Source organism: Oxalobacteraceae bacterium OTU3CAMAD1 (assembly GCA_024123915.1).
Classification (GTDB): Bacteria; Pseudomonadota; Gammaproteobacteria; order Burkholderiales; family Burkholderiaceae_D; genus Rugamonas.
On sequence record CP099650.1, the window covers coordinates 4,776,772 to 4,892,114 of the forward strand.

Here is a 115,343-nt window from a genome sequence, read left to right on the forward strand (position 1 = left end):
AGTGGCTCGTCGAACAGCATCACGTCGGCCTCGCGCACGATGGCGCGGCCGATGGCCACGCGCTGCCGCTGGCCGCCGGACAGGTTGGCCGGCTTGCGCTTGAGCAGAGGCCCGAGCTGCAGCATGTCGGAGGCGCGCGACACCCGCCGCGCGATCTCCGCCTTGGGCGTGCCGCTGATGCGCAGGCCGAACGACATATTGTTCTCGACGTTCATGGTCGGATACAGCGCGTAGGACTGGAACACCAGCGCGATGCCGCGATCCTTGGGATCGGCCCAGGTCATGTCCTTGCCGCCAATTTCGATCTGGCCGGAGGTGGTGTCGATCAAGCCCGCGATGCTGTGCAACAGCGTCGACTTGCCGCAACCGGAAGGCCCGAGCAGCACCACGAACTCGCCGGCCTTGACGTCGAGGTTGAGCGATTCGATGACCTTGGTGCCGCCCAGTTCAATTTGCAGATTGCGTATCGCTACATTAGACATGAAATTCCCTTGGCTCTTAACCCTTGACCGCGCCGGAGGCGATACCGCGCACAAACCAGCGGCCCGAAATAAAGTACAGCGCCAGCGGCACGACCGAAGTCAATATGGTCGCCGCCATGTTGACGTTGTACAGCCGCTCGCCGGTGGTCGTGTTGATGATGTTATTGAGTTGGACCGTCATCGGCAGATGCTCCGAGCCGGCGAACACCAGTCCAAGCAGGAAGTCGTTCCAGATACCGGTGACCTGCATGATAACGGCCACCACGATCACCGGCGTCGACATCGGCAGCATCAGTTGCAGGAAGATGCGCCAGAAGCCGCCGCCGTCGATGCGCGCCGCCTTGAACAACTCCATCGGCAGCGCCGCGTAGTAATTACGGAACAGCAGCGTCATGACCGGCATGCCGAAGATCGTGTGGATCAAGACGATGCCGGGCAAAGAGCTGAACAGATCGACCGCCGCCAGCACCCGCACCAGCGGATACACCATCACCTGCACCGGGATGAAGGCGCCCATCATCAGGATCGCGAACAGCACGCCGGCGCCGCGCGGGCGCCAGAACGACAGCGCGTAGCCGTTGACGGCGCCGATCGCGATCGACAGGATGGTGCTCGGCACCACGATGGCGACCGAGTTCCAGAAACCGCCGCGTATGCCCTCGCATTCCAGACCGGTGCAGGCGGACCGCCAGGCCTGCACCCACGGTTCCAGCGTGAGGTTGACCGGCAGCGCGAACAAGGTGCCGAGTCGGATCTCCTCCATCGGCTTGACCGACGTCACCAGCATCACATATAGGGGCAGCAGGAAGAACAGCGCCGCCACGATCAGGAATGCGTAGACCCCGGCGCGCGCCGGGGTCCATGCCAGCTTCCTGCGTCTGGCCGCCACGGACGCGGGCGCCGTGGCGACGCCGCTGTCATTGGCGGCCATGCCCGGCGCCTCGGCCACGGCGATGACGGCCTTCTCCTGTTTCACGACATATCCCATCACATCCCCTTGTCGGCGCGGCGGCTGCGCACGTAATACAGCGGCGCGACAATGGCGAGCACGGTGGCCAACAGCACGATTGATGCGGCGGAAGCCAAGCCGATATTGGCGCGGCCGAACAGATAATCCATGATGAACTTCGCCGGCACCTCGCTGGCCGTGCCGGGCCCGCCCTGCGTCATGGCGACAACCGAGTCGAACACCTTCACCACCATCACGAACAGCAGCACGAAAGCGGTGGACACCGATGGCCCCAGCATCGGCAGCACGATGCTCACATACACGCGCCAGCGCGGAATGCCGTCGATGCGGGCGGCCTTCCACAATTCCTCGTCGATGCCGCGCAGGCCGGACAGCATCAGCGCCATCACCAGCCCCGAGGCCTGCCACACGGTCGCGATGACGATGGTGTAGATCGCCATGTCCTGGTCGACGATCCAGTCGAATTTCGCCTCCGTGAACCCCAGCTTGCGCAGCACCTCCTGGATGCCCAGTTCCGGATTGAGTATCCACTGCCAGATCAGGCCCGTGGCCACGAACGACATCGCGTATGGATACAGGAAGATGGTACGCAGCGCGCCCTCGGCCATCACCTTCTGGTCGATGAACACCGCCAGCAGGAAGCCGATGATCAGGCAGGCGGCGATGAACAGCACGCCGTAGACGACGACGTTTTGCAGCGACAGCAGCCAACGCTCGTTGTTAAACAGGCGGATGTACTGCGAGGCGCCGACGAAATCGCTGTTGGGGAAGGTGCGCGAGCTGCTGACGGAAACGCGCGCCGTCCACAGCATCGTGCCCAGGTAGGCCAGCAGCACCGTCAACGCCATCGGAATCAGCGCGATGTAGGCGGCGACCGAGACGCTTTGGCGTTTCTTTACAAGGGCGGCGGTCATGGCCTATTCGTCCTTCAGCGCGCGGGCGAAGGCTTTTTGCGCATCGTCGGCCGACTGGTTCTTGTTCCAGTAGTTGGTCAACACGTCCTGCAGCGCGCCGGTGGTGTCCGGCGTGGCCAGCATTTCGGAGTTTGGCAGCTGGCGGCTCTTGTCTCGGATGATCGCCAGCCCCTGGCGCGCGCAGATGTCGAGCGACGATTCATCGACGTCGCCACGGATCGGAATCGCGCCCTTGCGCGAGCTGAAGGCCACCTGCGCCGCCGGCGACGTGACCACGGTGGCCAGCAGCTTTTGTGCCTTGATGGTGGCGGCGTTGCTGGTCTTGGGGAAGACGAAGGCGTCGCCGGCGACGATATACGGCGCCTTGGGGCCGAAGCCCGGGAAGCAGCCGAAGTCCTTGCCGGCGACCTGCTTGGCCGACGAAAACTCGCCCTTGGCCCAGTCGCCCATGATTTGCACGCCGGCCTTGCCGCTGACGACCATGGCGGTGGCGTCGTTCCAGTTGCGGCCCGGCGATCCCGCATCGACGAAGGCCTTGAGCTTCTTGAAATCGACCAGTACCTGCTTGAAGGCGGGCGACATCACCGCCTTCTGGTCGCGGTCGCGGTACACCTTCAGATACAGGTCGGCGCCGCCGACCATCGCGAAGATGGCGTCGAAAGTGATCTTCTCCTGCCACACCTGGCCGCCGAAGGCCAGTGGCACCAGGCCGGCGGCCTTCAGCTTGGCCAGTTGCGCGAGGAACTCATCGTAGGTTTGCGGCTCGGCCGCGATGCCGGCTTTTTTATAGGCGGCCTTCGAGTAGAAGAACCACGCCGGCATATGGATGTCCACCGGCGCGGCGTAGAAATGGCCGTCGATCTTGATCGCTGCAAGAATTGAGGCCGGCATGATCTGGTCCCATTTGCCGGCGATGGCGACGTCGTCGACGTTGTTCAGCAAGCCCTGCTCGACGAAATCGCGGAACTGCCTGGAGGTGTTGAACTGCGCGGCCGTCGGCGCGTTTCCGCCGACGATGCGGTTGATGGTGGTGGCTCGCGCCTGCTCGGCCCCGGCGACCGCCTGGTCGATCCACTGGCCGCCGGCCTTGTTATAGGCGTCGGCGAACTGCTTGACGGCCTGCGACTCGCCGCCGGAGGTCCACCAGTGGATCACGGTGGCCTTGAGCGGCGCACCGGCCGCCGGTGCCGCTGCGGGTACGCCCTGCGCGAACGCGCCGCATCCGGCCAGGGCAAGCGCGGTGGCGCCGGCCATTTTTATCGCCTTCTTCATTCTGTCTCCTGTGGGCGTCGTGCGCCCATTTTTTTAGTTTCAACCCGCACGGCGGCATGCAGGGGGTCGGACCCGCAGGGTCCGACCCCGCCCGGCCTTGCGGGTCAGGGCGCCGCTCAATCCACCGCCGCCCGCAACGCCAGGAATTGCGCCACCAGCTTCGCGCTGCGCTTCAGCGTGCGTTGCTGGGTGGCGTAATCCACGTGGATGATACCGAATCGGCGCTCATAACCGAAGGCCCATTCAAAATTGTCCATCAACGACCAGATAAAGTAACCACGGACATCGACGCCCGCCTTCACCGCCTGGTCGACCGCCGCCAGGTGACGGTTCAGGAACGAGATGCGGCCGCGGTCATCGACTTCGCCGTCCACCACTTTATCGTCCGAGGCCATGCCGTTCTCGGTGATATAAATCGGTGGCAGGTTCGTATACTCGCGGTGGAAGCCCTCCAGCAGGTGGCGCAGGCCATCCGGATGCACTTCCCAACCCATCTGCGTGCGTTCCACGCCTTCCAGGTCCACTTCCGTGTAACCGTGCTTGCCGTCGCTGACGACATTGGTGCGGAAGTAGTAGTTAATACCCAGGAAATCGAGTGGCGTGCCGATGATGTCCATGTCGCCGTCCAGGGTCATCGGCTGGGCGCCCGGCCACAGCTCCCACAACGCCGACGGATATGATTTTTTCAGCAGCGGATCGAGTATCCAGTTGTTGTGCTGAAGTTCGAACAGCCAGGCCGCGCGCTGGTCGGCGGCGCCGCTTCCGGTGGTCGTGCCGCGACCGACGTTGGCGACGATGCCCACCTGCGCGCCCGGATCGTTGGCCCGCAGGTGCGCCACCGCCAGCCCGTGGCCGAGCAGCAGGTGGTGCATCGCCTGCGTGGCGAATACCACGTCGGTCTTGCCGGGCGCGTGGTGGCCGGTGCCGTAGCCGTGCATCGCCGAGCACCATGGCTCGTTGAGCGTGGCCCAGGCGTCCACCAGGCCGGCCAGCTCGCGGCTGATCATGTCGGCGTATTCGGCGAAGCGGTAGGCGGTGTCGCGGTCGACCCAGCCGCCCTTGTCTTCCAGGTGCTGCGGCAGATCCCAGTGGTACAGGGTGACCCAGGTTTTCAGGCCCTTGGCGCGCAGCGCCGTCAGCAGGTCGCGGTAGAAGGCGATGCCTTTCGGGTTGGGTTGGCCGTCTTGGGTCATCACGCGCGGCCAGGAGATCGAGAGGCGGTAGGCGTCGACATTCAGGTCGGCGAGCAGTTCGACGTCCGATCGCCAGCGGTGGTAGTGGTCGCAGGCGACGTCGCCGGTGTCGCCTGCCAGGGTCTTGCCCGGTGTGGCGGAGAAGGTGTCCCAGATCGAGGGGATGCGGCCGTCTTCGGCGATGGCGCCTTCGATCTGGTAGGCGGCGGTGGCGGCGCCCAGCAGGAAATCCTTGCGCCACAGGACCGAGTCGGCCGGCGGGGAAAAACTTTGTTCCAGTGTGACGGATGCTTCCAATACCACGGCGACTCCCTTTGTTTTGATTATGAGTGGAAGCGCTTCCACACTATATTGTCGATAGTACTACCGATGAAATTCGGGTGTCAACGGGAATCTGGGATTTTTGTAGCTTTGCTACAGAGGGGTGTGGTGACGGTGTTGGCGGAGCCTGGCCGATTACGCTGCGCTAATCCGCCCTACGTGTCTCCGGAGTGGATCATCGACTCAAGCCAACTGTGGAGGCACGTAGGGCGGATTAGGCGGAACGCCGTAATCGGCCACGCTCCGCCCGCGACGCCACGTTACCCGCCTGATGGCCGTAAACGTAACGAAATTACTTTTTGTCCGTCGTCGGCGGAACGCCCGGCACGAACGGGAACGTCCCAAAGATATTCTTGCTCTGGTTTTGCATCTGCTCCTGCATCTGCACGAACAAGCTCTTGCTCTGGTCGATGTAGTTGTTCATCATGCCCTGCATCATCGGGCCCTGGACGTTCATGAACTGGGTCCACATCTCCGGGCTGAAGGGCTTGCCTTCCAGGCCGCCGACCGTGGTGCCGGTGAATTTACGCTGGATGTCGGTGAACGCCTGGACGTTCTTCTCCAGATAGGAACCCATCATGCCCTGCATCGCGTGGCCGTAGAAGCGGATGATCTGGGCCAGCACGTCGCTGGAGAACATCGGCGCGCCACTCGCCTCTTCTTCCAGAATAATCTGCAGCAGAATGCTGCGGCTCAAGTCCTCGTTGCTCTTGGCATCGACGACCGTGAATTCCTCGTTGTCCAGCACCAGCTGCTTGACGTCCGTCAGCGTGATGTAGGAACTGGTCTGCGTGTCATACAGACGGCGGTTCGGGTATTTCTTGATCAGGCGTTCAGCATTTTTTTTCGCACTACTCATCACAAGTCCGTTTATTGCGCCGCAGCGCGTCCTCTAACAATTCGAAAAAAAAGCGAACTTGAGGTCCGCTTTCCGACTAACCTACCATCCTATTATAGAGGGGAAAAAGCATATCCTGCACTAACTGATATAACTTTTGGCTTTTATTGCAACGCAACTAATTTTATAAGCTGGAAAGCAAGCCCCTTCCCCTCCAAACCTTATCCCTTAACCTTGACGTAACGCCCGGGCGCCGGCTCGATGGCCTTGTAATCGGCGTTGCCCGGCTTGGCCTTGGGCTTGACATCCTTGCCGCCGTGCTCGGCGAGGAAGCCGGCCCACTCCGGCCACCAGCTGCCAGGCGTTTCCGTCGCGCCGGCGAACCATGCTTCCGGATCCTGCGGCTTGGCGGCGGCGCGGCCGACCGGCTTGTCGTTGGTCCAGTAGCTGCGCTTGTTCTTGGCCGGCGAATTGATCACGCCGGCGATGTGGCCCGAGGCGCCCAGCACGAAGCGGTTGGCCTTGGGCTTGCCCGGGTTGAGCAGGTTCATCGACCCGAACGCCGACGTCCACGGCACGATGTGATCCTCGCGCGAGCCGTAGACGAACACGGGCGCGTCGATGGCGGACAGGTCGACCGTGGCGCCTCCCACCGTCAGCTTGCCGGGCTCGCGCAGGCGGTTCTCCAGATACATATTGCGCAGGTAATAGCAGAACATCGGCCCCGGCAAATTGGTGCTGTCCGAGTTCCAGTACAGCAGGTCGAACGGCGGCGGCTCGTTGCCCTTCAGATAGTTCGACTGCACGTAATTCCACACCAGGTCATTAGGACGCAGGCTGGAGAAGGTACTGGCCAGGTCGCGGCCCAGCATCAAGCCGCCGTCCTTGATTTGCTGCTCGCGCATCGACACCTGGGTCTCGTCGATAAAGACGTCGAGCACGCCGGTGTCGCTGAAGTCCAGCAGCGACGTCAGCAGGGTAAGGCTGGCCGCCGGATTGTCGCCGCGCGCGGCCAGCACCGACAGCGCCGTCGACACCAGGGTGCCGCCGATGCAGAAACCGAACAGGTTCAACTTGTCCTGCCCGCTGACCTCGCGCGTCACGCGGATCGCCTCGATCACGCCCTTTTCGATGTAATCGTCCCAGGTGGTGCCTTCGATCGACTTGTCGGCGTTGACCCAGGAAATCATGAACACGGTATTGCCCTGCTCGACCGCGTAACGCACCAGCGAGTTCTCCGGCTGCAGGTCGAGGATGTAGAACTTGTTGATGCATGGCGGCACCATCAGCAACGGCCGCTGGTGCACAGTGGCCGTGGTCGGCGTGTACTGGATCAGCTGGAACAGCGGGTTCTCGTAGATCACCGTGCCCGGCGTCATCGCCAGGTTGCGCCCGACCTCGAACGCGCTTTCGTCGGACAGCGAAATATGGCCCTTGTTCATATCGGCCAGCATGTTGGCCAGGCCCTTGGTCAGGCTCTCGCCCTTGGTTTCGATCAGCTTCTCTTGCGCTTCCGGATTGGTGGCGAGGAAATTGGCCGGCGACATGGCGTCGACGAGCTGCTGCACGGCAAAGCGGATCTTTTGTTTTTGATGGCGGTTGGTCTCGACGGTATCGACCATCGCGGTCAGGAATTTGGCGTTGAGCAGGTATGATGCCGCATTAAACGACGACATCGGATTGCCCTGCCAGGCAGGCGAGCTGAAACGGCGGTCTTGCAGCGCCGGGGTCTTGCCGGCCAAGAAGTCCTGCCACAACGCGCCGAAGTCTTCCAGATATTGGTTCTTCAATTGTTCCATGGCCTGCGGTTGCACGGTGGCGCCGGCGTCCTGCATGATGGCGGCCAGCGGATTGGCGTCCGGGGCGGGGAGCTTGCTGAACCAGGATTGCCACTGGGCTGGGTCGCTCATCTGCGACATCCAGGCGTTGGCAATGGCTTGAGGATCGGGCACATTCATGTTTGATTCCCTAAAAATAGTTTAAATATCTTTACCTGGACTGCTCTATGCTGAACTCTTTATGCTGAACTCTTTATGCTGATCGTTGCGATTGCTTGGATTTACGTCGTGGGACTGATGGCGCTCACCGAGCCCACCGTCGTTGCGGGAATTGTAACGTTTTTGTTCTATTGCGTGCTGCCGCTGGGCACATTGACGTATATCGCCGGCACCGGCAAGCGCAAAGCGCGCCGCCGCGCCGAGGAACAAGCGGCCCGGGACGCGCGCGCGGCCAGCGACGCCGAAGCAGCCAAAGCAGCCGAAGCGGCCGAAGCCAGGGGCGAAGACTAAGCCCGCGCCGCGTCGCTTCATTTGAGCCAGATCAAAGAGGCTTGGCGACCGGTCACGCCGTCGCGCCGATACGAGTAAAACCGCCCCGAGTTGGAGACGGTGCAATACTCGCCGCCATGCACCTGGGCCACGCCGGCCCGGTGCAGCAGATAGCGCGCCAGCGCGTAGATGTCGGCCAGATACTTGCCCGGCTTGCCCTCGATGGGAGAGAACGCCGCCGTCACGTGGCGCACGCCGGAGTCGTCCAGCGCACCGTTGAGGAAGGCCTGCATCACGTCCGGTCCCACCTCGAACTGGTACTGGCCGATCGCCGGCCCCATCCACGCCATCAACTCGCCGGCGCCGGCCGCGCGCATCGATTCGACCGTGTTTTCCAGCACGCCGGAGGCCAGGCCGCGCCAGCCGCCATGGGCGGCGCCGACGGTCTTGCCTTCGGCATCGCACAGCAGCACCGGCAGACAGTCGGCCGTCATGATGGCGCACACCTTGCCGGGCACGTTGGTGACGCTGGCGTCGGCCTCGGGCACCTGCTGCCGCGAAAGGTCCGCCAGGTCGACCACGGCCGTGCCGTGCACCTGGTTCAGCCAAGCAGGATCGGACGGCAGCAGCGCGCGCAAAAGCTCCCGGTTGTGCGCGACATTGTGCGGCTGGTCGCCGACGTGGGTGCCCAGGTTCAGGCCGCCCTGCCCCATGCCGTCGTCGTACGGCGCGGGGCTGACGCCGCCGCGCCGGGTGGTCGACAGGGTGCCGACATTGGCGGGCAGGCCCGGCCATTTCGGCATCAACCATTGCTGATGGATAGCGTTCAAACTTGTTCCGGTTCCTCGATGCCGGCCTTGGCGATCAGCTCGGCAAAATCATCGGCAAGCGGCACCAGCCACTCGCACTGCTCGCCCGTGGCCGGATGAACCAGTCCCAGGCGGCGGGCCTGCAAGGCCTGACGCGGGAAGACACTGGCCAGATGCTGCTTGCCATACATCACATCGCCAACCAGCGAAAAGCCGATCGACATCATGTGGACGCGAATCTGGTGCGTGCGGCCCGTCTCCAGGCGGCACTGCATCAGGCTGACGGGGCGACGGTCCAGATCACCGCTGGCCAGCAACTCGTAGTGCGTGATGGCCGGCTTGGCGGAGAAATTGTTCGAGACCGCCATCTTGATGCGGTCCTTCGGGTGGCGTCCCATCGACGCATCAATAGTACCGCTAACGCGCGGCGTGCCCCACACCAAAGCGAAATACTCGCGTTTGACGGTGCGCGCGGCCAGTTGGCGCACCAGATCGGTCTGCGCCGGCAGGTTCTTGCCCACCACCATCAGGCCGCTGGTGTCCTTGTCGAGGCGGTGGACGATGCCGGCGCGCGGCACGCCCGACAGCTGCGGGCAGTGGTGCAGCAGGCCGTTGAGCAAGGTGCCGGACCAGTTGCCGGCGCCCGGATGGACCACCAGGCCTGCCGGTTTATTGATGACGATCAGGTGCTCATCTTCATAAACAATGTTAAGTTCCATCGCTTCCGGCTTAAAAGCCTCGTCTTCCGGCGCCGGTTGGGGCAGAATGACGATCTTCTCGTCACCGTAGACCGTGTCCTTGTTGCTTTTGGCCACTTTGCCGTCGACCGTGACGAAGCCGTCGTCGATCCACATTTGCAGGCGGCCGCGTGAAAACTGCGGTACCAGCTTGGAGATGACCTTGTCCAGGCGCTGGCCGCACGCTTCCGGGGTCAGTTCCAGTTCGATCGGAGCCAGGCCGTCATCGTCGTCGCCGTAGTCGCCATCCTGGACTTCGAGCTCTGCGGGCAGGTCGGCGTCGGAGTGGCGGTTGTGCTCGTGCGTGGTGGAGGATTCGGCCAAATTCGGCTTTGGAGTTAATATCACGGCATTCCCATCGGCTATAATCAGCCTATTGTAAAACTTTGGTTAAACAGCTTCTTGCAAAACATATGCAAAAAAAATTATCGGTAGTCGCAGCAACGTTGGTTCTGCTTAGTTTGTCCGCTTGCGGCATTTTCTCGGAGAAAGCCGACGAGACGAAAGGTTGGACAGCTTCGAAATTATACTCGGAGGCGACTGAAGAACTGGAAGGTGCCCACTACGAGCGCGCGATTCAGCTGTACGAGCGCCTCGAATCGAGCTATCCGTTCGGTACCTACGCCCAGCAGGCGCAGATGCAGATCGCCTACGCCTACTACAAGGCGCAGGACCAGGCACAGGCGCTGGCGGCGGTGGAGCGCTTCATCAAGCTGCACCCGAACCACAACAACGTCGACTACATGTACTACCTGCGCGGGCTGATCAACTTCAACGACCAGATCGGCTTCCTGAACTTCATCTACGCCCAGGACACGACCGAGCGCGATCCGAAGGCCACGCGCGAAGCCTACGCGGCGTTCAAGCAGCTCGTGGACAAGTTCCCGAACAGCAAGTATACCCCGGACGCGCTGGACCGCATGCGCTATCTGACCAACGCCATGGCGTCGTACGAGGTGCACGTGGCGCGTTACTACTACCGTCGCGGCGCCTACCTGGCTGCGGCCAACCGGGCGATGGGCATCATGAGCGACTACCGCGACTCGCCTGCGATCGAAGAGGCGCTGTTCATCATGATCCGCAGCTACGACAAGCTGGGCATGACGGAATTGCGCGACGACACGATGCGCGTGTTCAAGCTGAACTACCCGACCAGCAAGTTCCTCGACGAAGGCAAAAAAGCCGAACGTCACTGGTGGAAACTCTGGAATTAACATAAAACCGGGATGCGATCCCGGTTTTTTATTACCGCCCGGCGCCTTTACACTTTTTTACGCGGCAACCTTGCGGCGGAAAATCCACGTGCCGTCGGTCGAATCCTTCTTGTCGAACGCATAACCGTCGACATCGAATTTCTTCAGCTTTTGCGGATCGGTGATGCCCTTGACGGCGGCGTAGCGCGCCATCAGTCCCCGCGCACGTTTGGCATAGAAGGAAATGATTTTATACTTGCCGTTTTTCCAGTCCTCGAACTGCGGCGTGATCACCGGCATGTCGAGCAGCTTGGGCTTGACCGACTTGAAATATTCCTCGGACGCCAGGTTGACCAGGGTCCCGGCGCCCTGCTCCCCGGCCGTCTTGTTGAGCGCCTTGGTGATGGTGTCGCCCCAGAAGTCGTACAGGTTCTTGCCGCGCGGATTGCTCAGGCGCGTGCCCATCTCGAGCCGGTGCGGATGGATCAGGTCCAGCGGACGCAGCATGCCGTACAGCCCGGACAGGATGCGGATGCGCGCTTGCGCGTAGTCCATCTGCTTGGGCGTCAGGGTGCGCGCCGCCAGCCCGCCGTAGACATCGCCGTTGAAGGCCATGACGGCCTGGCGGCCTTCGGCGGTGTCGTGCGTCCACGATGCGTAACGGGCAACGTTGAGCGCCGACAGGTTGTCGGACAGATCCATCAGCTCGCCGATCTGCACCGGCGAAAACTCGCGCAGGCGCTCGATCAGTTGCGCGGAGTGGTCGAGGAAAGCGGGTTGGGAGTGCAGCTTGGTGGTCGGGGGCGTCTCCAGGTCGAGACTTTTGGCGGGCGAAAGCACTATCAGCATAAGATTCAACTCAATTTCAAATAAGCATACGTAAATAACTTCCGACATGATACCTGTTCCAACAAATCCCGCACCGGCCCGCATCGTCATCGACACCAACGTCTGTCTCGACCTGTTCGTGTTTCACGATCCACGCTGGGCCGACCTGCTGGCCGCACTGGAAAGCGGCGCCGTCGAGGCCGTCACCCGCGCCGATTGCCGCGACGAATACAACATCGTGCTGCACTATCCGCACCTGCCGCTCGACGAGGCCAGCCGGCCCCTGGCGGCGGCGCGCTTCGACGCGCTGATCAAGGTGGTCGCGCCGGCCGAGTCCGGCATTCGCCTGCCCGTCTGCACCGACAAGGACGATCAAAAGTTCCTGGAAGTGGCGCGCGACGCCGGCGCCGAGGTGCTCATCACCAAGGACAAGGCGCTGCTCAAACTGGCGCGCCGGCTGGCCAAGGCCGGCATGTTCAAGGTCGTGGTGCCGGAGGCGTGGCGGCTCGAACGATAGATTTTTTACGCAACACCAAAGCGCGCTCGCTGAGCTAGAATAGGTCATCCGTTCACTCTCCAGCCGCCATGAATAGCCGCAACGATCTCCATAACGATTTGCCTTCGACCCCGGTGTTGACCAGCCGCCTGCCGGCCGTCGGCACCACCGTTTTCACGCGCATGTCGACCCTGGCCGCGCAGTCCGGCGCCGTCAACCTGGGCCAGGGCTTCCCCGATTTTTCGTGCGAGCGCAGCCTGCTGCAAGCCGTCAACGACGCCATGCTGGCCGACTTCAACCAGTATCCGATGATGAGCGGCGCGCCGGTATTGCGCAACGCCATCGTCGCCAAGATAGCGGCCCTGTACGGCCACGAGTACGACGTCAACACCGACATCACCGTCACCGCCGGCGCCACGCAGGCGCTGACCACGGCCATCCTGTGCTGCGTGCATCCGGGCGACGAGGTGATCGTCATCGAGCCGGTGTACGACAGCTATGTGCCGGCCATTCATCTTGCCGGCGGCGTGGCCGTCGGCGTGCAGATGGAGATGGGCGCGGCCGGCTACACGGTGCCGTGGGCGAAGGTGGCCGCCGCCGTCAGCGGCAAGACGCGGCTGATCGTCATCAACACCCCGCACAACCCGACCGGCAGCGTGCTGCGCGGCGCCGACATGCACGCGCTGGCCGATATCGTGCGCGGCACCAACATCCTGATCCTGTCGGACGAAGTGTACGAACACATGGTCTACGACGGCCAGCGCCACGAATCCGTGTGCCGCCACCCCGAGCTGGCCGCGCGCGCCTTCGTCGTCTCCAGCTTCGGCAAGACCTACCACGTCACCGGCTGGAAGCTGGGCTACGTGGCGGCGCCGCCGGGACTGACGGCCGAGTTCCGCAAGGTGCACCAGTACAACGTCTTCAGCGTCAACACGCCGATGCAGCATGGCGTGGCCAGCTACATGGCAGACCCCGCGCCATACCTGACTCTGCCGGCGTTCTACCAGCGCAAGCGCGACCTGTTCCGCGACGGCCTGGCCGGCAGCCGCTTCGAATTGCTGCCGGCGGACGGCACTTATTTCCAGTGCGTGCGCTACGACAAGATCTCGACCCAGACCGAGGCGGAGTTCGCCGAATGGCTGACCACCGAGATCAAGGTCGCCGCGATACCGGTGTCGGCGTTCTACCAGCAAGGCAAGGAGTCCGGCATCGTGCGCTTCTGCTTCGCCAAAAAAGATGAGACCCTGGCGCTCGCGTTGGAGCGGCTGGGCAAAGTATAAATCGGGGACAACCATCATGGCCGATACCAAACACCTGGACCCGCCTGGCATCGCCACCCTGGCGCAGACGCCGGCGCCGCCGTCGGTGCTGCACCAGCTCAACGTGTCGAACCGGCGGCTGGAACGGCTGCTGCAAAACCTGCGCAACGAGCACGACGCGGAAAGCGAGCTGCGCGACATTGCCCGCGAGGTGGTGCGCGCGGTCGATCTCAATCCCGATATCGCGCTCGCCTGCATCTTCCTGTGCCAGATCGCCGGCAGCTACGCGGTGCGCCATTGCATCGAGACGGCGGTGGTCATCGTCGTCATGTCGCGCAGCCTCGGCAAGACCGACGCCGATACCCAGACCGTCACGGCCGCCGCGCTGACGATGAACGTCGGCATGCTGCGCCATCATGAGGGTTTCCAGAACAAGCACAGCCTGAGCAAGGAAGAGATGGCCATCGTGCGCCGCCATCCGGAGGACAGCGTCGACCTGCTCAAGAGCGCCGGCATCGAGGACGACGAATGGATATCGTGCGTGCTGCTGCACCACGAAAACGATGAGGGCAGCGGCTACCCGGCCGGCATCGCCAGTCCGCAGGTGACCTTCAACGCCAAGCTGCTCAGTCTGGCGGACCGCTACTGCGCGCAAGTGTCGGCGCGCAACTACCGGCGTTCGGTGCTGCCCGACCAGGCGCTGCGCAATCTGATGGACGACAAGGGTTCGCCGGTCGATCCGGCGCTGGCGCAGCACTTCCGGCGCGAACTGGGCGACTTCCCGCCCGGCTGCCTGGTGCGCCTGGCCACCGGCGAGATCGGCGTCGTCAGCCACCGGCTGGCCGGCGGCGACGAGTTGCACGTGCACTGCCTGCGCGACGCGGCCGGCGCGGCGCTGCCGCCGGCCGAGCAACGCCGCGCCGCCGGCGACCGCCACGCCATCGCCGAGGCGCTCAGCGAGGACGACGCCGCGATCCGCTTCAGCATGAAGCAGATCTGGGGCCCGCAGGCCAGCCTGTAAGGCATGTAACGCAGACGTGAAACAGGCCGGCCCCAACGGGCCGGCCTGAAGCGCTAAACTTCAGCGCTAACCTTCAGCGCTTGATTCAACAAGACAGCGATGCGCTAAATCACGCGCGCGCGGCGACCGACTTGCGGCGCCGTGCCACGATCACCAGCCCGCTCAGGCCGATCATCATCATCATCCAGGTCGACTCTTCCGGAACGGCCGAGACGCCGACGCCGCCCGTCGGGTTGCCGGCGCCGATCAAGCCGCCGACGCCACCACCCAGCACGTAGTTGAACGCGTAGCCATACGCCGCGCCTGCCAGCGACGAGCGCACCACGATGTCCTGCGCGCCGGCGCCGAACAAGCCCAGATCGAGCACCTTGTCGGTGAAGAACAGGTTGGCGTCGCTCAGCGACGTGAACGACTGGCTGAACAGCAAGTTGCCATGGCTGCTGATCGACAGGTCGAGCGAGTCGAAACCGGTGCCGCCCGCGCCCAGGAAGGCGATCAGCAAATGCTGGTCGACCGTCGACACGAACTGGAACTCGCTGATGTTGTCGCCGTGGGGCGCGGACGCCTGCTCCGGATCGATGCCGCCCGAGGCGCCGTGCATGCCGGTGCCGTACAGGTCGGTCAGCGCCGCGGCGGCGGTCGCGCTCAACCCGAGGGCGGCGCCATCGGCCGGGGCCGCGCCGGCATAGGTGTTCAGCTGGTTGTCGCCGGCCGTACCATTGCCAGGTTTCAATGCGAAGCTGGCGGCGTCGAAGCGGTTGGAGGCCACGGCAGCGCCCTGGGCGAAGCCGCCGGTGCTGGTGGCGGTGAAGCCGACCAGGGTGCCTTTGGCGCCGATGGCGTTCGCGGTGGCGACCGCTTCCATCTGCTCGCCGCTGGCGCGGGCGCTGGCGTTGCTTACGCCGCCCAGCAACGACGTTTCCGCCGTGGCGCGCGCCGAGGACAGGCGCGGGCTGAGGACGTAGTTGTAGCCGCTGAGGGCCTGGGCCGCGACGGTGACGGTGCCGCTGCCGGAGGCGCCATAGGCGTTGGCGGTGGCCTTGCCATAGCCGTTCTGGCTGCCCCATGCCGGCGCGAACGCGCTGCTCGCAAGCGCGTTCAGCGTGACCGAATGGGCGCCGCTGGTGACGCCACGGGCGATGGCCTCGGAGCTGCCGCTTTCGGTGTAGATGTACTCGAACACGCCGCCTTGGGCCTGCGCGGTGCCGGTGATGTTGCCGCCGGTGTTGATCAGCAGGTTGGCTTGCGCGTTTTGGCTGCCGCCGCTGCCGGACGCGTAGGCGCCGGCCGTCACGGCGGCCCGTCCGCCCGTCGTACCCGCGTTGACCACGGTGCTCGCCTTGGCGTTGCCCTCGTGGCCGCGCGGCGCGGAAGGATCGCCCAGGCCGGCGATGGCCCTGGACTCCACATTGACCGCGCGCGCGCCGGTGGTGGCCACGTTCACGTTGCTGTTGGCGTTGCCGCCCCGCGCGTAGCTGCTGCCGCTGGCGCCGGCGCCGACCAGTTCCAGCGTGGCGCTGGCGTCGCCGTCCTGATATTCCCAGCTGTGGAACCAGCCGCCCGCCTGGCCGCCCACCGCGCGCGCGCTGCCCGTCGCCAGGCCGCCGGCGTTGATCGTCAACAGGCTGGTGGCGCTGGCGGCGACCGTGCCGCCGTATTGGCCGCCCTGGGCCTCGGCCGTTCCCGACACCGCCGCCTTGCCGGCCAGGCTGGCGATGGCGGTGGCGCTGCCGGCGTCGCCGCCCACGCCGCCAAAGCTGATACCGTTGGCAATGTCGCCGCCGATGGCCGTGACGCTGCCGTCGACATTGGTGCCCGCGCGGGTCGACGTCAGATACAGTTCGGCCCGGCCGTTGCCGGCCGCCGGACTGGCGACACCCGTGAACCCGCCGGCATTGCCGCCCTTGGCGCTCACGGTGCCCTTCAGCGCGCTGGCCTGGCTGTCGCTGAGCCTGAGCACCGATCCGGCATTGCCGCCGACGTTGTTGGTTGGCGAAGCCGGCAGGTCCGGCGGACCGCCGGCGCCAGTCGCCTCGCCGCCGTTGCCGCCTATCGCGTGCTGCAGCAGGGACAGCGCGCCACGGGTCGCGCCGGCCACCATGTTTTCCAGATAAACGGCCGCGCCGGCGCCGGCCGGTCCGTAGACGTTGTTGGCGCTGCCGCCATTGCCGCCGGTCGCCTGCGCCAGCACCGACACATTGCCGGTGACCGAGGAAGCCGATGCGCGGGCCGTGGCTTTGCCGCCGTCGCCGCCGCGGCCGCCGAACATCACATTCGTGGCGCCGCCATTACCGCCGGTCGCGTAGGCCTTGGCCGATACCGCGCCGGACACGGAGACGGCGTTGGCAACGCCGGAGGCGTTGCCGCCGGCGCCGCCGTGGCCCAAGGTTGGGGCCATACCGAAGGCATACTGGTCGCCCTCGCCCACGAGGCCGCCGTTGCCGCCGAAGACGTTGGCCTCGGCGGTCGCGCCGCCGGTCAACGATGCCGCGTTGACGCGGCCGGTCGCCGCCGCCCCGGCCCCGCCGTTGCCGCCGATGCCGCCCGGGCCGCGCTGGCAATAACCGTAAAGACGACAATCGTCGCTGTCGGGATCGAGCACCTCGCCCGGCAGGCCTGTGCCGCCCATGCCACCGTTACCGCCGGTCAAGGTCAAGCGGTTGAAAGCGCCGGCGCTCAGGGAGGTGTCGGTCAGGTCGGGGGCCGCGCCACCCTTGCCGCCGTTGGGCGCCGTGGTGGTACCGGGCGTGCCGACCACGCCGTTGGCGCCGGTGACCGTACGGTCGAGCGCATACGCCTGGCTGACCACCAGCGACAACAGCAGCGGCGCAATGCCGGCGATGTAGCGCGAAGGTTTGACCGAGGATGTCCGTGACTTCGATGTATTCATTAATCTGGCCCCAAGTAGTGTTTTAAGAGATATGGACGGCAGTAACCGCCAGCACGATGATATTGCCAAGAAAACCATCTTATCTTATTTTAATTGTAAAATTTGTAACGTGCCAAAATTATCTTGTTACGGCGGCGGGCGACCAGCACCAGGGTGCCCAGGCCGAGCGCCAGCATCAGCCAGCTCGACGGTTCCGGCACCGGCGACACGCCGGCGCCGGCGCCGACCACGTAGTTGAAGGCGAACGCGCCCGGCTGGAAGTAGGAGTAGGTCGACGACACCCGCACGTCCTGCGCGCCGGCGCCGAACAAGCCAAGGTCGAGCACATGGTCGTTGAAGAACAGCATGGCGTCGTCGGCCGAGGTGAACAGCCGCGAGAACAGGCCGACGCCGTTGTTGGTGATCGACAGCTCCAGCGTGTCGAAGCCGTCGGCGAACGTGGCCGACACGAAACCGAGCAGCAGGTGCTGGCCGGCGACGCCGTCGAAGCCGAACTGGCCGCTGGCCGTCAGCCGTGCCGGCACCGGCATCCACCAGTCCGTCACCAGCGCGGCCGTGTCGGAGCTGAACGCCTGCATGCCGACACCGGCCACCGAGGTCATGGCCGCCGTCACGACCGGCCCCAGTCCGGCGATATCGCCGGCCGCGTGCGGGCCGGCGCTAACGTTCGACACCACCACCTGCCCGGCGCCGCCGTGGCCGGCCAGCCGGAACCCGTCCGCATCGTAATAGTTGGCGCCCGACGCGCTGCTCGTCACGCTGAACTGGGTGCTGGCCGGCCAGTCGCCCAACACCGGACCGGCCGCGCCGCTCACCCGCACCGCGCCGCCGGCGCCGATGCCGCTGGCCGATGCCAGCGCCTGGGCGTCGCCGCCCCAGGCGGTGGCGCGGGCGCTGCCGCGACCGCCGCGCGCGAGGTTGACCGCCGTGGCCGACGCGGTCGCCGCGCCGTAGGCGTTCCATTGGTAGACCCGGGCGCCGCCGCTGGCGCGCGCCTCGGCCGAGACGTTGACCACGCCGCCGCCGGACTGGCCGAAGGCGGTGGCGCTGGCGCTGCCGCTGGTAATCGGAATGCCCTCGATGAAGCCGGTCTGGCCGGCGCGCGCGATGGCGCTGATCGCCACCGAGTGATTGCCGCCGGTGACACCGCGCGCGCTGCTGGCGACGGCCCCGACAGACGGCGGCGAACCGTACCAGCCCCACAGCGCGTCGCCCGAGCGGGCTTGGCTGACGCCGTCGATGTCGCCCGAGGCGATGACGTCGAGCATGGCGGTGGCCGGCGCGCTGCCGGTCGAATCGTAGCTCGACGCGTCGACCCGCGCCTTGACACTCGCCGTGCCGGCGGCCCCCGGGCCGACCCCGGATGCCACCACCACGCCGGCGTCGCCGTAGCCGCGCGCGCTGGCGCTCACATCGACGCCCTGCGCGCCGCTGGTGCGCGCGGTCAGGCGGCTGGTCGCGCTGCCGCCCTCGGCCGTGGCGGCGCCCTGCGCACCGGCGCCGACCAGCACGACGACCGCGTGGGCCCGGCCGTTACTGGGCAGGTAGTAGTTGTTCTCGGCGCCCGTCTGGCCGCCGGTGGCCCAGGCGCTGCCGCGCGCCATGCCCCCCGCCGAGATCGTCAACGAGGCGGACGCGTCGCCGCCGTTGCCGCCAAACGTGGACGGACCGCCGCTGCCACCGTAGGCCGCCACGCTGCCGCGCACGTCGGCCAGTCCGGTCAGCACGGCGACCGCGTCGGCCATGCCGCCGTTGCCGCCGCCGACGTAGCTGCTGCCGATGCCGCCGAAGGCTTCGACCGTGCCGTCGACGACGGCGCCGGCGGCGCTCGATGTCAGGTCCAGCAACGCCGTACCGGTGCCGCCGGCATAGCTGAAGTTCAATGCCAGGCTGCCGTCGCCGCCGACCGCCGACACGTGCGCCGTCACGCTGGCGGCCGTGGCGTCGCTCAAGGTCAGCGCCGAGCGGGCGTTGGCGCTGCGCACGCCATCCGGTGGCACCGGGTTATAAGGATCGGCGACGCCACTGGCGCCGGCGCGGCCGGCGACGGCGCGCTGCACCAACGTCAGGTCGCCGCCCGTGCGCCCCGCCACCGCGTTGATCTGTTCCACGTCTGCCGCAAGACCGCCGCCGCTGCCGAGGAAAGCCGTCGGCTGGCCACCGTCGCCGCCGCGGGCTTCGGCGTGGACGCGGACTTTGCCGGTGTCCGATTGGCCGTAGGCGGTGGCGTTGGCGCTCCCGCCGGCGCCGGACACGCCCTGCGGGCCGGCGAAGCTGCCACCGGCGCCGCCGACGGCCAGTGCCGTGACGTTGACCGATGCGGCGCCGCCCACGATCGCCGAGGCCGAACTGCTGGCGGCGCCACCATTGCCACCGGCGCCGGAAGCGCCGTAAATCGGATTGGACGGTCCGAAGATCTCGCCGTTGTCGAGCATTTCCGCCAGCCCGCCGGGCGCACCGCCAGTGCCGCCGCGGCCGCCATAGACCAGCGCCGCCACCACCGTGTCGAACGCCGCCGAGGTGCTGGTGGCGATGGCGCCGCTGGCCGATCCGCCGAACCCGCCGGCGCCGCCGTTGCCGGCAAAGACAGTCTCGGAACGCGCGCCGCCGGCGCCGCCGTCGCCACCGGCGCCACCGTACAGCGTCAACGTCAGCGCCGCCTGTGCCTGTCCGAGCGCGGCCGCCAACGGGCCGCCTGCGCCGCCGGCCCCGCCATGCTGTCCGGGCGCCGCGCCGATCAGGCCGGATGCGCCATCAACGCCGGTGTAGACGATATCGGCCGCGTAGGCCTGGCTGACGGCGAGCGTCAGCAACAGAGGGACCAGGTTTTTCTTAAGGTGCGATGCCAGCGTAGTCGTCATGAGGGAGGTATCCGATAATTGATTGCAGGGAATTGCAATTATATTATCATGATTGGCATATTTATAATGCGCTAAAACCTCCCGGTAAGCGACGGCAATTAACGCGCCAGCTGTTCCAGCTTGCGGTCGATGAACGCCAGCAATTCCGGCGTCATGCCGGGCGCCGCCCGCGCCCGCGTATAGGCTTCGCGCGCCTCCGGCAGGTGCTGGTCGGCCTGCAGCGAAATGGCCAGGCCCATCCACCAGACGCCGTTGCCCGGCGCCAGTTGCAGCGCGGCGCGGTAGTAGCGTGCCGCTTCGGCGTGACGCTGCTCGCGCTGCAGCACACCGGCCAGGAAGGCCAGGTAGTCGGCGCTGTTGCCGGCGTACGGCAGGGTTGTCATCAGTGTTTCGAGCGCCGGCCCGCCGCGTTCCAGTTGCAGCCGCGCCAGCACCATCGCCAGCCCCGGCTGGCGCGGATCGATGCCCAGGGACAGGCGCAACTGGCGAATCGCCTCGTCGGCCCGTTTGTTTTCCAGCAGCAGGCTGACGTAGGTTTGGCGCGCCGCCTCGTTGCGTGGATCGATCTCGAGCGCGCCCTCCAGATCGGCCATCGCCACGCTCAGGCGGCCTTCCTGCAAGGCCACCAGCGCGCGCCGGTAGGCGCCGTCGGATTCGAGCTTGGGTGTCAGCTCGCGCCGGCTCACGCCTTCCGTTTGGGCCGGCTTGCGTACGGGACGGTGCGCCTCGTGGTCGGACAGCGGGCGACGGGGCTTGGACGCGATGGCTTCGTCGGCTGCGGCCACGGCGCCGGACGACGGGGCCGCCGGTGCCGCCGCGCGGACCGGTACGGACTTGGCCGGCAAGCCGTCAAGTTGCGCCGGCTGGATGGCTTTGGCTACCGGTTCGGCGGACGGCTCAGCGGCCGGCGCCGCCAGTTCCGGCGCCGCCGGCTTGACCGTCTCGACCACGGGCGGCGCGGCGACGGCGCCCGGAGGACGCTGGTTGACCACCACTTTCGGCACCGGCGCCGGCGGCGCGCGATGGCTCTGCCAGTACTGCCAACCATACCAGCCGCCGGCGGCCAGCACGGCGGTGGCCGCCATGCCCGCGCCGGCCAGCATCATCGGCCGGCGGTCGCGTTCCGGCGCCGGCACCGCCTTCAATTCCTGGGAATGGATCGCGCCGTCGCCGGCGCCGCCGCGCTTGTCCAGATCCTGCAGCATTTTATTGATCAGGCTCATTTGGTCAGCGCCCACGTCAAGCCGCACGCCGCGACCAGCACGCTGACGCCGGCGGCCAGCCACGGCCAGCGCACGCCGGCGCGCGCGCCAACCACGCCGTTGGTGTCGTGCGCGGCCAGGTTGACGTGGCGGCGCGTGACCTGCTGCCTGCCCTCGCCAAAGCACAGCATCAACGACTTGTTGGCCATGATGTTGACCAGCCGCGGAATGCCGCCGCTGGCGCGGAACAGTTTGCCAATCGCGCCGCGGCTGAACAAGCGCCCGCCCGTGTAACCGGCCACGCGCAGACGGTGCGCCAGATAGTATTCGATGTCGTCCCGGCTCAGCGGGCCGAGGTGGTAGTGAAACGTGATCCGCTGCGCCAGCTGGCGGATCGAGTTGGCCTGCAAATGCTGGTTCAGCTCCGGCTGGCCGAACAGCACGATTTGCAGCAGCTTGCGCTTTTCCGTCTCCAGATTGCTCAGCAGCCGCAACGCTTCCAGGCTCTCCACCGGGATCGCCTGCGCCTCGTCGAGCAACAGCATGACCTGCTTGCCGGCGTGCGCCAGTTCGATCAGGCGGAACGTGATCGACTTGAGCATCTGGTGCTGGTCGACATCGCGCGCCAGGGTCACCTCCAGCTCGTCGGCCAGGGCCAGCATCAGGGTGCGCGGCTCCAGGTAGGGATTGGGAATATAGGCGGTGACGAATTCCGGCCCGACCGTGGCGATGAACTTACGGCACAGCAGCGTCTTGCCGGTACCGACCTCGCCGGTGATCTTGATGAAGCCCTCGCCGCTCTTGGCCGCCACCAGCAAGGTGTTCAGCGCCTCCTGAGAGTGCGGGCTGGTGAAGAAGTAGCTGGTATCCGGCGTGATGCTGAACGGCGCCTCGCGCAGGCCGAAGTGTTTGCTGTACATGGTCAATTGCGCTCCCTGGCGCGGCGCGGATCGAGCTCCTTGATGCGGCGTCCGCTATCAAGCAGGTCCTGGTTCCAGTCGGAGCTCGATTCGACGATGGTCGGCTTGATCAGCACCACCAGCTCGCGCTTCTGGATCACCTCGCCGGTGGCGCGGAACAGCGCGCCGACCACGGGAATGTCGCTCGCGCCCGGCACGCCGGATCGGTCGGACGTCGTCGCCTGGCGCATCAAGCCGCCGATGGCCACTACCTGGCCGTTCTGGCCGCGCACCATGCTGTCCATCTCGGAGGTCGACGACGCCGCCAACGGCAGGCTGAAGTTACCCAGGGTGCCCAGATTCACACCCTTGTTGACGGTCGACACCTGGCTCACCGACGGGTGCACATGCAAGATGATGTTGCCGTGATCGTCGATCTGCGGCGTCACGTCCAGCACCACGCCGGAGAAGAACGGCTGCAAAGTCAGCGTCGGCGTGGTCACGCCGTTGCCGTTGCCGCTGGTCGTCGTCGTGGTGCTGATGCCGGTGACGAAGAACTCGTCGGTGCCGATCTTGAGCAGCGCCTTCTGATTATTCAAGGTCGCGATGCGCGGGCTCGACAAGACGTGCACGGTGCCCTGTCCTTCCAGGAAGGAAATCAGCGCCGCGAAATTGCTGGTCTGGAAGGCCAGGCCGAATAGCGAGCCGACCGCGTCGGATACGGCGCCGAGCGACGCGCCCGGCACGGCCACGGTGCCGGCGGGGCCGGAGCTGGTCAGCGAACCGGTGGCGCTCACGCCCAGCGGCGTCAACGATGAGCCCGGTTGTACCAGTCCGGCCGAGATGCGGCTATTCGTGCTGAGCTTGCCGAAGGCGGCCCAGTTGATGCCGCTCTGGAAGTTGCTGTTCAACTCCACCTCAAGGATCTTCGCCTCCAGGATCACCTGGCGGTCGACCGACAACTGGGTCGCGCGCAGGTACTGGTCGACGTTGCGCAGCTCGTCGGGCATGGCGCGGATCACGATCACGCCCGACTGCGGGCTGATGGTCACGCTGCGGCCTTCCTTGCCAGGCTCGATGATCGCCTCCAGCGCCGTCTTGAGCTCCAGCCAGAAATCGCTGCCGGATGTGGTTTGCACATTGGCCGCGTCCCGCTGGCTCTGGTTGCCGCCGGAGTTGTTGCCATTGTTACCGTTGTTACCCGAGTTGTCGTTGTTATTGTTCGAGTTATTGTTGTTGCCCGAATTGTTTTGCGACCCGCTGTTGCTGGTGCCGGCGCTCGCCACCGACGTCGACGACACGCGCAGGCTCGACACGCCCTTGCGGATCGCCGTCAGGTAATTGACCTTGAACATCTTGGTCTGCATCGTCAACGGACGGATGTAGATGCGCGTGCCGTCGATCTTGTAGTCGTAGCCGTACAGCTCGCGCACCGCGTCGAGCGCCTCGACCAGGGTGACATCCTTCAGGTTGGCGGTGATGGTGCCCGTCACCTCCGGATTGATCAGCATGTTGTAGCGTGTGCCGGCCACGATGGAGTTGAAGAACTGCTGCACCGGCACGTTGTTGAACGACACGTTGAAGCGCTCCTCCAGCACCGCGCGCGCCTTCGGCAACTGCTCGGCCAGCTGCGACACCGGCGGCAGCAAGGCGCTCGCCACGGCGTCGGCCTGCGCGGCGGCCGGCGGCTTGGCCTTGAGCGCCGTCTCGACCTCGGCATTGATCTTGTTGTAGGTATCGCGCTTGGGCGGCGTCGAGCAGCCGTTCAGCAGCAGCGTCGTCAGGATGGCGATGGTCAGTATTTTTTGCATATGCATTCGTTTAACGTTGATGAACGGGCGTTTTGCCGCCCGTTCCGGTATCGGGGAACAAGGTCAGCACCTGTTTCTCCCGTCCGCGTTGCAACACCACTTGGTTCTTGCCGATGTTCACCAGCACGGCGCCGTTGAGCTTGTCGCCCTTGCGCAAGGTCTGGCCGTCGATCACCGCCACCTCGCGCCCGCGCGTGCCGATCAGGATCGACTGCAAGCGCGGGCCGGCGCTGACGACCGGCGCATCGGCTGCACCCGGCGCCAGCAGGCGCGCTTCCGGCGGCGGCTGGGTCGGATCGGCAAGGGTCTGCGCTTGCGGCGTCGGCGCGGCCAGAACCAGCGCCCACAACGTCCCGGCCAACCAAGCGCGTTGTACGGCGGCGCTCATAGCTTCATCCATTTCTGGTCCAGACTCAGCGTGTATAAGGTCAAGGTCAGGCGCGAGTTCGGGTACTGCTGCGCGTCCAGGCTGGCCTTGCCCCAGAACAGTTGAACCGGCAATGCCTCCAGCGCGGCCATGTAGCTGATCATGTCCAGGTAGCTGCCCTGCAAGACGATTTCCACGCCGTGCCGATACAGCAGCTCGCGCGGCTTCTGCGCGGCGGCTGGCGGGGGTGGCTGATTTGGCTGGGCCGGGGCGGCCACCGGCGCGGCGCCGCCGGCAACGGGTGGCGCGGATGCGGCGAAGCTCTCGTTCATGCCCGTGACCGGCAAGGTTTTCATCGCCATCAAACGCAACTTCCCATGGCCGCTGAGCAGGTTTTCCAGCAACGGCGCGATCTTCTCCGGCGCCACCAATCCTTTTTGCACCGCCAGCAAGCCCGCGCTGATGCGGTCGATCTCGGCACGGGCCGCCAGCAACCGGGCGCGCTCCTGGGCATCCGGGTCGAGGTTGAAGCCTTGCGCCTTGGCCGTGATTTCCAGGTCGATGCCGGCGATCTGGTTTTGCTGCTGTTTGATCTGCGCCAGCAGCAGTTTTTGCTTCGCCAGCATCGGCTCGACCGCCATCGTAAAAATCAGGAACAGGATCGCCGCCGTCACCGCCACGAACACCATCGCCCGCTCGCGCAAGGTCATCGCGTCCAGCTTGGTGCTCAGCTTCAGCCATTGCTGTTGCAGTGGTTGCTTCATTGCTCGGCCCTCGCCACGGCTGTCGATTGCAGGCTGAATTGCACGAAAGGCGCCGTGGTCGCCACCGGTGCGGCGGGTGCTGGCGCGGCCGTCGGAGCGGCTGCACCGGTCCCGGGAGGCGGCGCGGCGGCCGGCATCAGTTGCGCGTCCGGCCGTGAAATATCGAGGCTGGCGAAACTCTTGCCGTGCATAACCCGCTCCGACTTCAAGCGAGCGATGTAGGCCGGTATCAAGGTCGGCTGCATCGCGCGTCCCTGGACGCCGATATCGTTGCCCGCGCCGACGATGGACACGCCGGTCAACCACAGCCCGCTGACGTTCTGCCGCGAAAACGCGCGGAAATATTCCGCATAGCCAGCCGCGTTGCCCAGCGTGCCGTCGCGCAGCACCGCTTCCACTTGTTGCAGCGACTTCAGTTCCGATTCGGCCTGGGCGACCTCGGTCGCGATGGTGGCGCTTTTCTGGCGTGGCGCGAACTGCTTGTTGGCCTCCACCAGGCGGCGCTCGCGGTCGGCCAACAAGGTTTTGCCCGATGCCGCCGAGCGTTCCAGATCGGCCACGCGCTGGCCGGCGTACCACGTCAGCAGCAGCGCGCCGGCGACGATGACGCCCAGCGCCTCGGCCATCGGCAACGCCGTGAACACCTTCTTCTGCTTGAGGAAGATGGGGTTGAACAGGTTGATCTGCTGGCTCACAGCACCACCTCCTCGTGACGCAGGGCCGCGCCCAGGGTCAGGAAGAAACGCTGCTGCTGCTCGACGTCCAACAGCGCCGGCGCCTTGCTCAGATCGAACACATCCTCGAGCCCCATCGCCTCGACCGGCATGTACAGGTTGGCCGCCAAATACTCGTGCAAGCCCTGCGCGCCGGTCGGCGCCAGCAGCAGCTTGATCACGTTGACGTAGTTGAACTGGCGGTCGAAGTGATCCAGCGAGCGCTGCAGCTCAAGGGTGATCTTGTCGAAGCAGGTCTGCTGCTTGTCGGTGTCCGGTTCCAGCAACTGCGGCAAGGTCACGTCGATGCGGCGCGACAGGTACAGCTCGCCCTTGAAGGTGATCGTCAGCAGGCCGCCGTCGCCGTCGAACGACAGCATCGCCAGGCCCCGGCCCTCGGTCTCCAGCAACGCCGAAATATTCCGCTGCGCCATTTCCGGGATATCGATGACGTTCAGTTCGATCTTCGCCTCGGCGAACAGGCCCTGGCGCGCCTGGATCAGCGCGTTGCGCGCGGCGATGGCGAACATCGAATGGGCGCGCGACGGCGCGTTCGGGTCGATAGGGATGTCGAGCACGTCGATCGTGGCGTCGTCGACATGGAAATCGAGCATATCCTTCAAGCGCCAGCGCACCGCCGTTTTCAATTCATCCTGTGGGACGTTGGGGGCGTCGACCGTCAGCATCTGGTACTCGCCGCCGCTCAGCATCGTGCCGAAAAGGAAATTGGCGGCCTTCAAATCCTTGCTCACTTTTTCCAGCGATTCGGATGACAGGCTGGCATTGGACGGATAGAACGACGAAAGCTCGACCACCGCCTTGGCGTCGCGCACGCGCTGCACGCGGCCAGCGCAGATGCCGTCGCGGTGGAACGAGACAGTCAACCAGCCATCCTTCTTTTTGCTTCTTTTGAGGAATCCCATACCAGCGACCTAAATGGTTACCAGCACACGAAGTTTACGCGCTAGTTGGTTGATTATATTCAAGTTACACCGCTCGTTTGCCAAAAATTAATAGTAATGCCACAAAAACACACACATTGTCATGTGGCTTGTTTCTTTATAGCTGCGCATTGATCGTTCGTTGCACATAGTCGGGACCGGGGACGGCGTTGTTCGGGCACGCACCGTTAGGGCCGGGCTGGTTGCAGGCGCTGACGGTGATCCTGATGCCGTTAGCGGTCGGATCAGCCTGCCCGGCTGCTGGGTTGCCGTATCCGGCAGCGGGAGCTGTACAAGTCACGGTTACGGTAAAGGCCGACAAAGTTGGGGCCGGCAAGCCAAACGAAATCGCAATTGCCGGTGTTAGCCCACAGCCGAGGGGATCTGCGGCCAATCCGCCCCCCGTTTGCAAGCTTGTAAACAGCGCCCATTCCATACCCGCCCGCGCCGCCTGATACGCGCGCGCGCCCTGCTCGTCCTGCGACGCGCTGGCTTGCTGCGAGGTCGTCAGCGACACCACGGCAACCGCCAGCCCGGCGAGCACCACCAGTAGAAAGATGGCCGTCACCAGCGCGACGCCACCCGACTTTCGGATCATCCGCAGCTTCATGGCGTATTGTCCACATGGATTTGATGCGTCAGCGTGACGATTTCCACGGCGTTGCCGCCATTGACATCGGGGCGGCCCAGCACAAGATTCAAACCTATCAGCGCGGCCTGCTGGTTGCCGAAACCGTTGATGGAGAAATTGCAAGCGACCACGTTGTTGGCCAGTAGATCGCCGGCGGCGGCAGTGGGAGTAGGCTGGGCAGCGAAAAAGTTGGCCGCCACGGACCGCGTCAAGGTGCCCCTGCCGTTCGCCAGCCCCTGGCAGCGAAAGGTCACCGGCTCCGTGACCACTTGGAACCGCTGGCCCGGCGAAGTATTTGGATTGGGAGACGCAAACGGATTGCGGCCATTGCCAGCCGAGTCACCATCCAGATACCGCTCATAAGAAATGGTACGGGGGCCGGCAGCAGTAACGCGCGCGAGATTGGTGCGCGAATAGGCGTCGGCACCGACATTGGCAAAGCCGGGACCAAGGTTATAGATGACGATATAGTTATTTGCCGCCCCCGAAAAAGTGAGTGTAGGCATCGGCCCGATCACATTGAACGGCAATGCGACAGGGTCTATGAAGCTCAACGGCGTACCGTTGGCGGTATTGTCCTCGACCGACAGATACTGGCCACCGGAAATAGTCGGAATAAACTCCAACCACCAGACACCATTATTCACCGTCAGGCGCACGCTGTTGGGCAACGCGGTGCGCAGTTCGCGGGCCATGCGGCGCAACGCCAGGTCGGCCGCGTCGCTTAGCTCGGCACGCGCGGCGGCGTCGGTATAGTTCTGCACTGGTCGACGAATGAACAGCACCATGATGCCAGCCAGAATGCCGGTGACGACCATGACGACAACCGCTTCCACCAGCGTGAAACCGCGCTGGTGAATCGCAAACTTCCGTAAATGTCGAAGGCTGGTTTTCATGGGCTTAGTAGGTCGGCGCGTACCGCGTGCGGTAGCCGTCCAGCTGAATAGTCAAGCCGGGGCCGTATGTTGTGACGATAGTGATGCGCAATACCTGAAGGTTGTTGGCCGCGGATACGATGTTGCGTCCGTTCGGTCCGAGGGCGCCATTGCCGTTTGGCGAGCCGGCTGGACCCAGCACGTTGACTTCGACCGTCGTCGTTATCGGCCCCAGCGAGTTGTTTCCCATGACGTCGAGGCCCAGCGCACTGCCGTTTACATCCCGATCCACGCCGTTCGCATCGGCGAAGCTGGGCTGGGGTGTCCCAGGCTGCGTCACATAATCGGCGACGCTGGCATAGGGACGCCGCGCGCCGTTCGGACGCTGACCAAACGCCGCGACTCCCCCAGGCGTGGCGCACCCGTCTTGCGTAGTTGCCGCACCGTAGTTGGCGTCGGTGGGCGCGCAAAAAGTAAGGCCGGCCGATTGCACTTCCTCCATGTAGGCCTCGGCGATCAGCATCGCCTGCTTGCGACGCAGCGGATCGGCGCTGGACTTCGTGCCGATGTTCAGAACGCCGATAATGCCGGCGGCGGCCACGCCCATGATCACCATGAACAGCACAAGTTCGATGATGGTGAGGCCACGCTGGCGTTTAGAAGACATAGCCAGTCTCTGCTACCACCGTGACCCGATAGACGCTGCCGCCGCTAGTGCCGCTGGTGAAGGTCAACGTCAATGGCCCGACAAAGCTCGAGAATGCATTAAGCGCGACATCGTAGTTTAAGGGACGGCCCATAGGGTCGAAAGAGAAAATGCCGTTGGCTGGCGTGCCGGCGACGGCCATGTTAGCGGGCGTGCCTTCGCACATCCAGTTAGCGACATAGACGTTGCCGAGTGTGCAGGCGGCGCGCGTTGCGGTGCTGCCGCTGTTGCTGCCGCCGGGCGCGAAAGCCAGGGCAGCGGCGGCGTTGCAGTTTGAGGTGAAACACACGGCAAATCTCGCTGGCGTCGCGACGACGAAGACTCGCCGGTTTTGTGCGATGGCGAGTTTCTGGGCGTAACGGATGAGGGACTTGGTCTGATCGGAATAGGCGCGCCCGGCGAACGTATCGCCATCAAAAAACCGCGACGCACCGATGGCACCGAGGATGCCAATGACGATTATCACAACCACCAGTTCGACCATCGTGAAGCCAGCATGTCGCCGTCCAGCCCTGGTAGTATCTGAACGGCGCCGCAACACTGACGTTTTCACCGCCGCCCCGGAATACAGCGATTACTGGCAGTTGTTCTGCGTAGGCAGAGCCGAAATAACCGGGGGCGTGTTCGCATTTACGGCGGCGGTATAGGAGATGAAGCAGTTCACCGCACGGGCAGTACCGGCCACGCTGCCAGGAATGACGACAAAACCATTGGCGGGAATTGCCGGCGTTGTCCCGGTGGCTGCGGCTCCGGCAACGCTTGGGAGGACCGTGTAATCAGGAGCCACCAAACCGGCTGCTGTCGCGGTCTCGATCGCGCCATTGGGATAGCCATTGGCAACGGTAACGATAATGCTCTCATTGGTAAAGGTTCCCTGATTAGGTTGCACCAGTGATTGACCGTGAACCATGGCAACTGTGCTTCCCAACGCTCCCCGAGCGGCGCCCAAGGCTGCCACTCGCGCATCACCGCCCAAGTTCGCAAAACGTGGCAACGCGGTCGCCGCCAGAATGCCGAGGATCACAATCACGACGATCAATTCGATCAGCGTGAAGCCCGACTGCGCTGCTGGTTTACGGAATGCGCTCATCGCTGCCTTGTTCATTTTCACTTCTCCAAGTCGTCCATTAAGTTGAAGAAAGACGGCGCGGATTGCGTCAGTCTCTCACTTGCTCAAAGGCCACACCGAGGGGTTCTGGTGCGCCTGACGGCTTGGCGGGGCTATGGGGCAAGCGAAGTAATTTTACCTTGAATTTCAAACGTTTCGTGGGAGCATCTAAAAATCCGCGGCTAATATTTAACAAAAAAATCACGGATTTATCACTTCGATCAAACGCCCAATTTCCTTCGCCGATGTCGGCGTCGCTAGGGGAAAAGTACTCGCCGACATAATTGGCAGGCTTGTCTTTCAGCCAATCAAACGGATTTTGTTCGGCCAACATGGTTAAATCTATCGTTCCACCGGGCAATTTCCCGTGCGCAACCTTAATTTCTAAGGCAGTTCGCACATTCGCCACCGTCATTCGCATGGCGGCCTCGTTCGCCTCGCCCTGATAATGCCAAATTCGTTGCAGCAAAACCGTGGTCAAGATGCCCACAATTACGACGATCAACGCGAATTCCAGCAAACTGGCGCCGCGTTGTTTCTGCGTCACAAATGTTGGTAAGAAAATCAACTAACGCCTCGTTTCCGGCATCACTTATGCAAGGCGGCTTTGCCCAAGTCCCAAATCGGCAGGAAGATGCCCAGCGCCAGCACCAAAACCATCATCCCGAGGAAGACAATGAGGATAGGCTCGATCTGCGCCGACAGCGTCTTGAGCTCGTAATCGACCTCGCGCTCGTACATCTGCGCGATCTCGTCCATCAAATCGTCGATCGAACCGCTCTCCTCGCCCACCGCGATCATTTGCAGCACCACCGGCGTGAACACGCCGGCGGCGGCGGCGGTCCGCAGAATGCTGTCGCCGCGCTCGACGCCGTCACGCATTTGCTCGACGCGGGCGCACAGGTAGGCGTTGTCCACCGTCTGCGACACCACCGTCAACCCTTGCACGATCGGCACGCCGCTGCGGTTGGCCAAGGCAAAGCTGCGGGCGAAACGCGCCATCGTGGCCTTGAGGATGATCTTGCCGGCGACCGGAATCTGCAGTTTGAACTTGTCCCATTGATACAGGCCGCGCTGCGTGCCGACCCAGGCGCGGAAGCCCCACACGCCGGCGACGGCCGCCACCGCCATCATCGGCCAGTAGCGCACGGTGAAGTTGGATGTGCCTATCAGTATCCGGGTCATCAGCGGAAGCTCGGCATGCAGCGATTTGAACACGCCGACAAACGCCGGTATCACGAACATATTGACGACAATCATCGCCGCCACCATGGCCATCAACACGAAGCTCGGATAACGGGTGGCCGTCTTGACGCGCTCGCGCATGTCGCGGTCGAACTCAAGATGGTCGAACAAGCGCAGGAACACTTCCTCCAGCCGCCCGGTCATCTCGCCCACCCGCACCATCGACAGGTAGAACGGCGAAAACACGTCCGGATGCCGGCGCATGGCCGCCGACAGTTCGCGCCCCGAGTCCAGCGACTCGCGCAAATCCTTGATGACCTTGCCGAACGACTTGCTGACCGCCGACTCCTGCAAGCCCGCCAGTCCGCGCATGATCGGCACGCCGGACTTGAGCAAGGTATATAACTGGCGACTGAACAATTGCACGTCCATCGACGTGACCTTCTTCTCCAGCAGCCGCGCCAGCCAGCTCTCGCCATTGGCGGCGACGGCTTTTTGCGTGACGGTGATCTCGATCGGCGTCACGCCGGTGTTGAACAGTTGATCGGCGATGGCGCCGCTGTCCGGGCCTTCCAGCACGCCTTGCATCAGTTCGCCGCGCGCGTTACGGGCTTTGTAGGCGAAGAACGGCACGTCAATCCTCGGTCTGGTTACTGATGCGCATCGCTTCCGACACCGTCGTGCGGCCCTGCACCACCAGCTGCACCGCGTGCCGGCGCAAGGTTTCGCCGGCCATCTGCGTGGCCGCCACCTTCAGGAAGTGGGCCGGATCGGGATCGTTGGCGGCATCGACCACCGCCCGCGTCATCTCCAGCAGCTCGTAGACGCCGGTACGGCCGCGATAACCCATGCCGTTGCAATGCGAGCAGCCCTTGCCGTGGAAATAGCGCGCCTTGTCCACCTTGTCGTTCAGTTCCATGCTCAGCCACTCGCGCTCGGTCGGCGTCGGCTCGTACGGCGTGGTGCAGCTTTCGCAGATCATGCGCACCAGCCGCTGGGCCAGCACCGCCTGCAAGGAACTGCCGACCATGTAACGCGGCACGCCCATGTCCATCAGCCGCAGCGGCGTGCTCATCGCGTCGTTGGTGTGCAAAGTCGACAACACCAAGTGACCGGTCATGGCGGCGCGCAGGCCGATTTGCGCGGTTTCCTGGTCGCGCATCTCGCCGACGAGCACGATATCCGGGTCTTGCCGCAGCGCCGAGCGCAGCACGCGCGCGAAGTTCAGGTCGATCTTGTCGTTGACCTGCACCTGGTTGATGCCGGCCAGCCGGTATTCGACCGGGTCCTCGACGGTGATCAGTTTCTTCTCGACGGAATTGAGCTCCGACAGCGCGCAATACAAGGTGGTGGTCTTGCCGCTACCGGTCGGCCCGGTCACCAGCACCAGGCCGTTCGGACGCTGGATGATGGCGCGGAACTTTTCCACCAGCGCGCGCGGCATGCCGATGGCGTCGAGCCGCAGCTGGGCGCCGCCCTGGCTCAGCAGACGCATGACGACCGATTCGCCGTACTGGGTCGGCATGGTCGAGATACGCACGTCGATGCGCTGGTTGCGCACGCGCACGGCAAAGCGGCCGTCCTGCGGCAGGCGCTTTTCCGAGATGTCCAGGTCGGACATCAGCTTCAGGCGCAGCGCCAGCGACGGTGCGATCTTGATATCGGTTTCGGTCTGCAGGTGCAGCACGCCGTCGATGCGGAAGCGGATCTGCAGCCGCCCTTCCTGCGGTTCGATGTGGATGTCGGAGGCGCGCACCTGCGCCGCGTCGTCGAACACCGACTGCAGCAGCTTGACGATGGGCGCCTCTTCCAGGTTCGGATTGGCGGCCGCCAGCGCGCCGAAGTCGACCGAGACGTCGCCCAAGTCTTGTTCCAGCTCGCGCGCCAGGTCGGAGATATCCTCGGTGCGGCGGTAGATGCGGTCGATGACGGCCAGCACCTCGGTCTCGTTGACGACGGCCAGCTCGATGTTTTGTTTGACGATGCGGGCGATCTCGTCATACGCGAACAGGTCGGTCGGGTCGGACATGCCCACCAGCAGCACGCCGCGCCGGTCTTCCAGCACCAGCGCGCGGAAGCGGCGCGCCTGCGTCTCCGGCAGCATGCGGACGATCTCGGGATTGACGTTGAAGAACTTCAGGTTCAGGTACGGGATGTTGAGCTGGCGCGCCAGGGCGCCGGCGATCTGCTCCTCGGTGACGTAGCCGTTCTCGATGAACACGCGGCCGAGCTTGCGCCCGCTGCGCTTTTGCTCGGCCAGCGCCAGCCCCAGTTGTTCTTCCGACAGCAGCTTTTGCTGTACGAGAATTTCCCCCAGCCTGACTTTCTCCGGCCTTGCCATACCCGCTCCTGATTCTCAAAAACCTATTTGAACCGTTCAACCCGCACCCCGGCGACGTGGGGTCGTACCCTAAGGGGTACGACCCCGGGGTGGCTTGGGGTTCCAGGTTACTCATGATGCCGCACGACAACTTGCGGCCATTCTAGTGCAGATTACCCCACTTCCCCAATGCCAAGCTCGCCTATCTGCACAGGATGTCGCTTTCTTCGCACGAATGCGCTACAGTTGTGGTTCGTTTCCTGTGGCCACTATTCCCTTTCATGACCATACCCGCCCTGCGCTTGCAAGACGTCGTTCAAGGCTATGGCCAAACCAGCGTGCTGAGGGGCGTGAATCTCGCACTGCAAGCAGGTGAATGCTTCGGCCTGGTGGGCGTCAACGGCGCCGGCAAGACCAGCCTGATCAAATGCGTGCTCGATTTTTGCGCACTCGACGGCGGCGCCATCGACATCTTCGGCCAGCCGCACCACCGCCCCGCCAGCCGCCAGCCGCTCGGCTTTCTGCCGGAACGCTTCACGCCGCCGTATTACCTGACCGGCGCCGACTTCATCCGCTATCTGCTGACCCTGCAAGGCCTGCGCTACGACGCCGGCGAAGTCGGCGCGATGATGCGCGCCCTCGACCTGGACCCGGACGCGCTCAAGCGCACCGTGCGCGGCTATTCCAAAGGCATGACGCAAAAGCTGGGACTGGCCGCCTGCCTGCTCGCGCGCAAGCCCCTCTATATACTGGACGAGCCGATGAGCGGCCTGGACCCGAAGGCCCGCGCGCTGTTGAAAGAACAACTGCGCAGCCTGCACCGCGCCGGCAGCACCTTGTTCCTGACCTCGCACGCGCTGGCCGACGTCGATGAGCTGTGCGACCGCATGGCCATCCTGCACGACGGCCAGATCCGCTTTGCCGGCACGCCGGCCGAATGCCGCGACCGATACGGCACGGACAGCCTGGAACAAGCGTTCCTGACCTGCATCGCGTGAGCAGCATGTACCAATCCCACTTCCAGTTGCGCGAATCGCCGTTCGGCATCACGCCGAATCCGGCCTTTTTCTATTCCGGCAATACGCGCGGCGAAATCCTCGAAGCGTTGCTGTATGCGGTCTGCCACGGCGAAGGCATCATCAAGGTGACCGGCGAAGTCGGCGCCGGCAAGACCATGTTGTGCCGCATGCTGGAGAGCCGGCTGCCGCCGCATATCGAGGTCATCTACCTGGTCAACCCGAACCTGGACCCGGTCGAAGTCCAGTTCGCGATCGCTGCCGAACTCGGCCTGCCGACCCGGGGCTTCCGCGTCGACGAGGTCCAGCGCGGCCTCCATGCGCATTTGATCGAGCGCCACAGCCAGGGCCAGCAGGTCGTGCTGCTGGTCGAGGAGGCGCAAGCGATGCCGCTCGAGACCCTGGAGGCGATCCGCCTGCTGACCAATCTGGAAACGGCGCGCAGCAAGCTGCTGCAAATCGTGCTGTTCGGCCAGCCCGAGCTGGACGAGCACCTGGAACTGTCGAGCATGCGCCAGCTGCGCGAGCGCATCACCCACAGCTTCCACGTGCCGGCCATGGAACCGGGGCTGGTGGCCGAGTTCCTGGACTTCCGCCTGCGCGCGGCCGGCCACGACGGCCCGGCCGTGTTCAGCGCCGCCGCCGCCAAAATGATCGGCGACAGCTCCGAGGGCATCGTCCGCCGCATCAACATCCTGGCCGACAAGGCGCTGCTGGCCGCGTTCGCCGACGACGCCGACGTGGTCGACAAGCGCCACGTGCGGGCAGCGATCAGCGAATCGCCGTTCGGCCGGGGCCGCGCGGGCACATTGTTAAATCGGCGCCCGGGTCGCTACTTTAATCGCACTGTTGCAATCGGGTGTTTGCTGGGACTTTTAATTGGAGCAATATGCTTGAGCGTCCTTGCAGTGGCACCAAATTTGTAAGATCATGCTAGCTATATTGCATATGCACAACATCCTGCGTTCCCCCTGGGCCGGAAGAAACAATGAATAAACTAGCCTTGACCATCGTCCCCGTGGCTTGCAGTGTGTTACTTGGCGCCTGCGCCACGCGCAGCCTGCCGACCTCGCCCACCCACGTCAGCGAAGCGCCGCGTCCGGGCGGGTCGATCCCCGAGCCGGTGCGGCAAAGCGCGGTGCTGCCGCCGCCCAAGCCGACCGCCAAGGTCGAGACCTACAGCGTCACCGTGCACAAGGTGCCGGTGCAGTCGCTGCTGTTCGCGCTGGCGCGCGACGCCGGCCTGAACGTGGACGTCCATCCCAGCATCGAGGGCATGGTCACGCTCAACGCGCTGGACCAGACCCTGCCCCAGCTGCTGAGCCGCATCCAGCGCCAGGTCGACATGCGTTATGAAATCAACAATGGCACCCTGTCGGTGCTGCCGGACACGCCGGAATGGCGCAACTACAAGATCGACTACGTCAACATCGCGCGCAGCACCAGCAGCAGCGTCAGCATCGCGACGCAGATTTCGACCACCGGCGGTGGCGGCTCGAGCGCCTCCAACCCCGTCGGCGCGACAACGGCGGCCAGCGGTTCGAGTGGAAGCGGGAGCGGGAGCGGAACCAGTAGCGGCAGCAGCAGCGGCGGCAACCAGTCGAACAGCAACAGCGGCAGCAGCGCCGGCAGCAACAACTCGACGACCGTGGTCAACAACCGCTCGGACAATAATTTCTGGTTCACGCTGGAGAAGAACATCCGCGACATGCTGCGCAACACCAATCTCAGCGACAACCCGGTCGATCCGCTGGCCGGCGTGCAGCAAAACACGCCGGGCGGCACGCAGCCGGGCGGGCAAGCCCAGGCACAACAGGCGCCGGCGGCGTTCGACACCGGCGCCTTCGGCCAGTCGCGCAACAATAACAACCGTCCCAACTCGGTCATCGTCAACGCCGAGGGCGGCCTGATCGCCGTGCGCGCCACCAGCCGCCAGCACGAGAAAATCCGCGAGTTCGTCGATATCGTGCTGGGCGCGGCCAAGCGCCAGGTGCTGATCGAAGCGACCGTGATCGAGGTCCGCCTCAATAATAATTATCAGCAGGGCATCAACTGGTCGACCTTGTCGCGCTCGGGTCGCCTGGGCATGACGCAAGGCCAGGTCGGCACCGTCAACCTGCCCAGCGGGGTCAATCCGGGCACCAGCCCCGGCATTTTCCTGTTGAAGTACAACAATCCGCTTAGCGGCTTGGGCAATATCGCCGCGACCATCGAACTGCTGGAATCGTTCGGCAAGGTCAAAGTGCTGTCGAGCCCGAAAATCAGCGTGATGAACAACCAGACCGCGCTGCTCAAGGTGGTCGACAACAACGTGTTCTTCTCGATCAAGGTCACGCCGGCCGTGCTCGGGATCAACGGCACGCCGACCTCGCCGGCCACCTACGAGTCCAAGCTGGAGACGGTGCCGGTCGGCTTCGTCATGAGCGTGACGCCGCAAATCGCCGACAACGACGACGTCACCGTCAACGTGCGCCCGACCATCACCCGCATCGTCGGCACCGTGCTGGACCCGAATCCGGCCCTCGCCGACGCCAGGGTACAGAGCTTCGTGCCGGTGATCCAGGCGCGCGAGCTGGAATCGCTGATGAAGATCCCGAGCGGCCAGATCGCCGTCATGGGCGGCCTGATGCAGGACTCGGTCGACAACGCCAAGGACTCCGTGCCGCTGCTGGGCAGCGTGCCGGTTATCGGCGACCTGTTCTCCTACCGTAACGAGAAAAGCACCAAGACCGAACTGGTGATCTTCATGCGCCCGATCGTGGTCAAGGACGCCAGCGTCAACGGCGACTACAAGGACTACCGCTACCTGCTGCCGGGCGAAAAACCGGATAACGAGCCCTACCCGGTGCCGACAGCGCCCCCTGCCCCCACCACCAACGGGAACGGATCATGAGCTTACTGATGCAGGCGCTAAAGAAGGCCGAGCGCGCCAAACAAAGCTCGGCGGTCGAGGACGAGGTGGACAAGCCGTCGGAGGAGTTCGACGCGGTGCTGGCGCTCACGCCCGAACCGGCGCCGCACGCCGCCGTGCCGCCCGCCAAGCGCGAGCTCAGTCTGGACCTGGAGCCGATGGCCGAATTCAGCCTGGAACCGCTGGCGCACGAAGCGCCGGCGGCCAGCCTGACGCCGCGTCCCTCGCCCAGCCCGTTGCCACCGCCCAGCGACCATCTGGACGCCGGCCTGACGTTCGACCTGACGCCCGATCCGTCCGCCCCGGTGGCGCCCGCGCCGGCGGCGGCGCCGCAGCAGCGCGCACAGCCGAACGTGCCGCCGTCGGCCACGATCTCATCCGCCAGCGCGGCCGCCGCCACAGCTAGCGCCGCCGCGCAGAACAATGCCCAGAACACCTACGGCGCCAGCGCCGCCGCCGAGCCCACGGCCGGCGCCAAAGCCTCGGCCCCGGCCTCGGCCAAACCGCAATCCAGCGACAAGGCCGCCGGCAAGCCGCGCGGCGCCGCCCGCGCCCGCGCGGCGGCCGCCACGACGAACGAGCCGGTCGGCATGGACCCGGAACGCCTGCGCCTGATCGGCCTGCTCTCGATCCTGGCGCTGATCGTCGCCGGCTTCGGCTATTACTATTGGCAAGCGGTGGTCGCACCGGGCGCCGGTTCGCGCCTGCCGCCGGTGCCGATGCCGCCGCCGGGCGCCACGGGTGCCACGCCGGTGCAGGTGATCGGCGCCTCGCCGGGCGCCTCCGCTGGTCAACCCGGCCAAGCCGCCACCGGCGCGCCCGGCGGTTTCGCCGATCCGATGGCGGCCGACCCCAGCGGCAGCGCCATGCTGGCGCCGTCCGTCAACCGTGGCGGCCGCGACGACCTGGAGCGCCGCCTGGCCCGCACCGAGCAGGAACTGGCCGCCGCCCAGCAAGCGATCCAAAGCCAGCTCGCCGGGTCCACGCCGCGCGCGGAAAGACTCCCGCCCGTCGCCGCCCCGGACAACAACGCCGAGATTCGCGTCGCCCGCGCCGTGCAGCCGGCCAAGATCGCGCCGGCCGTGGAAACCGCCTACCAATCGTTCAGCAACGGCGACCTGCCGAACGCGCAAAAGCAATACGAGTCCGCGCTGCGCCAGGAACCGACCAGCCGCGATGCGCTGCTGGGCCTGGCGATGGTGCATACCCGCCAGAACCAGGGCGCACAAGCGGCGTCGTATTACCTGCGCATGCTTGAACTCGATCCGAACGATTCCACCGCCGTCGCCGGCCTGGTGAGCATGCGTTCGGGCGACGCCGCCCAGAACGAAGGCCGCCTGAAGGCCATCCTGGCCACCAATCCGGAGGCCGGTCCGGCGCTGTTCGCGCTCGGCAACCTGTACGCGCAGCAGAACCGCTGGTCCGACGCCCAGCAAACCTTCTTCCGCGCCTACAGCGCCTCGCCCGACAACCCGGACTACGCCTACAACCTCGCCATCGGCCTGGACCGGCTGAACCAGGGCCGGCTCGCGCTCACCTATTATCAGCGCGCGCTGGTGCTGTCGCAGGACAAGGCGGCCGCGTTCGACCGCAACGCGCTACGCATCCGCATGCACGAGCTGGGCGCGCCGGCAGCGCAATAAGGCAACAAGGCAACCAGGCGGCCGGCGCAAGCCGCCCAACAAGAACACCACCAACCACTATCGATGGCAGAACAAGCAAAACTCCCGCTCGGCAAACTGCTGATCCAGAAAGGCGTCATCAGCGAAGACCAGCTGCGCATCGCGCTGATCGAGCAAAAACGCAGCAACGAGCCGTTGGGGAAACTGTTGATCACGCTGGGCTTCGTCACCGAGGCCACGGTGCGCATGGCGCTGTCGGAGAACCTGAACCAGCAAAGCGCCGACCTCACCAGCCTGGTGGTCGACGCCATCGCCCTCAAGCTGATCCCCAAGGAAGTGGCCAAGCGCTACCGCGTGTTCCCCATCGTCTACGAGCGCCAGACCGACAACCTGATCCTGGCCATGTCCGACACCAGCAACATCGTCGCGCTCGACCAGATCAGCGCGATGCTGGTCAAGGGCATCACCATCAGCCCGCTGCTGGTGAACGAATCGGACATCTCGCGCGCCATCGACCAATACTATGGATTCGAGCTGTCGATCGACGGCATCCTGCACGAGATCGAAACGGGCGAGGTCAACTACGCCAGCCTGGGCACCACCTCCGACGAGTACAGCCAGCCGATGGTGCGCCTGATGGACGCCATCCTGGCCGACGCCGTGCAAAACAGCGCTTCCGACATCCACTTCGAGCCTGAGCAATCGTTCCTGCGCATCCGCTACCGCATCGACGGCATCCTGCGCCAGATCCGCAGCCTGCACAAATCGTACTGGCCGGCGATGGCCGTGCGCCTCAAGGTCATGTCGAACATGAACATCGCCGAGACGCGCGCGCCGCAGGACGGCCGCATCTCGATCAAGTTCTCCGGCCGGCAGATCGATTTCCGCGCCTCGGCGCAGCCGACCACGCACGGCGAGAACTTCGTGCTGCGCGTGCTCGACCGCCAGAAGGGCCTGGTGCCGCTCGACGGCCTGGGCCTGGGCGAGGCCGAACTGAGCCTGCTGAAGCTGATGATCGCCCGCCCCGACGGCGTGATCCTGGTGACCGGTCCGACCGGCTCCGGCAAGACCACCACCCTGTATTCGATCCTGAACCACATCAACACCGAGAGCGTCAACATCATGACGCTGGAAGACCCGGTCGAGTATCCGATGAACATGATCCGCCAAACGTCCGTCAACGAATCGGCCAAGATGGGCTTTGCCGAGGGCATCCGCTCGATGATGCGGCAAGACCCGGACATCATCCTGGTCGGCGAGATTCGCGACAAGGAAACCGCCGAGATGGCCTTCTCGGCCGCCATGACCGGCCACCAGGTGTATTCGACCCTGCACACCAACTCGGCGATCGGCTCGATCCCGCGCCTGCTCGACATCGGCGTCGTGCCGGACATCATGGCCGGCAACATCATCGGCATCATCGCCCAGCGGCTGGTGCGCAAGCTGTGCACGGCTTGCCGCGAGCCGCATATCGCCGACGATGTCGAACGCCGACTGCTGGGCCTGCCAGAGACGGCGGGACCGCAAACCTTGTACCGCGCGGTCGGCTGCGACCACTGTGCGCACCAGGGCTACAAGGGCCGCATCGCCATCATCGAACTGCTGAAGATGACACCGGCGCTCGACGAGATGGTGGCGCGCCGCGCCTCGTCGCGCGAACTGAAGACGGCGGCCGCCAACAGCGGCTTCCACAGCCTGATCGACGACGGCGTGCGCCGCGTGCTGGAAGGCGTTACCACGCTTGAAGAAGTCGGCCGTGTAGTGGACCTGACCGAAAGGCTGGCCACCTGATGCCCCAATACTTCTACCGCGCGATGGACGCCGGCGGCCAGATCTCGCCCGGCAACATGGACGCCGCCAACGAGCCGGACCTGGAGCTGCGCCTGCACCGCATGGGCCTGGACCTGATCGACTGTCGCGTTTCGCGCGCCAAGGTCGTGGCGTTGAAGCGCGTCATCACCCGCCGCGACCTGATCAACTTCTGCTTCCACATGGAGCAGCTGACCGGCGCGGGCGTGCCCATCCTCGAAGGCTTGAACGACCTGCGCGAGAGCATCGACCACCCGCGCTTCCGCGAGATGATCACCGGCCTGATCGAGAACATCGAGGGCGGCCAGCAATTGTCGGCCGCGCTGGCCGCTTATCCGGAGGTGTTCGACCTGACCTTCACCAGCCTGATCACCGCCGGTGAGCAGAGCGGCAAGCTGGCCGAGGTCTTCAAGAACCTGTCGGAAAGCCTGAAGTGGCAGGACGAGCTGGCCTCGCAGACGAAGAAAATCGTCATGTACCCGGCCGCCGTGGGCGTGTTCGTCACCGCCGTCACCTTCTTCCTGATGATCTACCTGGTGCCGCAGCTGACCTCCTTCGTCAAGAATATGGGCAACACCTTGCCGCTGCACACCAAGGCGCTGATTTTCGTCTCCAACATCTTCATCAATTACTGGTACATCCTGGTGGCGGTGCCGCTGATCGCCTTCTTCGTCGGCCGCGCCTGGCTGGCGCGCAGCGAGCAGGCGCGCTATGCCGCAGACGGCTTCAAGCTGCGCATCTGGATGATCGGACCGGTGCTGCACAAGATCATCCTGGCCCGCTTCGCCACCTTCTTCGCGATGATGTACGGCTCCGGCATCACCATCCTCGAATGCATCCGCCTGTCCGAGGGCATCGTCGGCAACCGCGTCATCGCGGCCGGCCTGCGCCGCGCCGGCCAGCTGATCTCCGAAGGCCAGGGCATCACGGCAGCGTTCCAGAACACCGGCATCTTCCCGCCGCTGGTGATCCGCATGCTCAAGGTCGGCGAAACCACCGGCGCGCTCGACGGCGCGCTGCGCAACGTCAGCTACTTCTACAATCGTGAAGTCAAGGAGATGATCGAGAAGGTGCAAGCGATGATAGAGCCGGCCATGACCGTGATCCTCGGCGTGATGGTCGGCTGGATCATGCTGTCGGTGATGGGTCCGATTTACGACACGATCAGCAAGATCAGAACCTGAGGCTGCCGTGACGAGCAAACACCTACTCTATCTCAGCAGCGAACAGCTGCACGCCTACCAGTGGCGCAACGGACGCTTGACCGGCGGCGTCCGCTTCAACAACGACCGCGCCGGCATCGACGATTTCATGGACTACATCGACCATGGCAACCACGCGCCGGTCTACCTGCTGGCCGACCTGATCGAGGAAGACTTCCAGCGCGTCCACGTGCCGCACGTGGGCGGCCGCGCCGGCGCCAAGCTGATGCAGCGGCGCCTGCTGCAGCAATACCGCGAGACGCCGTTCCGCCACCACGAGGTGCAGGGCCGCGAGGCGCTGGGCCGGCGCGACGACATCATGCTGCTGTCGGCGCTGACCAACCCGTCGTCGGTGCAGCCGTGGGCCGAGGCGCTCGAACAATTGAAAATACCGCTGGCCGGCCTGTACTCGACCACCCTGCTGAGCGAGGCGCTGGTGCGCAAGCTGGCCATGCGCGACGAGCACCTGCTGCTGGTGACGCAACAGTCGGCCGGCTGGCGCCAGAGCTACTTCCAGAACGGCCAGTTGAAATTCTCGCGGCTGACGCCGGCCATCGACCGCGACGGCGACGCCGTCAACATCGGCACCGAGACCGGCAAGACCCAGCAATTCCTGACCAGCGTGCGGCTGATGGCGCGCGGCAATGTGCTGGAGACGGCGGTGATCGCCCCCGCCGCCGCCATTCCCGCGCTGGAAGCGCAATGCGAGGAAGGCGCCGAGACGGCGTTCCGCTTCATCCCGCTGGAGGGCGTGACCGACCGGCTCGGCATCAAGACCAAGACCGGGCCCAACAACGGCGACGTCGCCGACCTGGCCCTGACGCTGACCGATCCGCTGATGCTGGCCTTCCTGGCCCGCACGCGTCCGCCCAGCCACTACACCCTGGGGCCGTTGCAACGCTACTTCAAGCTGTGGCGCGCGCGCGTCAACCTGTATCTGTTCAGCGGCGTGCTGGCGGCCGGCTGCGCGGTACTGGCCGGCATCAACCTGTGGCAACTGGGCGATGCGCGTGACGATACCGCGCGGCTGGCCGCCGAGGCGTCGTCGTACGACCAGCGCTACGGCGCCGTCATGGCCGCGATGCCGCCGCGCGTGACCACCACCGCCAACATGCGGGCCGCCGTCAATGTCGAGCGCATGCTGGTGACGCAGGGGCCGGGGCCGCAACAGTTGATGGGCATCGTCAGCGCCGCGCTCGAACAATCGCCGCAGATCCGGCTGTTGCAGCTGGACTGGAAGGTCAATCTGCCGGCCACGCAGATCAGCGGCCAGGCCGGCGTCCAGGGTGGCGCGGCCGATATGGGCGGCGCCGGCCAGGTGGCGCCGATGTCGTCGCTGCTGGCGGGCATACCGGGGCGGCCGCCGCAGGCGCTGCTGCTGGAGGCGGAAATCATGACCGACCAGGACGACTACCGCAACGCCGTCAACACGATGAACCTGTTCGCGCAGCAACTGGCCAGCCATCCGCGCCTGATCGTCGAGGTCGACAAGCCGCCGCTCGACACACGCTCGTCCGTCAAGCTCAACGGCAAGGCCGGCGTGCAGGCGGTCGAGACGCGCGCCAAATTCTCCCTGAACCTAGTGTGGCAGCCATGAGCACCAATCCCGTCACCGGCAAAAAGCCGCCGCGCGCCAAGGTCGCGCTGCCCTACTGGATCAACGAGTTCGATCTGATCCGCACGGCCGTGCTGACCGCCGTCGCCGCGGTCACGATCGGCATGACCTGCGTGCTCGTCACCGGCTGGCGCCAGCAGGACGCGGACGCGGAGCTGCAAAGGGTGCAGCGCGTGCGCGACGCTGCTTATTCGCGTTATGCGCATGTGGATAATGAAAAGCGCGATATCCGTAACTTCCAGCAACGGTATATCGAGTTGCGCGAGCGCGGGCTGATCGGCGAGGAGAAGCGGCTGGAATGGGTCGATGCGATCCGGCAGACGCAGGAGCAGCGCAAGCTGCTGCCGCTGAGCTATGAGATCGACCCGCAGCAGCCGGTAAGGCTGGAGTCGGCGCTGGATCTGGGTGAGTACCAGTTGCAGGGCAGCCGCATGCGCTTGCATATGGAGTTGCTGCACGAGATGGATTTGTTCGATTTCCTTGGGGATTTGCGCGAGCGCAGTTTCTTTGCGGTGCAGGATTGTTCGATCAAGCGGCTGGGGGTAGTGGCCGGGGCGCCGGGGGCGGCGGCAAGTCCGACCTTGGGCGCGGATTGCACGCTGAACTGGATTACGATGGCGCCAGCGCCGAAGGTGGCGCCCGTGGCTGAGCGTAGGAAGGGCAAGGCATGAGCTTGATCATTGATCATGGGCCGGAGGCGGCGCTTGGCGGATTACGCTGCGCTAATCCGCCCTACGTGTCTCCGTGGTACGTCGCCGTCGCGGGGCTCATTTTATTGACCGCGTGTCATTTCGCTTATGCCGATCCGGGTTTGGGGCGCTTGTTTAATACGCCGGCTGAGCGGTCGGCGCTGGACGCCAATCGCGGCAAGGTGATTTCTACTACCGTCAACGGGCCGGCGGGGGCTCAGGTTCAGCCAGGGGCGCCGTCCGACTACTTTTTGCCGCCCGGGGTGCCGGGCAATATGCCGCCGCCAGGGGCGCAGGGCGCGCAGCCCGGTAGCGCACAGCCAGGTATGATGCCGCCCGCCGGGACGCAAGGCCTGGATCCCGACGCGCCGCCACCCGCTCCGCCCGCGCCGGAACAGCTTGAGATGAACGGAGTCGTGCGCAGCAGCAGCGGGCGCAGCACCGTATGGCTCAACAATGTCCCGCAAAGCGGTCCGCAGAACAAGTTCAGCAACCGTAACAAAAAGGCGCTGACCGTCACCCTGCCCTCCGGCAAAAAAGTTCTGCTGCGGCCGGGCCAGCGCTACGACCTGGCCGATGGCCGCGTCAAGGACATCAATGAACCGTGAGCGCCTTCAGCCGTTCCGGCGGCGCCGTCCGGCCTTGCCGCGACGCCAGCGCGGCGCCGCGCTGCTGCTGTTGCTGGTCGTACTGGGCCTGGGGGCGTCGTCGCTGTTGATGAGTTTATTCAGTCCGCCGTCCGGCGAATTGCGTCCGCAGGCGCTCACGCGCGAGTCGCTGGCGCAGGCGCGCGAGGCGCTGCTGGGCTACGCCATCCTGCACCGGCGACTGCCGCGCCCGGCGCTGTCGGCCACCGATGGCCGCGAAAATCCCCGTCCTTGCACCAGCGACGCCGATTGCACCGGCTTTTTGCCGTGGATAACACTGGGCCTGGTGCCGGGCGACGGCTGGAACAAGCTGCTGCGCTACAGCGTGTCGCGCGATTTTGCCAACGGCAATCTCGACGATACGGTGGAGGCCGACAAGACCGTGTTGGACCGCAACGACGACGGCACCGTGTTTTACCGCGCCGGCTCGGCCAATTGCCGCGCCGACGACCGCTGCGCGCCGGCGGTCATTTATTCCAGCGGCAAGCATCTGGGCGTGAGCGTCGACGGCATCCCGCAGCTAAGCGGCGTAATGGACAACCTCGACGAGCAGGCCAACGAGGTCGCCGTGCACGATTTCATGGCGCGCGCCGCCACCGGCGAGCCGCGCAGCATCGGCGGCAGCTTCAGCAACGTGGTCAGCTGGGTGCCGCTGCCGATGATACGCAACCGCGTGCGCGCCTCGGCGCCCAAGCGCTGACCGCCCGCCGGTATCGACCAATATGACTTCTTACCCTTACATGCCTTCACGCCACCGACAATCCGGCTTTACCATCGTCGAAATCGCCATCGTCCTGCTGGTCGTCGGCCTGATGATCGGCGGCCTGGTGGCGCCGCTGTCGTCGCAACTGGAACAGCGCCGCGTCAGCGAGACGGTGCGCGCCATGGACGAGGCCAAGGAAGCGCTGATGGGCTACGCCCTGCGCAACGGCTACCTGCCCTGCCCGGCCATCTCGGCCGCCGACGGCCGCGAGGACCGCTCCGGCGCGGTCTGTAACAAGCGCTTCGGCTACCTGCCATGGGCGACCCTGGGCGTGGGCCGGCTCGACGGCTGGGGCCGGATATTGGCCTACAGCGTCACGCCGGCGTTCGCCGACAGCACCGCCTTCTTCACGCTCACGACCAAGCGCGACATCACCATCGCCACGCGCAGTACCAGCGGCGGCGGCGACCTCGTGCCGTCCACCGACGTCGACGATATTCCGGCGGCCATCATGTCGTTCGGGCGCAACGGCTACGGCGGCACCAGCGACCAGAACACCCGCATCCTCGACGCCGGCAGCAACAATATCGACGAAAAGACCAATCTGCAAAGCGGGGGCGTGGCGCTGATCAGCCGTCCGGCCAGCACCGATCCGCGCGGCGCCGGCGGCGAGTTCGACGATATCGTCATCTGGATTTCGCCCAACATCCTGTACAACCGCATGGTGGCGGCGCAAAAGTTGCCGTGATGCGCACTCTGGCCGCCCTCACCATCGCCCGCTACACCCTGCTCGAAGCGCTGCGCAACCGGCTGCTGTGGCTGCTGCTCGTGATGGCGCTGGGCGCGGTCGGCGTCAGCGGCTTCCTGAACGAGTTGGCGCTGACCGAAAGCCGCCAGTTGCAGGCCGCGCTGCTGGGCGCGGTGCTGCGGCTGGCGGCGGTGTTTTTGATCGCCACCTTCGTTGTCACCAGCATGGTGCGCGAAGCCAACGACAAGGGACTGGAACTCCTGATGGCGCTGCCGATGCCGCGCGCCGTCTACCTGCTGGGCAAGCTGGCCGGCTTCGCCGCGCTGGCCGTGCTGCCGGCCGTGCTGTTCGGCGCGCTGGCGCTGTTTTTCGCGCCGCCGGCGCAGGCGGCGCTGTGGGCCGTGTCGCTGCTGTGCGAATGCTGGATCGTCGCCGCCTTCAGCCTGTTGTGCATGCTGACCCTGAGCCAGGTACTGCCGGCGCTGGCCGCCGCCTTCGCCTTTTATGTGCTGGCGCGCGCCATCGGCACGCTGCAGTTGCTGGGCCACGGCGCCAGCGCGGCGCAAAGCGCCGGCCAGCAGGCGCTGACCACCGCCATCGACGGCGTGGCGCTGCTGCTGCCGCACCTGGACCGGTTTACCCGCAGCGACTGGCTGGTCTACCACGACGGCGGCGCCGCCGACCTGCTTGCCATCGGCGCGCAGACCGTCATTTATGTGGCGCTGATGGCCGCCGCCGGCTTGTTCGATCTTTACCGCAAGCGGATATGAGCATGCGCGCGCACGTCAAACCTTTCAGTGCGGTGCCGCGCGCGGTGCTCGCGCTGCTGGCGTTGACCCTGGTGCTGCAAATACTGTGGCAGGCCCTCGCCGCGCCGCCGCGCGCGCGGGCGCGGGATTTGCCGCCGGCGCCGTCGCTGGCGGCGTTGCGGCTGGCGGCGCTAGGCGAGCCGGTGGCGTTGTCCAAGTTGACCATGCTGTACGTGCAAGGCTTCGACGAGCAGGCCGGGCTGAGCATCGCCTGGCGCGATCTCGACTACGGCAAGGTCGCCCTGTGGCTGCAACGCGTGCTGGAGCTCGATCCGCGCGGCCAGTACCCGTTGCTGGCGGCCAGCGAGGTATATGGCGCGGTCGCCGATCCGGCGCGCGCCCGCGTCATGCTTGAATTCGTTTATGCCCGCTTTGACGAAGACCCGAACCGGCGCTGGCCATGGCTGGCGCACGCGGCGCTGGTGGCCAGGCACCGGCTGCACGACCTGCCGCTGGCGCGCCGCTACGCGCAGGCGATCCGGCTGCGCGCGACCGGTCCGCAAGTCCCGGCGTGGGCGCGCGAAATGGAAGTGTTCATCCTGGAAGACATGAATGAACTCGACAGCGCCCGCGCGCTGATCGGCGGCCTGTTGCGCGACGGTTTGATCACCGATCCGCACGAGCTGAAGTTTTTATCGGACCGGCTTGATCAACTGAATCGATCAAACGCTCCGAACCTGCGGGACGGTGGTCCCAAGCCATAAACCTTGCTGTAATATAGCATCAACAAATTGCTGCACTGAAGAAAGGAATCACCCCATGCGTACGCCCCCTGCCCCCCCTCTGCGCCAACGCGGCTTTACCCTGGTTGAAATCGCCATCGTGCTCGTCATCATCGGCCTGCTGCTGGGCGGCGTGTTGAAGGGACAGGGCCTGATCGACAGCGCCCGCGTCAAGAATATCATTCAGCAATCGACGTCGCTGACGGCCGCCGTCAACGCCTACCAGGACAAATTCCGCGCGCTGCCGGGTGACGATGTGCAAGGCACCAGCCATGCGCCCGGCGCCACCGGCAACGGCAACGGCGACGGCCAGATCGCCGAGTACCAACTGGCGCCGCAGCATCTGGCGCTGTCGGGCTTCATCACCGGCTCGTTCAACGGCACCACTGATTTCATGACCAGCGCCCAGGGCGGCGCGGTGTACATCTACAATGACGTGGTCGGGGGACGCGGCGGCAACGGCGTGCGGCTCGACAATCTGCCCGATTCGTTCGCCGAGCAGGTCGACAGCAAACTCGATGACGGCAAGTTCAACACCGGCTCGGTGCGCGCGACCGGACCGTACACCAACGACGGCAGCGTGATCCAGCGGACCGCGTTGTTCTTTTAGGTGGCTGTATTGGCGGCTCGGTGGCGGATTACGCGCTTCGCGCTAATCCGCCCTACGTGTCTTCGTGGTCAGTTGATTGCGCGGCCAAGGACATGTGATTCACCCTGGAGACACGTAGGGCGGATTAGCGCAGCGTAATCCGCCACGCGCCGCCTGCGGATTCTCCTCCAGTCCAGGACAAAACACTTTCTGAAACTGCCAGGCTCGGCTACTATCCTCCTGCCAGCCTGATATCAACCGGTTGCCGGGAGCCCTCCACGTGCCAGTGCCAGTGCCAGAAAGAAAACCCAGTCCCCCCCTGCCTTCGATCCGCTCGCAGATCGCGCTGCTCGTGCTGGCGTGCGCGTTGCCGGCGGCGGTGGGCTTCGGCGCCGTGGTGCGGCAGTTCTACAGCCGCGAACGCGCCACCCTGATGGAGGACACCCGCCAGGCCGCGCGCATGGTGGCCGCCGCCATCGACCGCGACCTGATCCAGAGCGAGGGCGCGGCCATGGCGCTGGCGACCTCGCCCAGCATCCGCGAAATCGACAAGGGCGGATTGCGGGTCCAGGCCGGTGGCCTGCTGGGGCCGCAATTTCCCGCATCGCAATTTTTATTGAGCGACGAGACCGGCGGCGTGGCCATGCACGTCGGCGCGCCGTTGCCGGACACCTTCAACCAGGTCAACAACAGCAAACGGCTGGCGCCGCTGTTCCACAGCGCCCGCCCGCAGCTGTCGATCATCTACGTCGCCGGCAGCGCGCTGCTGGCGGTCGACGTGCCGGTGTTCATCGACACCCACGTGGCGTACGCCATGACCGTCCTGCTCAAGCCGGACCGACTGACGGCCATCCTGCGCGACGAGAAAATCCAGCCGCACCAGTCGATGACCTTGTACGACGGCGACGGCACCATCGTGGCGCAGGCCGGCGGACCGCGCCAGGTGCTGGGCCAGCCGGCCGACGCCACCCTGCGCGCCCGGCTGCTGCAATCGTCCGACGCGCTGCTGGCGACCGAGGACACCGAGGGCACGCCGGTCTACCTGGGCTACAGCCGCTCGCCCGTCAGCGGCGCCACCGTCGCCATCGCCACGCCGCAGGCCAAGGCGCTGGAGGAACTGCTGCGCGCCGTCACCACCATCTCGCTGGCCATGGGGCTGGTGCTGCTGGCCGGCTTTTCGCTGGCGTGGTTCGTCGGCGGACGCATCGCGCGCTCGGTGCGCGATCTGGTCGGCCCGGCCGAGGCGCTGGCCAGCGGCGCGCCGTTCACCGTGCAACCGATGAGTTTTCGCGAGGCGCAGGCGGTGGCAGACGCCTTCCACGCGCTCGAGGGCGACCTGCGGGCCCACCGCCACGAACTGGAAAAGCTGGTCGACGAGCGCACCTCGCAACTGGAAAAGTCGCGCGCCCAGCTTGAAACACTGTACGCCACCGCCCCCGTCGGCCTGAGCTATGTCGACAGCGAGCTGCGGGTAATCCGCATCAACGACTACATGGCGGCGTTGAACGGACAAAAAGTGGTGGCCCACCTGGGCCGCCACCTCAGCGACATGATCACCGACACCAACGTGCGGCAAGGCGTGCTGGCCGACTACCGCACCGTACTCGACACGGGGCGGCCGCTGACCGGCATCGAGCGCTCCGGCTACACGGCGGCCAACCCCAAGCAACTGTCCCATTGGGTGCTGAGCTACTACCCGCAGTTCGACCAGGACGGCAAGATCAGCGCCATCACCAGCCTGCTGCTGGACGTGACCGACCAGAAGCGCGTGGCGGCCGAGCTGCTGCAGTCGCGCCAGCTGTTCAGCTCTGTCGTGGAGCACATGCCGGCGATGATCTTCCTCAAGCGTGCCTCCGATCTGCGCTACGATATGTTCAACCGCTACGGCGCCCTGTTGCTCGGCCACACCAGCGGCGAGCCGTTGATCGGCAAAAACGACTACGATTTCGTGCCGGCCGAGCAGGCCGAACTCTACGCCGCCGGCGACCGCGGCGTGCTGGCCTCGCCCCCCGGCGAGATCACCGAGATCGCCGAGGAGCCCATCACCACCGTCGGCGGCCAGACGCGCTACCTGACCACGCGCAAGGTGGCGCTGCGCGACGAGCACGGCGTGGCCACCCACGTGCTGGGCATCTCGCTCGACATCACCGAGCGCAAGCAGGCCAAGGAGGCGCTGCGCGCCACCATCGAGCGCCTGGGCGAAAGCGAACAGTTCGTGCGCACCGTGACCGACAACCTGCCCGGCATGGTGGCCTACTGGGACGCCGGCCTGTGCTGCCGGTTCGCCAACCGCTACTTCCTCGAGTGGTACCAGCTGAGCCTGGAGCAGATGATGGGCGCGCGCATGGCCGACGTGCTCGGCGAGCGGCAATACGCCGACAACGCGCCCTACGTGCAGGCCGCGCTCCAGGGCGAGCCGCAGGGCTTCGCCAGCGAGCTGACCTGGCCCTCCGGCCAGCTGAGCTACACCTGGGTCAACTACATCCCCGACATCGGCCAGTACGGCGAGGTGCGCGGCTTTTTCGTGCTGGTGTCGGACGTGACCGAACTGAAGGAAACCGAGCTGCACCTGCAGGAACTGAACGTCGAACTGGTGCTCGCGCGCGACCGCGCCGAGGCCGCCAGCCGCGCCAAGAGCGAGTTCCTGGCCAATATGAGCCACGAGATCCGCACGCCGATGAACGCCATCATCGGCCTGGCCCGGCTGCTGCAAGAGGCCGGGCTGGGGCCGCGCGAGCGCGGCTACCTGGACAAGATCCAGCTGGCCACGCAGTCGCTGCTGAGCCTGGTGAACGACGTACTGGACTTCTCGCGGGTCGAGGCCGGCCAGCTCGCGCTCGAGCACGCGAACTTCCAGCTCGAACAGATCCTCGACAGCATCAGCGTGCTCATCAGCGGCAGCGCATCCGACAAGGGCGTCGAGCTGGTGTTCGAGATCGACCCCAGCCTGCCCAACGAGCTGGCGGGCGACCCGATGCGGCTGCAGCAGGTCTTGCTCAATCTGCTGAGCAACGCCATCAAGTTCACCGCCGAGGGCGAGGTGGTGCTGTCGGTGCGGCGGGCCGCCACGGCGCGCCCGGACGAGCGCGCGCTGCTGATCGAGTTCCGCGTGCGCGACACTGGCGTCGGCATCCCCGCCGAGCAACAGGCCCACATCTTCGACGCCTTCTCGCAGGCCGACAGCAGCACCAGCCGCAAGTTCGGCGGCGTCGGGCTGGGGCTGGCGATCTGCCGCCAGCTGGCCGACATGATGGGCGGCGCGATCGAGGTGCGCAGCGAGGCCGGCCACGGCGCCGAGTTCCTGTTCTCCTGCCCGTTCGAATGCCTGGCCGCGCCGGCGGCGCCGGTTATCCCGGCGGCGGCGGCCGCGCTGTCGCTGCTGATCGTCGACGACAGCGCCAGCGTGCGCGCCGCGCTGCAAGCGGCCTGCGCCCACCTGGGCTGGAGCGCGGCCGTCGCCGCCGACGCCCCGGCGGCGCTGGCCATGCTGCACGAGAGCCATCGTATGGAGCGCCCCTACGGCCTGTTGTTGCTCGACCGCGACATGCCCGGCATGGACGGCCCGGCGCTGCTCCAGCACATCCACGCCAGCATGGCGCTGCCGTTGCCGCCGGTGCTGATGATGGTCACCGAACACCTGGCGGCGGCCGAGGCGCAGCACGCAGGCAGCCTGGGGCTGGCGGGCATCCTGTCCAAGCCGGTCACCCCGGCGCGGCTACTGGCGCGCGTCGCCGCGCTGCTGGGCGGCGACGCCGGCGGCCCGGCGGATGGAACGGAGGCGGCCTCGCCGCTGCACGGCCGGCTGGCCGGCATGCGCATCCTGCTGGTCGAGGACAACGAGATCAACCAGGAAGTGGCGCAGTACATCCTTCTGCACGCCGGCGCCACCGTCGACGTGCGAAGCAACGGCCAGTTGGCGGTGGACTTGCTGACGGCCGAACCGGACCGCTACGACGTGGTGCTGATGGATGTGCAAATGCCGGTGCTTAACGGCTATGACGCCACGGCGGCGTTGCGCGCGGCCGGCCTGAGCTTGCCGGTGGTGGCCATGACCGCCAACGTCATGGAGGACGACCGCCGCCGCGCCCAGGCCGCCGGCATGGACGCCCACGTCGCCAAGCCGATCGATGTGGAGGACCTGATCGCCGTGCTCACCGGCCTGGTGCCATCGGCGGCGCCGGGCGGGGTAGAGGCAGCCGGCGCGACGCCATCGCCACCGGCCACGGCTGTCACGGCCGATCCGGCGCCCGCCACGGCCGCCCGCCCCGACACCGCCCTGCCCGGCATCGACGTCGACGCCGCGCTGGCCCGCCTTGGCGGCGACCGCGGAGCGCTGGCGGCGCTGCTGCGCCGCTTCGAACAATCCCAGGGCGGCACAGTGGACGAGGTGCGCGCGCTGCTGGCCGACGGCCAGCCCCAGCAGGCGGCGCAGGCGCTGCACCGGCTGCGCGGCGTCGCCTCCAACCTCGGCGCCGGCGATGTCGCCCGGCTGAGTGCGCTTGTCGAAACCGCCCTCCACCAGGGCGGCGAGGCCGACAGTGGCGGGCTCGACACGGCGCTGGACCAGCTGGCGACCGCGCTGGACGTGGTCACCGCCTCGATACGGGGGATGGCGGCGGCGAACCAGGATATGCCGGTTGGCAACACCGATGCGTCCGATTTACCGCAAAAGCTGGCGGAGCTGCAAAGTTTGCTTCAGAATAACAACCTGAAGGCCTTGGAGCACTTCCGGGAGCTGCGGCCCGCCCTCGCAGCGACGGCGCAATCGGGCGCCTTGGCGGAAGCAGTTGAAACACTTGATTTCAGCACTGCGGCTAAACTGGTGGAGAATATGTTGCAGCGAAAGGAAAGTGCATGAGTTGGACCGACCTGGCCAGGAATGGGCGCATCCTCGTGGTGGACGACGCCATGGAGAACATCCAGATCCTGCACCATGCGCTGCGCGACGAACATGAGGTGCTGTTCGCGCTCGACGGCGAAAAGGCGCTCGACATCGCGCTGGCCCAGCAACCGGACCTGATCCTGCTCGACGCCGTCATGCCCGGCATGGACGGCTACGCCGTCTGCGGCGCGCTGCGCGCCTCGCCCCGGTTGCAGGACATCCCGATCATCTTCGTCACCGCCCTCAGCCAGCCCGAGGACGAGACCCGCGCGCTCGAGGCCGGCGCCGTCGACTTCATCAGCAAGCCGTTCAACGTGGCCGTGGTGCGCGCGCGCGTGCGCAGCCAGCTGACCATCAAGCGCCAGGCCGACGCCATGCGCGAGCTGAGCCTGACCGACGGCCTGACCGGCGTGGCCAACCGCCGCCACTTCAACGACACCATCGACGCCGAATGGCGCCGCTGCGCGCGCGCCGGCCTGCCGCTGTCGGTGATCATGATCGACATCGACCACTTCAAGCTCTACAACGACCACTACGGTCACCAGGCCGGCGACGCCTGCCTGCAGCAAATCAGCGCGGCGATGAAGGGGTGCGCCTCGCGGCCGCAGGATTTGCTGGCCCGCTACGGCGGCGAGGAATTCATCCTGTTGCTGCCGCAGGAAGGCGCCGAGGGTACGCAGGTGGTCGCCAGCCGCATCATCGACGTGGTGCGCAAGCTCAATCTGGCGCACGCGGCCTCGCCGACGGCGCCCTACGTGTCGATCAGCATGGGCCTGGCGACAGCGGTGCCGCCGCTCGACAGCCAGGACGCCAGCGCCGTGGTGCGCGCCGCCGACGCCCGGCTGTACGTCGCCAAGCAAAACGGCCGCAACCGCTACTTCGCCGACTGACGTGCCGCACGGTAGGATCGATATATTGATCTTATTGCAATTCACCCCTAGAATCGGACTGATCATTCATTCTTGACAAGGGACCCACGTGCGCACGCCTCGACTTCTCGCCTTCACGCTTTTCACCGGCATCGCCGCCCTTGCCCCCTTCGCCCACGGCCAGATGCCGGCGCAGGACACGGTCAAAGGCGCCCAGGACCACCCTTTGCTGTCGCGCTTTGAAGGCTCCAAGCTGGTCGGTTACGGCGTCAAGGAATTCGACGAAGTCATGCTCCCGGCCGGCAAGCGTATCGCCAACAAGGACGGCAAGGCCGCGTTCGAAAGCGCGTTGCAGCTCGAAGGCAAATACACCCGCATCGCCTACAACTATCCGAAAGAGCGCTCGTCGCTGGAAGTCATGCGCAACTACCAGGCCGCGCTCGACAAGGCCGGGCTGAAGGTGCTTTTTAGCTGCGTCAAGGAAGCTTGCGGCGGCGACTTCGGCCAGTTCTTCCTGGACAAGCGCGTCGGCGACAACTTCATCAAGGGCCCGGAAGCGAACTGGTCGCCGTTCAACAACGGCCGCAACGACAGCCGCTACCTGCTCGCCAAGGGTACGCGGCCGGATGGCGCGCTGGTCCACGTCGGCGTGTACGTGGTCTCGCCGGTGCAGGACAAGAACGGCGGCGTGTATCTGGAGATCGTCGAAGCCAAGGCCATGGAGGGCGGCAAGGTCTCCGCCAGCCTGAACGCGGCAGATATGGCCAAAGGCATCGCCGCCGAGGGCAAGGTCGCTGTGTACGGCGTCTACTTCGACACCGACAAGGCCGACGTCAAGCCGGACTCGAAAGCGGCGCTGGCCGAGATGGCCAAGCTGTTGCAGCAAGATGCCAAGCTAAAGGTGTACGTGGTGGGCCATACCGACAACCAGGGCGGGCTGTCGCACAACGTCGAGCTGTCGCAAAAGCGCGCCGAATCGGTGGTCAAGGCCTTGGCAGCGGACTACAAGATCGACGCCAAGCGCCTAAGCGCCAAAGGCGTCGCCTCGTACTCGCCGGTAGCCTCGAACGACGCCGACGCCGGCCGCGAAAAAAACCGCCGCGTCGAGCTGGTGAAACAATAACTCAATCCAAAACACGGGCCGCGCGCAAAAGGCCACAGACCGCCCAAATACCGTAGAGACACGTATGACGGTCGGCTCTCGCCTGTGCGGCCATACCTCAAGCGAGACTAGGGAAAATAACCGGTACTGCATACAACCCCAACATGTTATTGAGCGAATGGGCTGTGTACGATGCCCAGAACGCCGGGAGGTACCCCCATGGCCGCATTATCACATAGCTTAAACTGAATAGACCGCCTACAACTGACGCCCCTATGCCATGGCCGACTCCGCCATTTATATAATGACCGAGTCCAAAAACAATCGCGCCGAGGATTATGCAAGCTACTTCATTGAGGCCTACGCGTTTCGCCAGCTCTATAGGAAATAGTTGAGCCATTAGGGTTTCCCCGAAAGGGAATATCAAAACCCCATAAAAAAACAGAGCCACAGGACCAAGACTGGAAAGATGTGCCGCAGCCGAAGGCCCGAGAACTTCAGGAGAAGATAGAATCAGCATCAGGCTGACAACAACGGTTCCTGACACGGCGCTCGTTATCCCAATGAGAGACCCTACGAAAACCGCGAAACGATACGGTTGAGAGTCGACCTGGGAAGCAGGCCATCGCTTCGAAAAAATCAGGTTGTAGGCGCTCATGCAAGATGCCTCTCTAAAGTTACGGCTGCTATCAGGTCTGTGGGGTGAACAGCAACCTATTTACGCCGTGGCACCAGCCAAATTTTATTCTTTCTTTTTCATCAGACCAGCCAATGAGGCAAACGGATTATGCGTTGCCGGCGCGACCTCGGCCGATTTCAAACTAAGTCCCCGGTCGGCCTCAAGATAACGCGAGTGTTCGTTATCGTGGCAGTAAAGGCACAGCAGTTCCCAGTTGCTGCCATCAGGCGGATTGTTGTCGTGATTGTGGTCACGATGGTGCACAGTAAGTTGCGACACATTGGCATGCGTGAATTCGCGCATGCAGCGCCCACACACCCACGGATACATTTTCAGCGAGCGCTCGCGATAGCCCAGCTCGCGCTGGTCGGCAGCACGCCGTGCGTCCGCCACAATTTTGTCCAGCCGCGCAGCGTCCGGTTTTTTCCCAACGGTCATGCTTATTTCCTTCCTAGCTGTTACGTGTTGCCGCCAACGCGGCTACTTGGTTCCTATGAGCAAGGATATCATGTTGCCGAAGTGAAAGGCTCAGCGGTCGCCGACCGTCCATGACTTGAAGCCGTGAGGCGCCGGATTTTCCCCGCGCATCGCCGTCAGCAACTCATCCTGCGGCACGCCCTTTTCCAACCTGGCCAGCCAGGTTGCCGCCCAAGCGGCGTTCTCGGGATTCCGTCCGTCTCTTACCAGCGTATTAAATGCCTGATAGGAGTCGGAGGCCTCGCCCAACCACGCGTGGGCCAGCGCGGCCATGCGCGTAAATGCAGGGACGTCGTAACCATGACGCCAGACATTGATCGCCCGGGCCACGTCTTTCTCGGTCGGCGCCGCGCCGAGAAGCTCGACGCGGAACAGCGCATACGATATCTCGGGCGCGTCCGGCTCAAGGACGGCGGCTTGGGACAAGCTGGCCCGTGCCGACGCCAGCAAATCCTGCTTGTTCGAGCCCGTACCTTCCGCCAGCCTCGCATATGCCAGCCCGGACAGATAATGGACCTCGGGATTGTAGGGATCGTTCTCGCCGGCCCGCGCCAGATACTCGAGAGCCGCGCGCGGATCGCCCCAGTCGATCTCGGCCCGGCTCAATGTCATCTGGGCAAAATCGACGGCGGGCGCCTTCGCTGCTGTCCCCCTCAAACGCGCCAGCAGCTTTTTGCCCTGGGGCGGCCTGGGGCAAGTCTTCAGCACGGCGTTGTCGAGTACGAACTCGCCCTCGATACGGCTCAAACGGGTCAAATCGATGTGGGCCTTGGGCAGCGTGGGCACATCGACCCGGAGGATGTTCAAAGACGCTTGCCGGTATCGCCACATTGCCACGTCGAGATCGCGACCCGAAAGGCCGAACAGGTCTGTGAACGCATCGGCGGAATCGCTGCCGCCGTTGACTGCCTCTAGATACTTCGCCATTTTGTCTCGATTGGACTCCGACGAGAGCATGTAGTGCATGAGATTGAAGGAGCGGCCCATGAATTCCCATCGTTCAAAGTACTCGGGACTTTGGGCCGCGATAGGCTTGGCCGTTGGTTGATAACGTAGCACTTCGTCGAACGACAGACGTATTCTCTCCCGGCCGTCGTCGATACTCTGCAACAGATTGTATGAGGTACCCGCATCGCGCCCTATCGCCATTTGCGTATCGGTAAAGCGCACGCCGCCGAAATACGCTGCGAAGCCTGTTATGAACCACGCAGGCCCCCGAATGCGGGTGTGGCGATACAAGAAATTTTCGGCATATAGCCACAGGCTGTGCATCAGCGTGTAATCGTCTTCGGCGTGGAGCAGCGACGCGTTATCCAGCTTCCAACTCTTCCCCACACCGTAAAGAAACCCTTGTGTCGCAGATACACAGCTATTGACCATGCCAAGGGCGGCAGCAGGATTTTCGTCGATTTCGGGCGGCCAGCTCACGCGCCCCTGGAAATACAACGTCAGCTTGGGCATTGTTTCTTGCCCCTGCATGAAGGGCTTAAGGTACAAGCGCAGCAGATAATCGAGCCGTTCCAGATTCTTGACCAGCTCGATGACTTCATCCGGGTCGTCGTCCGAATAGACGATCATATGCTGACTCTCGATCCGGAACCATGCCGACGGATCGCGCACGCCTTTAATCACAACGGTGGCTGGATCGCGCTTCCCCTTGACGACCACCTTTTGTGGGTCCTTTGCGGACGCGCCGACGGGGATAAGCGTGGCTGCCATGAGCAGTGGCAAGACGTACTTGGCAATAGTCATAGCAATGGAATCGCTTATTTGATGGACTAAGTTGCCACAATAACAGTTGTACTATCGACGGAAATACACACATTCTCACCAACCGCTCGATCAACGCGTGGTAGCGCTGCTAGTACGGACTGGACGCGGGCTGGCCAGCAAAGTCGGTCCATAGGTCGTCCGGCAGCGATCGATCTCGCAAACAAATCCGATCGTGCTCCGGGTAGGTGATTTGATCGACCGGTGCGCGGGTTCCGACGACCAGGCAACGCGTCTCAGAAGCGCTCCGATTCTCCCGATAGTGTCCGACCTGCACTCCGGCTTTGAAAGTAGCGGCGCAACCGGCATGCATGAGCGTTTCGGACGTGCCCTCGATTACGGTGATTTCACCGGCAAGCACATAAACCATCTCGTCTTCCGAGCTGTGCCAGTGCTTGATCGAGGACCTGCAGCCAGGCTGAAGGACTTCAATGAAGGCGCCAAACTGCGTAAGTTCTCCGGCCTCGCTGATCCAAAGCGTTTGATTCGGCGCGGCGCAACCCTCTACAGCGCTAACCTCGCGAATCAGTTGATCCGTCGTGAAGACAGGCATTAGTGACCTCCCTCGATAGTGCGTATGCGTGAATGACTGGCCCCACTACTCCGCCTTCCGCGAGAACCGCTTCGCTTGCCGCGACGGCATCTGCGCGTTCAAAAACGCCACCGTCACATCCACGGTCGGCTGCAACCACGGATCGAACAGCCAGAACGAATGCGGCGTATCCGGCAGCAGCACCACCTTGCTCGGCACGCGCAGCTGCGTCATCTTCTCAACCATCTCCTCCCGGCCGACCGCGAAGCGCGGCTGCGCGCTGCCGATGAACAGCATCGGCGGCATGCTCGAATTCACATACTGGATCGGCGACGCCTCGCGCCACAACGCCGCCTTCTCCGCATACCGTCCGCCGAACCAGTACCCGGCCGCCGACACAGGCTTCTTCGGATCGTCCTCGTTCACCCGCGCCGCCTCCGACGTAAAATCGGACAGGCCATCGATATTCACCACCGCCTGCACCGCGCTGGACACATCGCTGATCGCCGCGCCCGGGTCGAACTGGTTCATATGCCCGGTCACGCCGGCCAGGCTGGCGATCTGCCCGCCGGCCGAACCACCCGCCAGCGCGATCCGCCGGGGATCGAGCCCATACTCGCCCGCGTGCTCGCGCACCCAGCGCACCGCCGCGCGCACATCGTGCACCGCCGCCGGATACATCGCCTCCCCCGCCAGCCGGTAGGTGACGGTGACCGATGCATAGCCATTGCGCGCCAGCCGCAACGCCATCGGCACGAACTCCGAGCGAAAACCGGAACGCCATCCGCCGCCATGGACGAACACCACCACCGGCAAATCCTGCTTGGCGTTCGTCGGCAAATACATATCCAGCTTCAGGCAATGCGTACCGTATTGAATATAGGTCTGGTCGGCCACCACCCGCACGTCGGCCGGCACCGCCGCGCTGGCGATGCGGATCGCCGGATAATTGGGCGCCAGCTTCTCGTACGTGTACTGCGCGTCATAGGTGTTGGTGGGGTCCCGCGTCGGCTCCACGCAGTCCTCGGCGGCGTGGACGGGGCCATGCATCAGCAGCGCGGCGCATGCGGCCGCAAACATTGGAACAACCAAGCGAACGGCCCGCATCATGAATGCTGCCCGAAGCCGCGTTGCGCGATAAACCGTTCCAGGTGATGATCGACATCGCCAAGCGTCGCCTCGATCGTCGTCAAACGTTTGAAGTGATGCGCCGCTGGCAGTTCGTCGGTGACGCCCATGCCGCCGTGCAGTTGCACCGACTGCTGGCCGATGAATTTGGCCGCGTGCCCGATGCGCACCTTGGCCGCCGACACCACGCGGCGCCGCTTCTCGATATCGCCGCAGGACATGCGCGCCGCCGCCAGCATCGCCATCGAACGCGCCTGCTCCAGGTGGATGTACATGTCGGCCATGCGGTGCTGCACCGCCTGGAAGCTGCCGATCGGGGTGCCGAACTGCTTGCGCGTCTTCATATACTCCAAGGTGGCGGCGAACAGCGCGTCCATCACGCCCAGCGCCTCGGCGCACAGCAAGGTGGTGCCGTAGTCGGCCGCCTCGTCGAGCATTTCGCAACCGCCGCCCAATTTGCTTAGCAGCGCCGATGCCGGCACCGACACATGGCTGAATTGGACCGTGGCCGCTCGCAGGCCGTCGATGGTGCGGTAGTCGCGCACCGTCACGCCGGGCGTGTCGGCCCGCACCACGAACAGGCTGATGCCGTTGGCGTCGCGCTGGGCGCCGGCGCTGCGGGCAGAGACGATCAAGGCGTCCGCCTGGCCGCCGTGGAGCACCACCGTCTTGGTGCCGTCGATGCGATAACCTTCGCCGTTGATGCCGGCGATGGTCTTGATGTCGGCCAGGTCGTGGCGCGATTGTTTTTCACCCAGCGCGCAGGCCAGTTTCAGTTCGCCCTTGGCGACATCCTCCAGCAGGCGATGCTGGTTGCCTGCCAGCGCCAGGAAGCGCGCGCCCCACACGGTGGAAAAGTACGGCTCGACCACCAGGCCGCGCCCGAGCTCCTGCATCACCACCAGCATGTCGACGGCATTGCCATCGAAGCCGCCCTGCGCCTCCGGCACGGGCAAGGCCAGCATGCCCAATTCGGTCAGCGTGTTCCAGGCGACGTCCGAGACGCCCGTCGCCGAGTGCACGATGCGCTTGCGCACATCGAAACCGTAATCCTTGTCGATCCAGCGACGCAGGGCATCGGCGAACTGCAACTGCTCTTCTTTAAAATTGAAATCCATGCCGTTCCCTCACAGTCCCAGGATCATCTGGGTGATGATGTTCTTCTGTATCTCGTTGCTGCCGCCGTAGATCGACGTCTTGCGGAAATTGAAGTAGTAGGCCGCCAGCGGCGCTGCGGCGTCGTCGCCGGTGACTGCATGGTCGGACCGGCCCTCCAGGTAATCGGTGTCGAAGGCGAAGGCGTCCGGCCCCAGCGCTTCGACCATCAACTCGGTCAGCATCTGCTGAATTTCGGTGCCGCGCACCTTCAGCAGCGACGCCTCCGGCCCCGGCGTGTGCGATTCGCGCGTGATCACGCGCAGCACCGTCGTCTCCAGCGCCATCAACTCGATCTCCAGGTTTGCCACTTTGGCGGCGAACACCGGGTCCTGCAGCAGCGGCTTGCCGTGCTTGAAGTGCTCGGACGCGATCTTTTTCAGGAACAGCAGCTCGCGCTTGGAGCGGCCGACGGCGGCGATGCCGGTGCGCTCGTGGCCCAGCAGATATTTGGCGTAGGTCCAGCCCTTGTTTTCCTGGCCGATCAGGTTTTGCACCGGCACCTTGACGTTGTCGAAGAAGACTTCGTTCACCTCGTGGTCCTCGTCGAGCATGATGATCGGGCGCACGGTGATGCCCGGCGAGTCCATGTCGATCAGCAGGAAGGAGATGCCCTCCTGCTTGCGCACCGTGCTGTCGGTACGCACCAGGCAGAAGATCATGTCGGCGTGCTGCGCCAGGGTGGTCCAGGTTTTCTGGCCGTTGACGATGTAGTGGTCGCCCACGCGCTCGGCGGTGGTCTTGAGCGACGCCAGGTCGGAGCCGGAGCCGGGTTCGGAGTAACCCTGGCACCACCAGTCCTCGCAATTGAGGATGCGCGGCAGGTAGTAGGCTTTTTGCGCGTCGTTACCGAAGGCCATGATGACCGGCGCCACCATGTTGACGCCGAACGGCAGGATCGGCGGCGTGCCGGCGCGGCCGCACTCCTCTTCCCAGATGTGGCGCTGCGTCTGCGTCCAGCCGGGGCCGCCGTATTCGACCGGCCACGACGGCGCGGCCCAGCCCTGGTTGGCGACGATCTGGTGCCAGCGCACGTAATCGCGGCGTCCCAGGCGGAGATGGTTGCGCACCTTCTTTTGCAAGTCGGCCGGGAGGTTGGCGTCGAGGAAAGCCCGCACCATGTCGCGGAAAGCCAAGTCCGCCGCCGTGTAATTCAAATCCATGCTGTCTCCATGTGGTTCGCCGCTGAAAAGCACGACCGTTCAAATAATTCTACCCCAATATGCAACGCACACGCGTGCATTTACATAGGGCGACAGAATCGGCGGCTTTGTTCACTTTACCGTGATTTTCTTCACCTGGGTGTGGGCGGGCTTTAACACATGCCCGGCGTGATCGTGCGGCAGCATCGGCGCGACCGCCTTGCCGCTGGCTTTTTCGACCAGTAGCGAGTGCGGCTCGCCGCTGGCGAACAGATGGCGCTCGCCCCACTGGCGCAGCGCCACCACCACCGGGAACAGGCTTTCCCCCTTGGGCGTGAGCACGTATTGCTGATACGACGTGCCGTCCGAAGCTGGCTCTACCGTCAGCACACCCTGCTCCACCAGCGCGCTCAGGCGGTCGGACAGGATGTTCTTCGCCACGCCGAGATTGCGCTGGAAATCGCTGAAGCGGCTGATGCCGTCGAAGGCGTCGCGCACGATCAGCATCGACCAGCGGTCGCCGACCAGGTCGAGCGAGCGGGCCACCGGACAGGCGTCATCCTGCATCGACTTACGTTTTGCCATGGGCATGTCCTCGAAATCATTGGTTGCATTTTAAAACTAGAATGACTAGACTTCAACTGGTTTTGATTTGCAACCAGTTTCGAGGTCATCATGCATTCCCATTCGATATCCGGCGCCATGTCCCGTCCTTTGGTCACCTTGTTCGCGTGCGCAAGCGGGCTCAGCGTCGCCAACGTCTACTACGCCCAGCCGCTGCTCGACGCGCTGGCCGCCGATTTCGCCATAGGCCGGGCCGCCATCGGCGGGGTCATCACCGTCACGCAGGTCGGCAGCGTGCTCGCCCTGCTGTTGCTGGTGCCGCTGGGCGACCTGCTGCCGCGACGGCGTCTGATGCTGGCGCAATTGCTGGCGTTGACGGCCGCCCTCGCCGGTGTCAGCCTGGCGTCGAACGCCGCCGCGCTGATGATGGGCATGCTGGCGGTCGGCATGCTGGGCACCGCGATGACGCAAGGCCTGATCGCCTACGCCGCCAGCGCCTCGGCCGAGTCGGAGCGCGGCCGCGTGGTCGGCGCCGCGCAAGGCGGGGTGGTGGCCGGCCTGCTGCTGGCGCGCGCGCTGGCCGGACTGATCGCCGACATCGCCGGCTGGCGCGCCGTCTACGCCAGTTCGGCGCTGGCCATGATCGCGATGGCGGCGCTGTTGTGGCGCACGCTACCCGTGCTGCCCGCGACGGTGCGGCCCCTGCCCTACCCTGAGTTGATCGCCTCGATGATCACGCTGCTGCGGAGCGACCGCGTGCTGCGGGTGCGCGGCACGATCGCCATGCTGATGTTCGCGGCGTTCGGCATCCTGTGGAGCGCGTTGGTGCTACCGCTCAGCGCGCCGCCGTACAACTATTCGCATACGGCCATCGGGGCCTTCGGGCTGGTGGGTCTGGCCGGCACACTGGCGGCTTCGCGCGCGGGACGGTGGGCGGATCGCGGCTGGGCGCAAAAGACCAGCGCCGGCGGCTTACTGTTGTTATTGCTGTCGTGGTTGCCGCTCGGTCTGTTCGGCGTAAGCAGCGGGACGCTAGCCATGGCGGCGCTGATCGTCGGCATCCTGGCGCTGGACCTCGGCGTGCAGGCGCTACAGGTAACAAATCAGAGCATGATTTTCCGTGCCAGTTCGGAAGCCCACAGCCGGCTGGTGGGCTGCTACATGCTGTTCTACGCGGTGGGCAGCGGCAGCGGCGCGATCTCCGCGACATCGATGTACGAGGTGGCCGGCTGGACCGGTGTGTGTGTACTGGGTGGCGCCGTCAGCGCGGCGGCGCTGCTGTTCTGGGCCGCTACATTGCGCAAACCGCAGTGCAAACCGCCGAGTCCCAAACTGCGGGGTCAGGTCCGACATTCGGACACGAACTGAACGACATACCTGCTGTGCTCGTGTCTGAATGTCGTACCTGACCCCCGGGGTTTTATTTACTTCATCGTGTACGTTTGGGGCGCTGTGTCGACCGCGTAGTTGTTGGCGGTGTCCCAGTACGTGAAGCTGTAGCGGACCACGTCGCCGATCTTCAGGCCGCTGGCCGTGTAGCTGTTGACACCACCACTTTGCGCCATGCGCACATTCATCTGGCCGCCGCCGTTGACGGTGTAGTGCACGTCCGCCCAGGCCGTGGAGTTCCACGCGAACTTCAACATCGTGGCGCTGGTCTGGCTGACGGCCGGCGTTGGCGTTGGCGTCGGTGTCGGCGTTGGCGTCGGCGTTGGTGTCGGGGTCGGCGTTGGTGTCGGAGTTGGTGTCGGCGTAGGCGTTGGCGTCGGGGTTGGCACGCCGGTATCCCAGATGATGTCGTCGATCGCCATCTGGAAGGCGGCCGTCGGCAAGGCTGTGGCATCGCTGGCGATCTGGAACACGTCCGCGACCGATTGCAGCGCGACCAGCGGGCCGGCCAGGTCGGCCACCGGGATGGTGGCGGTGCCCCAGTCGCCATTGCGCACCAGGCCGTACGTGGTGGCGTTGGCCGGGAACTTGACCGAGTGCTGGTTGGTGTAGGTGTCGCCGATGCCGATCGTGAAGGCGACATTGGCCGGGATCTTGATCTTCAGCTTGACGGTGCCGTTACGGAAGTTGCTCAGGTCGCGGACGGCGGGCGATTGCACGCTGCCGCCGAACCATTGCCCCGGCGTGTTGTAACTCCACGACATCGAGTTGCTGCCCTCATACGGCGGCAAGTTGCCGGCCGAGACCGAGGCGTTGTTCCACACGAAAATGTCGGACGTGGTGCCGGCCACCAGCTTGTTGTTGACCACGGTGTTGTCGGTGAACACGCCGAACTTGCCCACTTCCGGCACCGTCTGGTTGCCGAGCTTGACGGTGCCCTTGCCGTCGAGCTGGTAGACGCGCACGTAGTCGACGTACATGGTGCCCGGCAGCGGCGCGGTCACCTGGGCCGGCGTGGCGGCGTCGGTGAAGTTGCCGCCGACCGCCAGGTTGAACAGCAGGTAGAACGGCGCCTGCAGCGCGGTCGAGTTGACCGGCAGCGGGCCGCTGTACATATCGTGTTCGACACCGTTGTCGACCACCGTGAAACGCATCTGCGACTCGGTCCAGTAGAAGCGGTAGACGACGAAGCGATTCGCCAGCGATTGGCCCGGCACGTACCAGCTCTTGGTCTGCCACGCGGTCGAGGCGGCGCAACTTTCGTTGCCCGGCACGCAGGCGGCCTGCTGCCAGGTGATCACGTTGGAGGCGGTGAAGTTGTCGATGCCCGGCGTCGGCGAGGCGCCGGCGCGGCTGCTGGCCTTGTGGCCCATTTCCATGATGTCGATCTCGCCCTTGCGCGGCCACACCTGCGGGCTGGTGCCCAGCATCCACGCGGCCGGCCACAGGCCGATGCCCAGCGGCGGCGTGGCGATGCGCGTTTCGATCATGCCGTACTGCACCTGCACCTTGTTGGCCGAGTCGATTTTGCCGGAGGTGAAGACGTTGCTGCCAACGGTCTGATTCTGCGCCTTGATCGCCAGCGCCCGCGTGGCGGACTCGAACGGCACGTTGACGATGGAGAGATTGTTGGGGCTGTAGTACTCCAGCTCCTGGTTGCCGTAGCCGCACAAGCCGATCTGGCAGCCGTTGCCGTCGTAGGTGTTCCACAGGCTCGTGTTCAGCGTCGGGCCGTTGAATTCCTCGGACCACAACAAGGTGCCGATGACGGGACTGGTAACACTGGCCGACACCGGCGCGCCGTACGCCAGCACGATGCTGGTGGCGACGGCGGACAGAACGAATTTCGGTTTATTCACAATGACTCCTCGTATCGATACTTCCTCAAATTCGAACCGGACGACGATCCGGCCCGCTCCATGCCGACACGGTCGGTGTCGGCGCTTGCGTTGCGGCGAGAGGGAAAGGACGCTGCGTCGCGCTCAAAAAAAAACGGACGCACGGGCGCCTTCGCTACGAGGCGTTTTGCTAGTCACTACAGTCCCCTTGCCGGTCCGGATCACTGTCCGGACACTATTTCTGGATAGATTTGGAAACGATTCCAATTCCTGCGGAAAATATATTCCGATAAACATTTTTTGTCAACGCCAATGCGCAAACGTGCGCCGGATGACACGCGTCAAACGCGCGGCGGCGGCGCGCCCTTATGCTGGCGGCTGAGATCAATCTGACAAGAGCGGAGAATGTGATGTCCGATTTCCACCGGTATTTCAAGGAGAACATGGAAGCCCTCGGGCTGCCGGCGCCGGACAGTCTGTTCGGCACGCTGCAGAGCAGCCTGACCACGGTCACGGTGCTGTTGGCGAGCATCGACAAGTTCGGCAAGACGGTCACCGTGGCCGAGCTCATCGCGGCTGGCACGCGGCTGGAAAAGCTGGGGATGATCGGCACGCTGTCGGCCGCGTTTTACGCCGGCGCGTGCATCGGCAGTTTGGCCGTGGCCACGGGACGCACGCTGTCGGACGGCGCCACCGTTGCCGACGTTTTGCTCTATGCGCGTACGCACCATCTACATCGTCCGTGGCTGGCGGCCGAACTTTATCGCGCACCTGGGATCTACCGACCGAAGGTGGCCGGCAAAGCCACGCACAAGTACGCGGCCATTCAGAGGTGAGCGATATCATGAGAGACGATCTGATACTGATATTGACCGCGCTGGTGTGCGCCGGCTTCGCGTGGGCGTTCTGGCATTATCTGGGCGAGCAGGCGCTGGGCGCATTGACAGTGATCGCGCTGATCGCGCTGGCGGCCGACAACTATCGCCTGCGGCGTCGCCTGCGCGGCAAACCCTGATGCGGGACCACTAAAACACGTAGGGCGGATTAGCGAAGCGTAATCGGCCATGCATGCGCCGCCGATAACGCATGCATGGCCGATTACGGCGTTCCGCCTAATCCGCCCTACGTGTTTTAGAATTTATCAGCGTCGCTACTCGACCGTGATGGCCAGGTCGCGGCCTTTTACCGCCGCGTTGCCGGCGTAGTCCTCCGCGGTGATGCGCAACGTGTACTTGCCCGGATCGAGCGCGCCCACCTTCCACGCGCCCGGCGTCAGCTTGCCGTGCATGAGCGAATTGTTGATCGCGTACGCGAACCGCGTCTCCGCATTGCCGTGCACGGTGATCCCGCTGCCCTCCATATACGCCAGCTTGACCGCCTCCCGATTACGCGGAATCCTGTCGTACAACTGCGTGATCACCGGCTGCTCCATACCAGGAATGGCCTCCCCTTCCGCGTTCAGCAACTGGTAACCAAGTTTATACAACCCCAGCCGCCGGCGCGCCTGCACGCCATTCATCTGATCGAACGCATCCACGACAATCTGCACCTCGCCCAAGCTGCGCCGCACCAGCAACCGCCCGCCGGCCACCTCCTTGAGCCGCTTGCCGCCGGCGTCACTCAACGTCACGCTCTGGATCTTGGGCGCGATGGTGTCCTCCAGATCGATAAACGGCAGGCTTAGCGGATTGAGCGCGTCGCCGTTCGGCATGTAGTCGAGATGCACATGCGCCATCCGATTTACGGTACCCAGCGTCTCGCCAACAACAAACCGCGTGCCGCGCTTGACGCGCACCGCATCGGGCGCGCCCTTCTCATCCTTCAACACCTGAAAACGCGGATCGATCACCTTGTCGCGTCCATCGCGGCCCACGCGCATGTGAATATATTGCAGGCCATTGAACGCGATGCCCTCCGACAGCTCGCCATAACCCCACGTCGCGCGCGGGTCGGTGACCTTGCCCGCCGTGACCGCCAATACCGGCGCGCCGATGGACGCCTGCACATCCAGCCCGGAGTGGAAATGGTGACGGCTCTCGCCGTTGAAATCACCGCGCACCTCGCCCATCAATCCAACCACATCATGCCGCTTGTCCTGCGGCTTAACCGGCCACAGCATGGTGGCGCCATGCGACGGCTCGGCCGGCGCCGGCTCGGCCGGCGGCGCCGTCTGGCCCGCCACCGCCGCGCCCACGTGATGCAATCGATACGTGGCCCCGTCCGTCACGAACAACGAACCGTCCTTGGCCACCACGATGCCGCGCGGCGCATACAGGCGCACTGTGCCGTCGGGGCCGTAGCCCGGCTCGGCCGTGCGATCGACATCGGTCAGCGCCAGCACCTCGCCGGCCGGCGTGATCTGCGCCAGCCGGCCATGCGAATTACTGCCCACATACAGATAACCGTCCGCCGTCAGCGCCACGGCCACCGGCGAGCGCAGCAGCGAGGCGCGCTCGCCCTCCTTCGCCTCGGCGACGGTGGTGACGACGCCGTTTTTATCCAGCTTGCGAATCGCGTTGTTGCCGGTGTCGGCGATGTAGAGATCGCCGTTGACGCCGACCACCAGCCCCGTTGGCAAGTCGAACAAGGCCTGCGCCGCAGGACCGTCGGCCTTGCCTGCGCGGCCGCCGCCGGCGATGGTGGTGACGTCGCCGTTGGGCGCGATGCGACGGATACGGTCGTTATAAGTATCGGTCACGTACACCACGCCGTCGTCGCCGACGGCTACACCGATCGGACCGTTGAAGCGCGCCGCCGCGCCCCGGCCATCCTTGTCGCCCGCCAGGCCGTCGCCGGCCAGGGTCGCTACCTTGCCGTCCGGCGTGATCTTGCGGATCGCGTTGTTGCCGGTGTCTGCGACGTACAGGTTGCCTGCCCAGTCCATCGCCAGGCCGGAAGGCGTGTTGAAGGAGGCCGCCTTGCCGAGTCCCTCCGCGTAACCCTCGGCCGCCCCGGCCATGGTGGTGCTAACGCCGTCCAGCCCGATCTTGCGGATGCTGTTGTTGTCGCCGCCATCGGCCACGTACAAATTGCCGGCCTCGTCGAGCACCACGCCGAACGGATCGGCGAAGCGGGTGCGGCGTCCGCTGCCGTTGCTCATGCCCGGCAAGCCGTCCCCGGCGATGGTGGTGACGCGCGCGCTCCACTGGCGCTGCGTGCCTTTGGTGGCGGCCACGGCCGCCTCGCCCTTGTCCGCCGACGGCTGCACCAGTACATAGGCGACGCCGCCTCCGATGGCCGCGCCACCGAGCACCAGCGCGGCCAGAATTAATTTCAATTGAGTTGGAGACACGTTACCCTATCCGACGAGACTTGATTGATTCCATGTTATTGCATTCGTGCATCTTTTGACAGCACATTCATTTCTTGCGCAGGCGCTTCAGCGCCAGCGGCAGCAGGTTGAACAACCGCACCAGCGCATGCATTTGCCACGGGAAGACGTAGCGTTCGTCGCGCCGGGCGACGGCGGCGGCGATGCGTCGGACGGCCTCGTCCTCGGGCATCAGGAAGGGCTTGCCGCTGGCGTCGCCGCCATTCAACTCGCGCAGGCGGGCGGTATCGACGTATCCGGGCACGATGACCGTCACCGCGATGCCGAACGGCGCCAGCGCCTTGCGGTAGGCCTCGCAGATGGCGATGGCCGCGCGCTTGCTGGCGCTGTAGACGGAGCCGCCCGGATAGTCGCGCTGCAAGCCGGCGATCGAGGCGACGGCGACCAGGTGGCCCTGTCCGCGCGCCATCATCGCCCCGGCGCCCGCGCTGAAGGCGTGATCAAGGCCGCCGACATTCACCCGCAACACCGGCAACGTCGCTGCGGGATCGCGCGCGATGGCCGCCGCGTCGGTGTACTGCCCGGCGGTGACGATCAACAAATCCAGGCCACTGGCCGCGAAGCCGGCCACCACCGCCGCCACCTGCACGCGGTCGGCGATATCGCATGCATGCACAGCGACGCGGCCGTCCCGCATCAGCGGCAAACCCGCGACCTTGTCCGGATGGCGCCCACAGACGGCCACGCGCGCGCCCTGCCCCGCATAGTGCCGCGCCAACCCGAGGCCGATGCCGCTGGTGCCGCCGATGATCATCACGTTTTGAACAGTCATCGCGTCGCCTCGTTAAGCCTGCTACTGTTGCGCATCGTCGGACGGCCACCCTGCGCCGCCAACGCATAAGCCTCCCGCGCGCGCTGATAGCCGTAATCCCACAGCGCGTCGGCATCGGCTACATAACGCTCGTAGCTGACCGGAGGAACCAGCCTGACGCGGTTGCCGCGCCAGTCCACCCGCTTGCGCACGCCGCGCCCTTGCATGACGCGCCGGACATCGGAGGTATCCACCCACACATCGACCGGCTGCGCGTGCACGTGGCGCAGCCGCCGGTTGCCATCTAAGCCGAAGACGGTCCGCAAGGCGGGAGCGGCCAGCAACTCGTCGTAGGCTTCCTTCATCTCCATGGTGACGTGATGCGCCAGGCCGCGCGCCAGCTCGACCGGGAACAGGTCGATCACGCCGCCCGTGTAGTCGGCGCCACGCGCGTTCTGGCAGCGGAAGTACACCATGTCGGCGATGGAGATGCGGGCGGCGTCGGCCACCGGCATGGCGGTATCGACGAGCAAATCCGGCTTGACGGCGTCCGTCCAGCCCTCAGCGCCTATCGCCGAGGGCAAGCCCTCGGCCAACGCGGCGGCACGTTCGCCGCAAAACAGCGCAACGCTGTAGATGTGGCGGCCGTCGCGACGCCGCCCGGTTTCGTGCGATCCGAACAGCAGCTTGCCGCCGATGATGGCCAGCGCCGGGCCGTTCATGGCGCCAGCCGGCGGCAGCGGCAACGCCGGCAACTCAAACAGATAGTCGTTGAACAGATCGGGCAGCCGCTCGGCGCGCCCAGCTTGAAGACGCCGCCGCGCCACATCGAGCAGCGCGCGAAACGGCGTGGCGCGGTCGCTGGAGCGCATGTCGCCGAGGAACTCGTACATTGGCCGCGAAAGAAGCCACGCCTTGCGCGAGGCCGTATCGGGTAAGCCGGCGATGATGGCGCCTGCGACCGCGCCGCCGCAGGTGGCCAGCAGCAGGTCCGGCTCCCGGCCGGCATCGATGGCCGCCGCATGCATGCCAAGGTAATAGCCGAAGCGGAACCCGCCGCCGGCCAGCACCATGCAGCGTTCGTATTTTGGGTATCGCTCAGCTCGCGTCATGCGTGACATAATGCACAATTACATAGTTATTAACAAGGACGCTCCCGCAATGTATCGCCAGCCAGCCCCCGATACGTGCGAGCCCGGTCAGCTGGTCGGCGCCGGCGCGGCCGATCGCGGCGACGTGGCGGCGAGCGAGCGTTGGATACCGCTGGGCCTGAACGCGGCGCTGTTCGGCATCTGCTATCCAGCGACCAACTATCTTGGCCAGCTCCAACACGAACGGTCAGGCGTAGGCGGCGTGGCGATGGCATGGGAAGCGGGCCTGCCCTTTGTGCCGTGGATGGTGCTGCCCTACATGACCTCCGGTCTGCTGTTCGCGCTCAGCTTCCTGCTGGTGCGCGGACGCGGCGAACTCTCCGCGTTGAGCCGCCGCGTGGCCTTCGCCACCATTGTCGCCTGCCTGATCTTCGCCGCCTTTCCGTTGCGCTTCCAGCTGACTCGACCGGTGGTGGACGCCGCCCTGCCCGCCTGGCTGTTCGCGCAATTGTCGCTCGTGGACCGGCCATACAACCAATTGCCGTCGCTGCACGTGGCGTACTGCATCATCTTCTGCCCGGCCCTGCGCACCGTCGTCCGCGCCGCATGGCAGCGCGCCGCACTGGCCGGCTGGCTAGTGCTGGTGGCCGTCAGCACCGTGTTCAGCTATCAGCACCATGTGCTCGATGTGGCCGGCGGCGCGCTGCTGGGCGTGCTGGCGGTCAGCCTGCTGCCGGTGCCCGCCGCCCGGGCGGAAATTCGCAAGCCCGTCAGCTTCGTCTACGCGGTGCTCGCGGCCCTGTCGCTGCTGGCCTGGCTCGTGCTGAGCGGTCCGTGGTGGTTGTACCTGTGCGCCAGCCTGCTGCTGGTGGCGCGCGCCTACCACACCCGCTCGGCCGATTTCCTGCGCAAGCGCGACGGCCGCTATCCGCTGTGGATCTGGCTGCTGTACGCGCCCTATCTCGCCGGCTACCTGCTGACCTGGCAACTGGTACGGCTGCGCGAACGCCGCCGCCCGCCATTCGTCCACCATGGCGGCCCGTTGTGGGTGGGCCGACGTCTGAGTAACGCCGAAGCCGCGCGGTTACCGGCGGACTGCGTCGTCATCGACCTTGCCAACGAGCTGAACGAAACACCGGCGTTGCGCCAGCACATCTACCGCCACTTCCCGCTGCTGGACCTGGACACGCCGACGATGCAATCTGCCAGGCACATCGTCGAGGCCATCGCCGTGCACGCGCGCGAAGGCCGCCCCATCTATTTGCACTGCGCGATGGGCTACCGGCGCAGCCGCGAAGTCGCCCAACTTTATCAGGAGTACAGCCAGCAATGAGTTTTTCGATCTACCAGTTGAAGCCACAATTCCAGCGCCTGCTGCAACCACTGATGCGCGCGCTGGTGCGCTGGCGCGTCTCGCCCAACCAGATCACCGTGGCAACGATGCTGTTGTCGATCGCCTACGGCGCGGCGCTGGCCTTGCAACCGCATTGCGCCGGGCTGTGGCTGGGATTGCCCGCCTTCCTGCTGCTGCGCATGGCGCTGAACGCCATCGACGGCATGCTGGCCAACGCCACCGGCCAAAAGACCCGCCTCGGCACCTTGCTCAACGAGCTATGCGACCAGGTGTCGGACGTGGCGCTGTACCTGCCGTTCATGCTGGCGGCCGGCGTGGCGCCGGCGGTGGTGCTGCTGGCGGTGATCGGCGGCCTGCTCGCCGAGTTTGCCGGCGTGATCGCACTCGCCGTCGGCGCCGCCCGCCGCTTCGACGGCCCGATGGGCAAGAGCGACCGCGCCTTCTGGTTCGGCCTGCTCGGGCTGTTGATCGGATTCGACAGCGCCGCGCCGCTGCTGCACGCGGTGCCGTCGCTGGTGGCGGTGTTGTCGGTGTGGACCGTGGTTAACCGGCTGAAACAAGCGCTGCGGGCTTCCGCGCCAGCGACACCGTAAAGATTCCCTCCAGCCCGATGCTGGTGGCGAGTTTTTGGCAACCGGCGGCGGCCACCAGCCCGTCCATCTCCGCCTGTGGGCGCGGCCGCATCTGCCACGGCGTGCCGCGATGGCTGGTCAAGGTCAGCGCGATCATGTCCAGCTGCGGATGCCAGGGCTGGCCGGTGTAGATCAGATAGCCGCCATCGCGCAGCACACTGAAGACGCCCTGCAACGAGGCCGACACCGGCGCATTCTCGCTGAACAGTTCATACAAGCCGGAAACCACCACGATATCGTATTGCCCCTCGGCGACCTTGTAGCTGTCGGGACTGAAGGCGTCGCGCAGTTGGTACTCAACCCTGGCGTTCAATTGCAACTGCTCCGCCAGCGCGCGCGCCTGGTCGAGGTTGTGCTGGGTGAAGTCGCGTAAAGTGACTTCGATGTTCTTGTCCTGGAAACGCTTCACGCTCTCCAGCACGTAACGGCCCGAACCGGCGGCGACGTCGAGGATGCGCAACGGCGCGGCGCCCTGATGGGCGGCGATGCGCTCCTCCAGCATTCGCTGCAACTGGCGCTTGCGCTGGCGGATGCCGCGCCACCCGACCGCGTCAAGGTAACCCCGGTCCATGATCTTGCCGAACACGAAGCGGCCGCCCTCCTGGTTACGGTAGACGTAGTCGAGCGAGGCGCCGGAATCGAAGCCGTGCCGCAAACCGATCTTCATGCCGTCGCTGACCGGCCCCATCATTCCGAGCATGACGCGTTGCAGTCCGAACCAGGCCTTGGTCAGTGCGCCGCAGCTTTGGCCGGCCTTCAGCGCGGCGTAGCGGCGCGCGCTGTGGCTGTCGCGGTCGGCGGTCAGATAGTACGACCCGGGGGTGGGCGCGCGGGCGAAACAGGCGTCGACGAAGCGGCGGCTCTCGTCCAGCGCCACCGTGGTGTCCTGCTCGTAGAACAAGGCATGGAAGGCTTCCGGCAGGCGCACGTAGCGTTTCAGCGGCGAGCTCAGACGCTCGTAGAAGTTTTGCTGCGGCCCCTCCTTCACGACGAAGTCCTTGCCGGCGGCCAGCATCAGGATGGGCGTATCGATGGCGGCGGCGTCCTCGACGATGCGTTTGGCCGTGTCCGCCAGGCCGAGCAGCACGCAGGCCGAGATGGCCTTGGCGATCAGCGGATCGGCGCCATAGGCGGCCGCCTCTTGCGGCGAGTGCGTCAGCATGCCGGGCCGGATATAGCTGGTGACGAACAGTTCCGGCTTGAAGCGGCGCGCGAAGCGCAGCGCCGGCTTGGCCAATGGCACATACAGTTTGATCTCGAATGCGGCCGCCGCCATGATGACGCCCCGCACGCGTGGCGCGTAGTCGTGCAGCCAGGTCGCCGCGATCACCGCGCCGACGCTGTTGGCCACAACAAGAATATTCTCGATGGCGATGCCATACGTGGCGACGATATGGCGGATAAAGCCGTCGAAGTCGCCAACCAACGTCTCGAAGCTGGGCGCGTCGCCCCGCTCGCCCGGCGAATACCCATGGCCGCGCGCATCCCAGGCGAACGCCCAGTCCTGCGTAAAGCCGAACTGTTCCACCAGCGGCTGGATGCGGCCGGAGTGCTCGTGGCCGCGATGCAGAAAGACCAGCGCCCGCTGCGGCCCATCCTGGCGCGGGGTCGCCGGTCGCCATGTCCGGTAAAACAGACGGGTGCCGTCGTCGCAGGCGAAGCCGGATTCGCTGGTGTTCCATGCCAATGAGCGTTCAGCTTTCATGGGGTGCTTTCGTTGAGGTGGGTGATCAGGAAATACAGCAAGGGCGCGGTGACGACGAGGCTGTCCACGCGGTCGAGAATGCCGCCGTGTCCCGGAATCAGTTGTGAAAAATCCTTGACGCCGTAGGCGCGCTTGGCGGCGGAGAACATCATGTCGCCGCAAAAACCGCCGACCGACAGCAGCACGGCGTACAGCGCCAGATGGCGCGCGTCGGCCAGATGCAGATAGCGTCCCAGCAGCAGGGACAGCAGCAAGCTGACGGCCACGCCGCCCGCCAGGCCCTGCCACGTCTTGTTGGGGCTGATGCCGGGCGCGATGCGATGACGCCCGAACACCGTGCCGCTGATGAACTGGGCAACGTCGTTCAGCGCGGTCAGCGCGTAAAGATAGAACAGCCACGCCAGGCGCTGGTGCGCATCCAGCGGCAAGCTGTCGTAGCGGATCAGGAAGCTGCAGCTGTAGCACAAGGTCAGCCACAGCAGCCAAGCCAGCATCGACGGAGCGCGGTGGCGCCAATACAGCAGCAACTGGACCGCCAGCACGGCCGGCATCAACACGTCGAAGGCTTGCGGTCGCAGATAGGTCGATATGATCACGGCGGCCAGCACGATGGCCGCCAGCGATACAAAGCGCGGCCCGCCGAACGGCATCAGCTCGCGCAGGGCCAGCACGCCGATGCCCAGCACCAGCAAGACGGCGCCGGCCGGATGCAGCAGCAGGCTGACGGTGAGCACGGGAAAGATCAACCACCAGGAGTTGACTTGCAGCCGCAATTGGCTTTGCGGCCTGGCGCGCAAGGTCCAGCCGACGCTGAGCGAAGCCATTCCAAGCAGCAGGTAAAGCATCGCCAGCGAAGTAAGAATCTCCGTGCCGAGCGAGGCCATAATAAATTGCATAAAAACCTCAGTTAATGAGTTTGCAATTATATGCCTAAAAAAAAGCCCGCTACGAGAGCGGGCTAAATCTATTTCCTTGGAGGAGAATAGAGGAGACAGAAGAATGATGCCTTAGGGTCCAATATATATCCAATTTATCTTCATAATGGTGGATATTCACCAAAGGCATAACATGTATCTCTGCGGCAATACGCTGCCGGATTACTTCGGATCCGCAGCGTAAGGCAACACGCGCGATGCCATGCGCGTATCGGTCTTGAGCAAGCCCACCTCGTCCGCCAGGATGTGTACCGCTTCGTTCAGCAGTACATCCTTGGCCGCCTTGGCGGCTTTTTCCGCTTCCAGCTCGGCCGCCAGCGAACGTTCGGCGCCTTGCAGGCCGTCGTCGCTGCGCAGCGCGCCGCGCACGCCCGCCACCTTCGGCACCGGCGCCGTCTTGCCGCTGGCAGGCTTGGCCGAAATCGCCTTGTTCAGCGCGTCCTTCGGATCGGGCACCAGGATCGGATCATCGGCGCCCGGCGTGTTGGACAGCAGACGGGCCTCGCGCAGCTTGGCGCGCGCCTCTTGCTGCTCGCGCTCCTTGCGGCGCACGGTTTCATTCAGCGAGATCGAGTTTTCCTTGCGCTGCTTCTTGACCAGGGCGATATCCTCGGCCAGGTACTGGAAGTCCTTGTCCTTGGCGACGCGGGCGTCATGGCGTTTGTCCAGCATCGGCACGATTTCCTTCAGCTCGCCGGCCGGAATGTAGATCGCCGGCTTGATCGAGGTCCACGGCAAAGCGTTGTCGTAGCTCGATTCGCCGAAGGAATCGGCGTCCGACATCGTCGGCAGCTTGATGTCCGGCGTGACGCCGCGCAGCTGCGTGGTGCCGCCGTTGATGCGGAAGAACTGCGCCACGGTGAACTTCAGCTCGCCGTACTTGACCTTCTCGCTCTGCGAGAAACGGTCCAGGCCGAACAGGGTTTGCACGGTGCCCTTGCCGAAGCTTGGCTCGCCGATGATGATGCCGCGGCCGTAATCCTGGATCGCCGCCGCGAAAATCTCCGACGCCGAGGCCGAGCCGCGATTGATCAGCACGCCCATCGGGCCGTCCCACGCCATGCCGGCGTTGGTGTCGCTTTCCACTTCGACCTTGTTGTCGGCGGTGCGCTGCTGCACCACCGGCCCCTTGTCGATGAACAGGCCGGTCAGTTCGACCGCCTCGTTGAGCGAACCGCCGCCGTTGTTGCGCAGGTCGATCAGCACGTTGTCGACCTTATCCTTCTTCAACTCGGCCAGCAGGCGGGCGACGTCGCGCGTGGCGCTCTTGAAGTCCTTCTCGTTCTTGCGGCGCGCTTCGAAGTCCTGGTAGAACGTCGGCAGCGCGATGACGCCGACGCGGCGCTTGGTGTTGCCGTCCTTGACCTCGTAGATGGTCTTCTTGGCCGACTGCTCTTCCATGCTGATCTTCTGGCGCACCAGCGAGACGAAGGAATGCTTGCCGTCCGGGCCGGCGTCGGCCGGGATGATCTCCAGCTTGACGGTCGAATCCTTGGGCCCGCGAATGAGCGCGACGACATCGTCCAGGCGCCAGCCCATGACCTCGGTCAGCGGGGTTTTCTCGTCCTTGGCGACGGCGACGATCTTGTCGCCGACCTTGATCTTGCCCGACAGGCCGGCCGGGCTGCCCGGCACCACCTCGCGCACGACGGTATAGTCGTCGCGGCTTTGCAGCACGCAACCGATGCCCTCGAGCGACAGGCGCATGGCGATGTCGAAGTTCTCGGCCGCGCGCGGGCCCAGGTAATTGGTGTGCGGCTCGATCGACATCGCGTAGGCGTTCATGAAGATCTGGAACACGTCCTCGTTGGTCGGCTTGCGCGACGGGATCAGGTAGTTCTCGTAGCGCTTGTCGAGCGTCTCGCGGATGCTCTTGTCATCCTTGCCGGCCAGTTTCAGGCGCAGCCACTCGTTCTTGACGCGCTTGCGCCACAGGTCCTTGACCTCGGCCTCGCTCTTGGTCCATTCGGCCTTTTCGCGGTCGTATTGGTAACTCTCGTCGGAGTTGAATTCGAACTTGGCGGTCTTGACCAGCTCGCGTGCATAGGCGATGCGCTCGTTCAGGCGCTGCTGGTACAGGTTGAAGATGGCGAACGGCACGCTCAGGTTCTCGCCGTTGATGGCGTCGTCGAGACGGGTGCGCACGATGGCGTACTGGTCGACGTCGGCCTGCGTGAAGAACAGCTTTTCGGAGTCGAGCGACTTGAAGTAGCGGTCGAAGATCTTTTCGGACATCGCATCGTCGAGCGGCACGGCCTTGTAATGTAACTTGCCCAGCACCCGGGACGCCCAAACGGCCGCCTGGGTTTGGCCCGCCTGGGGCTTGAGTGGGGTATCTGCCGCTTTTTCCGGCACGGCTGCGCCGGCCTGGACTGACAGGGCCGACATCATGGCCACCAACAGCATTTGCTTCTTCATCGGCTTTACTCCGGAACGTAATAACTCATTTATCGGTAACGCAATTCGGTCATGCGGTCATGCGGAGGTGATAAACCGCACAATTTTATTCTACAGGATAGCAGCCGCGCCACGGCATCGTGAAGCCAGAGTTTCCCTGTACAAGCTTAAGAGTAACTGAAAATCGTTTTCTGTCCAGCCACTGAAGGGAAATCCACAACGTCCGCCCTTCCCGGATCTCAAAATATTCTATTTAAGTTACTGTTTTCAAAAAGAAAAACACCGAAGATTCCTTAAAAACATATTGCTTTGCAGCAAAATTATGCTATCATCCTGTCCAGTACAGTTAATTCCACGGCCTGCCAGGCAATGATTCGGCAGTGCCCGCACGCCTCCACTGGTGAGGCGCTTGAGTTTCGTAGCCGCCTTACCCAGTCGCTCCCCAGGAGCGCGCTCGTCTACGAGCATTCCAATAGCAAGACTTTTTCTCTAAAGAGATCCATGAGCACATTTACTATGAATACCCGTAACTGGGGTGTTGGCACAAAGATTACCGTTTTCACGTTCGCGCTGATCAGCGTGATCCTCGCAATCCTGCTGACCCTGATTAATCTGAGCACCTCCTCCATGCTCAAGGAACGCGCCAAGTCCAACGTCGCCAACTCCCTCAACGGCATCAGCAACACCGTCGAGGTGTTCAACAACGCCATGACCAACGAGGCGTCGAGCTTCGCGCGCCTGTTCGCCGCGGGCTTCGGCGCCGGCAAGTTCACGCTCGATCCGGCCGCCAAGGTCGAGATCGCCGGCAAGCCGACACCGACCCTGGCCCACGACGGCAAGGCGCTCAACATGGACTTCAGCATCCCCGACAAGTTCACCAGCGACACCGGCGTCATCGCCACTATCTTCGCCGCCGATGGCGAAGAGTTCGTGCGCGTGAGCACCTCGCTGAAGAAGGAAAACGGCGACCGCGCCGTCGGCACCCAGCTCGACCACGCCCACCTGAGCTACGCCCCCCTGCGCGCCGGCAACAGCTACATCGGCCTGGCCACCCTGTTCGGCAAGCAGTACATTACCCAGTACGACCCGATCAAGGACGACGGCGGCAAGGTCATCGGCGTGCTGTTCATCGGTCTCGACATCTCCAAGAACATGACGATGCTCAAGGAAAAAATCAAGGCCATCACCATCGGCGATACCGGCTATATCTACGTGCTGAACGCGGCGCCGGGCAAGGACCAGGGCAAGATGCTGATCCACCGCTCGCGCGAAGGCGAAAACCTGTTCGAGCGCAAGAGCGCCGACGGCCGCCTGTTCATCCAGGAAATGCTCAAGGCCAAGGAAGGCAGCATGCTCTACGACTGGCCGGACGCCGACGGCAAGGAGCCGCGCGAGAAAATGGTCGAATTCAAGACCTTCAAGGATTGGAACTGGCTTATCGTCGGCGGCACCTACACCGAGGAAATCACCCGCGAGGCCGCGACCTTGCGCAACACCTACGCCGCGCTCGGCCTGACCGCGCTGCTGATCTTCGCCGGCGTGCTGTTCCTGCTGGTGCGCGCCGTGGTTTCGCGTCCGCTGGGCCGCGCCGAGGATGCGGCCACCCGCATCGCCCAGGGCGACCTGGACGTGCATCTGGAAATCCACAACAAGGATGAAATCGGCCTGGTGCTGCGCGCCCTGAACGGCATCAGCAGCAACCTGTCGAACGTCGTCGGCCAGGTGCGCACCGGCGCCGAGCAGATCACCACCGCCTCGAGCGAAATCGCCAGCGGCAACCTGGACCTGTCGTCGCGCACCGAGGAACAGGCGTCGAGCCTGGAAGAGACCGCCGCGTCGATGGAGCAGCTCAGCAGCGCCGTCAAGCAAAACGCCGACAACGCCGCCCAGGCCAACCAGATGGCGCTGGCCGCCTCGGGCATCGCCGCCAAGGGTGGCGAGGTCGTCGCGCAAGTGGTCGACACGATGGGTTCGATCAACCAATCGTCGCGCAAGATCGTCGACATCATCTCGGTCATCGACGGCATCGCCTTCCAGACCAACATCCTGGCGCTGAACGCGGCCGTCGAAGCGGCCCGCGCCGGCGAACAAGGCCGCGGCTTCGCGGTCGTCGCCTCCGAGGTGCGCAACCTGGCGCAGCGCTCGGCCACCGCCGCCAAGGAAATCAAGGCGCTGATCGACGACTCCGTCAGCAAGGTCGACATCGGCAGCCGCCAGGTCGAACAGGCCGGCACGACGATGCAGGAAGTGGTCGACAGCGTGCGCCGCGTGACCGACATCATGTCCGAGATCAGCAGCGCCAGCGAAGAGCAGCGCGCCGGCATCGGCCAGGTGCACGAAGCGATCGCCCAGATGGACCAGGTCACGCAGCAGAACGCCGCGCTGGTGGAAGAAGCGGCCGCCGCAGCGCACGCGCTGCAAGACCAGGCGCACGAACTGGAGCAGGTGGTGCGCATCTTCAACCTGGGCAGCCACAAAGCCGCGCCGGCACTCGGCAGCGACAAGCGGGAATATCTGGCGCTGAAGTAATCCAAAGCGTCGCCGCGAAAAGCCGCCATCGTGAAAACGGTGGCGGCTTTTTTCTTGCGCGATCGACTAGCGGCGGCTATCCTTACTTGATTGGGTACAGGCCCGGACGCCCCTTCGCTGGCTTGGGCACATGCTCGAACCTCGCGTCCAACCGTTCAAAACACTGCCTGCTCAGGTTCGAAAAGTCGCCCCTGCTCCGTCGATAGTCTGTAAAGAACGCCACCTTTTCATCCGCAGCGACGAACACAAGCAGCGTGGCGCCCTCATCTTTCCAGACCTCGGAAAACTTTTGGCTGTTCCACTTGAAGCCGAGTGTCTCGTCGGTTGTGGCGTTATCAGTATAGGGGCCGAACATGCAGACTCTTTTCCACGGCCGTGGAAGCGCGCGGTCCAAATCGACCGTGCGCCGATCGGACTCGTCGAAGTCATCGAATATGGCGTTGGCTATCGAGTCATGGCGCGAACAGGCCACGGCTGTCGCCGCCACGAACGCGAAAAAACAAAGCCGTCCTACTTCTTTCAACATAAAAATCCTCGCCAGAGGCAGCCGTCAAAACTGCCGTGCCTGTATTCATTGATAGACACGCAGCATACTAGATTGCAGATATAACAATTCCTCACAATCTCACTCGGGGGATTTTTTCCATCTCTATAGTTCAGATCGTGTCGGAATGTCAGACTTGACCGAATGCGACATTTGTCGCATCCTTGCTATCTTCGTCGCAATCAAGCTTGATCATGCCCCTCAAATCGATTACTCAGCTGGCTCTGTTGAAAGCCTTAACGCGTCGGATGCGATTCGCGCTCCGCATTCTCATTGCGCTACCGACGGCAGCTCACGCCCAGGAAGAATCTCCATTGCCCCCGACAGCGACGGTCACCGTCACAGCCAAAAAAGAAGCGGTCATCAAAAAACTCGACAAGACCGTCTATGACGTGTCGGACATGCCGAGGGCGGCAAATGGCACCACCCAGGATGTTTTGCAATCGACACCCGAGGTATCGGTGTCGGCCGACGGGCAAATTTCGGTCAAAGGCAATGCGCAGGTCACGGTCCTGATCAACGGCAAGCCGACGGCGATGATGTCCGGGTCGGCCGATGAACGGGCGACGGCGCTGCAGACCATGAGCGGCGCCGACGTCGCCAGCGTGGAAGTGATCACCAATCCGTCCGCCGCCTACAACGCCAATGGTGGCGCCATCCTCAATATCGTGTTGAAGCGCAACCGCAAGCCCGGGGCCCGCGCCCAGATACAGGGCAGCGCAGCGGATCACGGCCTGTGGAACGTGGGCGCGTCGGGCGACGTGACCAACAAGAACATCAGCGTGCACGGCAGCCTGGCGCTGCGCCACGACGGCACGGACAAAATCCGCGAATCGACGGTGGACTGGACTAATCCCTTCACCGGCGAGACGCGGCGAACACGGCAGACGTCGGAAGTCTTCGTCCGCCGCACCGTCCAAAGCGCGGGCCTGGGCGTCGACTACGCTCTCAGCGAAACCGACAGCCTGAGCCTGTCGACGAAATATAACGAGCGCCGCTCGCGTCCCGTGTTCGACGTGCTCAACGAGAACCGTAGCGGCGCCGGCGAGACCGTCTATCACCGCATCTCCACCGGCCCCAACGAGCAGTCCGACGGCAGCGCCAGCCTGAACTACAGCCATCAGGACGGCGGCACGGCGCTCAAGGCGATGCTCCAGCACAGCGATACGAAGGGCTTGATCGACAAGTCCTACCGCGACGTGTTCGTTTCACCGGTGCGCCCCACGGACTACAGTCGCGGCGCCACCAGGTTGACGCGCCGCCTGAATCAGGCCACCCTCGACTGGAGCCGCCCGTCGGAGTACGGCAAGCTGGGCATGGGCCTGGATATCCAGGACAAAGTCGACAACATCGACAACTATCAGGCGTCCATCGATGCCGCGACAGGCGCGGAGACACCCGATCCCGCCACCACCAACGGCTATGCCGTGACGTCCACCGTATCGGCCGCTTATCTGACCGACCATATCACGCACGGCAAATGGGAAGCGCTGCTGGGCGGACGGGCGGAGCGGATGGCGCTACGCGTGCGTCCGGCGGGAGGCATCGCGCAAACGCGGCATTGGCAGGCGTTCAACCCCAGCCTCCACCTGCGATATGCCATGAGCGACAAGACCGACCTGACGCTCAGCTACCGCCGCAGCCTGCAGATGCCCGATCCGCGCGATCTCAACCCGTTCACCACCTATGTCGATGCGCAAAACCTGAGCCGTGGCAACCCCGCCCTGAGGCCGCAACAACTGACGTCCTGGGAGATCGGCACCGATACGAGCGCCGCGCAATTCACCACCAGTCTTAACGCCTTCTATCGCACCAGCGGCAATACGGTGACCGATGCGCGCAGTTTCGCCGACAATGTGATCGTCACCTCGAAGCAGAACGGCGGACAGGCCAGCTCTACCGGACTCACCGGCGCAGTCACCTGGACGCCGGACGCCAAGCTGCGGTTGGGCATGGATGGCGGCGCCTATCGCGTGACGCTTCGGACGCCGGACCTCTCCGGTCTCGTGCGCCAAAACGACATCGCCGGCTACATCAACCTGAGGGCGGCGTACAGCGCCGCACAGGACAACCTGTCGCTCGACGCGCATGGCCAGTCGGCGGGCATCTCCCCGCTCGGCCGGTTTGGCGCCACCAGCAGCGTCAATCTGAGCTGGAAGCACGCGATGACCAGCACGCTGAGCCTGACCGTCAACGCCAACGATATTTTCGATGGCGGCAGGCGCACCTATACGACCGACACCAGCACCTTCCGCCAGGCCGGATTCGACCATTTCGTCGCGCGGCGACTCTACGTGGGCCTGGTAAAAAAGATCGAGTGAATGGGCGCCGGCCCGTTTTCACCTATAATTGGCACATGGGTAACCTCTTCAAACACCGGCGCCGCACCAGCCTGATCGTCTGCATTGCGATCTTGCTGAACTTGTTGACGCCGGCGCTCGGCCAAGCGATGTCGACGCTGCTGCGCGATCCGCTGACGCTGGACATTTGCAGCGCCACCCCGGCCAAGCGCACGCAGGACATGCCGGCCGCCGGCATGAAGCATTGCGTGTTTTGCGCGACCCACGCGACGCCGGCCGCGCCGCCGCCATCCATCCCGGTTCTGGTCGCGCTGCTCGACGGCCATGACGTCTATCCATCCCTCGAGTATCTGTCGCCCTCCCCGCTGGCCGCCTGGTCCGGCGCCAAGCCACGCGGCCCGCCGTCGCTGTCCTGACTCTCGCTTGACGCGCACGATATGCCGCCCGCCCCACGTGGGTGCCGAGCGTGCGCACGCCTTTTCATCATCGACAGGATATCCATGCAACGACGATATTTCATTTCCACGCTCGCGGCCATGCTGGTCACGGTCGCGCCAAGCATGGCCGCACCGGCCTTTAACGGCATCGACGTCACCGGCGCCGCCATCGGCCCGGACTACCAGCTGTTTTACGCCGACGGCAAGCCGGCCTCGCTGCGCGACTTCAAAGGCAAATACGTGATGCTGTTCTTCGGCTTCACGCAATGCCCGGACGTCTGCCCGACGGCGCTGTCGCGCGCCGTCGAAATCAAACGCCTGCTGGGCGCCGACGGCAACAAGCTGCAAATCGTCTTCGCCACCGTCGACCCCGAACGCGACACCGGACCGCTGCTGGCCGAATACATGCGCGCCTTCGATCCGACCTTCGTCAGCGTGCGCGGCAACCTCGCGCAGACCGCCAAGGCCGCCGCCGACTTCAAGATCTTTTATCGCAAGGTCCCCAGCGGCAGCTCGTACACGATGGACCACACCGCCATCACCTACGTGTTCGACGCCGACAGCAAGATCCGGCTCGCCTTCAAACATGACCAACCAGCCCAGCAATGCGCGGACGACCTGCGCAAACTGATGGCTCCCGCACGACCAACCAGCTTCCTGAAAGGACTATTCCAATGAAAAAACTGCTCTCCCTGCTGCTGCTCGCAGCCCTCCCCGCCCTGGCCCAGGTGACCGTCGGCGAACCGTGGGTGCGCGCCACCGTCGCCGCGCAAAAAGCCACCGGCGCCTTCATGACCCTGACTTCGACGCAAGGCGCCAAGCTGGTCGGCGCCAGCTCGCCGGCCGCCGGCGTGGTCGAAATGCATGAAATGAAAATGGTCGACGATGTGATGCGCATGCGCGAAGTCACCGCGCTGGAGCTGCCGGCCGGCAAAGCGGTCAAGCTCAGCCCCGGCGGCTACCACCTGATGTTGCTGGATTTGAAGCAACCGCTGAAGGAAGGGGCCACTGTGCCCTTGACCTTGGAGATAGAAAACGCGCAGAAGGTGCGCAGCAAGATCGTGGTGGACGCGCCGGTCAAGCCGCTCAATACGGCAGCCATGCACCACTAGTCAGGCCCGTGACGCCGGCCACCCACCAGCCGGCGCCGACGATCGGCAAATAGGGCCACGACCGCAGCGAGATTTTCCAGTCGACGTGGGACGGCCAAAAGGCCAGGAACTGCGGCGCCACGGCGAACGCCAGCGCCACGTCGATCCACTGGAAATGCAGGCCGTAACGGGTGCGCCACCATGCCACCAGGAACGGCAGCACCACCACCACAAATGGCGCCAGCGCGGACGGCGCCGCGTTGTACCAGCGCACCCGCGTCAGGCGCACCGAACCCAATTCCCAGCCCTGTCCGACCCGGCGCGGTATCACCGTGAACGCCGCCGGGCGGGCGCCGGTCAGCTTGGCGGCGACGAAATGCGCCAGTTCGTGGCAGATGGTGCCGGCCAAGGTGAAGAGGAAAAAGAAGGGATGCCGCGCCGACAAGGCGCGGATCAGCAGCGCCAGCAGCAGGGACGGCACCAGGTAGATCAGAAGATCGCGATGGTGGCACAGCCAGGCCGGCGCAAGTACATTACATTCAAACAGGCTGCTCATGCGGCATCGTCGCACGGTGGCTATGCCACGTCAATTCCGATCCCGCCCGGGGCCGGACTAGCTGCGCACCCCACCCTTCCCGCTCAACACCGCCGCGCCGGACAGGTTGACCTTCAATAAACGCTTCGCTTCACTCACATACGTCATCGTACAACTAAAATCAACAATGGAAAACGTTTAACTACTTGATTTATTTGAATTTAGTTGCTCGCGCTACAGTAACGTGTAACCGCTATACATATTTGAGATATCCGGTTGTATGATGTCTGATATCTGCGCTATTATCTGCGCACACAACATCAGCAAGGAGATCGCATGACGACGCAGCAAGCACCAGCCACGCGGGTACGATGGCTCATTCTGGCCATTCTGTTCGCAGTCACCACCATCAATTACGCCGACCGCGCCACCATCGCCATCGCCGGCCCAGAGCTGAAAAAGCTGCTGGGCCTGTCGCCGGTGCAGATGGGCTATGTATTTTCGGCCTTTGCCTGGTCCTACGTGCTGGCGCAATTGCCGGGCGGCTGGCTGCTCGACCGCTTCGGCACCAAGATCACCTATTTCTTCAGCATCTTCATGTGGTCGCTGTTCACCATGCTGATGGGAACCGTCGGCTTCCTGACCGGCGCCGCCGCGCTGACCGCGCTGTTCTGCCTGCGATTGGCCGTCGGCGCGTCCGAGGCGCCCTCCTTCCCCGGCAACAGCCGGCTGGCCTCGTCCTGGTTCCCAACCAACGAGCGCGGCACGGCCGCCGCCATCTTCAACTCGGCGCAATACTTCGCCACCGTGCTGTTCGGGCCGTTGATGGGCTGGCTGGTCCACACCCACGGCTGGGAAAGCGTGTTCTACGTCATGGGCGGACTGGGCATCCTGATGTCCTTCCTCTGGCTCAAGATGATCTATGGCCCGAAGGACCATCCGCGCATCAACGCGGCGGAGCTGGCCTATATCAAGGAAGGCGGCGCGCTGATCGATCTGGAAAGCAAGGATAAAGCCGTCGCCACGACCAAGCTGGACACCGGCTCGGCGATCCGCCAGCTGCTGGGCAACCGCATGCTGCTGGGCGTCTACATCGGCCAGTATTGCATCAACACGCTGACCTATTTCTTCCTGACCTGGTTCCCGGTCTACCTGGTGACCGAGCGTCACATGACGATTTTGAAAGCCGGCTTTGTCGCTGCGCTGCCTGCGGTGGCCGGATTCCTCGGCGGCGTGCTGGGCGGCGTGATCTCGGACCGTCTGATCAAGCGCGGCTTCTCGCTGTCGGTGGCGCGCAAGACGCCGATCGTCTGCGGCCTGCTGCTGGCGATGTCGATGATCATCTGCAATTACGTTGAAACCGACTGGCTGGTCATCACCGTGATGTCGCTGGCGTTCTTCGGCAAAGGGATCGGGGCGCTGGGCTGGGCCGTGGTGGCGGACACGTCGCCGAAGGAAGCAGGCGGCCTGAGCGGCGCCTTGTTCAACACCTTCGGCAACACGGCGGGCATCACCACGCCGATCGTGATCGGCTACATCCTGCAGGAAACCGGCTCGTTCGCCGGCGCGCTGGTGTACGTCGGCGCCAACGCCGCCGTCGCCATCCTGTGCTATGTGCTGATGGTGGGCGAGATCAAGCGTTTCGAGTTCAAAACGCCGGTGGTCACCAAGCTGCCGCTGGCCGCCTGATCCGTCGAGGGGACACGTAGGGCGGATTGGCGGGCCAGGCCCGCCAATCCGCCCCGGGGGCCTATCGAAGCGGCGGCCTACCTGGCCGGTAGGCCTTAAGAGGCGGAACGCCGTAATCCGCCATCTATGAGCCGCCGACTGAGCATGCATGGCGGATTACGCTTCGCTAATCCGCCCTACGTGTTATAGATTGTCGAGCCGCGCCGGGGCAAGTTACAGGTACTTAACCCAACCCATGGTCGTGCGGCGCTTGAATTGGCCGAACGCCTTGCACGGCCAGTACATCAGCGGTATCAACGCCGCCGACATCACCCACACCGCCCAATAGTTGTCGAACTCGTAGCGCCCGCCGTAGTTGGCGCCCAACAGCGCCAGCGCCGCTTCCTGCAGGAACAGCAGCGTGAACAGGTGCAGCAGATAGTAGAACATCGGCACCCCGCCAAACACGGCGGCCACGCGCAAAAAGCCGTTGTCGCGCGCTTCCAGCCAGGCCAGTACCAGACAGGCGCCCCCCACCGTGATCAGCAGGAACGCCAGCGACGGCGGATATTTGGTCACGTTCAGGAACGACATCACCGTCCTTACCGCCGTCTCGCCTGGCACCCAGTCGAGCGTCTCGCCGTAGATATTCAGCCCACGCAACACCAGCAGCAACGCCATCGACACGCAACCGGCGATCAGCAGCGTCTTGCGGCGATGCGCCGGCAGCTCCGACCTGGCGTACCACGGGCCGGCCGCATAGCCCAGCAAAATCACGCCGATCCACGGCAGCAGCGGATAACTGATCTTGATCTTCAGCGCGCCTTCCGCCACAAGGTATCCACGGTCATGCAGGATCGTCCAGGGGACGAAGCCCCAGCTACCCGGCTCGAACGAGATCGGCGTCAGCAGGTTATGCCCGAACACGATGATCAACCCCAGCGCCACCAGCACCTTGCGCGGCAGCCGATGCAGCAGCGCCAGCGCGATCATCGATAAGCCGATCGCCCAGATCACCTGCAGGTAAATTGTGGGCGGCGGAAAACGCCCGCTCCAGGAGACATTGATGACGAAGATCTCCAGCGCCACCAGGAACAGGCCGCGCTTGAGCAGGAAGCCGGTGGCCGAACGCGGCCCGCTGGCAGGATGCGCATACAGCCAGGCCGACAACCCGGTAAGGAACACAAAGATCGGCGCGCAGAAGTGCGCGGCGAAACGGCCGAAGAACTGCGCCGGTTCGATCGTCGCGATGTCCATCGGATCGGGCACGGGCCAGCGCAGGAAGAACCGCTCGCGCACGTGATCGAGCATCATCACCATCATCACCAACCCGCGCATCACGTCGATCGACGCCACGCGGGCGCCATGCGCCGGCGCCGCCATGCCATTTACATTCGCATTCACACTCATATCGTTCGCTGAACCCAAACCTGACTTTAAAATTTATACAGCGCCTTCAACGTGACGCGGCGCTCCTCGCCCGCCGCCACCCAGGTCTGCTGGTAGGAGCTCGGGTAGTACGTCTTGTCGAACAAATTGTCGATGTCCAGCGACAGGCGCAACTTGCTGGTCGGCGAATAGGACGATACCAGCTTTGCCGTCGTATAGGATGGCAGTTTGAAAGTGCTGGAGATCGCGACGTCGCCATTGCGCTCGCCGACGTAATTCAGCCCGCCGCCGAGCGACGCGCGCGCCCCGCCGACCGTCAGCTCGCGCACCAGCAGCAGGTTGGCGCTTTGCTTCGGCACATTGGGCAGCGCGCCGCCGACCGTCAATACGTTGTCACGCAGGACCTCCGCGTCCGTGTACGCGTAGGAGAACGATAGCTGCAGCTTGCGCGCCAGCTCCCCCGAGACATCCAGTTCCACGCCCTTGCTCCCCACTTCGCCGGCAGCCAGCGAGAAATTGGTGTCCAGCGGGTTCAAGGTCAGCACGTTTTTCTTCCGGATCGAATACAGCGCCAGGGTGCTGCTCAACTTACCGTCGGCGCTGTCGAACTTGATGCCGGTTTCATAGGCGCGGCTGGTCTCGGCCGGAAACGACTCGTTGTTGATGCCGATGCCGCTGTTCGGCCGGAACGACTTGCCCGCCGACGCATACAGCGAAATCTGCCGGTTCGGCTGATACACCAGGCCCACACGCGGGCTGGTGGCGTCGAGCGTCTGGCGATTCTGCAAGCCGTTGCGGTTGGCGTTGGTGATGGTCTGGCGGTAGGCGTCGCGCCGCACGCCCAGCAACGCCTTCCACTGCGTGGTCAAATCGATTTGATCCTGCGCGTAAAACGCCGTGGACCACTGCTGTTCACGGGTATTGATCGACGGCCCGAGTGTGGTCGGCTGCGCGCCGCCGTACACCGGCTGATAGATGTCGATAGCGTAAGACGCCGCCGCATTGGGATTTCTGCGCAACTGAAGCCGGTCGTCGATAAACCGATAGCCATCGAAGCCAAACAGCACGTTATGCCGCAGGGAGCCGGTGCTCAATTTGCCCAGCAACTCCACGCGGCCCGACCAGTCCTGCGCCGAGAAGTCGCGGAAGCGGCGCTGGCGCCACAAGGTGCGGCCGTCCGCCTGCAGCGCCGAAGCCTCGGTCGAAAAACCCTTCATCGAGCTGCTGCGGTAGGCCAGGCCGCTTTGCAGCGACCAGCCATCCTTGAAGTCGTGCTGCACGAAGACCTGGTGACCGGTCGATTTCACCGTGACCGGGCCATCGGCCGCCTCGCCGAGGAAGCGCGAGTTCGGGATCAGTCCCAGCACGCCCTTGACCGCCACCACGCCGCGATCGAAGTAGGCCTGCTGCTCGAACTGCTCCAGCTCATAGGAGACGGTGGTGTCGTCCGTCACGCGCCAGATCACCGACGGCGAAACCATATGACGCTTGGACGACAGTGTGTCGCGGAAGCTGTCGCCCTTTTCGTAGGCCGCGTTCAAGCGGTAGGCGACCGTTTCGCCCAGGGGCCCGGTCAGGTCGGCGGCGGTGCGGTAGGTGTCATGACTGCCGACCGATTGCTCCAGCGTGTACGACGGCTGGAACAAGGGCTTCTTGGTGGCGATGTTGACGATGCCGCCCGGCTCCCCGCGTCCGTACAACGCGGCCGCCGGGCCTTTCAGGATCTCGATGCTATTGACGTTGGCGCTGTCGCGCAAGCCGTTGTAGCCCCGGCTGGAGCTGAAGCCGTTGACCAGGAAATCGGAGCCGTAGTTAGGGTCGCCGGTGAAGCCGCGCACCGCGTAGCTGTCCCACACGCCGCCAAAATTGTTCTGCCGCGAGATGCCGCTGCCCAGGTCCAGCGCGTCGGCGAAGCGGCTCACGCCGGCGTCGCGCAACATGTCGGCGGTCAGCACGCGCGCGCTTTGCGGCAGGTCCTTCAAGTCCGTCTCGGTCTTGGTGGCGGCGGTCGCCGACAGACTGCGGTAAGGCTGGCGAACGCCGGAGACTTCGACGACCTCCGGTTCGTCGGCGGCGGCCGACGCGAACAGTGGAAAAGCGGCGGCCAGGCATATCGCCAGGCGGGTGTGACGCACCATCAGCATAAAGACTCCAAAAGTAAATTCCAAACGCAATAGACTTGCATTATACATGTCAACGCAATTCACTTGCGTTAAAACACATTGGCGCTACCTGGTGTCTGGACGCCCGGCGGTCAGCGGCGGCTTATTCGGAGTAGAAGCAGCGTCCGCAAGCCTGGCGATAGCTCTCGTTGCCGCCGATGCTGATTTGCTCGCCCTCTTTCATGCGCTTGCCGTTCTGGTCGACGCGGATGTTCATGGTCGCCTTCTTGCCGCAGGTGCAGATGTTCTTGAGTTCCTCGATATCGTCGGCCAGCGCCAGCAGATAGGCCGAACCGGGGAACGGCTCGCCACGGAAATCGGTGCGCAGGCCATAGGTGATCACGGGGATGCCGCGCACCTGCGCCAACTGGTGCAACTGCTGCACCTGCGCCGTCGTCAGGAACTGCGCCTCGTCGATCAGCAGGCAGGCGATCTTTTGGTCGATCCTGGCCAGGAAATCGGTGTCGGCGTCGAATACCTCGGTCTGGCGCTGCGGTCCCAGCCGCGACGTCACCTGTCCCACGCCATAACGGTTGTCGATGGCGGCCGTGAACAGGCGCACCTGCTGGCCCTGCTCTTCATAGTTATGCGCCACTTGCAGCATCGCCGTGGACTTGCCCGCGTTCATCGCAGAGTATCGAAAATAGAGTTTTGCCACTGCCGCCTGCCTTCAAGTTTGTTCCATCTGAAGGGCGGAATTATAAACCTTGGAAACGCCCGATTGGGCAAAGCTATCGCCCCGATAGATATTATTAGCTAGCGATTAGATCGCACACAATTTATTATTCACTCACTGGCAAACAAATGACGAAGCAAGGCAAGTAAAACGTAGTACGCGATCTAATCGATAGCGATGCCAAGCAGTCGAATGCACGCCGCAACAACCACACACACTTTTAATATCAGGAGCCACACCATGAAAAACGCAGCCATCGCCCTCTCCGTCGCCGCCCTGTTCGCGTCCGCCGCCGTGTCGGCCCAGGAAACCAGCCAGCTCACCCGCGCCCAGGTGCTCGCCGAATACCATGCAGTCGTCGCCGCAGGCAATGCGCCCCTTTCCGGCGAGCAGTACACCGGCAACAACGCCGCATACGTCTCGACCAAAACCCGCGCCGACGTCCGCGCCGAACTGCTGGCCGCCCAGCAACGCGGCGAAGTGACCTCCGGCGAGCAGTACCAGAACCAGGTGCCGAGCGCCGCCCCCGAAGGCAAAACCCGCGCCCAGGTGCGTGCCGAACTGGCCGCCTACCGCGAAGCCTACCCGGAGCTGTACAACGCGCCGAGCCTGTAATCGTTGAGCTGCCGCGTCTGCCCGGGAGCAGGCGCGGCGCCGGCATATTTCCTCTTCACACCCCCACTTGGGGTCCGCTTGCGTCGCCGCATATCCGTCCCGCTACAAGACGCACCCATCGACGTAAATAAGCGCATACTTGCCTGAAAAGCAGCAAGGAGACCATATGCGCACCCCCGCACTATTCACTCTGATTGGCAACACGCCACTGGTCGAGATTACCCGTCTCGACACCGGCCCCTGCCAACTGTTCCTCAAACTGGAATCGCAAAACCCCGGCGGCTCGATCAAGGACCGCATCGGCATGTCGATGATCGAGGCGGCGGAGGCCGACGGCCGCCTCAAGCCCGGCGGCACCATCATCGAAGCGACCGCCGGCAACACCGGCCTCGGTCTGGCGCTGGTCGGACGGCTCAAGGGCTACCGCGTGCTGCTGGTCGTGCCGGACAAGATGTCGACCGAAAAAGTGCTGCACCTGAAGGCGCTCGGGGCCGAGGTGCGCACCACCCGCTCCGACGTCGGCAAGGGTCATCCCGAGTACTACCAGGACTTCGCCGCGCGCCTGGCCGCCGAAACACCGGGCGCCTGGTTCGCCGACCAGTTCAACAACCCGGCCAATCCGCTGGCGCACGAAACCACCACCGGGCCGGAAATCTGGGAGCAGACCGGCCATGACGTCGACGCCATCGTCGTCGGCGTCGGCTCCTCCGGCACCTTGACGGGACTGACGCGCTACTTCCGCCGCGTCGCCCCGCATGTGGAATTTGTGCTGGCCGACCCGCAAGGCTCGATCCTGACCGAATACATCGAAACCGGCCGCGTGTCCGACACCAGCGGATCGTGGGCGGTAGAAGGCATCGGCGAGGACTTCATCCCCGCCATCGCCGACATGACCGGCGTGCGCAAGGCCTACACCATCACCGACCAGCAAAGCTTCGACAGCGCCCGCACCCTGCTGCGCGAGGAAGGCATACCGGGCGGCTCGTCGACCGGCACCCTGCTGGCCGCCGCCCTCCAATACTGCCGCGAGCAGACCACACCCAAACGGGTGGTCAGCTTCGTCTGCGACACCGGCACCCGCTACCTGTCCAAGGTCTACAACGACGGCTGGATGCAGGACCAGGGCCTGCTCCGGCGCCCGCAGGAGCGCGACCTGCGCGACCTGATCGGCCGCCGCTACGACGCCGGCCAGGTGGTCAGCGTGTCGCCGGAAGACTCGCTGCTGATCGCCTTCAACCGCATGCGCGCCGCCGACCTGGCGCAGCTGCCGGTGATCTCCGCCGGCCGGCTGGTGGGCATCATCGACGAATCGGACCTGCTGCTGACGGTCGATACGCAACCGGAGCGCTTCGCCAACCCGGTCGGCGCGACGATGACGCGCCGCCTCGAAACGCTGCATCCATCGGCCGACCTGCACGCGCTGCGCGCGGTGCTCGATCGCGGCCTGACGGCGGTGGTGGCCGACGGCGACATCTTCTACGGCCTGATCACCCGCTTCGACCTGCTCAACCATCTCCGAAGGACACTATCTTGAACAAAAAAGCCGCCCAAGCCCTGTCGACGCGCGTGATCCACGCCGGCCAGTCGCCCGATCCGTCGACCGGCGCCATCATGCCGCCGATTTACGCCACCTCCACCTACGTGCAGGAAAGCCCCGGCGTGCACAAGGGCCTGGACTACGGCCGCTCGCACAATCCCACGCGCTGGGCGCTGGAGCGCTGCGTCGCCGACCTGGAAAGCGGCGCCCAGGCCTTCGCGTTCGCCTCCGGCCTGGCGGCGATATCGACGGTGCTGGAGCTGGCCGACGCCGGCTCCCACATCATCGCCGGCGACGACATGTACGGCGGCACTTACCGCCTGTTCGAGCGGGTGCGCCGCCGCAGCGCCGGCCACGATTTCACCTACGTCGACCTGACCAATCCGGAAAACCTGCTGGCCGCGATCAAGCCGGAAACCAAAATGGTCTGGGTCGAGACGCCGACCAATCCGATGCTCAAGCTGGCCGACCTGAAAGCCATCGCCGCCATCTGCCGCGAGCGCGGCATCATCGCCGTGGCCGACAACACCTTCGCCAGTCCGCTGGTGCAACGCCCGCTGGAACACGGCTTCGACATCGTCGTGCATTCGGCCACCAAGTACCTGAACGGCCACTCGGACGTCATCGGCGGCATCGCCATCGTCGGCGCCGAGGCGCACCAGCAGGCGTGGTGCGAACAATTGGGATTCCTGCAAAACTCGGTCGGCGCCATCGCGGGCCCCTTCGACAGCTTCCTGACGCTGCGTGGCGTCAAAACGCTGGCGATCCGCATGGAGCGCCACTGCCGCAGCGCGCTGGAACTGGCGCGCTGGATGGAACAGCAGCCGGAAATCCGCCGCGTCTATTATCCCGGCCTCGAATCGCACGCGCAGCACGCGCTGGCCAAGCGCCAGATGGAGGGTTTTGGCGGCATCATCTCGATCGAATTGAACACGGATATGGCCGGCGCCCGCCGGTTCCTGGAGCATTGTCAGGTGTTCGCCCTGGCCGAAAGCCTGGGCGGCGTCGAGAGCCTCATCGAGCATCCGGCGCTGATGACCCATGCCACCATCCCGCCGGCGCAGCGCGCGGTGTTGGGAATTGGCGACGGCCTGATACGGCTGTCGGTGGGAATCGAAGATATAGAGGATTTAAGGGCCGATATTCGCGGTTCGCTCGACGCGATTTAGGTGCTAGTATCCGCAACGTGAACAACCCTGCCTGAAACCAGATCGCAACCATGTTGGAATTCGTCTTCATCCTCATCGGCGTCATCGTCATCGCCTGTGTCTATTCGATAGGCGTCGCCAGCGCCAGGCCTATCCCCGGAAGCGGCTTTTACAAAGTCTCCAGGGATGGCCGCGTGATGGTCGCAGGCGGCACCAAAGTCAATGTGCTGCGCCCGGTGATCTATCCGGAGGGTCTGAAGGTCAAACTACGCGGCGGCAACCGCGTGGGCGAGTTCTGGGTGCACGAACTGGTGGCCGAAGCCTACCTGCCCAACCCCGGGCGGCTGACCGCCGTGCGCCACAAGGACGGCAACGTCCGCAACAACACCATCGCCAACCTGGAATGGGTGCGCCAGGAGCAAGACCTCGCCTCCCCGCCCGCGCAAACGGCACTCTGAACGACAACCGGCGGTTACGACACTTGCAACAAGCAATGGTCACAAACTTGTCATCCTCCTGTCATGGCATTGTCATAAAGGCTCGCTATCATGCGCTTGCCATTTTAACCATGTCACTACAGGACAACCCACCCAATGAATAAGCCAAACGATCTGGTCCGCAACTCCATCGACGCGGATGATATCGAGAGCCACGCCTCGCCAAGCGAGCACTTCAACACGATCCTGGCCGCGCGCATGAGCCGCCGCAACATGCTGCGCGGTGGCGCCGTCACGGCCGCCACGGCGATCATGGGATCGATGGGTCTGAGCGCCTGCGGCGGCAGCGACAACGTCGCGCCGGTCGTCACTCCTCCGCCAACCCCGGCGCCGACTGAAAAGCTGCTGGCCTTCACCGCCGTGCCGAAAAGCCTGGCCGACCAGGTATCGGTCCCCGCCGGCTACACCGCCACCGCGATCTACGCGCTGGGCGACTCGCTGCGCGCCGCCACCCCGGCCTACAAGAACGACGGCACCGACACCGACTTCGACAACCGCGCCGGCGACCACCACGACGGCATGGAATACTTCGGCCTGTCCGCAGCGGGCGCGCCGCTGGCATCCGGCGCCGAGCGCGGCGTGCTGGCGATGAACCATGAAGCGACCACCGACGAAAAACTGGCCTCGCACTTCCTGCACGTGAATGGCGGCACCACCTCGCTGCCGCGTCCCGCCGCCGAAGTGGACAAGGAAGTGGCCGTCCACGGCCTGAGCGTCGTCGAAGTCAAAAAGACCGGCACCACCTGGGCCACCGTCAACGACTCGGCCTTCAACCGCCGCGTCACCCCGCTGAGCGACATCGAGATCTCCGGCCCTGCGCGCGGCAACGCGCTGCTGGTGACCAAATATTCGCCGACCGCCACCAAAACGCGCGGCACCTTGAACAACTGCGGCACCGGCAAATCGCCATGGGGCACTTACCTGAGCGGCGAAGAAAACTGGTCCGGCTACTTCGCGCGCGGCGCCACCGACGATGCCGCCCGTGGCGACAAATCGGTCGTCGCGCTGCGCCGCTATGGCCGCAACCAGGGCGCCACCTCGCGCCACGGCTGGGAGACCGCCGGCACCGACGACAAATACGCGCGCTGGGACATCAGCAAAAAAGGCGCGTCGGCCGACGGCAGCGACGACTACCGCAACGAAATGAACGGCATGGGCTACATCGTCGAGATGGACGCCTACGACAAGACCAAGGTAATCCGCAAGCGCACGGCCCTGGGCCGCTACGCGCACGAAAGCGCCGCCTTCAGCGTGCCGGCCGTCGGCCAGCAGCTGGCCGTCTACATGGGCGACGACTCGCGCAACGAATACATCTACAAGTTCGTCTCCAACGCCACCTGGCTGGCGTCGGACGCCAACCCGACCGACCGCATGGCGACCGGCGACAAATACCTCGACTCCGGCAAACTGTATGTGGCCAAGCTGGCCGCCGACGGCACCGGCCAGTGGATCGAGCTGTCGATGTCGAACGCGCTGATCACGGCTTACGCCGGCTACAAGTTCGCCGACCTGGCCGACATCATGGTCAACACGCGCCTGGCGGCGGACGCCGTCGGCGCCACCAAGATGGACCGTCCGGAATGGTGCTCGGTCAACCCGGCCAACGGCGAGATCTATTACACGCTGACGAACAACTCGAACCGCACCGTCAATCCGACCGGTTCGTCGCAGCTGGCCCCGGACAGCGCCAACCCGCGCGCCTACACCGACATGAAAGGCACCGCCGCGCAAAACGGCAACCCGAACGGCCATATCATCCGCTTCAAGGAAGGCACCGGCGCGGCGGCTGCCACCAGCTTCACCTGGGACGTGTACCTGTTCGGCGCAGAGAGCGGCGCTGACAGCAGCAAGATCAACCTGTCGAGCCTCACCGCCGACCAGGACTTCTCCAGCCCGGACGGCCTGGCCTTCAGCCCATACACCGGCATCTGCTGGATCCAGACCGACGATGGCGCCTACACCGATGTCACCAACTGCATGATGCTGGCGGCGATACCGGGCAAGGTCGGCGACGGCGCCAAGTCCACGCTGAACTACACCACCACCGCCGGCGGCACCCTGGCCGTGGACACCTTCATCGGCAAAAAGCCGACCGCCGATACGCTCAAGCGCTTCCTGGTCGGCCCTGCGGGTTCGGAAATCACCGGCATCACCGAAACGCCGGACGGCAAGACGATGTTCATCAACATCCAGCATCCGGGCGAAAACACCTCGCTGGCCAACATCAACGACCCGACCAAGTACACCAGCCAGTGGCCGTCGAACGCCGGTTACGGCGCCGGCAAGCGTCCACGCTCGGCCACCATCGTCATCACCAAAAACGATGGCGGTCGTATCGGCAGCTGATCTTGATTTGAAGTGAGGTGCAAGCGGCCCGGTCGTGCAATGCGACCGGGCCGTTTTTTTTGTCAGAACGTGATGTGGACCGAAGGCGCGCTGCGTTTGGCCTCGCCGTGGTAGACGGCTTCGATATTGTTACCTTCAGGGTCCAGGACAAAGGCCGCGTAGTAGCCCGGATGATAGGGACGCTCGCCGGGGCCGCCGTTGTCCTTGCCGCCGTTGGCCAGCGCCTGTTCGTAAAACTTGTCGACCATGGCGCGGTCCTGCGCCTGGAACGCCAGGTGATGGCGGCCGGTCAGCGCGCCCTGCGCCGACTCGCTGTCGGCTGTGGAAATGAACAATTCGTCGGCCCAGAAATAATCATCCCCGCTGCCCTCGATGGGAATATTCAGGACTTCAAAGATGGAAGTGTAGAACTTGCGGCAAGCGGAGAGATCGCGCACGACCAGCTGAATGTGATCGATCAGGCGCCCACGGTGAATCTCAAGAGTCTCCATGATGTGCTCCATTGAAAACGATGAAGGCCTTTTATGATAACGGAACATCACCAACCGGCGCGCACCGCAACTCCGGGTCAATCACCGGGGTGGTAGCGGCGCTCCAGGTTTTTCTCGACGTCACTTTTGTAGAACAGCACTTCCTTCAGTTCTCCGCGCACGTACATCTCGGCCTGGTCGGAGAAATGCGGGGAGGCCGGGTCGCCGCTCTGGCCACCGGCCAGCACGCTGCGCGCCTTGATGCGCGGCCCGAATTCCACCGCCGCCACGAAGCTGTTGCCACGCTCGCCGTAGATCTTCTTCGTCGTCTGCTTGGACGTCATGCCGTACGCCGCCAAAGATCCCCAGTTGGCCGACGCGAACGCCACCGGCAAACTCGGTTTGCTGTCGTCGAACGGCTGCACGATGTCGCCCGTCAGACGCTGGAAGCGATTGATCTCGCCCCACGGCGTTTGCCACGCGCCGAAATCGGCGGTCAGCTTGGCCGACGCGCGCTCCAGCGTCTCCAAGCGCTGACGCGGCGTCAGCGCCGCCTGGATGTAATCGAGCACCAGCACTTCCCGGGTCTTGGCGACAGGTCCGTACGTGGCCGTCAAGTCCTGCACCCAGTAGATCGCCAGCGATGTAGGCGTCGACTCGAGTGAGTAGCGCATGTCCCAGCCGCGCAGCGCGGCGATCTGCGGCGCCAGCGCCGTCTTGAGGGCGTCGTCGGCCGGCAGGTCGTCATAGGCGGCGAACAACTGCGGCAACAGAGGCTCGAAGGCCGGCAGCTGCGTATCGTAGGCGGCATCGACCAGGCTGGCGATGGTGAAGTCCTTTTTGTTCTCCAGGACCCGCACCGCGTGGATGCCGCGCGGGTTCTCAGGATTCATCGACATGTACGCGGGATAGTCCTTGGCCTTCGGGCTATACGGACCGGCCGCCGTGTAAGGCCAGTTGTTGGTGTTCTGTATCCAGCCGTTTTTGGGATTGAACAGCGAGATGGTTTCCTTCACCGTGTGCAGTCCCTGCCACTCGGTGGCCGGATCGCCGCCGTCGACCGGATGCTTCCAGTCGAACTTCGGGTCGCGCCTGTGAATGAAGTTCCCGTGGAAGTAGGCGATGTTGCCGTCGGCGTCCGCGTAGACCGTGTTGTTGGACGAATTGGTGCGCAGCTCCATCGACTTGTGGAAGTCCTTGTAGTTGCGCGCCTTGGTGCGGATGAACGATTGCGTCAGCGCCTTGAGCGGCTCGTTCATCAAGCGCACGGATATCCATTTGCCGTCTTTTGCGCGGACGATCGGGCCGTGGTGGCTGTAATACACCTTGACCACTTTGCTGGCCATGCCGTCCGTGGTCTTGTACGGCAGCGTGATATCCACCGCCTTCAGCGCGCGTTGCCCGGTGCCGTACTGGTAGAAAAAGCGGCCATCCTTCTCGATGATCGTTTCCATGTACTCGTCGATCACGTCGCCGCCGCCGGACGTGTGCATCCAGCCCACCCGGTCGTTGAAGCCCTGGTAGACGAAGAACTGGCCCCAGGTGACGGCGCCATAGGCGTTGAGCCCCTGCCGGCTTTGCACCTGCACCTCGGGACGGAAGTAGAACGACGTGTGCGGATTAATCAGCAACAGCGCGCGGCCGTTTTTGGTCAGCGCGGGCGCGATGGCAAAACCGTTCGATCCGCCCGGTTCCTTATCCAGATCGCTGCCCTGCTCCATCGGCGCCGACGACAGCAGCACCGGCGGCGCCAGCGGATACTTGGCGCCGTTCGCGTACAACGCTTCCAGCTGCTTCAAATCGATGGTTTCGATATCGCCACCGATGCTGCCCTCGCTGAAGCTGAGCGCCATCCACGGCTCGAAGCGCGTGATCAGCGCCGGTTTCACCTCCGGATGCGTGGCCAAGTAGTAGTTCAAGCCATCGGCGAAGGCCACCATCAGCTTTTTCAGCCACGCGGGGCTTTGCTTGTACTGCGCTTGCAAGTCGGCCGGGTCGATAAAAAGCTTCATGCGCAGGTCGCGATACAGCTCGCCCTCGCCCTCGACTTCCGCCAACCGCCCCATGGCGTTGATGTAATTGCGTTCGACGCGGCGGAAATCGTCCTCCGCCTGCGCGTACATCAAACCGAACACCGCGTCGGCGTCGCTCTTGCCGTAGACGTGGGGGATGCCCCATTTGTCGCGCAGGATGGTGACCCGCTGCGCCTGCGCCTTCAAGCGCTTGGCCTCCACCGCCGGCATCTCACGGGCCGGCAAAGTCGCCGGTGCTGGCGCCGCCGCCGCCCCCATCGAAACAAAACCTATCAACGGCAGCATGGAACGCATACTTGGCATGAACTGGACTCCGGGCGGTGGAAGGTGGTTACAACATCAGCTGGCGTCGATCAACTCGGAAATACGCAGTTGCAGCGCTGTGATCTCCGCCCGCAGCGCCGCGTTCTTCTCCTTGAGCGATGCGTTCTCGGCGCGCAGCTCGTCCACCTCGGTCATCGGACGATAATCGCCGCCTTCCTTGGCTTCCTTCGGCTCCTTGGCGGGACGCGAGGCGGCGCGCAGTTCGCGCACTTCCTTGGCAGCCTTCTGCAATTCCTTCTTGCCGCCGGCGACCGCCGCCACCTGGTCGGCTTCCGGCAGCGAGGCCACCGTGGCGGCGGCGTTGATCGAGATGGTGCCCGAGCGGACCGCCTCCACCAGCTCCGGCGTCGCCGTCTTCTGGATCTTTTCGATCTGGCTGATGGTCGCGCTGCTCAAACGGGCCGCGCGGGCGATGTCCTCGCGCGACGCCAATGGCATCGCCGCCGGCTTGGGCTTGGCCGCGTCGCCTTCCGGCGGCGCGATCATCGCATCCTCGGCGGCCGCTTCCGCCATCAGGTCGGCCACGCGCGCGGCGACGATTTCCTTCTTGCGCAGCGCCAGAACGCCACGCTGATAGTCGGAGATGCTGCGGCGACCCAGATTGTTATCGATCATCCACAGCTTGACGTCGTCCAGGTTCTGGAAGCTGGTGTTCTCCGTGACCTTGAACGGAACCCCGTGCTGCTGGCATATTTGATAACGGTTATGACCATCGACCAGCACGTCCTGCCACAACACCAGCGCATCGCGGCAGCCTTCGACCAGGATGCTGCGTTCCAGCGCCGCGTACTCGCTCTCGGTGAGCGGTTCGATGTAAGCGCGCAGCACTTCATTAATTTTGATTTGCATATCTGTCCTTGAATACCGGCGGGCGGGGGCCACTGCACCCTGCCAAATCGCCGTCCGACATGCTACACCATCCGGCCACCGCGCCAAAGCCCGGGTTTCGCGATGAAACTAAGTTAATTTTAAGTTTTCTTCATTATGCTTCTCCCCAGTCAAATGCTTTCTCCGGTAATTGACCAAAAGCCCCGACAAGTTTGCTGCTTGCTCGGGGCTTTGCTTTGTCAAATTGTTTGTCAAACCGTTTGTCAAAAAAATAGTCAAGGCGCGATTTTTTATGCCATGATTCCCCACCAATTTTGAGGATTAGACATGGTCAATTACATCATTCGCGTCGCCTTCGACGACCCGGACAGCCAAACCTACCACCATCTGGCGGTGGAACTGGCCAAGTACAACATCGCCGGCGCCATCAAGGCCGACGACGGCAAGGGCTACTACCTGCCACCGGGCGAATTTTGCTACAGCGGCGTGGAGCCAATCAACGAGGTGCGCGACGCCATCCACCGCTTCGCCCAAACCATCAGCGCCGGTTCTTCCGTGCTGGTGACCGAGGCGACCACCGTCTCGTGGAGCGGCCTGAATCCGGTGGAAGCGGTCGAAGAGCAAAAAGCCACCGAGGGCTGAACGCCCCGGGTGGCTTTTTTCACAACGACCGTCAAGCTTACTTGGCTGCGATTTCCGGCATGGCCGACGAGTGGTGGCTCATGATCTTCCACACGCCGTCGACCTTCTTGTACACGAAGCTGTAGCGGGCCTGCACGTCTTCCGCCTTGCCGTCCTTGGTCAGCTTGAAGGTATAGACGCCGCTATCGACCGCCGAATCGGCGCCCAGCATGCGAATGTGGCGATAGTTGATCGTGCCAACCGGATGCGATTTCAGGAACTTGTCGAAGTAGTTCTTGATCGAGGCGGGCGTATCGCGCACTTCGTTCGACACGGTCGGCTTCAGCACGCCGTCCACCGCGTACAGGCTGGCCACCTTGGCCGAGTCGCCGGTCGCCAGCGTGGCGTTCCATTTGTCGAACAGGCTGGCGATTTCCGCTTCCTGCGCGTTGGTCGGCGCGACGGCGACGTCGCGGTAGACCTTCGGGGCGCCATCGGCGTAAGCGACGGTGCTTGCAGCGGCCAGTGCCAGGGAAATCAGAATCTTTTTCATCGTATGCTCCATTCGTTGTTTGGGAAGTTTGGCGGGCTGTTTCCCGCCAATGAAGCCAGTATCGGCCTCGCGGACGATTCAAAAATCTGCTGGTCGGGGGTATTCGCATATGCCGGGTGGCATATAATCGCCATTTATTCGACTATGCCGCAGCCAAAATGACCAACATCACTCACCTGCCCCCCACCGGCGACAGCGCGCGCGCGGTCCGCAACCGCTATCGGCAGATCGAAAGCAGCGCCGCCCGTTGGCGCCTGCTGACCGATGCCGCCAGCGCGCTGGCCGGCGAGGCACAGTGCGCGTCGGCGCTGTCGACGGCCTTGTCGAAGGCCCTGGCGTTCCTGTCGCTGGAGGACGGCGCCGTGATGGTGCTCAAGGACGACGCGCTGCAGATATTGGCCAGCCAGGGACAGGTGCCGCCGGTCGGCGCCCGTCTCGCCTATGCGGCCGCCCTGCAGGCGGTGCTGCAACCGGGTCCGCGTCCGCCGCTGGTGCGGCAGGACATCGCCAGCGGACTGCGGATCGGCCGCGAACAGCAAGTCGGCCTCGAAGTACTGGTGCCGCTGTGCCTCGAAGGGAGAAATCGCGGCATGCTCGCGCTGCTCAGCACCCAGGCCGCGCCGCTGCCCACGCCGGACGACCTGCTCACGCTGCAGGCGCTGGCGACGATGCTGGCGGCGGTGCTGGCGGTGCCGCAAAACGCGCCGCGCGTGGCCGCGCCGGAAGCGGCCGAGATTCTCAAGGTATTGACCCCGCGCGAACTGCAGGTGTTCGCGCTGCTGCCCAGCGGCTGGACCAACGCCGCCATGGGCGAACACCTGGGCATCGCCGCCGGCACCGTCAAGGTCCACGTCGAGCGCATCCTGCACAAGCTCGATTTGAACGACCGCACGCAGGCGGCGGTGCGCGCCGCCGACCTGGGGCTGGGCACATGACAGGCGCAATGGGCGAGCGCACCGGCGCGCTGCATCCCCGCCACTGGTCGCTCGGCTTCAAGGGCGGCGTCATCATCGCCGCTTCGCTGGCGCTGTTACTGGGTTCCGCCGCCACCAGCTATACGCTGGAGCGCAAAACAGCCGCCGCCACCGCCGACATGCTGCGCGCCATGCAGGCGCAGGCCGACATCCAGCGCCTGCACACGCAGATCGCCGAGGCGGCCACCGGGGTGCGCGGCTATCTGCTGACGGGACGCGACGACTTCCTTACACCTTACGGCGTCGCCGTCACGCAGCTGCCCGCCACCCTGGCCAGCCTGCAGGCCAAAGTCCGGGACACCGAACAAATCGCCAGCCTGCGGCGCATCACGCCGCTGCTGAACGACAAACTGGCCAGCCTGGAGATCATGCGCGGCCAGCGCAACGCCAGCCCGGTCGAACTGCAGCGGCATCTGCGCAGCAGCAAAGAGATCCTCGACCAGCTGCGCGCCGAAATCGGCGTCATGAGCCTGCGCGAATCGGCGCTGGTGGAACAACGCGCGCTGGCGCTGCAGCAGGCCTCCAACCGCAACATGTGGATGACCATCGCCGTCGCCGCCGCCGGCCTGGCCGGCGCGATGGCGACGCTGACCTTCACCGTCGGCCTGGTGCGGCGGGTGCGCCTGGCGGCCGAAAACGCCGAACGCCTGAACAGCGACCTGCCGCTGATACCGGCGCCGGACACCCGCGATGAACTGGGCCAGTTGGCCGAGCGGCTGCACCAGGCCAGCGTGCTGCTGGCCGGGCGGGCATCGGCGGCGCAGGCGGCCAGCCAGGCCAAGACCCAGTTCCTGGCCCGCACCAGCCACGAACTGCGCACGCCGCTGAACGCCATCCTCGGCTACGCCCAACTGCTGGAAGCGGGCCTGAAGGCGCCGCGCGAGCGCGAACACGCCGAGCACATTCGCCAGGCCGGCCAGCATCTGCTAGCGCTGATCAACGAGGTGCTCGACATCGGCCGCATCGAGGCGGGCAAACTGACCCTGGAATGCGAGCCGGTGGCGCTGGCGCCGCTCATCGACGAAGCGGTGATGTTAATGGCGCCGATGGCGCAGAAACGCGCGGTGCGGTTGCGCCATGACAGCGCGGCCATTTTCGGCGCCGTCATGGCCGACCGTCAGCGCCTGCTGCAAGTGATGCTCAACCTGCTGTCGAACGCCATCAAGTACGGCGAGCAAGGCGGCGACGTCGATATCGGCTTCGGCACCGATCCGGCCACCGGCACCGTCAGCATCCATATCGACGACGCCGGCCCGGGCATCACGCCGGCCCTGCGAACGCGCCTGTTCGCGCCGTTCGACCGCCTCGGCGCCGAAAGCGGCAAGACCGAAGGCGCCGGCCTGGGTCTGGCCGTGTCCAAGGCGCTGATGCAGGCCATGCAAGGCGATATCGGCCTTGAGGACAAGGCCGGCCGGGGCAGCCGCTTCACACTGACCTTGCCCGCCGCCAACGCGGACGCCGTCGCCAGCGCGCCCGCCGATGTCGCCATCGGCCAAGCCGCGCCGGCCGTCCCCACGCCGGCGCCGGCTGCCACCACGCACAGCATGATCTGCATCGACGCCGACGCCGGCACCCGCGCTCTGATCGCCACGCTGATGCAGCGGCGGCCCAACTGGCGCGTCACGGCGGCCGCCGACAAGGCCGGCGGCATCGCGCTGGCGCGCCAATCGCCGCCCGATCTGCTGCTGGTCGCCTGCGACCTGGCCGACGACACGGTGCACGCGCTGCCGGGCGAGCTGGTGGTACTGGGCGGCGCTGGTGGAGAAGCCACGGCGGGCGCGCCCCGACATCTGGGCAAGCCGCTCAAGATCCCCGAATTCTTTGCCTTACTCGACACAACGGAGCAAAAACAATGATGGAAAACGAAGTCCTGGCCTCGCGCATCCTGATCATCGACGATCAGCCAGCCAATCTGCGACTGCTGGAGGACATGTTCATCGGCGAGGGCCTGACCCACGTCGTCGGCACCACCGACGCCAGGACCGCGCTCGATCTGTTCACCGCCTTCGACCCGGACCTGATCGTGCTCGATCTGATGATGCCCGACCTTGACGGCTACGCGGTGCTGGAGCGGCTCAAGCGGCGCGGCGATCCGTACGACTTCCGTCCGGTGCTGGTGATCACCGCCGACGCCACCGCCGAAGCCAAGCGCCGTTCGCTTGCCCTCGGCGCCAAGGACTTCCTCACCAAGCCATTCGATACGCTCGAAGCGATGCTGCGCGTCTGGAACCTGCTTGAAACGCGCGTGCTGTACAAGCGCCTGCAGGCGCTGGCGCCGAAAGAGGACCTTGCCCCCCAAAGCTACCGCAGCCGCGCATCCTGACTAGAACACCTTCACCGGCACATTAAGGATCAACCGGTACTCGCGCTCACTGGGTTCGACGTAATGCGCAGAACCGCGATGCACCAGCGCGATGAACGCCAGGTTGACGCCCTTGATGTCGCCCCGATCGAACACGTAGCTGGCCTTCAGCCCAAGCTCGTGATGATTGCCATGCACATGGGCGCCGCCACGCCAATAGGCGTCACGCCACGTCCCCGCTTCGGGAGCCGCCCGCATCACCTGGGCGGGCGACTTGCTGCGGCCGGCGATACCCCAAAAAATCACGCCCATCCCCGGCAGTGAAAAATCGGCGCCGTTCGCCGTGTAGCGCAGCTGCAGCGACTTTTCGCGCGGCGCGTTGTAGTCGGCCACCATGCCGTTGGCCAGATACAGACCGTTGGCCTCCTGAACATAGTCCAGATACTGGTCGCTCATCACGTGCTGGAACGAGACCGCCAGCTCCGACGCGCCTAGCTGCCTTGCCAGCGCCACGCTGTAAGCCTTGCCGCCGATGGGCCCCTGCAAACCCGCGCCCTGGTCGCGGGTAAGATACCCCGCGCCGCTAACGGTCCACTTGCTCGCCTCCGAGGCGCCGAAGCTATGCCGCCCCGCGACAAACAGCTGGTTCCAGACATCGCGCGCCTGCGCCGCGTAGACCGATACCTTGCCGGAAGCGGAAGTCAGGTTCACGCCACCGTAACTAAGGCGCGAGATCGGCGTGCCGCCATATGCGGTTTTCAACCCCACCAAACCGGTGCGCCCGCGCGGGTTGACGGCATCGATGCTGCCGGCCTCCACGCCCACACCGCCTGCCGGTTGTCCGCTCAGCGTAGTACCGCGAAACGACGGTGGCAGCGCGCGATTGTCCTTCGACTCGAGAAAGACATTCTCCACCTGCTGCAAGCCGTATTTGAGCAGCATGCCGCCGTAGCGCGCTTTCACGGCGTAGCCGCCCATGTACGCCCAGGCCTTGCGTCTTTCGCCGCCGCTGCCGTCGCGGTCCACGTGCACCATGTCGCCTGAGGCGCCGTCGCCATCGAGTTTGACGGCGCCAAAGAGCGAGGCGTCGACGCCGAAACCGCTCTGGCCCGAACTCAGGCCCGAGACGAAATTCGCCTGCGCGCCTTGCACCCAGCCGCGCTGGGTGCCGTAGCCGTTGATGGTCAGGCTGTCGCGGTAGTTCCTGAACAGGATGTTCAACGTGCTGTCGGCCAGCACGCCGGGCTGCTGCGGCGGCGTCTTTATCGCGCCGAGCGGCGGCGCGCTTTGACGCGCATCGCCGCCCCGGATCGCCGGCATCGTCGCCGCCGCCAGCATTTCCGGCGCCGCGTGGCCGACCGGGGCCTCCATCGCGACTTCGACCGCGGCGCCGGGCGCCACGTCGCCACCACCGGCTTGTGCGGACAGGCTGGCCAAAGTGGTCAGCAGCGCCGCTATCATGCGCCCGGCCCGTCCAAGGTCCGCGCCAGCGATTCGAGATACAGCGCGAAGTCGCCCAGATTGGCGACCAGTTGCTGGCCGTTCGGCACGGCGGCGCATTTGGCCTGCCTGTCGGCGGCCGGCAACGGGTGGGTGAAGGCCACCCGCCCGCTCCCCGCCGACGGCAGCATATCGTGCAGCAGCGCGGCGCGTGGATCGTCGGTCCGGCGCAGCAGCGCCAGAAACGCGTCATAGCCTATCGGCGCCGATTCGCGACCCAGTTTGCCGGCGACGGCCCATACCAGCATATCGAACGGAACGAACTGCTGTCCCACCACATCCACCAGCGCCGGCGCCGCGCCGAAACCGCCCTGCGTGCCGACAAACCCGCACAGCCATCGCGCCAGCGCGTCGATCGGCAGCAGGCCGATTTCGCCGCAGCCGGCCGGCGCCACGCCGAGGCGCAGACAGCAACTCAATAGCATATGCACCAGCGACTGCTGGTTGACATGGCCGGCGCAAATCGACGGCAGCACGTCATCGACCCGATAAATGCGCGCCGACAGGCCTTGCGCCTGTGCGCGCACGATCAGCCGGTCCGCCAGGTATTTGGTATAGCCATAGCCGGTGGTGCCGGCCGGCGCGGCGCCGTGCACGTCCACCGCCGTCAGCTTCGCGGCAAGCGAGGAGACGTGATGCACGCGCTTGGCCCTGCCCTCGCGGCAAAACTGAATCAAACTGGCGGTTCCCAGCACGTTGGGCGCGAACAGCTGCGTCGCCGGCAGCAGGAAGTTGACCTCCGCGCCGCAATGAATCACCTCATCTATCTCGGCCGCCTGATGCTCCCACACCTGCGGCGGCAGCCCCCACTTCGGTGCGGCCAGGTCGCCCAGCAACACCTTGATACGGGCAAGCGGCAGCGCCTCGCCGCGATGCGCCGCGCGGTAGGCGGAGGCCAGCCGGTCCAGCGCCGCCTGGCTGCTGGCGCCGCGCAGCAGGACCGACACTTCCAGCGTCGTGGTGCGCAGCAGGCATTCCAGCACATGCACGCCGATGCAGCCGGTGGCGCCGGTCAGCAGCACACGGCGGCTGTCGGCGGCGGGCACGCCGGTGTTGCTGTACTCGACCTCCGGCAGCGACAAGTTGCCCTGCCCGGACCCATTGCCGCCGGCGCTCAGGAACTTCGCCAGCGCGCGCGGCGTCGGGTATTCATAGTGCCTCGTCACCGGCACCGTCACGCCGCTGGCTTGCGCCAGCATCAGCGACAGGTTGACCGCCGCCAGCGAATCGCCGCCGTTGTCGAAGAAATCCGACTCCGGACCGATGTCGTTCAGCAGCAGCACGCTGCGGTAGCAATGCACGATCATCTCCTGCATGCCGGCCGCCCCATCCCGCACGATGGGGGCAATGGTCGCGGACGCGTTTTGCGCGGCCATCATGTCGACGATGCGCTTGCGATCCAGCTTGCCATTGGGCGACACCGGCAGGGACGCCAGCCATAGAACGCGGCGCGGCATATGCGTCATCGGCAGATGGTCGGCCAGCGCGCGGCGCAGACGGGATACTTCGATCTCCGCCGGCGCGGCGTACGCCAGCGCCAGTTCGGGTTCGCCATTCGCGGCCGGCGCCATCAACGCAACCGCGTCGCCAACGTCGGCGAAGCATGCCTTCATCGCCAGCGCCAGTTCACCCAGTTCGATGCGCACGCCGCGCACCTTGACCTGGTCGTCGGCCCGCCCGGCATATTCGAGCAGTCCGTCCGCGCGCACGCGGCCCATGTCGCCGGTGCGGTACACGATCGCGCCCGGAACGTCCGGGAAGGGATTCGCCACAAAGGCGCGCGCGGTCTGCTGCGGCAGGTTCAGGTAGCCGGCGCCGACACAGACACCGCCGACGACGATCTCGCCAAGCTCGCCGTCGACCAGCACCCGCATCGACGGATCGACGATGCGCACATGGGTATTATCGATCGGCCGCCCGAGCGGAATATGCTGTCCGTCCTCGTCGCTTACCTCGTGGAACACCATGCCGATCGACGCCTCCGTATGGCCATAAGTGTTGATCACGCGGCACTGCGGCAGCAGCCGGCGGAAGCTGTGCACCGACGGCGCGTCGATCTCCTCGCCGCCGATCAGCAGATGGCGCAGGCTGGCCAACTTGGCGCGGGCGACGCTGCCGCTTTCCAGCCCGCGCACCAGAAGCTTGAACAGCGTCGGCACGAAGTCGGTCATGGTCACGCCATGGCGGGCGATGTCCTCGACCACCGCATCCAGATCCCAGCGGCCGCGCCGCGCCGGCAGCACCGAGACGCTCCCGCCGGTCAATGGCCACAACATCTGCCAGATCGACGAATCGAACAACGGCGCGCTGTTCTGGTACACCACCTGGCGCTGGCCGAAACGGCGCGTCATGTAGCGGAAGCGGTTGGCCAGTCCGGCATGGTGGTTCAGCGCGCATTTGGGCACGCCGGTGGAGCCGGAGGTGAAGAATCCGTACACCAGATCGGCGTCCGCCCCGCCCGCGCCCACCGCCTGTGCAGCGCGATGGCGGTGCGGTTCCAAATCGATCCGGGCCACACGAACACCCGCCGCCAACAACGCCTCGTGGCCATCGGCACCGGCGATCGCGATGGCCGCCTCGGTGGTGGCGGCGACGGCGCGCAGCCGCAGCGCCGGCCAGCCGATGTCGACCGGCACGATGACGGCCCCCAGCATCATCGTCGCCAGCCAGGCCACCGGCAATTCAATCCCGGTGCCGAGCGCGCACAGGACCATGTCCGCGCGACCGACGCCTTGCTCCCTCAGCAGCGCGGCATTGGTTTCGGCGGCCGCCATCAGATCGGCATACGTTATCTCGCCGGTGCCGCAGCGCACAGCGACGGCGGAACCGTGCGCCTCCGCCGCGGCGCGCACCATCTCAAGGACGCTGTCGGCGACGTACGGACGTGCGTGGTCAAACCCAGTATTGAGCATACAGTCAACCTCAAAAAGTTAGAAATACGCTATGTGGCGCTGGCGGGTGCGGCTGGCGGTGCGGGTGCGGCTATGGGTGCGAGCACGATGCGGATCGCGGCCAAGCTGACGATGAAAGTCATGCCGACGCCGATCAGCGACAGCGGCGAGACGGCAAGCCGGCCATCGAACAGTTGAAGCACAATGCTCACCAGCGGCGCCCCGGCCATCACCACCATCGTCAGGAACGGTGTGCCGAGCGTGATCCCCCGCTGCAGCAGCACCATCGGGAACACCACGCCGATCACGCTCAGGCCCATGATCAATGCGGCGTGCGCCAGCACGGTCTCGACCAGCGTCCCTTGCCACAGCGCGTAGCCGCCGGTGACGGCGAGCAGCATATAAAATCGGTGCGCCATCACCTGGTCGGTGCGGAAACCACGCACGCTCAGTCGTTTCAGGTACACCGTGCTGACGGTCATGAAGTAGCCGCAACCTATCGCGGCGGCCGCGCCAAGCAGAATACGCGACTGCTCGAAACCGGCCACCGCCGAGCGGCCCGACAGGCTGCCGTAGAACAGCACCGCGCCGCCGGCCACAAAACCTGCAGCCAGCGCCCAGCGCGCGGGCGTCCGCCGCGCGGGGCCGGCGCCGCTTTCGAAGGCGATCGCCACGAATGGCCCCACCGAACACATTAGCGTCGCGGCGACGGCCGGCTCCAGGTTGGCGTAGGCGACATACATCAGTATCCAGCTCAAACCCGTCGTGACGTTGAGCGCACCGATCTCGCGCTTGCCCAGGCCGAGCGCCAGCACCTGCGATGGTCCGTTGCGCTCGCGGTAGCGGCGCACCCCGTAGAACATCAGCGCGGCGCACAGGAAGCTGACGAAGGTGAACGCCGCGATATCGATCTCCTGCAGCAGCATGGCCGCCGTGACGCCGTTGGCGGCGGCCAGCACCGCGTACGCGGCGACAAAGCACAACGCGGCGAGCGGCCGATATACGGTCGCCTGCGCCGGCGCCGGCGACGCCCCGGCAATCGCGGGAGCAGCGGCCGTGGGCCGGACAACCAACGCGCCCATTACGCAGCCTCCGCCTGGCGTACCGAGAACAGGCGCCGGCCACGCTCCAGTTCACGAATGGTTTCGTAGTCGCGGCGCAGCACCTGCTGGTCGGCGTGCGTGAGATAGACCACGCCCGGGATCGAGAACAGGTCGGTGGTGCGCATGATGCGGTCGCCCACCTCCGGCGTGTGGAAATGGCAGGCATACGATGGCAGATCGCATATCGCCCGCAAGCCGGATATATCCTCGACCGTGCCGCTCTGGTCGGAGATCAACGCCACGCACATGACGTGCCGGTTCAGCACATACGGCTGGTCCAGGCGCCGCGAGAACGCCTCCGCATCGATGCAGCGCTCCACCGCCAATGTCACCTGGCTGGCGCCCAGGGCGTCGATCACAGGTTGTTCCAGCATGCTGCCCTGCAGCCGCGCGCCGGTTTCGACCAGCACGGGACCGCGTTCGGTCATCATCACCTCGGAATGCGCGGGACCGTTGCGCACTTCCAGCGCGTCGAGCACCTGGCGCATGTAGCCGGTCAGGCTATCCTGCACCTTTCCCACGGCCGGCAACAGCTCTTCGCAGTCATACAGGTTGGAGGCGCCCGACAGCGCCTTGCGGCGGTCGATCCAGATATCGGAAAAATAGTGCCGTCCATCGATCGACACGCTATTGACCACATACTGCGTGCCGGCCAGGTAGGTTTGCGCCAGCACCTGGCGGTTGATGGCGCCCATGCGGTTGCGTTTTCCGATCATGCTGTCGAAGGCGGCGCGCAGCTGGCCGGCGCTGGAGCAGAAAAACACATGATCGCTGCCCGCGCTGGCGAGCGGCTTGACCACGATCGGCCAGCCACGCCGCCCGTCCCCCGCCCATTGCAGCAGCGCCTCGACATCATCGGTGCGCAGGCTGTCGGCGGCGGCCAGGCCGGCATCCCGCAGCGCCTGCGCCATCTCGTACTTGTCGCGTCGGCGGCGCGAGCTGACCACCGGATTGCCGGCCAGTCCCAGCTCGGCGGCCAGCAGATCGGCCAGTTCGACGCCGGTCTCGGCGCCCGCCATGACCCACGCCGCGTGGCCGCCGCCCAGCGCTGCCGCCAACTTGCTCACACAGTCATCCAGGTTGCGGTAGACGATGGTGGCGGCGAAGCTGTCCGGCTGAAAGCTCGGCACATAGCTGGGCGGGATGGTCGCCGCGCTCTGGATATGGATGCTCGGGATGCCGCGCGCGCCGAACTTCGGCGCCAGCTCCGCGCCGGTCGAATAGGCGTCGACGATCACTGCAAAAGGTTGGGACATGGTGAACTCCGCTTTGCTCTTTAATTAAATACCGCACAACTCATGCGCGACCAGATCGGCGTAGGATTCGCGGTGGCGTATCAGTCGCTGCCGCGCGCCTTCAACCAGGACCTCAGCCGGCCTGCCGCGCGAGTTGTACTGGCTCGCCATGCTCATGCCATAGGCGCCGCAGGAGAAAATCGCCAGCAGGTCGCCGCCTTCGAGCGCCGGCATGGCGCGCCCCAGCGCGAAGTAATCGCCGGTTTCGCAAATCGGACCGACGATGTCGATGGCGTCGAAACCTTCGTCGGCGCCCCTATCCGGCGCGCCCTGGCCGGGCAAGCCGCTCCAGTGGCCGTCGAAGGCGCCGAAGCTGGCCGGCCAGATCACGTGGCTGGCGCCGTACAAGGTCGGGCGCAGCAGCACGTTCATGCCCGCGTCGACGATGGCGATCTTGCGCTCCCAACCCTGCTTGATGTATTCCACGGACGTCAGCAGGATGCCGGCGTTGGCGCTGATCGAGCGGCCCGGTTCGATGATGAAGTGCTTGCCGCGCCGTTTGAGCTCCTGCAGGCGGTCGCAGATCGCCGCGCCCATCTGCCCCAGCGAACACGATGGCTGCGCCTCGTTGGCGCGGTACTGCGCCGGGAAGCCGCCGCCGATGTTAATGAACTCGATCCTGGCGCCACTGGCTTCGATGCGGTCGGCCAGCTGTTCGACCTTGTCGATGGCCGCCAGGTAGGTGGCGGTGGCGGCGATCGGCGACCCCAGATGGACATGGATGCCGACGACGTCGACATGGCGGTACAGGTTACGCTCGAACAGCGCCTCGGCGCGCAGCAGCGGCACGCCGAACTTGGTCTGGCGTCCGCCGGTGGAGGTTTTTTCATGGGTGTCGGCGTCGGCGACATCCGGATTGACGCGCACCGCCGCCTTGACCCGCTTGCCCGCCGCCCGCGCCACCTCGTCGATGCGCGCCAGTTCGCCCTCCGATTCGGCGTTGAACAGGAACACGCCGGCATCGATCGCGTAGGTCAGTTCGTCGCGCGACTTGCCCACGCCGGCGAAGACGATCTTCTCGGGCGCGGCGCCGGCCTGCAAGGCCCGGTACAACTCGCCGCCGCTGACGACATCGAGCCCGCAGCCCTGTTCCACCAGCAGCTTGAGCACACCCAGGTTGCTGCAGCTTTTGACCGAGAAGCAGATCAACGGCTCGATACCGGAGAAGGCATCCCGCACCACCGCGCAGTGATGCTTGAAGGTCTGCGCGCTGTAGACATATACGGGGCTGCCGTGCGCCTCGACGATAGCGCGGGCCGGCACGTCTTCGATGTGCAGCTCGCCGTTCACATAATGAAAATGGTCCATCTGGTTCCTTAATAATTTGCTGCGGAATTTACTGCGAAATGTGTTGGCCGATTTGTTGCCGGCGCCTGGGGCAGCAACCAGCCGCCTTTTTGCAGGTAGTCGATGATGGTTTGCGCGCAGCGCTCCGGCGATGCCGTCGAGGTATCGAGCACAATGTCGGCTTGCTGCGGCGCTTCGTACGGTGAATCGATGCCGGTGAAGTGCCGCAACTGGCCTTCGCGGGCCTTGCGGTACAGGCCCTTCGGATCGCGTCGTTCGCAAACGTCGAGCGCCGCATCGAGATAGATTTCGATGAACTGCGCGTCGCCGATCATTTCCTGTACCAGTGCGCGGTCCTGGCGGAATGGCGAGATGAAGGCGGTCAGCACGATCATCCCGGCGTCGACGAACAGTTTGCTCACTTCGCCGACGCGGCGGATGTTCTCCACCCTGGCCTGGTGGCTGAAATCGAGATCGCGGCACAGGCCATGGCGCACGTTGTCGCCGTCGAGCACATAGGTCAGGTACCCCTGGCTGAACAATGTTCCCTCCACCAGTCCCGCCAGGGTGCTTTTTCCTGAGCCGCTCAAGCCCGTGAACCACAAAACACAGGGCCTCTGGCGCAACCGCGCGGCGCGCATGCCGCGCACCACGGGGAAGTCATGCCAGGTGAGCGAGGATGACAGGCCGCTCATGTCCGCGCGCTCCCGGCTTGCTGGCGCAGGTAATCGTAGAACGGCAGGTTGGCTTGGTAAAAACCGCGCAGCTGCTCGTGGTTGTCGACCCTGACCGCGTACTGGCGTTCGATCGGTGCGATGCGGTTGCTGTTGGCCGCATCCAGATGCCAGCGCTTGGTGCGTTCCCAGATATCCAGGTGGCCGCCCTCCCATTGCAGCGACTCGGGCTGGTGTTTCAGGCCGGCGCTCTCGCAAAAACGCGCTACGGTATCGGCGGGATCCGCCACCAGCTTTTCCGCGTCGATGAACAGCGGCCGCGCGCGCGCCCGCTGC

General features: G+C 64.7%; 98 protein-coding genes and 1 pseudogene (2 of these 99 only partly in view). 42 read left to right on the forward strand and 57 right to left on the reverse strand.

From position 1 onward, the window contains the following. From NHH88_20350 to phaC, 7 genes are all read right to left on the reverse strand, one after another. Positions 1 to 482, reverse strand: the 5' end (the start) of a protein-coding gene (locus tag NHH88_20350; GenBank protein ID USX12042.1) for an ABC transporter ATP-binding protein. It extends 604 nt beyond the left edge of the window; only the first 482 of its 1,086 coding nucleotides appear in the window; it begins with the start codon at positions 480 to 482; its stop codon lies off the left edge, out of view. 16 nt (positions 483 to 498) lie between these two features. Further along, positions 499 to 1,413, reverse strand: a complete 915-nt coding sequence (locus NHH88_20355; GenBank protein USX17390.1) for a carbohydrate ABC transporter permease — start codon at positions 1,411 to 1,413, stop codon at positions 499 to 501. Positions 1,414 to 1,469: 56 nt separating this feature from the next. After that, positions 1,470 to 2,366: a sugar ABC transporter permease gene (locus NHH88_20360; protein USX12043.1), complete on the reverse strand. Its 897-nt coding sequence runs from the start codon at positions 2,364 to 2,366 to the stop codon at positions 1,470 to 1,472. A 3-nt stretch (positions 2,367 to 2,369) separates the two neighbouring features. Next, on the reverse strand, positions 2,370 to 3,638 hold the full coding sequence (locus NHH88_20365; GenBank protein ID USX12044.1) for an ABC transporter substrate-binding protein: 1,269 nt from the start codon (positions 3,636 to 3,638) through the stop codon (positions 2,370 to 2,372). 116 nt (positions 3,639 to 3,754) lie between these two features. After that, positions 3,755 to 5,134 carry a GH1 family beta-glucosidase gene (locus NHH88_20370; GenBank protein ID USX12045.1) on the reverse strand — a complete coding sequence of 460 codons (1,380 nt, stop codon included), beginning with the start codon at positions 5,132 to 5,134 and terminating at the stop codon, positions 3,755 to 3,757. A 310-nt stretch (positions 5,135 to 5,444) separates the two neighbouring features. Next, positions 5,445 to 6,011: a polyhydroxyalkanoate synthesis repressor PhaR gene (phaR, locus tag NHH88_20375; GenBank protein ID USX12046.1), complete on the reverse strand. Its 567-nt coding sequence runs from the start codon at positions 6,009 to 6,011 to the stop codon at positions 5,445 to 5,447. A 200-nt stretch (positions 6,012 to 6,211) separates the two neighbouring features. Then, a complete protein-coding gene (gene phaC / locus NHH88_20380) occupies positions 6,212 to 7,948 on the reverse strand; it encodes a class I poly(R)-hydroxyalkanoic acid synthase (GenBank protein USX12047.1) in 1,737 nt (578 codons plus the stop codon). Between the two features lie 75 nt (positions 7,949 to 8,023). Here phaC and NHH88_20385 point away from each other — a divergent pair, with 75 nt between their 5' ends. Further along, positions 8,024 to 8,278, forward strand: a complete 255-nt coding sequence (locus tag NHH88_20385; protein USX12048.1) for a hypothetical protein — start codon at positions 8,024 to 8,026, stop codon at positions 8,276 to 8,278. A gap of 17 nt (positions 8,279 to 8,295) precedes the next feature. Here NHH88_20385 and pgeF read toward each other — a convergent pair whose 3' ends face one another. Together pgeF and NHH88_20395 are read right to left on the reverse strand one after the other, a co-directional pair. Continuing rightward, on the reverse strand, positions 8,296 to 9,087 hold the full coding sequence (gene pgeF / locus NHH88_20390; protein ID USX12049.1) for a peptidoglycan editing factor PgeF: 792 nt from the start codon (positions 9,085 to 9,087) through the stop codon (positions 8,296 to 8,298). After that, positions 9,084 to 10,127 (reverse strand): RluA family pseudouridine synthase, encoded by a 1,044-nt coding sequence (locus tag NHH88_20395; GenBank protein ID USX12050.1) that lies wholly within the window; start codon positions 10,125 to 10,127, stop codon positions 9,084 to 9,086. Before NHH88_20395 ends, pgeF begins: the two co-directional genes overlap by 4 nt. A gap of 89 nt (positions 10,128 to 10,216) precedes the next feature. On the opposite strand from NHH88_20395, the gene NHH88_20400 reads away from it, so the two are divergent. After that, entirely contained in the window at positions 10,217 to 11,017 is an 801-nt protein-coding gene (locus tag NHH88_20400; GenBank protein ID USX12051.1) for an outer membrane protein assembly factor BamD, read from the forward strand. A 57-nt stretch (positions 11,018 to 11,074) separates the two neighbouring features. Here NHH88_20400 and yaaA read toward each other — a convergent pair whose 3' ends face one another. Further along, on the reverse strand, positions 11,075 to 11,845 hold the full coding sequence (gene yaaA, locus NHH88_20405) for a peroxide stress protein YaaA (GenBank protein USX12052.1): 771 nt from the start codon (positions 11,843 to 11,845) through the stop codon (positions 11,075 to 11,077). 46 nt (positions 11,846 to 11,891) lie between these two features. Between yaaA and NHH88_20410 the strand changes: the two genes are divergently transcribed. The 3 genes from NHH88_20410 (at position 11,892) to NHH88_20420 (ending at position 14,600) form a co-directional block, all read left to right on the forward strand. Further along, positions 11,892 to 12,341 (forward strand): putative toxin-antitoxin system toxin component, PIN family, encoded by a 450-nt coding sequence (locus NHH88_20410; protein ID USX12053.1) that lies wholly within the window; start codon positions 11,892 to 11,894, stop codon positions 12,339 to 12,341. Positions 12,342 to 12,409: 68 nt separating this feature from the next. After that, a complete protein-coding gene (locus NHH88_20415) occupies positions 12,410 to 13,600 on the forward strand; it encodes a pyridoxal phosphate-dependent aminotransferase (GenBank protein ID USX12054.1) in 1,191 nt (396 codons plus the stop codon). A 16-nt stretch (positions 13,601 to 13,616) separates the two neighbouring features. After that, complete coding sequence (locus NHH88_20420; GenBank protein ID USX12055.1) at positions 13,617 to 14,600, forward strand: HD domain-containing protein; 984 nt, start codon at positions 13,617 to 13,619, stop codon at positions 14,598 to 14,600. Between the two features lie 109 nt (positions 14,601 to 14,709). Here the strand turns inward: NHH88_20420 and NHH88_20425 are convergent, their stop codons facing one another. The 17 genes and pseudogenes from NHH88_20425 to NHH88_20505 form a co-directional block, all read right to left on the reverse strand. Beyond that, on the reverse strand, positions 14,710 to 17,490 hold the full coding sequence (locus tag NHH88_20425; GenBank protein ID USX12056.1) for a hypothetical protein: 2,781 nt from the start codon (positions 17,488 to 17,490) through the stop codon (positions 14,710 to 14,712). An 89-nt stretch (positions 17,491 to 17,579) separates the two neighbouring features. Next, on the reverse strand, positions 17,580 to 20,351 hold the full coding sequence (locus tag NHH88_20430) for a PEP-CTERM sorting domain-containing protein (GenBank protein ID USX12057.1): 2,772 nt from the start codon (positions 20,349 to 20,351) through the stop codon (positions 17,580 to 17,582). Positions 20,352 to 20,449: 98 nt separating this feature from the next. Next, a complete protein-coding gene (locus NHH88_20435) occupies positions 20,450 to 21,574 on the reverse strand; it encodes a tetratricopeptide repeat protein (protein USX12058.1) in 1,125 nt (374 codons plus the stop codon). Beyond that, positions 21,571 to 22,473: an AAA family ATPase gene (locus tag NHH88_20440; protein ID USX12059.1), complete on the reverse strand. Its 903-nt coding sequence runs from the start codon at positions 22,471 to 22,473 to the stop codon at positions 21,571 to 21,573. Before NHH88_20440 ends, NHH88_20435 begins: the two co-directional genes overlap by 4 nt. A gap of 2 nt (positions 22,474 to 22,475) precedes the next feature. Next, a complete protein-coding gene (gene mshL / locus NHH88_20445; GenBank protein ID USX12060.1) occupies positions 22,476 to 24,263 on the reverse strand; it encodes a pilus (MSHA type) biogenesis protein MshL in 1,788 nt (595 codons plus the stop codon). A gap of 10 nt (positions 24,264 to 24,273) precedes the next feature. After that, positions 24,274 to 24,651 (reverse strand): MSHA biogenesis protein MshK, encoded by a 378-nt coding sequence (locus tag NHH88_20450; GenBank protein ID USX12061.1) that lies wholly within the window; start codon positions 24,649 to 24,651, stop codon positions 24,274 to 24,276. Next, entirely contained in the window at positions 24,648 to 25,394 is a 747-nt protein-coding gene (locus NHH88_20455; GenBank protein ID USX12062.1) for a hypothetical protein, read from the reverse strand. The genes NHH88_20450 and NHH88_20455 overlap by 4 nt, the downstream gene beginning before the upstream one ends. Then, entirely contained in the window at positions 25,391 to 26,089 is a 699-nt protein-coding gene (locus tag NHH88_20460; GenBank protein USX12063.1) for an MSHA biogenesis protein MshI, read from the reverse strand. Before NHH88_20460 ends, NHH88_20455 begins: the two co-directional genes overlap by 4 nt. After that, complete coding sequence (gene pilM / locus NHH88_20465; protein ID USX12064.1) at positions 26,086 to 27,030, reverse strand: pilus assembly protein PilM; 945 nt, start codon at positions 27,028 to 27,030, stop codon at positions 26,086 to 26,088. The genes NHH88_20460 and pilM overlap by 4 nt, the downstream gene beginning before the upstream one ends. Positions 27,031 to 27,166: 136 nt before the next feature. After that, positions 27,167 to 27,658, reverse strand: coding sequence for an agglutinin biogenesis protein MshP (locus tag NHH88_20470; protein USX12065.1), 492 nt, complete (start codon positions 27,656 to 27,658; stop codon positions 27,167 to 27,169). Beyond that, complete coding sequence (locus tag NHH88_20475; protein USX12066.1) at positions 27,655 to 28,575, reverse strand: prepilin-type N-terminal cleavage/methylation domain-containing protein; 921 nt, start codon at positions 28,573 to 28,575, stop codon at positions 27,655 to 27,657. The genes NHH88_20470 and NHH88_20475 overlap by 4 nt, the downstream gene beginning before the upstream one ends. A 4-nt stretch (positions 28,576 to 28,579) precedes the next feature. Then, entirely contained in the window at positions 28,580 to 29,221 is a 642-nt protein-coding gene (locus NHH88_20480; protein ID USX12067.1) for a type II secretion system GspH family protein, read from the reverse strand. Continuing rightward, on the reverse strand, positions 29,211 to 29,744 hold the full coding sequence (locus NHH88_20485; GenBank protein ID USX12068.1) for an MSHA biogenesis protein MshC: 534 nt from the start codon (positions 29,742 to 29,744) through the stop codon (positions 29,211 to 29,213). The genes NHH88_20480 and NHH88_20485 overlap by 11 nt, the downstream gene beginning before the upstream one ends. Before the next feature lie 477 nt (positions 29,745 to 30,221). After that, a pseudogene (locus NHH88_20490) lies at positions 30,222 to 30,350 on the reverse strand (type II secretion system GspH family protein). Positions 30,351 to 30,417: 67 nt separating this feature from the next. After that, positions 30,418 to 30,936: a type II secretion system GspH family protein gene (locus tag NHH88_20495; GenBank protein ID USX12069.1), complete on the reverse strand. Its 519-nt coding sequence runs from the start codon at positions 30,934 to 30,936 to the stop codon at positions 30,418 to 30,420. 20 nt (positions 30,937 to 30,956) lie between these two features. Further along, entirely contained in the window at positions 30,957 to 32,186 is a 1,230-nt protein-coding gene (locus NHH88_20500; protein ID USX12070.1) for a type II secretion system F family protein, read from the reverse strand. Between the two features lies 1 nt (position 32,187). Next, complete coding sequence (locus NHH88_20505; protein ID USX12071.1) at positions 32,188 to 33,894, reverse strand: GspE/PulE family protein; 1,707 nt, start codon at positions 33,892 to 33,894, stop codon at positions 32,188 to 32,190. 260 nt (positions 33,895 to 34,154) lie between these two features. Between NHH88_20505 and NHH88_20510 the strand changes: the two genes are divergently transcribed. The 17 genes from NHH88_20510 (at position 34,155) to NHH88_20590 (ending at position 55,829) form a co-directional block, all read left to right on the forward strand. Next, complete coding sequence (locus NHH88_20510; protein USX12072.1) at positions 34,155 to 34,871, forward strand: ABC transporter ATP-binding protein; 717 nt, start codon at positions 34,155 to 34,157, stop codon at positions 34,869 to 34,871. Between the two features lie 5 nt (positions 34,872 to 34,876). Then, entirely contained in the window at positions 34,877 to 35,815 is a 939-nt protein-coding gene (locus NHH88_20515) for an AAA family ATPase (protein ID USX12073.1), read from the forward strand. 62 nt (positions 35,816 to 35,877) lie between these two features. Then, a complete protein-coding gene (gene mshL / locus NHH88_20520) occupies positions 35,878 to 37,782 on the forward strand; it encodes a pilus (MSHA type) biogenesis protein MshL (protein USX12074.1) in 1,905 nt (634 codons plus the stop codon). Continuing rightward, positions 37,779 to 39,443 (forward strand): tetratricopeptide repeat protein, encoded by a 1,665-nt coding sequence (locus NHH88_20525; protein ID USX12075.1) that lies wholly within the window; start codon positions 37,779 to 37,781, stop codon positions 39,441 to 39,443. Before mshL (NHH88_20520) ends, NHH88_20525 begins: the two co-directional genes overlap by 4 nt. A gap of 63 nt (positions 39,444 to 39,506) precedes the next feature. Then, entirely contained in the window at positions 39,507 to 41,213 is a 1,707-nt protein-coding gene (gene tadA, locus NHH88_20530; GenBank protein USX12076.1) for a Flp pilus assembly complex ATPase component TadA, read from the forward strand. Beyond that, complete coding sequence (locus NHH88_20535; GenBank protein ID USX12077.1) at positions 41,213 to 42,415, forward strand: type II secretion system F family protein; 1,203 nt, start codon at positions 41,213 to 41,215, stop codon at positions 42,413 to 42,415. The genes tadA and NHH88_20535 overlap by 1 nt, the downstream gene beginning before the upstream one ends. Before the next feature lie 7 nt (positions 42,416 to 42,422). Beyond that, positions 42,423 to 44,030: a hypothetical protein gene (locus NHH88_20540; protein USX12078.1), complete on the forward strand. Its 1,608-nt coding sequence runs from the start codon at positions 42,423 to 42,425 to the stop codon at positions 44,028 to 44,030. After that, positions 44,027 to 44,719 (forward strand): hypothetical protein, encoded by a 693-nt coding sequence (locus NHH88_20545; protein ID USX12079.1) that lies wholly within the window; start codon positions 44,027 to 44,029, stop codon positions 44,717 to 44,719. The genes NHH88_20540 and NHH88_20545 overlap by 4 nt, the downstream gene beginning before the upstream one ends. Then, complete coding sequence (locus tag NHH88_20550) at positions 44,716 to 45,345, forward strand: hypothetical protein (protein USX12080.1); 630 nt, start codon at positions 44,716 to 44,718, stop codon at positions 45,343 to 45,345. Before NHH88_20545 ends, NHH88_20550 begins: the two co-directional genes overlap by 4 nt. Continuing rightward, positions 45,335 to 46,084, forward strand: coding sequence for a hypothetical protein (locus tag NHH88_20555; protein USX12081.1), 750 nt, complete (start codon positions 45,335 to 45,337; stop codon positions 46,082 to 46,084). The genes NHH88_20550 and NHH88_20555 overlap by 11 nt, the downstream gene beginning before the upstream one ends. Before the next feature lie 22 nt (positions 46,085 to 46,106). Then, positions 46,107 to 46,835 carry a type II secretion system GspH family protein gene (locus tag NHH88_20560; protein ID USX12082.1) on the forward strand — a complete coding sequence of 243 codons (729 nt, stop codon included), beginning with the start codon at positions 46,107 to 46,109 and terminating at the stop codon, positions 46,833 to 46,835. Next, positions 46,835 to 47,605, forward strand: a complete 771-nt coding sequence (locus tag NHH88_20565; protein USX17391.1) for an ABC transporter permease — start codon at positions 46,835 to 46,837, stop codon at positions 47,603 to 47,605. Before NHH88_20560 ends, NHH88_20565 begins: the two co-directional genes overlap by 1 nt. A 2-nt stretch (positions 47,606 to 47,607) precedes the next feature. Continuing rightward, positions 47,608 to 48,348, forward strand: coding sequence for a hypothetical protein (locus tag NHH88_20570; GenBank protein USX12083.1), 741 nt, complete (start codon positions 47,608 to 47,610; stop codon positions 48,346 to 48,348). Between the two features lie 55 nt (positions 48,349 to 48,403). Then, positions 48,404 to 48,976, forward strand: coding sequence for a prepilin-type N-terminal cleavage/methylation domain-containing protein (locus NHH88_20575; protein ID USX12084.1), 573 nt, complete (start codon positions 48,404 to 48,406; stop codon positions 48,974 to 48,976). A 271-nt stretch (positions 48,977 to 49,247) separates the two neighbouring features. Beyond that, positions 49,248 to 53,813, forward strand: a complete 4,566-nt coding sequence (locus NHH88_20580; protein ID USX12085.1) for a response regulator — start codon at positions 49,248 to 49,250, stop codon at positions 53,811 to 53,813. Continuing rightward, positions 53,810 to 54,727 (forward strand): diguanylate cyclase, encoded by a 918-nt coding sequence (locus tag NHH88_20585; GenBank protein ID USX12086.1) that lies wholly within the window; start codon positions 53,810 to 53,812, stop codon positions 54,725 to 54,727. Before NHH88_20580 ends, NHH88_20585 begins: the two co-directional genes overlap by 4 nt. Before the next feature lie 88 nt (positions 54,728 to 54,815). Continuing rightward, positions 54,816 to 55,829: a DUF4892 domain-containing protein gene (locus NHH88_20590; protein ID USX12087.1), complete on the forward strand. Its 1,014-nt coding sequence runs from the start codon at positions 54,816 to 54,818 to the stop codon at positions 55,827 to 55,829. A 721-nt stretch (positions 55,830 to 56,550) separates the two neighbouring features. On the opposite strand, the gene NHH88_20595 is transcribed toward NHH88_20590, so the two are convergent. From NHH88_20595 to NHH88_20625, 7 genes are all read right to left on the reverse strand, one after another. Beyond that, the gene (locus NHH88_20595; GenBank protein ID USX12088.1) at positions 56,551 to 56,925 is read right to left on the reverse strand and encodes a YajD family HNH nuclease; all 375 of its coding nucleotides are present in this window, start codon (positions 56,923 to 56,925) and stop codon (positions 56,551 to 56,553) included. 90 nt (positions 56,926 to 57,015) lie between these two features. Then, positions 57,016 to 58,716, reverse strand: a complete 1,701-nt coding sequence (locus NHH88_20600; GenBank protein USX12089.1) for a hypothetical protein — start codon at positions 58,714 to 58,716, stop codon at positions 57,016 to 57,018. 109 nt (positions 58,717 to 58,825) lie between these two features. Then, the gene (locus tag NHH88_20605; protein USX12090.1) at positions 58,826 to 59,287 is read right to left on the reverse strand and encodes a cupin domain-containing protein; all 462 of its coding nucleotides are present in this window, start codon (positions 59,285 to 59,287) and stop codon (positions 58,826 to 58,828) included. A gap of 45 nt (positions 59,288 to 59,332) precedes the next feature. After that, the gene (locus tag NHH88_20610) at positions 59,333 to 60,346 is read right to left on the reverse strand and encodes an alpha/beta hydrolase (GenBank protein ID USX12091.1); all 1,014 of its coding nucleotides are present in this window, start codon (positions 60,344 to 60,346) and stop codon (positions 59,333 to 59,335) included. Positions 60,347 to 60,372: 26 nt separating this feature from the next. Beyond that, positions 60,373 to 61,512 (reverse strand): acyl-CoA dehydrogenase family protein, encoded by a 1,140-nt coding sequence (locus tag NHH88_20615; protein USX12092.1) that lies wholly within the window; start codon positions 61,510 to 61,512, stop codon positions 60,373 to 60,375. A gap of 9 nt (positions 61,513 to 61,521) precedes the next feature. Then, the gene (locus NHH88_20620; GenBank protein ID USX12093.1) at positions 61,522 to 62,712 is read right to left on the reverse strand and encodes an acyl-CoA dehydrogenase family protein; all 1,191 of its coding nucleotides are present in this window, start codon (positions 62,710 to 62,712) and stop codon (positions 61,522 to 61,524) included. Between the two features lie 111 nt (positions 62,713 to 62,823). After that, complete coding sequence (locus NHH88_20625) at positions 62,824 to 63,276, reverse strand: helix-turn-helix transcriptional regulator (protein ID USX12094.1); 453 nt, start codon at positions 63,274 to 63,276, stop codon at positions 62,824 to 62,826. A 117-nt stretch (positions 63,277 to 63,393) separates the two neighbouring features. Here NHH88_20625 and NHH88_20630 point away from each other — a divergent pair, with 117 nt between their 5' ends. After that, positions 63,394 to 64,623 (forward strand): MFS transporter, encoded by a 1,230-nt coding sequence (locus tag NHH88_20630; protein ID USX12095.1) that lies wholly within the window; start codon positions 63,394 to 63,396, stop codon positions 64,621 to 64,623. Positions 64,624 to 64,679: 56 nt separating this feature from the next. Here the strand turns inward: NHH88_20630 and NHH88_20635 are convergent, their stop codons facing one another. Further along, positions 64,680 to 66,503 carry a glycoside hydrolase family 16 protein gene (locus NHH88_20635; GenBank protein ID USX12096.1) on the reverse strand — a complete coding sequence of 608 codons (1,824 nt, stop codon included), beginning with the start codon at positions 66,501 to 66,503 and terminating at the stop codon, positions 64,680 to 64,682. Between the two features lie 389 nt (positions 66,504 to 66,892). On the opposite strand from NHH88_20635, the gene NHH88_20640 reads away from it, so the two are divergent. Next, positions 66,893 to 67,318 (forward strand): hypothetical protein, encoded by a 426-nt coding sequence (locus tag NHH88_20640; protein ID USX12097.1) that lies wholly within the window; start codon positions 66,893 to 66,895, stop codon positions 67,316 to 67,318. Positions 67,319 to 67,326: 8 nt separating this feature from the next. Next, positions 67,327 to 67,497, forward strand: a complete 171-nt coding sequence (locus NHH88_20645; GenBank protein USX12098.1) for a hypothetical protein — start codon at positions 67,327 to 67,329, stop codon at positions 67,495 to 67,497. Between the two features lie 135 nt (positions 67,498 to 67,632). On the opposite strand, the gene NHH88_20650 is transcribed toward NHH88_20645, so the two are convergent. The 3 genes from NHH88_20650 to NHH88_20660 form a co-directional block, all read right to left on the reverse strand. Beyond that, a complete protein-coding gene (locus tag NHH88_20650) occupies positions 67,633 to 69,774 on the reverse strand; it encodes a gluconolaconase (GenBank protein USX12099.1) in 2,142 nt (713 codons plus the stop codon). A gap of 67 nt (positions 69,775 to 69,841) precedes the next feature. Continuing rightward, complete coding sequence (locus NHH88_20655; GenBank protein ID USX12100.1) at positions 69,842 to 70,585, reverse strand: SDR family NAD(P)-dependent oxidoreductase; 744 nt, start codon at positions 70,583 to 70,585, stop codon at positions 69,842 to 69,844. Beyond that, positions 70,582 to 71,637 (reverse strand): hypothetical protein, encoded by a 1,056-nt coding sequence (locus tag NHH88_20660; protein ID USX12101.1) that lies wholly within the window; start codon positions 71,635 to 71,637, stop codon positions 70,582 to 70,584. The genes NHH88_20655 and NHH88_20660 overlap by 4 nt, the downstream gene beginning before the upstream one ends. 88 nt (positions 71,638 to 71,725) lie before the next feature. Between NHH88_20660 and NHH88_20665 the strand changes: the two genes are divergently transcribed. Then, the gene (locus NHH88_20665; protein ID USX12102.1) at positions 71,726 to 72,988 is read left to right on the forward strand and encodes a phosphatase PAP2 family protein; all 1,263 of its coding nucleotides are present in this window, start codon (positions 71,726 to 71,728) and stop codon (positions 72,986 to 72,988) included. Then, positions 72,985 to 73,602 (forward strand): CDP-alcohol phosphatidyltransferase family protein, encoded by a 618-nt coding sequence (locus NHH88_20670; GenBank protein USX12103.1) that lies wholly within the window; start codon positions 72,985 to 72,987, stop codon positions 73,600 to 73,602. The genes NHH88_20665 and NHH88_20670 overlap by 4 nt, the downstream gene beginning before the upstream one ends. Here the strand turns inward: NHH88_20670 and NHH88_20675 are convergent. The 3 genes from NHH88_20675 to NHH88_20685 all read right to left on the reverse strand — a co-directional run bounded on the left by NHH88_20675 (position 73,553) and on the right by NHH88_20685 (position 78,699). Further along, complete coding sequence (locus NHH88_20675) at positions 73,553 to 75,346, reverse strand: bifunctional alpha/beta hydrolase/class I SAM-dependent methyltransferase (GenBank protein ID USX12104.1); 1,794 nt, start codon at positions 75,344 to 75,346, stop codon at positions 73,553 to 73,555. The two genes, NHH88_20670 and NHH88_20675, sit on opposite strands and share 50 nt — an antisense overlap. Beyond that, the gene (locus NHH88_20680) at positions 75,343 to 76,242 is read right to left on the reverse strand and encodes a phosphatidate cytidylyltransferase (GenBank protein ID USX12105.1); all 900 of its coding nucleotides are present in this window, start codon (positions 76,240 to 76,242) and stop codon (positions 75,343 to 75,345) included. The genes NHH88_20675 and NHH88_20680 overlap by 4 nt, the downstream gene beginning before the upstream one ends. 201 nt (positions 76,243 to 76,443) lie before the next feature. Continuing rightward, positions 76,444 to 78,699, reverse strand: a complete 2,256-nt coding sequence (locus tag NHH88_20685) for a carboxy terminal-processing peptidase (protein ID USX12106.1) — start codon at positions 78,697 to 78,699, stop codon at positions 76,444 to 76,446. 480 nt (positions 78,700 to 79,179) lie between these two features. Here NHH88_20685 and NHH88_20690 point away from each other — a divergent pair, with 480 nt between their 5' ends. Continuing rightward, a complete protein-coding gene (locus tag NHH88_20690; GenBank protein USX12107.1) occupies positions 79,180 to 81,207 on the forward strand; it encodes a Cache 3/Cache 2 fusion domain-containing protein in 2,028 nt (675 codons plus the stop codon). 82 nt (positions 81,208 to 81,289) lie between these two features. On the opposite strand, the gene NHH88_20695 is transcribed toward NHH88_20690, so the two are convergent. After that, positions 81,290 to 81,733, reverse strand: a complete 444-nt coding sequence (locus NHH88_20695; protein ID USX12108.1) for a hypothetical protein — start codon at positions 81,731 to 81,733, stop codon at positions 81,290 to 81,292. Positions 81,734 to 82,065: 332 nt separating this feature from the next. Between NHH88_20695 and NHH88_20700 the strand changes: the two genes are divergently transcribed. From NHH88_20700 to NHH88_20715, 4 genes are all read left to right on the forward strand, one after another. Continuing rightward, positions 82,066 to 84,072: a TonB-dependent receptor gene (locus NHH88_20700; GenBank protein USX12109.1), complete on the forward strand. Its 2,007-nt coding sequence runs from the start codon at positions 82,066 to 82,068 to the stop codon at positions 84,070 to 84,072. Positions 84,073 to 84,107: 35 nt separating this feature from the next. Further along, the gene (locus NHH88_20705; GenBank protein ID USX12110.1) at positions 84,108 to 84,467 is read left to right on the forward strand and encodes a DUF2946 family protein; all 360 of its coding nucleotides are present in this window, start codon (positions 84,108 to 84,110) and stop codon (positions 84,465 to 84,467) included. 84 nt (positions 84,468 to 84,551) lie between these two features. After that, on the forward strand, positions 84,552 to 85,166 hold the full coding sequence (locus NHH88_20710; protein ID USX12111.1) for an SCO family protein: 615 nt from the start codon (positions 84,552 to 84,554) through the stop codon (positions 85,164 to 85,166). Next, positions 85,163 to 85,600, forward strand: a complete 438-nt coding sequence (locus tag NHH88_20715) for a copper chaperone PCu(A)C (protein USX12112.1) — start codon at positions 85,163 to 85,165, stop codon at positions 85,598 to 85,600. The genes NHH88_20710 and NHH88_20715 overlap by 4 nt, the downstream gene beginning before the upstream one ends. Here NHH88_20715 and NHH88_20720 read toward each other — a convergent pair. After that, on the reverse strand, positions 85,575 to 86,135 hold the full coding sequence (locus NHH88_20720; GenBank protein USX12113.1) for a hypothetical protein: 561 nt from the start codon (positions 86,133 to 86,135) through the stop codon (positions 85,575 to 85,577). The genes NHH88_20715 and NHH88_20720 overlap by 26 nt on opposite strands. 315 nt (positions 86,136 to 86,450) lie before the next feature. On the opposite strand from NHH88_20720, the gene NHH88_20725 reads away from it, so the two are divergent. Then, positions 86,451 to 87,803 carry an MFS transporter gene (locus NHH88_20725; GenBank protein USX12114.1) on the forward strand — a complete coding sequence of 451 codons (1,353 nt, stop codon included), beginning with the start codon at positions 86,451 to 86,453 and terminating at the stop codon, positions 87,801 to 87,803. A gap of 213 nt (positions 87,804 to 88,016) precedes the next feature. Here NHH88_20725 and NHH88_20730 read toward each other — a convergent pair whose 3' ends face one another. The 3 genes from NHH88_20730 to NHH88_20740 all read right to left on the reverse strand — a co-directional run bounded on the left by NHH88_20730 (position 88,017) and on the right by NHH88_20740 (position 91,961). After that, the gene (locus NHH88_20730) at positions 88,017 to 89,165 is read right to left on the reverse strand and encodes a heparan-alpha-glucosaminide N-acetyltransferase domain-containing protein (GenBank protein ID USX17392.1); all 1,149 of its coding nucleotides are present in this window, start codon (positions 89,163 to 89,165) and stop codon (positions 88,017 to 88,019) included. Between the two features lie 53 nt (positions 89,166 to 89,218). Further along, positions 89,219 to 91,315 (reverse strand): TonB-dependent siderophore receptor, encoded by a 2,097-nt coding sequence (locus NHH88_20735; protein ID USX12115.1) that lies wholly within the window; start codon positions 91,313 to 91,315, stop codon positions 89,219 to 89,221. 121 nt (positions 91,316 to 91,436) lie between these two features. Beyond that, positions 91,437 to 91,961, reverse strand: a complete 525-nt coding sequence (locus NHH88_20740; GenBank protein ID USX12116.1) for a thymidine kinase — start codon at positions 91,959 to 91,961, stop codon at positions 91,437 to 91,439. Positions 91,962 to 92,249: 288 nt separating this feature from the next. On the opposite strand from NHH88_20740, the gene NHH88_20745 reads away from it, so the two are divergent. The 5 genes from NHH88_20745 to NHH88_20765 all read left to right on the forward strand — a co-directional run bounded on the left by NHH88_20745 (position 92,250) and on the right by NHH88_20765 (position 98,152). Beyond that, positions 92,250 to 92,624, forward strand: a complete 375-nt coding sequence (locus tag NHH88_20745; protein ID USX12117.1) for a DUF4148 domain-containing protein — start codon at positions 92,250 to 92,252, stop codon at positions 92,622 to 92,624. A 166-nt stretch (positions 92,625 to 92,790) separates the two neighbouring features. After that, positions 92,791 to 94,158 carry a cystathionine beta-synthase gene (locus tag NHH88_20750; GenBank protein ID USX12118.1) on the forward strand — a complete coding sequence of 456 codons (1,368 nt, stop codon included), beginning with the start codon at positions 92,791 to 92,793 and terminating at the stop codon, positions 94,156 to 94,158. After that, positions 94,155 to 95,330, forward strand: coding sequence for a PLP-dependent aspartate aminotransferase family protein (locus NHH88_20755; GenBank protein USX12119.1), 1,176 nt, complete (start codon positions 94,155 to 94,157; stop codon positions 95,328 to 95,330). Before NHH88_20750 ends, NHH88_20755 begins: the two co-directional genes overlap by 4 nt. A 50-nt stretch (positions 95,331 to 95,380) precedes the next feature. Then, on the forward strand, positions 95,381 to 95,767 hold the full coding sequence (locus tag NHH88_20760; protein USX12120.1) for an HNH endonuclease: 387 nt from the start codon (positions 95,381 to 95,383) through the stop codon (positions 95,765 to 95,767). 135 nt (positions 95,768 to 95,902) lie between these two features. After that, a complete protein-coding gene (locus NHH88_20765) occupies positions 95,903 to 98,152 on the forward strand; it encodes a PhoX family phosphatase (GenBank protein ID USX12121.1) in 2,250 nt (749 codons plus the stop codon). A 62-nt stretch (positions 98,153 to 98,214) separates the two neighbouring features. Here NHH88_20765 and NHH88_20770 read toward each other — a convergent pair whose 3' ends face one another. The 3 genes from NHH88_20770 to NHH88_20780 all read right to left on the reverse strand — a co-directional run bounded on the left by NHH88_20770 (position 98,215) and on the right by NHH88_20780 (position 101,828). After that, positions 98,215 to 98,643, reverse strand: coding sequence for a VOC family protein (locus NHH88_20770; GenBank protein ID USX12122.1), 429 nt, complete (start codon positions 98,641 to 98,643; stop codon positions 98,215 to 98,217). A 77-nt stretch (positions 98,644 to 98,720) separates the two neighbouring features. After that, positions 98,721 to 100,958 (reverse strand): penicillin acylase family protein, encoded by a 2,238-nt coding sequence (locus NHH88_20775; GenBank protein ID USX12123.1) that lies wholly within the window; start codon positions 100,956 to 100,958, stop codon positions 98,721 to 98,723. A 36-nt stretch (positions 100,959 to 100,994) separates the two neighbouring features. After that, positions 100,995 to 101,828 carry a hypothetical protein gene (locus tag NHH88_20780; protein ID USX12124.1) on the reverse strand — a complete coding sequence of 278 codons (834 nt, stop codon included), beginning with the start codon at positions 101,826 to 101,828 and terminating at the stop codon, positions 100,995 to 100,997. 306 nt (positions 101,829 to 102,134) lie between these two features. On the opposite strand from NHH88_20780, the gene NHH88_20785 reads away from it, so the two are divergent. After that, complete coding sequence (locus NHH88_20785; protein ID USX12125.1) at positions 102,135 to 102,449, forward strand: hypothetical protein; 315 nt, start codon at positions 102,135 to 102,137, stop codon at positions 102,447 to 102,449. Positions 102,450 to 102,486: 37 nt separating this feature from the next. On the opposite strand, the gene NHH88_20790 is transcribed toward NHH88_20785, so the two are convergent. Then, the gene (locus NHH88_20790; GenBank protein USX12126.1) at positions 102,487 to 102,981 is read right to left on the reverse strand and encodes an SgcJ/EcaC family oxidoreductase; all 495 of its coding nucleotides are present in this window, start codon (positions 102,979 to 102,981) and stop codon (positions 102,487 to 102,489) included. A 158-nt stretch (positions 102,982 to 103,139) separates the two neighbouring features. Here NHH88_20790 and NHH88_20795 point away from each other — a divergent pair, with 158 nt between their 5' ends. From NHH88_20795 to NHH88_20805, 3 genes are read left to right on the forward strand one after another with little or no spacing between them, the layout of a single operon-like run. Continuing rightward, positions 103,140 to 103,916, forward strand: a complete 777-nt coding sequence (locus NHH88_20795; GenBank protein ID USX12127.1) for a LuxR C-terminal-related transcriptional regulator — start codon at positions 103,140 to 103,142, stop codon at positions 103,914 to 103,916. Next, positions 103,913 to 105,811 (forward strand): ATP-binding protein, encoded by a 1,899-nt coding sequence (locus tag NHH88_20800; protein ID USX12128.1) that lies wholly within the window; start codon positions 103,913 to 103,915, stop codon positions 105,809 to 105,811. The genes NHH88_20795 and NHH88_20800 overlap by 4 nt, the downstream gene beginning before the upstream one ends. Continuing rightward, positions 105,811 to 106,278: a response regulator gene (locus NHH88_20805; protein USX12129.1), complete on the forward strand. Its 468-nt coding sequence runs from the start codon at positions 105,811 to 105,813 to the stop codon at positions 106,276 to 106,278. The genes NHH88_20800 and NHH88_20805 overlap by 1 nt, the downstream gene beginning before the upstream one ends. On the opposite strand, the gene NHH88_20810 is transcribed toward NHH88_20805, so the two are convergent. The 7 genes in view from NHH88_20810 to NHH88_20840 are tightly spaced (at most 29 nt apart) and all read right to left on the reverse strand, a layout consistent with a single transcriptional unit that may run on beyond the window. Beyond that, a complete protein-coding gene (locus tag NHH88_20810) occupies positions 106,279 to 107,718 on the reverse strand; it encodes an OprD family porin (GenBank protein ID USX12130.1) in 1,440 nt (479 codons plus the stop codon). Further along, on the reverse strand, positions 107,715 to 110,669 hold the full coding sequence (locus tag NHH88_20815) for an amino acid adenylation domain-containing protein (GenBank protein USX12131.1): 2,955 nt from the start codon (positions 110,667 to 110,669) through the stop codon (positions 107,715 to 107,717). Before NHH88_20815 ends, NHH88_20810 begins: the two co-directional genes overlap by 4 nt. Before the next feature lie 29 nt (positions 110,670 to 110,698). Further along, complete coding sequence (locus NHH88_20820) at positions 110,699 to 111,730, reverse strand: hypothetical protein (GenBank protein USX12132.1); 1,032 nt, start codon at positions 111,728 to 111,730, stop codon at positions 110,699 to 110,701. Continuing rightward, positions 111,730 to 113,007 (reverse strand): ATP-grasp domain-containing protein, encoded by a 1,278-nt coding sequence (locus tag NHH88_20825; protein ID USX12133.1) that lies wholly within the window; start codon positions 113,005 to 113,007, stop codon positions 111,730 to 111,732. The genes NHH88_20820 and NHH88_20825 overlap by 1 nt, the downstream gene beginning before the upstream one ends. Positions 113,008 to 113,031: 24 nt before the next feature. Then, positions 113,032 to 114,354, reverse strand: coding sequence for a diaminopimelate decarboxylase (gene lysA, locus NHH88_20830; GenBank protein USX12134.1), 1,323 nt, complete (start codon positions 114,352 to 114,354; stop codon positions 113,032 to 113,034). An 8-nt stretch (positions 114,355 to 114,362) separates the two neighbouring features. Beyond that, positions 114,363 to 115,028, reverse strand: a complete 666-nt coding sequence (gene cysC / locus NHH88_20835) for an adenylyl-sulfate kinase (GenBank protein ID USX12135.1) — start codon at positions 115,026 to 115,028, stop codon at positions 114,363 to 114,365. Beyond that, positions 115,025 to 115,343 carry the end of a hypothetical protein gene (locus tag NHH88_20840; GenBank protein USX12136.1) on the reverse strand. 440 nt of this gene lie beyond the right edge of the window, so 319 of the gene's 759 nt are visible here — the last part of the coding sequence; its start codon lies off the right edge, out of view; it ends in the stop codon at positions 115,025 to 115,027. The genes cysC and NHH88_20840 overlap by 4 nt, the downstream gene beginning before the upstream one ends.

Coding starts and splice junctions, on each gene's coding strand:
- NHH88_20640 (USX12097.1), top strand. CDS start 66,893: ATGTCCGATTTCCACCGGTATTTCAAGGAGAACATGGAAGCCCTCGGG.
- pilM (USX12064.1), bottom strand. CDS start 27,030: ATGGGATTCCTCAAAAGAAGCAAAAAGAAGGATGGCTGGTTGACTGTC.
- NHH88_20595 (USX12088.1), bottom strand. CDS start 56,925: ATGACCGTTGGGAAAAAACCGGACGCTGCGCGGCTGGACAAAATTGTG.
- NHH88_20505 (USX12071.1), bottom strand. CDS start 33,894: ATGGCAAGGCCGGAGAAAGTCAGGCTGGGGGAAATTCTCGTACAGCAA.
- NHH88_20515 (USX12073.1), top strand. CDS start 34,877: ATGTACCAATCCCACTTCCAGTTGCGCGAATCGCCGTTCGGCATCACG.
- NHH88_20660 (USX12101.1), bottom strand. CDS start 71,637: ATGGTGCTGGCCGGCGGCGGGTTCCGCTTCGGCTATTACCTTGGCATG.
- NHH88_20670 (USX12103.1), top strand. CDS start 72,985: ATGAGTTTTTCGATCTACCAGTTGAAGCCACAATTCCAGCGCCTGCTG.
- mshL (USX12074.1), top strand. CDS start 35,878: ATGAATAAACTAGCCTTGACCATCGTCCCCGTGGCTTGCAGTGTGTTA.
- NHH88_20425 (USX12056.1), bottom strand. CDS start 17,490: ATGAATACATCGAAGTCACGGACATCCTCGGTCAAACCTTCGCGCTAC.
- NHH88_20760 (USX12120.1), top strand. CDS start 95,381: ATGTTGGAATTCGTCTTCATCCTCATCGGCGTCATCGTCATCGCCTGT.
- NHH88_20385 (USX12048.1), top strand. CDS start 8,024: ATGCTGATCGTTGCGATTGCTTGGATTTACGTCGTGGGACTGATGGCG.
- NHH88_20435 (USX12058.1), bottom strand. CDS start 21,574: ATGAGCCTGATCAATAAAATGCTGCAGGATCTGGACAAGCGCGGCGGC.
- NHH88_20355 (USX17390.1), bottom strand. CDS start 1,413: ATGGCCGCCAATGACAGCGGCGTCGCCACGGCGCCCGCGTCCGTGGCG.
- NHH88_20360 (USX12043.1), bottom strand. CDS start 2,366: ATGACCGCCGCCCTTGTAAAGAAACGCCAAAGCGTCTCGGTCGCCGCC.
- NHH88_20455 (USX12062.1), bottom strand. CDS start 25,394: ATGAAGCAACCACTGCAACAGCAATGGCTGAAGCTGAGCACCAAGCTG.
- NHH88_20600 (USX12089.1), bottom strand. CDS start 58,716: ATGACTATTGCCAAGTACGTCTTGCCACTGCTCATGGCAGCCACGCTT.
- NHH88_20745 (USX12117.1), top strand. CDS start 92,250: ATGAAAAACGCAGCCATCGCCCTCTCCGTCGCCGCCCTGTTCGCGTCC.
- NHH88_20525 (USX12075.1), top strand. CDS start 37,779: ATGAGCTTACTGATGCAGGCGCTAAAGAAGGCCGAGCGCGCCAAACAA.
- NHH88_20800 (USX12128.1), top strand. CDS start 103,913: ATGACAGGCGCAATGGGCGAGCGCACCGGCGCGCTGCATCCCCGCCAC.
- NHH88_20785 (USX12125.1), top strand. CDS start 102,135: ATGGTCAATTACATCATTCGCGTCGCCTTCGACGACCCGGACAGCCAA.
- NHH88_20535 (USX12077.1), top strand. CDS start 41,213: ATGCCCCAATACTTCTACCGCGCGATGGACGCCGGCGGCCAGATCTCG.
- NHH88_20615 (USX12092.1), bottom strand. CDS start 61,512: ATGGATTTCAATTTTAAAGAAGAGCAGTTGCAGTTCGCCGATGCCCTG.
- NHH88_20675 (USX12104.1), bottom strand. CDS start 75,346: ATGAAAGCTGAACGCTCATTGGCATGGAACACCAGCGAATCCGGCTTC.
- NHH88_20685 (USX12106.1), bottom strand. CDS start 78,699: ATGAAGAAGCAAATGCTGTTGGTGGCCATGATGTCGGCCCTGTCAGTC.
- NHH88_20795 (USX12127.1), top strand. CDS start 103,140: ATGACCAACATCACTCACCTGCCCCCCACCGGCGACAGCGCGCGCGCG.
- NHH88_20410 (USX12053.1), top strand. CDS start 11,892: ATGATACCTGTTCCAACAAATCCCGCACCGGCCCGCATCGTCATCGAC.
- NHH88_20695 (USX12108.1), bottom strand. CDS start 81,733: ATGTTGAAAGAAGTAGGACGGCTTTGTTTTTTCGCGTTCGTGGCGGCG.
- NHH88_20415 (USX12054.1), top strand. CDS start 12,410: ATGAATAGCCGCAACGATCTCCATAACGATTTGCCTTCGACCCCGGTG.
- NHH88_20690 (USX12107.1), top strand. CDS start 79,180: ATGAGCACATTTACTATGAATACCCGTAACTGGGGTGTTGGCACAAAG.
- NHH88_20715 (USX12112.1), top strand. CDS start 85,163: ATGAAAAAACTGCTCTCCCTGCTGCTGCTCGCAGCCCTCCCCGCCCTG.
- NHH88_20625 (USX12094.1), bottom strand. CDS start 63,276: ATGGCAAAACGTAAGTCGATGCAGGATGACGCCTGTCCGGTGGCCCGC.
- NHH88_20720 (USX12113.1), bottom strand. CDS start 86,135: ATGAGCAGCCTGTTTGAATGTAATGTACTTGCGCCGGCCTGGCTGTGC.
- NHH88_20710 (USX12111.1), top strand. CDS start 84,552: ATGCAACGACGATATTTCATTTCCACGCTCGCGGCCATGCTGGTCACG.
- NHH88_20680 (USX12105.1), bottom strand. CDS start 76,242: ATGCAATTTATTATGGCCTCGCTCGGCACGGAGATTCTTACTTCGCTG.
- NHH88_20450 (USX12061.1), bottom strand. CDS start 24,651: ATGAGCGCCGCCGTACAACGCGCTTGGTTGGCCGGGACGTTGTGGGCG.
- NHH88_20475 (USX12066.1), bottom strand. CDS start 28,575: ATGAAAACCAGCCTTCGACATTTACGGAAGTTTGCGATTCACCAGCGC.
- NHH88_20735 (USX12115.1), bottom strand. CDS start 91,315: ATGCTGATGGTGCGTCACACCCGCCTGGCGATATGCCTGGCCGCCGCT.
- NHH88_20775 (USX12123.1), bottom strand. CDS start 100,958: ATGCCAAGTATGCGTTCCATGCTGCCGTTGATAGGTTTTGTTTCGATG.
- NHH88_20820 (USX12132.1), bottom strand. CDS start 111,730: ATGGGCGCGTTGGTTGTCCGGCCCACGGCCGCTGCTCCCGCGATTGCC.
- NHH88_20790 (USX12126.1), bottom strand. CDS start 102,981: ATGAAAAAGATTCTGATTTCCCTGGCACTGGCCGCTGCAAGCACCGTC.
- NHH88_20740 (USX12116.1), bottom strand. CDS start 91,961: ATGAACGCGGGCAAGTCCACGGCGATGCTGCAAGTGGCGCATAACTAT.
- lysA (USX12134.1), bottom strand. CDS start 114,354: ATGGACCATTTTCATTATGTGAACGGCGAGCTGCACATCGAAGACGTG.
- NHH88_20705 (USX12110.1), top strand. CDS start 84,108: ATGGGTAACCTCTTCAAACACCGGCGCCGCACCAGCCTGATCGTCTGC.
- phaR (USX12046.1), bottom strand. CDS start 6,011: ATGAGTAGTGCGAAAAAAAATGCTGAACGCCTGATCAAGAAATACCCG.
- NHH88_20665 (USX12102.1), top strand. CDS start 71,726: ATGTATCGCCAGCCAGCCCCCGATACGTGCGAGCCCGGTCAGCTGGTC.
- cysC (USX12135.1), bottom strand. CDS start 115,028: ATGAGCGGCCTGTCATCCTCGCTCACCTGGCATGACTTCCCCGTGGTG.
- NHH88_20810 (USX12130.1), bottom strand. CDS start 107,718: ATGATAGCGGCGCTGCTGACCACTTTGGCCAGCCTGTCCGCACAAGCC.
- NHH88_20725 (USX12114.1), top strand. CDS start 86,451: ATGACGACGCAGCAAGCACCAGCCACGCGGGTACGATGGCTCATTCTG.
- NHH88_20400 (USX12051.1), top strand. CDS start 10,217: ATGCAAAAAAAATTATCGGTAGTCGCAGCAACGTTGGTTCTGCTTAGT.
- NHH88_20570 (USX12083.1), top strand. CDS start 47,608: ATGCGCGCGCACGTCAAACCTTTCAGTGCGGTGCCGCGCGCGGTGCTC.
- NHH88_20420 (USX12055.1), top strand. CDS start 13,617: ATGGCCGATACCAAACACCTGGACCCGCCTGGCATCGCCACCCTGGCG.
- NHH88_20565 (USX17391.1), top strand. CDS start 46,835: ATGCGCACTCTGGCCGCCCTCACCATCGCCCGCTACACCCTGCTCGAA.
- NHH88_20655 (USX12100.1), bottom strand. CDS start 70,585: ATGACTGTTCAAAACGTGATGATCATCGGCGGCACCAGCGGCATCGGC.
- NHH88_20430 (USX12057.1), bottom strand. CDS start 20,351: ATGACGACTACGCTGGCATCGCACCTTAAGAAAAACCTGGTCCCTCTG.
- NHH88_20610 (USX12091.1), bottom strand. CDS start 60,346: ATGTTTGCGGCCGCATGCGCCGCGCTGCTGATGCATGGCCCCGTCCAC.
- NHH88_20765 (USX12121.1), top strand. CDS start 95,903: ATGAATAAGCCAAACGATCTGGTCCGCAACTCCATCGACGCGGATGAT.
- NHH88_20645 (USX12098.1), top strand. CDS start 67,327: ATGAGAGACGATCTGATACTGATATTGACCGCGCTGGTGTGCGCCGGC.
- NHH88_20365 (USX12044.1), bottom strand. CDS start 3,638: ATGAAGAAGGCGATAAAAATGGCCGGCGCCACCGCGCTTGCCCTGGCC.
- NHH88_20770 (USX12122.1), bottom strand. CDS start 98,643: ATGGAGACTCTTGAGATTCACCGTGGGCGCCTGATCGATCACATTCAG.
- tadA (USX12076.1), top strand. CDS start 39,507: ATGGCAGAACAAGCAAAACTCCCGCTCGGCAAACTGCTGATCCAGAAA.
- NHH88_20780 (USX12124.1), bottom strand. CDS start 101,828: ATGCAAATCAAAATTAATGAAGTGCTGCGCGCTTACATCGAACCGCTC.
- NHH88_20575 (USX12084.1), top strand. CDS start 48,404: ATGCGTACGCCCCCTGCCCCCCCTCTGCGCCAACGCGGCTTTACCCTG.
- NHH88_20440 (USX12059.1), bottom strand. CDS start 22,473: ATGTACAGCAAACACTTCGGCCTGCGCGAGGCGCCGTTCAGCATCACG.
- NHH88_20485 (USX12068.1), bottom strand. CDS start 29,744: ATGGTCGAACTGGTGGTTGTGATAATCGTCATTGGCATCCTCGGTGCC.
- NHH88_20550 (USX12080.1), top strand. CDS start 44,716: ATGAGCTTGATCATTGATCATGGGCCGGAGGCGGCGCTTGGCGGATTA.
- NHH88_20815 (USX12131.1), bottom strand. CDS start 110,669: ATGCTCAATACTGGGTTTGACCACGCACGTCCGTACGTCGCCGACAGC.
- NHH88_20805 (USX12129.1), top strand. CDS start 105,811: ATGGAAAACGAAGTCCTGGCCTCGCGCATCCTGATCATCGACGATCAG.
- NHH88_20620 (USX12093.1), bottom strand. CDS start 62,712: ATGGATTTGAATTACACGGCGGCGGACTTGGCTTTCCGCGACATGGTG.
- yaaA (USX12052.1), bottom strand. CDS start 11,845: ATGCTGATAGTGCTTTCGCCCGCCAAAAGTCTCGACCTGGAGACGCCC.
- NHH88_20560 (USX12082.1), top strand. CDS start 46,107: ATGACTTCTTACCCTTACATGCCTTCACGCCACCGACAATCCGGCTTT.
- NHH88_20480 (USX12067.1), bottom strand. CDS start 29,221: ATGTCTTCTAAACGCCAGCGTGGCCTCACCATCATCGAACTTGTGCTG.
- NHH88_20545 (USX12079.1), top strand. CDS start 44,027: ATGAGCACCAATCCCGTCACCGGCAAAAAGCCGCCGCGCGCCAAGGTC.
- mshL (USX12060.1), bottom strand. CDS start 24,263: ATGCAAAAAATACTGACCATCGCCATCCTGACGACGCTGCTGCTGAAC.
- phaC (USX12047.1), bottom strand. CDS start 7,948: ATGAATGTGCCCGATCCTCAAGCCATTGCCAACGCCTGGATGTCGCAG.
- NHH88_20750 (USX12118.1), top strand. CDS start 92,791: ATGCGCACCCCCGCACTATTCACTCTGATTGGCAACACGCCACTGGTC.
- NHH88_20825 (USX12133.1), bottom strand. CDS start 113,007: ATGTCCCAACCTTTTGCAGTGATCGTCGACGCCTATTCGACCGGCGCG.
- NHH88_20510 (USX12072.1), top strand. CDS start 34,155: ATGACCATACCCGCCCTGCGCTTGCAAGACGTCGTTCAAGGCTATGGC.
- NHH88_20730 (USX17392.1), bottom strand. CDS start 89,165: ATGGCGGCGCCGGCGCATGGCGCCCGCGTGGCGTCGATCGACGTGATG.
- NHH88_20605 (USX12090.1), bottom strand. CDS start 59,287: ATGCCTGTCTTCACGACGGATCAACTGATTCGCGAGGTTAGCGCTGTA.
- NHH88_20470 (USX12065.1), bottom strand. CDS start 27,658: ATGAAGCTGCGGATGATCCGAAAGTCGGGTGGCGTCGCGCTGGTGACG.
- NHH88_20555 (USX12081.1), top strand. CDS start 45,335: ATGAACCGTGAGCGCCTTCAGCCGTTCCGGCGGCGCCGTCCGGCCTTG.
- NHH88_20585 (USX12086.1), top strand. CDS start 53,810: ATGAGTTGGACCGACCTGGCCAGGAATGGGCGCATCCTCGTGGTGGAC.
- NHH88_20630 (USX12095.1), top strand. CDS start 63,394: ATGTCCCGTCCTTTGGTCACCTTGTTCGCGTGCGCAAGCGGGCTCAGC.